This window comes from Bradyrhizobium sp. (assembly GCF_035309285.1).
Taxonomy (GTDB): domain Bacteria; phylum Pseudomonadota; class Alphaproteobacteria; order Rhizobiales; family Xanthobacteraceae; genus Bradyrhizobium.
In genome coordinates, this window is sequence record NZ_DATGFH010000045.1 from 1 (window position 1) to 95,285 (window position 95,285).

73 protein-coding genes and 2 pseudogenes are annotated in these 95,285 nt (G+C 63.5%); 53 read left to right on the top strand and 22 right to left on the bottom strand.

Going from position 1 to position 95,285, the window contains the following annotated elements:
• Positions 1–115: 115 nt before the first annotated feature.
• Together VKR55_RS09610 and hpaH are read right to left on the bottom strand one after the other, a co-directional pair.
• A complete protein-coding gene (locus tag VKR55_RS09610; RefSeq protein ID WP_324402227.1) occupies positions 116–514 on the bottom strand; it encodes a 5-carboxymethyl-2-hydroxymuconate Delta-isomerase in 399 nt (132 codons plus the stop codon).
• A 21-nt stretch (positions 515–535) separates the two neighbouring features.
• Positions 536–1,342, bottom strand: coding sequence for a 2-oxo-hept-4-ene-1,7-dioate hydratase (gene hpaH, locus VKR55_RS09615; RefSeq protein WP_324402229.1), 807 nt, complete (start codon positions 1,340–1,342; stop codon positions 536–538).
• 110 nt (positions 1,343–1,452) lie between these two features.
• Here hpaH and hpaR point away from each other — a divergent pair, with 110 nt between their 5' ends.
• The 13 genes from hpaR to VKR55_RS09680 all read left to right on the top strand — a co-directional run bounded on the left by hpaR (position 1,453) and on the right by VKR55_RS09680 (position 17,060).
• A complete protein-coding gene (gene hpaR, locus VKR55_RS09620; RefSeq protein ID WP_324402231.1) occupies positions 1,453–1,980 on the top strand; it encodes a homoprotocatechuate degradation operon regulator HpaR in 528 nt (175 codons plus the stop codon).
• Between the two features lie 200 nt (positions 1,981–2,180).
• Complete coding sequence (locus tag VKR55_RS09625) at positions 2,181–2,957, top strand: HpcH/HpaI aldolase family protein (RefSeq protein WP_324402233.1); 777 nt, start codon at positions 2,181–2,183, stop codon at positions 2,955–2,957.
• A gap of 179 nt (positions 2,958–3,136) precedes the next feature.
• Positions 3,137–4,660, top strand: coding sequence for a UxaA family hydrolase (locus VKR55_RS09630; RefSeq protein ID WP_324402235.1), 1,524 nt, complete (start codon positions 3,137–3,139; stop codon positions 4,658–4,660).
• Positions 4,661–4,876: 216 nt separating this feature from the next.
• The gene (locus VKR55_RS09635) at positions 4,877–8,155 is read left to right on the top strand and encodes a transglutaminase family protein (RefSeq protein ID WP_324402237.1); all 3,279 of its coding nucleotides are present in this window, start codon (positions 4,877–4,879) and stop codon (positions 8,153–8,155) included.
• Positions 8,156–8,182: 27 nt separating this feature from the next.
• Positions 8,183–10,714: a circularly permuted type 2 ATP-grasp protein gene (locus tag VKR55_RS09640; RefSeq protein WP_324402240.1), complete on the top strand. Its 2,532-nt coding sequence runs from the start codon at positions 8,183–8,185 to the stop codon at positions 10,712–10,714.
• Positions 10,711–11,589 carry a transglutaminase family protein gene (locus tag VKR55_RS09645; protein ID WP_324402242.1) on the top strand — a complete coding sequence of 293 codons (879 nt, stop codon included), beginning with the start codon at positions 10,711–10,713 and terminating at the stop codon, positions 11,587–11,589. The genes VKR55_RS09640 and VKR55_RS09645 overlap by 4 nt, the downstream gene beginning before the upstream one ends.
• A 54-nt stretch (positions 11,590–11,643) precedes the next feature.
• A complete protein-coding gene (locus VKR55_RS09650; RefSeq protein ID WP_324402244.1) occupies positions 11,644–12,570 on the top strand; it encodes a hypothetical protein in 927 nt (308 codons plus the stop codon).
• A gap of 110 nt (positions 12,571–12,680) precedes the next feature.
• Entirely contained in the window at positions 12,681–13,055 is a 375-nt protein-coding gene (locus tag VKR55_RS09655) for a hypothetical protein (protein ID WP_324402246.1), read from the top strand.
• A gap of 1,048 nt (positions 13,056–14,103) precedes the next feature.
• Positions 14,104–14,889 (top strand): sterol desaturase family protein, encoded by a 786-nt coding sequence (locus tag VKR55_RS09660; RefSeq protein ID WP_324402248.1) that lies wholly within the window; start codon positions 14,104–14,106, stop codon positions 14,887–14,889.
• Positions 14,886–15,278: a hypothetical protein gene (locus VKR55_RS09665; RefSeq protein WP_324402250.1), complete on the top strand. Its 393-nt coding sequence runs from the start codon at positions 14,886–14,888 to the stop codon at positions 15,276–15,278. The genes VKR55_RS09660 and VKR55_RS09665 overlap by 4 nt, the downstream gene beginning before the upstream one ends.
• 10 nt (positions 15,279–15,288) lie before the next feature.
• Positions 15,289–15,477, top strand: a complete 189-nt coding sequence (locus VKR55_RS09670) for a hypothetical protein (protein ID WP_324402252.1) — start codon at positions 15,289–15,291, stop codon at positions 15,475–15,477.
• A 25-nt stretch (positions 15,478–15,502) separates the two neighbouring features.
• Entirely contained in the window at positions 15,503–15,811 is a 309-nt protein-coding gene (locus VKR55_RS09675) for a DUF6166 domain-containing protein (protein ID WP_324402254.1), read from the top strand.
• Positions 15,812–15,950: 139 nt separating this feature from the next.
• A complete protein-coding gene (locus VKR55_RS09680; RefSeq protein WP_324402255.1) occupies positions 15,951–17,060 on the top strand; it encodes a Zn-dependent alcohol dehydrogenase in 1,110 nt (369 codons plus the stop codon).
• A gap of 171 nt (positions 17,061–17,231) precedes the next feature.
• Here the strand turns inward: VKR55_RS09680 and VKR55_RS09685 are convergent, their stop codons facing one another.
• Positions 17,232–17,981, bottom strand: a complete 750-nt coding sequence (locus tag VKR55_RS09685; protein WP_324402257.1) for a GntR family transcriptional regulator — start codon at positions 17,979–17,981, stop codon at positions 17,232–17,234.
• A 174-nt stretch (positions 17,982–18,155) separates the two neighbouring features.
• Positions 18,156–19,856 carry a methyl-accepting chemotaxis protein gene (locus VKR55_RS09690; RefSeq protein WP_324402259.1) on the bottom strand — a complete coding sequence of 567 codons (1,701 nt, stop codon included), beginning with the start codon at positions 19,854–19,856 and terminating at the stop codon, positions 18,156–18,158.
• 280 nt (positions 19,857–20,136) lie between these two features.
• Here VKR55_RS09690 and VKR55_RS09695 point away from each other — a divergent pair, with 280 nt between their 5' ends.
• The 4 genes from VKR55_RS09695 to VKR55_RS09710 all read left to right on the top strand — a co-directional run bounded on the left by VKR55_RS09695 (position 20,137) and on the right by VKR55_RS09710 (position 26,647).
• Positions 20,137–21,537, top strand: a complete 1,401-nt coding sequence (locus VKR55_RS09695) for an ethanolamine ammonia-lyase subunit EutB (protein ID WP_324402261.1) — start codon at positions 20,137–20,139, stop codon at positions 21,535–21,537.
• A 145-nt stretch (positions 21,538–21,682) separates the two neighbouring features.
• Positions 21,683–23,269, top strand: coding sequence for a B12-binding domain-containing radical SAM protein (locus VKR55_RS09700; RefSeq protein ID WP_324402263.1), 1,587 nt, complete (start codon positions 21,683–21,685; stop codon positions 23,267–23,269).
• Positions 23,270–23,273: 4 nt separating this feature from the next.
• Positions 23,274–24,053 (top strand): ethanolamine ammonia-lyase subunit EutC, encoded by a 780-nt coding sequence (gene eutC / locus VKR55_RS09705; protein ID WP_324402265.1) that lies wholly within the window; start codon positions 23,274–23,276, stop codon positions 24,051–24,053.
• Between the two features lie 221 nt (positions 24,054–24,274).
• A complete protein-coding gene (locus VKR55_RS09710; RefSeq protein WP_324402267.1) occupies positions 24,275–26,647 on the top strand; it encodes an efflux RND transporter permease subunit in 2,373 nt (790 codons plus the stop codon).
• A 93-nt stretch (positions 26,648–26,740) separates the two neighbouring features.
• Here the strand turns inward: VKR55_RS09710 and VKR55_RS09715 are convergent, their stop codons facing one another.
• On the bottom strand, positions 26,741–27,244 hold the full coding sequence (locus VKR55_RS09715; RefSeq protein ID WP_324402269.1) for a hypothetical protein: 504 nt from the start codon (positions 27,242–27,244) through the stop codon (positions 26,741–26,743).
• A gap of 482 nt (positions 27,245–27,726) precedes the next feature.
• On the opposite strand from VKR55_RS09715, the gene VKR55_RS09720 reads away from it, so the two are divergent.
• The 6 genes from VKR55_RS09720 (at position 27,727) to VKR55_RS09745 (ending at position 33,743) form a co-directional block, all read left to right on the top strand.
• Positions 27,727–27,960 (top strand): cysteine rich repeat-containing protein, encoded by a 234-nt coding sequence (locus VKR55_RS09720; protein ID WP_324402271.1) that lies wholly within the window; start codon positions 27,727–27,729, stop codon positions 27,958–27,960.
• A gap of 105 nt (positions 27,961–28,065) precedes the next feature.
• A complete protein-coding gene (gene hpnC / locus VKR55_RS09725; protein ID WP_324402273.1) occupies positions 28,066–28,944 on the top strand; it encodes a squalene synthase HpnC in 879 nt (292 codons plus the stop codon).
• Positions 28,941–29,777 carry a presqualene diphosphate synthase HpnD gene (gene hpnD / locus VKR55_RS09730; RefSeq protein WP_324402275.1) on the top strand — a complete coding sequence of 279 codons (837 nt, stop codon included), beginning with the start codon at positions 28,941–28,943 and terminating at the stop codon, positions 29,775–29,777. The genes hpnC and hpnD overlap by 4 nt, the downstream gene beginning before the upstream one ends.
• Positions 29,777–31,027 carry a hydroxysqualene dehydroxylase HpnE gene (hpnE, locus tag VKR55_RS09735; RefSeq protein WP_324402278.1) on the top strand — a complete coding sequence of 417 codons (1,251 nt, stop codon included), beginning with the start codon at positions 29,777–29,779 and terminating at the stop codon, positions 31,025–31,027. The genes hpnD and hpnE overlap by 1 nt, the downstream gene beginning before the upstream one ends.
• Before the next feature lie 29 nt (positions 31,028–31,056).
• A complete protein-coding gene (shc, locus tag VKR55_RS09740; protein WP_414642332.1) occupies positions 31,057–33,018 on the top strand; it encodes a squalene--hopene cyclase in 1,962 nt (653 codons plus the stop codon).
• A 29-nt stretch (positions 33,019–33,047) separates the two neighbouring features.
• On the top strand, positions 33,048–33,743 hold the full coding sequence (locus tag VKR55_RS09745; protein WP_324402281.1) for a phosphorylase: 696 nt from the start codon (positions 33,048–33,050) through the stop codon (positions 33,741–33,743).
• Between the two features lie 102 nt (positions 33,744–33,845).
• Here VKR55_RS09745 and hpnH read toward each other — a convergent pair whose 3' ends face one another.
• A complete protein-coding gene (gene hpnH / locus VKR55_RS09750) occupies positions 33,846–34,994 on the bottom strand; it encodes an adenosyl-hopene transferase HpnH (protein ID WP_324402283.1) in 1,149 nt (382 codons plus the stop codon).
• Positions 34,995–35,033: 39 nt separating this feature from the next.
• The gene (gene ispH, locus VKR55_RS09755; RefSeq protein ID WP_324402285.1) at positions 35,034–35,960 is read right to left on the bottom strand and encodes a 4-hydroxy-3-methylbut-2-enyl diphosphate reductase; all 927 of its coding nucleotides are present in this window, start codon (positions 35,958–35,960) and stop codon (positions 35,034–35,036) included.
• Between the two features lie 464 nt (positions 35,961–36,424).
• Between ispH and hpnN the strand changes: the two genes are divergently transcribed.
• Positions 36,425–39,013, top strand: coding sequence for a hopanoid transporter HpnN (hpnN, locus tag VKR55_RS09760; RefSeq protein ID WP_324402287.1), 2,589 nt, complete (start codon positions 36,425–36,427; stop codon positions 39,011–39,013).
• Here hpnN and VKR55_RS09765 read toward each other — a convergent pair.
• Positions 38,981–39,559, bottom strand: a complete 579-nt coding sequence (locus VKR55_RS09765; protein ID WP_324402289.1) for a DUF2147 domain-containing protein — start codon at positions 39,557–39,559, stop codon at positions 38,981–38,983. The genes hpnN and VKR55_RS09765 overlap by 33 nt on opposite strands.
• 169 nt (positions 39,560–39,728) lie before the next feature.
• On the opposite strand from VKR55_RS09765, the gene hpnO reads away from it, so the two are divergent.
• A complete protein-coding gene (gene hpnO / locus VKR55_RS09770) occupies positions 39,729–41,120 on the top strand; it encodes an aminobacteriohopanetriol synthase HpnO (RefSeq protein ID WP_324402291.1) in 1,392 nt (463 codons plus the stop codon).
• Between the two features lie 170 nt (positions 41,121–41,290).
• Here the strand turns inward: hpnO and VKR55_RS09775 are convergent, their stop codons facing one another.
• The 4 genes from VKR55_RS09775 to VKR55_RS09790 form a co-directional block, all read right to left on the bottom strand.
• The gene (locus VKR55_RS09775) at positions 41,291–42,079 is read right to left on the bottom strand and encodes an anti-sigma factor family protein (protein ID WP_324402294.1); all 789 of its coding nucleotides are present in this window, start codon (positions 42,077–42,079) and stop codon (positions 41,291–41,293) included.
• On the bottom strand, positions 42,076–42,636 hold the full coding sequence (locus VKR55_RS09780; RefSeq protein ID WP_324402296.1) for a sigma-70 family RNA polymerase sigma factor: 561 nt from the start codon (positions 42,634–42,636) through the stop codon (positions 42,076–42,078). The genes VKR55_RS09775 and VKR55_RS09780 overlap by 4 nt, the downstream gene beginning before the upstream one ends.
• 91 nt (positions 42,637–42,727) lie before the next feature.
• Positions 42,728–43,051: a cupredoxin domain-containing protein gene (locus tag VKR55_RS09785; RefSeq protein ID WP_324402298.1), complete on the bottom strand. Its 324-nt coding sequence runs from the start codon at positions 43,049–43,051 to the stop codon at positions 42,728–42,730.
• A 13-nt stretch (positions 43,052–43,064) separates the two neighbouring features.
• Entirely contained in the window at positions 43,065–44,009 is a 945-nt protein-coding gene (locus tag VKR55_RS09790; protein ID WP_324402300.1) for a metallophosphoesterase family protein, read from the bottom strand.
• Positions 44,010–44,904: 895 nt separating this feature from the next.
• On the opposite strand from VKR55_RS09790, the gene VKR55_RS09795 reads away from it, so the two are divergent.
• Entirely contained in the window at positions 44,905–46,011 is a 1,107-nt protein-coding gene (locus VKR55_RS09795) for a Spy/CpxP family protein refolding chaperone (RefSeq protein WP_324402303.1), read from the top strand.
• Positions 46,012–46,186: 175 nt separating this feature from the next.
• On the opposite strand, the gene pncB is transcribed toward VKR55_RS09795, so the two are convergent.
• Positions 46,187–47,491 (bottom strand): nicotinate phosphoribosyltransferase, encoded by a 1,305-nt coding sequence (pncB, locus tag VKR55_RS09800; RefSeq protein WP_324402305.1) that lies wholly within the window; start codon positions 47,489–47,491, stop codon positions 46,187–46,189.
• 204 nt (positions 47,492–47,695) lie between these two features.
• Here pncB and VKR55_RS09805 point away from each other — a divergent pair, with 204 nt between their 5' ends.
• Both VKR55_RS09805 and VKR55_RS09810 read left to right on the top strand, forming a co-directional pair.
• Positions 47,696–48,172 carry an L-2-amino-thiazoline-4-carboxylic acid hydrolase gene (locus VKR55_RS09805; RefSeq protein WP_324402307.1) on the top strand — a complete coding sequence of 159 codons (477 nt, stop codon included), beginning with the start codon at positions 47,696–47,698 and terminating at the stop codon, positions 48,170–48,172.
• 29 nt (positions 48,173–48,201) lie between these two features.
• Positions 48,202–48,870 (top strand): HAD family hydrolase, encoded by a 669-nt coding sequence (locus VKR55_RS09810; protein ID WP_324402309.1) that lies wholly within the window; start codon positions 48,202–48,204, stop codon positions 48,868–48,870.
• On the opposite strand, the gene VKR55_RS09815 is transcribed toward VKR55_RS09810, so the two are convergent.
• Complete coding sequence (locus tag VKR55_RS09815; protein ID WP_414642328.1) at positions 48,862–50,487, bottom strand: GMC family oxidoreductase; 1,626 nt, start codon at positions 50,485–50,487, stop codon at positions 48,862–48,864. The two genes, VKR55_RS09810 and VKR55_RS09815, sit on opposite strands and share 9 nt — an antisense overlap.
• A 143-nt stretch (positions 50,488–50,630) precedes the next feature.
• Here VKR55_RS09815 and VKR55_RS09820 point away from each other — a divergent pair, with 143 nt between their 5' ends.
• The 4 genes from VKR55_RS09820 (at position 50,631) to VKR55_RS09835 (ending at position 55,359) form a co-directional block, all read left to right on the top strand.
• Entirely contained in the window at positions 50,631–51,803 is a 1,173-nt protein-coding gene (locus VKR55_RS09820) for a M20 aminoacylase family protein (protein ID WP_324402313.1), read from the top strand.
• Positions 51,804–51,813: 10 nt separating this feature from the next.
• Complete coding sequence (locus tag VKR55_RS09825; protein ID WP_324402315.1) at positions 51,814–52,653, top strand: class I SAM-dependent methyltransferase; 840 nt, start codon at positions 51,814–51,816, stop codon at positions 52,651–52,653.
• 216 nt (positions 52,654–52,869) lie between these two features.
• The gene (locus VKR55_RS09830) at positions 52,870–53,370 is read left to right on the top strand and encodes a DUF1269 domain-containing protein (protein ID WP_324402317.1); all 501 of its coding nucleotides are present in this window, start codon (positions 52,870–52,872) and stop codon (positions 53,368–53,370) included.
• A 933-nt stretch (positions 53,371–54,303) separates the two neighbouring features.
• The gene (locus tag VKR55_RS09835; protein ID WP_324402319.1) at positions 54,304–55,359 is read left to right on the top strand and encodes a serine hydrolase; all 1,056 of its coding nucleotides are present in this window, start codon (positions 54,304–54,306) and stop codon (positions 55,357–55,359) included.
• 339 nt (positions 55,360–55,698) lie between these two features.
• On the opposite strand, the gene VKR55_RS09840 is transcribed toward VKR55_RS09835, so the two are convergent.
• Positions 55,699–56,142 carry an HIT family protein gene (locus VKR55_RS09840; RefSeq protein ID WP_324402321.1) on the bottom strand — a complete coding sequence of 148 codons (444 nt, stop codon included), beginning with the start codon at positions 56,140–56,142 and terminating at the stop codon, positions 55,699–55,701.
• Positions 56,143–56,215: 73 nt separating this feature from the next.
• Positions 56,216–56,872 (bottom strand): annotated as a pseudogene (locus VKR55_RS09845) (UdgX family uracil-DNA binding protein); the annotation flags it as partial.
• A 192-nt stretch (positions 56,873–57,064) separates the two neighbouring features.
• On the opposite strand from VKR55_RS09845, the gene VKR55_RS09850 reads away from it, so the two are divergent.
• The 3 genes from VKR55_RS09850 (at position 57,065) to VKR55_RS09860 (ending at position 63,164) form a co-directional block, all read left to right on the top strand.
• On the top strand, positions 57,065–57,856 hold the full coding sequence (locus tag VKR55_RS09850) for an ImuA family protein (RefSeq protein WP_324402323.1): 792 nt from the start codon (positions 57,065–57,067) through the stop codon (positions 57,854–57,856).
• Positions 57,750–59,501: a Y-family DNA polymerase gene (locus VKR55_RS09855; protein WP_414642330.1), complete on the top strand. Its 1,752-nt coding sequence runs from the start codon at positions 57,750–57,752 to the stop codon at positions 59,499–59,501. Before VKR55_RS09850 ends, VKR55_RS09855 begins: the two co-directional genes overlap by 107 nt.
• A gap of 150 nt (positions 59,502–59,651) precedes the next feature.
• Positions 59,652–63,164 carry an error-prone DNA polymerase gene (locus VKR55_RS09860; protein ID WP_324402326.1) on the top strand — a complete coding sequence of 1,171 codons (3,513 nt, stop codon included), beginning with the start codon at positions 59,652–59,654 and terminating at the stop codon, positions 63,162–63,164.
• Positions 63,165–63,250: 86 nt separating this feature from the next.
• Here the strand turns inward: VKR55_RS09860 and VKR55_RS09865 are convergent, their stop codons facing one another.
• Positions 63,251–64,051: a DeoR/GlpR family DNA-binding transcription regulator gene (locus VKR55_RS09865; RefSeq protein WP_324402328.1), complete on the bottom strand. Its 801-nt coding sequence runs from the start codon at positions 64,049–64,051 to the stop codon at positions 63,251–63,253.
• Positions 64,052–64,409: 358 nt separating this feature from the next.
• Here VKR55_RS09865 and deoC point away from each other — a divergent pair, with 358 nt between their 5' ends.
• The 7 genes from deoC to VKR55_RS09900 all read left to right on the top strand — a co-directional run bounded on the left by deoC (position 64,410) and on the right by VKR55_RS09900 (position 73,134).
• Positions 64,410–65,327 carry a deoxyribose-phosphate aldolase gene (gene deoC / locus VKR55_RS09870; protein ID WP_324402372.1) on the top strand — a complete coding sequence of 306 codons (918 nt, stop codon included), beginning with the start codon at positions 64,410–64,412 and terminating at the stop codon, positions 65,325–65,327.
• Positions 65,328–65,333: 6 nt separating this feature from the next.
• Complete coding sequence (locus VKR55_RS09875) at positions 65,334–67,718, top strand: aldehyde dehydrogenase family protein (protein ID WP_324402330.1); 2,385 nt, start codon at positions 65,334–65,336, stop codon at positions 67,716–67,718.
• A gap of 80 nt (positions 67,719–67,798) precedes the next feature.
• Positions 67,799–68,257: an RbsD/FucU family protein gene (locus VKR55_RS09880; RefSeq protein WP_324402332.1), complete on the top strand. Its 459-nt coding sequence runs from the start codon at positions 67,799–67,801 to the stop codon at positions 68,255–68,257.
• A gap of 2 nt (positions 68,258–68,259) precedes the next feature.
• Complete coding sequence (locus VKR55_RS09885; protein WP_324402334.1) at positions 68,260–69,195, top strand: ribokinase; 936 nt, start codon at positions 68,260–68,262, stop codon at positions 69,193–69,195.
• Between the two features lie 99 nt (positions 69,196–69,294).
• Entirely contained in the window at positions 69,295–70,950 is a 1,656-nt protein-coding gene (locus tag VKR55_RS09890; RefSeq protein ID WP_324402336.1) for a type 2 periplasmic-binding domain-containing protein, read from the top strand.
• Between the two features lie 135 nt (positions 70,951–71,085).
• Complete coding sequence (locus VKR55_RS09895; RefSeq protein ID WP_324402339.1) at positions 71,086–72,186, top strand: carbohydrate ABC transporter permease; 1,101 nt, start codon at positions 71,086–71,088, stop codon at positions 72,184–72,186.
• 90 nt (positions 72,187–72,276) lie between these two features.
• Positions 72,277–73,134, top strand: coding sequence for a carbohydrate ABC transporter permease (locus tag VKR55_RS09900; protein WP_414642333.1), 858 nt, complete (start codon positions 72,277–72,279; stop codon positions 73,132–73,134).
• 66 nt (positions 73,135–73,200) lie between these two features.
• Here the strand turns inward: VKR55_RS09900 and VKR55_RS09905 are convergent, their stop codons facing one another.
• The 3 genes from VKR55_RS09905 to VKR55_RS09915 all read right to left on the bottom strand — a co-directional run bounded on the left by VKR55_RS09905 (position 73,201) and on the right by VKR55_RS09915 (position 75,722).
• Entirely contained in the window at positions 73,201–74,046 is an 846-nt protein-coding gene (locus VKR55_RS09905; protein WP_324402341.1) for an amidohydrolase family protein, read from the bottom strand.
• Complete coding sequence (locus VKR55_RS09910; RefSeq protein WP_324402343.1) at positions 74,043–75,083, bottom strand: aldo/keto reductase; 1,041 nt, start codon at positions 75,081–75,083, stop codon at positions 74,043–74,045. Before VKR55_RS09910 ends, VKR55_RS09905 begins: the two co-directional genes overlap by 4 nt.
• Positions 75,084–75,230: 147 nt before the next feature.
• Positions 75,231–75,722 (bottom strand): hypothetical protein, encoded by a 492-nt coding sequence (locus tag VKR55_RS09915; RefSeq protein ID WP_324402345.1) that lies wholly within the window; start codon positions 75,720–75,722, stop codon positions 75,231–75,233.
• 355 nt (positions 75,723–76,077) lie between these two features.
• On the opposite strand from VKR55_RS09915, the gene VKR55_RS09920 reads away from it, so the two are divergent.
• The 4 genes from VKR55_RS09920 to VKR55_RS09935 all read left to right on the top strand — a co-directional run bounded on the left by VKR55_RS09920 (position 76,078) and on the right by VKR55_RS09935 (position 79,161).
• The gene (locus VKR55_RS09920; protein ID WP_324402347.1) at positions 76,078–76,845 is read left to right on the top strand and encodes a hypothetical protein; all 768 of its coding nucleotides are present in this window, start codon (positions 76,078–76,080) and stop codon (positions 76,843–76,845) included.
• A 79-nt stretch (positions 76,846–76,924) separates the two neighbouring features.
• A complete protein-coding gene (locus tag VKR55_RS09925; protein ID WP_324402349.1) occupies positions 76,925–77,317 on the top strand; it encodes a hypothetical protein in 393 nt (130 codons plus the stop codon).
• 135 nt (positions 77,318–77,452) lie between these two features.
• Complete coding sequence (locus VKR55_RS09930) at positions 77,453–77,641, top strand: hypothetical protein (protein WP_324402352.1); 189 nt, start codon at positions 77,453–77,455, stop codon at positions 77,639–77,641.
• Positions 77,642–77,760: 119 nt separating this feature from the next.
• Complete coding sequence (locus tag VKR55_RS09935; RefSeq protein WP_324402354.1) at positions 77,761–79,161, top strand: CoA transferase; 1,401 nt, start codon at positions 77,761–77,763, stop codon at positions 79,159–79,161.
• Positions 79,162–79,310: 149 nt separating this feature from the next.
• Here the strand turns inward: VKR55_RS09935 and VKR55_RS09940 are convergent, their stop codons facing one another.
• On the bottom strand, positions 79,311–80,108 hold the full coding sequence (locus tag VKR55_RS09940) for an AraC family transcriptional regulator (RefSeq protein ID WP_324402356.1): 798 nt from the start codon (positions 80,106–80,108) through the stop codon (positions 79,311–79,313).
• A gap of 172 nt (positions 80,109–80,280) precedes the next feature.
• On the opposite strand from VKR55_RS09940, the gene VKR55_RS09945 reads away from it, so the two are divergent.
• The 4 genes from VKR55_RS09945 to VKR55_RS09960 all read left to right on the top strand — a co-directional run bounded on the left by VKR55_RS09945 (position 80,281) and on the right by VKR55_RS09960 (position 84,535).
• A complete protein-coding gene (locus tag VKR55_RS09945; protein ID WP_324402358.1) occupies positions 80,281–81,501 on the top strand; it encodes an MFS transporter in 1,221 nt (406 codons plus the stop codon).
• Positions 81,502–81,520: 19 nt separating this feature from the next.
• Positions 81,521–82,396 carry a glycine reductase gene (locus tag VKR55_RS09950; RefSeq protein WP_324402360.1) on the top strand — a complete coding sequence of 292 codons (876 nt, stop codon included), beginning with the start codon at positions 81,521–81,523 and terminating at the stop codon, positions 82,394–82,396.
• Complete coding sequence (locus VKR55_RS09955; RefSeq protein ID WP_324402362.1) at positions 82,393–83,703, top strand: tetratricopeptide repeat protein; 1,311 nt, start codon at positions 82,393–82,395, stop codon at positions 83,701–83,703. Before VKR55_RS09950 ends, VKR55_RS09955 begins: the two co-directional genes overlap by 4 nt.
• Positions 83,704–83,860: 157 nt before the next feature.
• Positions 83,861–84,535, top strand: coding sequence for a cupin domain-containing protein (locus tag VKR55_RS09960; RefSeq protein ID WP_324402364.1), 675 nt, complete (start codon positions 83,861–83,863; stop codon positions 84,533–84,535).
• A gap of 118 nt (positions 84,536–84,653) precedes the next feature.
• Here the strand turns inward: VKR55_RS09960 and VKR55_RS09965 are convergent, their stop codons facing one another.
• On the bottom strand, positions 84,654–86,246 hold the full coding sequence (locus VKR55_RS09965; protein ID WP_324402366.1) for an ATP-binding protein: 1,593 nt from the start codon (positions 86,244–86,246) through the stop codon (positions 84,654–84,656).
• A 338-nt stretch (positions 86,247–86,584) separates the two neighbouring features.
• Here VKR55_RS09965 and VKR55_RS09970 point away from each other — a divergent pair, with 338 nt between their 5' ends.
• From VKR55_RS09970 to VKR55_RS09975, 3 genes and pseudogenes are all read left to right on the top strand, one after another.
• Positions 86,585–92,707, top strand: a complete 6,123-nt coding sequence (locus tag VKR55_RS09970; protein WP_324402368.1) for a GAF domain-containing protein — start codon at positions 86,585–86,587, stop codon at positions 92,705–92,707.
• Positions 92,708–92,742: 35 nt separating this feature from the next.
• Positions 92,743–93,025: pseudogene (locus VKR55_RS33045) on the top strand (CoA transferase); the annotation flags it as partial.
• A gap of 173 nt (positions 93,026–93,198) precedes the next feature.
• Positions 93,199–94,923: an N-acyl-D-amino-acid deacylase family protein gene (locus tag VKR55_RS09975; protein ID WP_324402370.1), complete on the top strand. Its 1,725-nt coding sequence runs from the start codon at positions 93,199–93,201 to the stop codon at positions 94,921–94,923.
• Positions 94,924–95,285 lie beyond the last annotated feature (362 nt).

Genomic DNA, 95,285 nt, shown 5'->3' on the forward strand with positions numbered 1-95,285 from the left:
CGACGGCACGATCGTGCCGTCGATCATGTGACCGATGCCGTCGGCGCGCAGTTGTTTCAGGAGCGGAGCGGCGCGCTCCTTGTTGGCCTGGAACAGATCGGATTTCGGCGTGACCTTATCCATGGACGGTCTCCGCCTTCAGGGCTTCATGGATGTTGTTGCGCTTCCAGCTCACTTCCTTGTCGTTGATCTGCATGTCGAATGACAAAGCGAATTTGCTCTGCGCGAATACCGGATCGAGATGCGCTGACAGCGCCTTGAAGATATGCTCGCCGGCCTTTTTGCGGGTAGGGAGGTCGCGGCCCTCGCCAAGCCGCAGCACCATGTCCAGAAAGCCGAGGTTCGGATTGCCGTCGGCGATCGCATAATGCTCGCATCTGATGGCGCGGACACGGATGCCGCCGAGCGGAAAGATGCTGGTCTCGATCGCGGCCTTGCGGACGACTTCGACGATTTTCCTCATGTCCACGCGGTCACCGAGGTTGGCGGAATATTCGATCGTGAAATGCGGCATGGCGGTTTGCTCCAAAGTGGCTCAAGCGAAATAACAACTCACCGAGCCGTAGGCTCCATAGTCGGCCTGGATTGTGTCGCCCTTGCGGGCCTCGATCGGACGGATGAAGGAGCCGGCGAGCACGACCTGGCCCGGCTCCAGCGCCAGTCCATGCGGCGCGATCTTGTTCGCGAGCCACGCGACCGCGGTGGCGGGATGATTGAGCACGCCGGCGGCAAGCCCGGTCTCTTCCAACTGGCCGTTCTTGAAGCAGAGCGCGCCGATCCAGCGGAGATCAGCATCAAGCGGCTTGATCGGACGCCCGCCGAGCACGATGCCGGCATTGGCCGCGTTGTCCGCGATGGTGTCGAAGATTTTTCGCGTAGCCTTGGTCTTGGGATCGACGCGCTCGATGCGCGTGTCCAGAATCTCCAGCGCCGGCACGACAAAATCGGTTGCGTTCAAGACGTCGAATAGCGTGCGATCCGGGCCTTCGAGCCGCTTGCCCATGATGAAGGCGAGCTCCGCTTCCACCCGCGTGGCAATGAAGCGATCCGTCGGCACCAGCCCGCCATCGGCAAAGAACATATCGTCGAGCAGCACGCCGGAATCCGGCTCATCGATATTGAGCGCGCTTTGCATCGCCTTCGACGTCAGGCCGATCTTTTGGCCCTTGACCACACGGCCGGCCCCGACCTTGATCTCGATCCAGGCTTTCTGGACCGCGTAGGCGTCGTCGAGGGTGATCGAGGGAAATTCCTGCGAAAGCTGGCGGATTTGCGTGCGCGTCTTCTCGGCGCGGTCGAGGCGCTCGGCGGCGGCACGGATTTCTGCAGGCGAAAGGGCCATGGGAGACTTCGCGAAAAGGGATGCAACGAAGTACTTAACATGTTAAGTGTTGCGGATCAAACCCCCTTTGGTTCATGTTGCATTGCAAACTCGTTAGTCCCGAAAAGCGGATGACACGCAAGAAGCCAGCCAACGGATCGCAATCGGCCAAGGTGCTTGACCGGCGCGTGCCCATGCGCGAGTTCTCGCGCTCGCTGCCGATGTCGCTCTTGCGCGCGCGCGAAGCGGTTATGCGGCAATTCCGCCCGTCGCTGCGCCGTCACGGTCTCACCGAGCAGCAATGGCGCATCCTGCGTGCCCTGGCCGCGATCGACGCCATCGAAGTGACCGAGCTTGCGCGGACCGCCTTTTTGCTGGGGCCAAGCCTTTCGCGAATTTTACGCGATCTCGACGCGCGCGGCCTGATCGAGCGCAAGACCGCGAAGACGGATATGCGCCGTGGCCTGATCTCGATCTCGGAGAAGGGGATCAAGCTGATGGAGGTGGTAGCGCCGTCGTCGGAGGCGATCTACGCCGCCATCACCCGCCGCTACGGTGCCAGGAAGCTCGCGGAGCTGCAGGAGATGCTCGGCGCGCTGGAGGCAAGCCTCGCTGGGCTGGAGGCCGGCGGCGAGGGGGAGGCCGAAGGCGGAGGATGAATGCAATTTTTGCATTCTTGCATGATCAAGCATCCCTGCCCAAGCCATGGACATTCCCGCGATTTTTCGCTCAAAGTGCCGCCCAGGCCGCCTCATAAAATCGGCGTCGGAGCACCGCGCGAGGTCAGCGGCCAAGTCAGCATCCAGCGGGCGACGGCTAGCCCTCGAACTGAAGAAACCGCAAAAGGAAACGCGATCAAATGCCAAATAAAGTCAAGCAAATCTGGGCCTCGGGCAAAGCGGTGGTGAACGCCTGGCTTGCGATCCCCTCCGGCTTCACCGCCGAGATGATTGCGCAGTGCGGTTTCGACAGTGTCACCGTGGACATGCAGCACGGCGTGCAGGACTACCTCTCCATGGTGCAGTGCTTCCAGTCGATGCACGGCCATCCGGTGACCCCGATGGTCCGCGTCCCCTGGAACGAGCCGGGCATCGTCGGCAAGGTTCTGGATGGCGGCGCCTATGGCGTGATCTGCCCGATGATCAACACGGTGCAGGAAGCCAAGAACCTCGTCGCCTATTCCAAATATCCGCCGCACGGCGTCCGCTCCAACGGCCCGATCCGCGCCGGCATGTATGGCAGCGCGGGCTCCTACCAGAAGACCGCCAACGACGACATCGTGCTGTTGCCAATGATGGAGACCAAGACCGCGGTCGAGAACATGGAAGCGATCCTGGATGTGCAGGGCATCGACGGCGTCTATATCGGCCCGTCCGATCTCGGCTTCTCCTACGGGCTCGAGCCGAGGCTCGACCGCACCGAGCCGGAGATCCTCAAGATCTACGAGAAGATTGTGAAGGAATGCGAGAAGCGTAAGCTTCACCCCGGCATCCACTGCGGCGGCGCCGATGGCGCCGTGCGCGCGATCAACATGGGCTTCAAGCTCGTGACGCTGTCAAACGAGGTTGGCCTGATGTCGACCTACGCCAAGATGCAGGTCAATCAGACCCGCAAGGATGCCGGCGGAAAAGCGTAACTTGATCCTCTCGCTCTCCCCGCTCTTGCGGGGAGAGGGTTGGGGTGAGGGGCCTCTGTCCGCGGGCACCAGTGGCAGTTGAGTTCGCGGCTTGCCCCTCACCCGGATCGCTGACGCGATCCGACCTCTCCCTGTAAGAACGGGGAGAGGTGAATTGGAAAGATGAAGGAGACATCGCCATGGCCTCAGCACCCGTTATCCGCCTGCATCCCGACGACGGTGTGTTGATCGCGCGCGCGAGTCTGCCGCCTGGCACGGTGGTCGCCGAGGGCGTGACCACGACCGAGCGCGTTCCGGCGGGTCACAAGGTCGCGATCAAGCCGATCGCAACCGGCGCGCCGGTCATCCGCTACGGCCAGATCATCGGCTTCGCCACGCAGCCGATCTCGCCCGGCCAGCACGTGCATACGCAAAACTGCGGCATGGGCGATTTCGACAAGGACTATGCCTATGGCGTCGACGTCAAGCCGGTGCCGAATTTCGATCTTCCGGCGACGTTCGACGGCATCCGCCGCCCCGACGGCCGCGTCGCCACCCGTAACTATATCGGCATCCTCACCTCGGTGAATTGCAGCGCCCACGTCGCGGGCCTCGTCGCCGACGTCTTCAAGAAGAACCCGTTCACTGGCGACAATCCGCTCGCCGATTTCCCGAATGTCGACGGCGTGGTGGCGCTGACCCACAAGACCGGCTGCGGCATGACCCAGGACGAGCCGCTAAAACTGCTTCGGCGCACGCTTGGCGGCTATGCGCGGCATGTGAATTTTTCGGCCGTCGTCGTGCTTGGCCTGGGCTGTGAGGTCAACCAGATCGGCGGGCTGATGGAAGAGCAGAAGCTCGCTGGTCGTCTGCGCTCGATGGACATCCAGGAGAAGGGCGGCACGCGCAAGACCACCGAAGCGGGCGTTGCTTTTGTGAAGGAAGCGCTGGCGGATGCGAACAAGGTGAAGCGCGAGACGGTAGCCGCGAGCGAATTGACGGTTGCGCTCCAGTGCGGCGGCTCCGATGGATACTCCGGCGTCTCCGCCAATCCGGCGCTGGGTGCCGCGAGCGACCTCCTCGTGCGGCATGGTGGCACGGTGATCCTCTCCGAGACGCCCGAAACCTACGGCGCCGAGCATCTCCTGACCCGCCGCGCGGTCAGCCGCGAGGTCGGCGAGAAGCTGGTCGGCCTGATGCGCTGGTGGGAGGAGTACACCCAGCGCGAGGGCGCGGAGATGAACGCCAATCCAAGCCCCGGCAACAAGGCGGGTGGCCTCACGACCATCCTCGAAAAGTCGCTCGGCGCGATGGCCAAGGCCGGCAGCACCAATCTTGTCGACGTGCTGCACTATGCCGAGCCCGTCACTAAAAAGGGCTTTGTGTTCATGGACACGCCCGGCTACGACCCGGTGGCAGCGACCGGGCAGGTGGCAGGCGGCGCCAACATGGTCTGCTTCACCACCGGCCGCGGCAGCGTGTTCGGCTGCAAGCCCGCGCCCTCGATCAAGCTCGCCACCAACACGCCCATGTACAAGCGGATGGAAGACGACATGGACGTCAATTGCGGCACCATCCTCGACGGCGAGGAGACCGTGCAGGAATGCGGCCAGCGTATCTTCGATCTCATGCTGAAGACCGCCTCCGGCCAGCCGACCAAGAGCGAGAGCTTTGATTTCGGCGGCGCCGAGTTCGCGCCCTGGGTGCTTGGGGCGACGATGTAGGTTTCCAGCGCCGCGGCAATCGTCATTGCGAGGAGCGGAGCGACGAAGCAATCCAGAACGTTTCGGTGGAGGCGGTCTGGATTGCTTCGCTTCGCTCGCAATGACGGCCAAATCCACTGATCCGCCCTGACGTAGGCACCTCATGCCCGTTGTTCGTGCTTGATCCGTCCCGGCACCGGTGGTCTGCTCAAAAAGGGAGCCGGAGGTAGCCCGTCCGTGTCGATCTACGTCGCACTGCATCACGTCACCCATTACAAATACGACCACCCGATCGACCTCGGCCCCCAGACCATTCGCCTGCGCCCGGCGCCCCACACGCGGACGCCGATCCTGAGCTACTCGCTCAAGGTCACGCCCGCGAACCACTTCGTGAACTGGCAGCAGGACCCGCAGGGCAATTGGCTCGCGCGCTACGTCTTCCCGGAGAAGGCGACCGAGCTGAAGATCGAGGTCGACTTCACGGCGCAGATGACCGTCGTGAACCCGTTCGACTTCTTCGTCGAGCCTTATGCGAACGCGTTCCCGTTCCACTATCCCGTTGGTCTGAAGACCGAGCTCGCGCCGTATCTCGAGACCATCGCGCCCGGGCCGCTGCTTGCAGCCACCCTGAAGGAGCTTCCGCGCGAGGCGGATTCGACCGTCAGCTTCCTGGTCGATCTCAACGCGAATTTGCAGAAAAAGATTCGCTACATCATCAGGATGGAGCCGGGCGTTCAAACACCGGAGGAGACGCTTTCCGCAAGCGCCGGATCGTGCCGCGACTCCGCCTGGCTGCTCATCCAGATCTTGAGGCATCTTGGGCTCGCCGCCCGCTTCGTCTCCGGTTATTTGATCCAGCTTCGCCCGGACATCGATCCCGTCGAAGGATCGCGCGAGGTCGAGAGCGATTTCACCGACCTGCATGCCTGGGCTGAGGTCTATCTCCCGGGGGCGGGGTGGATCGGCTTCGACGTGACCTCGGGCATGCTCACCGGCGAGGGCCACATCCCCGTCGCCGCCACGCCGCACTATCGTTCCGCTGCACCGATCTCCGGCACCGCAGCGGCGGCGAATGTCGATTTCGGCTTCGAGATGAACGTCAAACGCATCCGCGAAGCGCCTCGCATCACAAGGCCTTTTTCGGATGAAGCCTGGGCGCGGCTCGATGCGCTGGGTGAGCAGGTCGATGCCGATCTGGAGGCCCAAGATGTGCGCCTCACCATGGGTGGCGAGCCGACCTTCGTATCCATCGACGACATGGAGTCGCCGGAATGGAACACTGCCGCCGTCGGCCCGACGAAGCGCGGCCTTGCCGACGAATTGATCCGGCGCCTGCGCGCGCGCTTCGCGCCCGGCGGCCTCCTGCATTACGGGCAGGGCAAATGGTATCCCGGCGAAAGCCTGCCGCGCTGGGCCTTTGGCCTCTACTGGCGCAAGGATGGCGTGCCGGTCTGGAAGAACTCCGACTTGATCGCCAGGATCGAGAATCCGCGGAAAGCCGACGTCGCCGACGCAGAACGCTTCGCGGAAGCGACCGCGAGCAAGCTCGGCCTGTCCTCCGAATTTGTGTTGCCGGCTTTCGAAGACCCGAGCCACTGGCTGCAGAAGGAGGCCGGACTGCCGCCGAATGTCGATCCCGGCGATTCCAAATTGGCCGATCCCGAGGAGCGCGCACGGATGGCGCGCGTATTCGATCAGGGCCTCAACACGCCGCGCGGCTTCGTGCTGCCGATCCAGCGCTGGAATGCGGCTGCGCCCCGCTGGCGCAGCGAGCGCTGGCAACTTCGCCGCGGCAATTTGTTCCTGATGCCGGGCGACTCGCCGCTTGGCTTGCGCCTGCCGATCTCCTCGCTGCCTCATATCCCGCCGCAGGACTATCCGTACATCAACGAGCAGGATCCGCTCGCCCCGCGCGAGGCGCTGCCGCTGTTCAATCAGGTCGCCGCGGCGCCGGGTGCACCGGCTCAGGCGGTGCAGGAGCAGAGTCCAATAGGCAGCGGCGGTGTGCGCACCGCGATGTCGATCGAGATCCGCGATGGCGTGCTCTGCGCCTTCATGCCGCCCGTGGAAAAACTCGAGGATTACCTGGAGTTGGTCGCCGCCGTTGAAGCGACCGCCGAGGAGATGCAGATGCAGGTTCATGTGGAAGGCTACGCGCCGCCCCATGACCCCCGCATGCAGGTGATCAAGGTGACGCCCGATCCCGGCGTGATCGAGATCAACGTGCAGCCGGCCAAGAGCTGGCGCGAGGCGGTCGACATCACCACGGGCCTCTATGAGGACGCCGCGCGGACACGACTTGGCGCCAATAAGTTCCTGATCGACGGCCGCCATACCGGCACCGGGGGCGGCAATCACATCGTGGTCGGCGGTGATACGCCGCAGGACTCGCCGTTCCTGCGCCGGCCCGATCTCCTGAAGAGCCTTGTGCTGTATTGGCAGCGCCATCCGTCGCTGTCCTACTTCTTCTCGGGCCTGTTCATCGGCCCGACCAGCCAGGCGCCGCGGATCGACGAGGCCCGGCATGACAGCCTCTATGAACTGGAGATCGCGATCTCGAAAGTGCCGCCGCCCGGCGGCGAGATCCCGCTGTGGCTGGTCGACCGCCTGTTTCGGCATATCCTGGTCGACATCACCGGCAACACCCACCGCGCCGAAATCTGCATCGACAAGCTGTTCTCGCCCGATAGCCCGACCGGCCGGCTCGGTCTCGTCGAATTCCGCGCACTCGAAATGCCGCCTGATCCGCGCATGTCGCTGGCGCAGCAGCTTCTCGTCCGCGCGCTGATCGCAAAGCTCTGGCGCGAGCCGCAGAACGGCAAGTTCGTGCGCTGGGCCACCGCGCTGCATGACCGTTTCATGCTGCCGCACTTCATCTGGGAAGACTTTCTTGATGTGCTGGATGAGCTGAAAGCCTCCGGCTATGCGTTCTCGCCGGACTGGTATCTGGCGCAGCTCGAGTTCCGCTTTCCCGCCTTCGGCCGCGTCCATCATGGCGGCGTCACGCTGGAGCTGCGGCAGGCGCTGGAGCCCTGGCATGTTCTGGGCGAGGAGGGTTCCGCCGGCGGCACGGTGCGCTATGTCGATTCCTCGCTCGAACGCCTGCAGGTGAAGGCTGAAGGCTTTGTCGAAGGCCGCCACGTCGTGACCTGCAACGGCCGCCACCTGCCGATGAGCGGAACCGGCCGCTCGGGCGAGGCGGTCGCCGGCGTGCGCTTCAAGGCCTGGCAGCCGGCCTCGGGCCTGCACCCGACCATCCCCGTCCACGCGCCGCTCACGTTTGACCTCATCGACACCTGGAACGGGCGCTCCTTGGGCGGCTGTGTCTATCACGTCGCCCATCCGGGCGGTCGCAATTATGAAACAAAGCCGGTCAATTCTTACGAGGCGGAGGCAAGACGACTGGCGCGCTTCCAGGATCACGGCCACACGCCCGGGAGGATCGATCCACCGCGCGAAGAGCGCAGCCTCGAATTTCCTCTCACTCTCGACTTGAGGACTCCGCTCCCGCATTGAACAATGGCGCTTTGGGAGAAGAGTCGGATGGCGGATACCGAGGCGGGCCAAGGAGGGGTGCAAGCGGCAGGAGCGGCAAGCAAGTCCGGCCCGGCGCAGCGGCGGGTGGCGCAATGGGTGCGCGACTATGCCCGTCTTCCGGGTATTCCCGACGAATATATCGGCGAGGACGGACCGCGCGCGGTCTGGAGCCGCTTCCTCGATGCCTTCGGCTCGCTCGCGCCCGCCGATATCGAGCGCCGCTTCGCCGCCGCCGACCGTCACCTGAAGGAGGCCGGCGTCACCTATCGCCCCCCCGGCGAGAGCGCCGACCGGCACTGGCCGCTCGCCCATCTGCCGCTTCTGATCGACGAGGCCGACTGGCAGCAGCTTTCCGCCGGCATCGCCCAGCGCGCCCAGCTTCTTGAGCTCGTGCTGCGCGACATCTATGGCGACGGCAAACTGATCGCCGATGGCGCGATCCCGGCCGCCGCGATCGCCGGCAGCAACGAATATCTTCGCCCGATCTCTGGCATCAAGCCGCCGGGTGGCCGTTACCTCAGCATGTATGCCGCGGACGTCGGCCGCGGGCCCGACGGGCGCTGGTGGGTGCTGAGCGATCGCACGCAGGCGCCCTCCGGCGCCGGCTATGCGCTGGAAAATCGCCTCGTGCTGTCGCGCGCCTTTGCCTCGCTCTACAAGTCGATGAATGTCGAGCGCGTCGCGCCGTTCTTCGAGGCGTTTCGCGACGGCCTGCGCAACTCGGCCGATCGCGACGAGCCCCGCATCGGCCTCTTGACGCCGGGCTCGTTCAACGAGACCTATTTCGAGCACGCGACGCTCGCGCGCTATCTCGGCTTCCTTCTGGTCGAGGGCGAGGATCTCGCCGTCTCCGGCGACCGCATCCATATCCGCACCGTCGCAGGACTGAAGCGGCTCGACGTGCTGCTTCGCCGCCTCGATTCCAATTTCCTCGATCCGCTCGAGCTCGACGCCTCGTCGCATCTTGGCGTGCCCGGATTGATCGACGTGCTGCGCAAGGATGGCGTCGTCATCGCCAACATGCCGGGCTCGGGCGTCCTTGAGGCGCGGGCGTTGCTCGGCTTCCTGCCGAGCCTGTGCCGGAAACTGCTCGGCGAAACCTTGATGATGCCTCATATCGCCACCTGGTGGTGCGGCCAGAAGGCGGCGCGCGAGGAGGTGCTGTCGCGGCTCGACGAGATGGCGATCGAGGGCGCCTATACCCGCGGCGTGCCGGGTTTTGAGAGCAACGGTCCGGTGCTCGCGGGCGAACTCTCCGGATCCGAGCGCGAGCGGCTGGTCGCCGCCATCAACGAGCGCGGTATCGACTTTGTCGGCCAGGAGCTGGTGCGCCTGTCGACAACGCCGGTATGGGACGACGGCCATATCGTGCCGCGGCCCTTCGTGCTGCGCGTGTTCGCCGCCGCGACGCCGAAGGGCTGGACCATCATGCCCGGCGGCTTCTGCCGGATCGCCGATCAGCTCGACGCCCGCGCCGTGTCAATGGGCTACGGCGCCCGCGCCGCCGACGTCTGGGTGGTCGCCGACAGGGCGGTCTCGGCTCATACCCTTCTGCCGGGCACCGATACCGTGCGCATCCGCCGCATCGCCGGCGTCTTGCCGAGTCGTGCGGCCGATAATCTGTTCTGGCTCGGCCGCTATCTCGAACGGGCGGAAGCGACGCTGCGGCTGGTGCGCGCGCTCGGCACCCAGCAGCGCGATCCCGGCAAGGGCACCTCCAATCTGCAGCACGCGGCCGAGCGCATCCAGCGCATGCTGGTCACCTGGGGCGCCATCACCCAGATCTCGCGCGCGCACCCCGCCAGGGTCGCGGCCGAAGCGCTGCAGTCGGAGGAGCGCTTCGGCTCCTGTCTGTCCCTGGTGCGCTCCGCCCAACGCACCGCGACCTCGCTGCGCGAACGGCTGTCGCCCGACGCCTGGCAGGTGATCACCGAGATGACCGAGCGGCTCGCCGAAGAGGTCGACGACGACGACGGCATCATCAGCGCGGCGGAATTGACCCTCCAGGAGCTCGCGAGCTTCGCCGGGCTCGCGCAGGAGAACATGAACCGCGCCGCGGGCTGGCGTTTCCTCGACATGGGCCGGCGCGCCGAGCGTGCCATCAACACCGCGCGCTTTGCGCGGCAGTTCGCCTACGACGAGGCGACTGATGAGGACCTCGATGTTCTTCTGACGCTGGTCGACTGCCAGATCACCTACCGCTCGCGTTATCTGCTCGCCCCATTGCTTGAACCGGTACGCGATCTTGCGGTGCTCGATCCCTATAACCCGCGCTCGGTCGCCTTCCAGGTGCAGGCGCTGAACGAGCACATCGCAAGCCTGCCGGCGCTGCGCGAGAGCGGCCTGATCGAGCGGCCGCAGCGGCTCGCGGTCGCCGTGCAATCGATGCTGACGACAGCCGAGGCAGCTCACCTCGACACCCAGACGCTGTTCTCGCTGGAGCAGGACCTGCTCGCGCTTTCGGATGCCATCGGCCTGCATTATTTCCCGCACGGCCCCAACGCCACCCGGCCCGAAAAGCTGACGGGGCTGGCGTGATCTACGACATCCGTCACGTTACGACTTACGCCTATGAAAACCCGGTCAGTTTCGCCCGCTGCTCCCTGCGGCTGGAGCCGAGGAGCGGCGACGGGCAGGAGCTGATCTCGCACAGCGTCGAGATCCGCCCGCGTCCGGCCGAGCGCACCTCGCGACGCGATTTCTTCGGCACCTTCACCGAAAACGTCGTGATTGAGGCGCCGCACAGGACTCTGCGGATCGATTCCCGCTCTCGCGTTTCGGTTTCGCGCCGCGCGTCCGGCCGCGCCGCGTCGAGCCCGCCCTGGGAGAGCGTGCGCGATGTTGCGTTTGCCGTCACCAGCCTCGGGCCGTCGTCGCCGGTGAGCTATGTGTTTGCGAGCTCGCTGGTGCCGGTGTTGTCGCCGGTGACAAGCTACGCGGCCGCGAGCTTTGCGCCCGGCGTTGGCGTCCTGGTCGGCGCGGTCGATCTGATGCATCGCATCAAGAGCGAGTTCAAATACGACCCCAAGGCGACCGTGATCTCGACGCCGCTCGGCGACGTGTTCGAGAACCGCCACGGTGTCTGCCAGGATTTTGCGCATGTGATGATCGCGGGCCTGCGCGGCCTCGGCTTGCCGGCCGCTTATGTCAGCGGCTATCTGCGCACCATTCCGCCGCCCGGCAAGGAGCGGCTGCAGGGCGCGGATGCAACGCACGCCTGGGTCTCGCTCTGGTGTGGCGCCGATCTCGGCTGGATCGGCTTCGATCCGACCAATGATCTTCTCGTCGAGAACGATCACATCATCCTCGGCGTCGGCCGTGATTTCGCCGACGTTTCTCCCGTGGATGGCATCATCGTGGGATCGCCGAAGCAGAAGCTCAATGTGGCGGTCGATGTCGTACTTGTGGAGTAGGGGCGCCCTTGCCGGTCGGGTGCCGGCGGTCTACCGTTCGGCGAGGGGGATCGCATGCGCAGCTCCGCTTATGTCAGGCATGGATTGCGGATCCTGCTTGCGGGATTGGCCTGCATGTCGTGCTGCAAGCTTGCGGTCGCCGGCGACGCCGATGATGAGGACGCCGCGACACCGCCAAGTGCCATCCCGAATATCTATCTCGACATGCGCACCAGCTATTCGACGGTGCCGGCCGGTTCGCTGTCGATCGGGCTCGGGAGTAGCGCGATCAACACCGTCATCGAGACCATCCAGGCACTTTCCCGGACGGGCAACAGCCCGCTGCTTCCAGCCAATCTCGCCTCGCCGGCAAGCCGGTCGGCCGCGATCGACCTGCCGCTGACGGTCGATGTCTCCGATTCTGTGTCGATCTATGGCGGCGCGACGGCAAGTACCACGCAGACCGATCTCACGGGCTGGAGCTCGCTCGCGGTCACGAGCTGGCATCTCGGTTTCCAGGCCGACCTCTACCAGCAGAACGGCGGCTTGCTTCCGACCGCCACGTTGCAGACGACGGTGACGCGATCCGTCCCGGACGGCCCGCTCGCGACAACGACGTTCAACAACATCCTCGAATTCAACTACGCCTTCGACAAGGACGAGACGCGGGGATGGCTTGCCGGCGTCCAATATACCCTGATCGACATCGATACCCCGCTGGCACGGATCGGTTCGAACACGATCGGCTATGTCGGTGCCTATTATCAATGGCCCAGCAACTGGAAGGTCACGGGCCGTGTCGGTCTGCAATCCTTCGGCGGTGCGCGGCTGTTGCAACTGGCTTCGATCGCTTCCTTCACGCAGCCGATCGTCCGGCTCGATCTCGACCGCATGGACGACAACGACAACCGCCTGTTCGGCGTCACCGCGGAGATCGCCTGGGTGCCGAAACCGGCCTATCAGCTCACGCTGCGGACGCCGCTTTATTTCGTGCGGAATTGATCGGGTGCTTGTTCGATTGTTCCACGATCGGAACAGCGGGAACGAATTGCAAGAGGAGCCATTGTGTCTGGTGTCCGCTGGGACGCTGACCTGAGCAATGGAGTACTGCAATGAGACTTGTTTCGCTGGTCGTTGGCCTCGCTGCCGCATCTGTGGCAACCGCGGCGTCCGCCATGCCGATCAACCTGACCGGCACTTACACGTGTATCCAGATGTGTCGTGGCGGCAATGTCGGTTTTCCCGCTTACGTCACCCAGAACGGCGAGTCGCTGAACCTCGTCACGGAGACCGGTGAATCCTTCCGCGCATGGCCCGATTGGTCGGCGCCAAACAGCCGCATCTGGATCGATGCGCGCGACGAGAGCGCGGTCTACTCGCCCGATGGCATTCGGATCCAGTTCGACGATGGCCGGGTGTGGCAGCGTAATCTTCCGCCGCCGCCTGTCGTGGTCCGCCGCGCCCCGGCGGTATACGTGCCGAGATAGCGGAGCGCCACCATCGCATGACGGACTCGTAGGGTGGGCAAAGGCGCGTTGCGCCGTGCTCACCCCCGCGATTCCCGATTCGAATTTCAAACAGCCGCTCCGTCAGTCAATGCCAGCCAACGGGTCCGCACGAACGCGCGGCCCGATGACAGGCTCCGCGAAGCAATCCAGATTGCTTCCGCAGCGGCAGCGGCTTCGTCGCTCCGCTTCTCGCAAATGACGGGACATAATCCCGCATTCCCGCGGCACGAAATGCCCGAGTGATGCATCGTGGGTCACCCTCGAAAGTGAAGAGGGCGCAGGGAATGCCGGGCGCCGTTGCACCCGCGGTCTCGTGTGCAGCAACAATCAAGAGAACGCACACGAGTTCAACACAGGTACAACCGAACACGTCCGGCATTCCCCGCGCGATGTTGGACGACTTATTCCGTGCTCTCCTCGGCGTACCGGGCTTTGTAGTCACCGTCGCCCGCAATCAACTCGCGGACTTGACACCAGCATCGGGGTGTCGGGACCACACGGCTTCGTCGAACGTACCGAACGCGCTTCGTCCTTGCGCGGCGACAGCGTCCATCGCAACCCGCCTCACGTGTCGTGACGATTGGCCGAACGTCCCTCGTGTCGAGGCGGGATGGCGCCGAATGTATTTCTGATTTGCCGATTTCGACAATATCGAAATAGTGCGACAAAGTAGCGCGACGGGCAATTTGTGCATAACGGCCATGCCGAATGGCCCTTCCGGGTCGTCGGTGCGAGGCGGGATCCGCCGAACCAATCGTTGGTTTCTGAAAGGCGGAGACGAAATATTTTTTCGCGTTGCGGCTGGACAGGCCAAATCAGCTTGAATCGGATCGCGAAGTTCGCCTTTTGGCGCAGGGGTCTGGCGGCATTTTGCACGCGCAAGTCACGCCATAGCGGCCAAATCGAGCCGATTTTTCCGGCCGACGGGCGAATCAGTCGCCTGCCGGGCAGCCGACCGCACCGTCTTGCATTGCGCATCTGATGTGCTACTGATATGTCAGATGGGATTGGGTCTAGGGAGGACACCATGGAGCTTGCTTCGACGCCGATGAACGAGCGGCAGCGCAAGTACCGGGAGAATTACCGCGAGCGCGTCGCCGGCTGGTACAATGGCTGGCTGCACATCGCGCTGATCTACATCATCGGCTTCACGGCGCTCTACGTCTATCTCGCCAACGTCCATGACGTGCGCTGGTGGGAATACCTCACCATTCCCGTCGTGTTCCTGTCCGCCAATTTCTTCGAATGGTGGATTCACCGCTACGTGATGCACCGCCCGTCCAATTTCGCCGTGTTCCGCGCGATCTACAGCCGGCACACGCTGATGCATCACCAGTTCTTCACCGAGCAGGAGATGCGTTTTGCCGATCATTACGATTGGCGCGTCACCTTTTTTCCGCCCTACGCGCTGGTGGTGTTCACCTTCATGTCGATCCCGCCGGCGATCATCTTCGGCCTGTTGATCTCGCTGAATGTCGGCTGGCTCCTGATCACCACCACGACCTCGATGTACCTGATCTACGAGTTCATGCATTTCTGCTGCCATGTCGACGAGAACTGGTTCGTGCGCGTGACGCCGTTCGTCAACACGATCCGGCGCCATCACACCGCCCATCACAACCAGTCGATCATGATGGAGCGGAACATGAACCTGACATTCCCGATCATGGATTGTCTGATGGGCACCTCCGATCTCAATCGCGGCCTGCTCGGACACGTCTTCAACGGCTACGATACGCGCGATGTGAAGACCGACATGCGCAAGACCGCGCGGACACCGCGAGTCGCGTCGTCTACGGTGCCTGCCGAATGAATCATCTCGAACCGAACGTGACCGCGCTGTCCTGGTTCGTGCTGCTGTGGAGCGTGTGCTGCCTCGCGTTCTTCCAGCTCGCTGGCATGTATCCGCTCCGGGCAAGTGGCCGGGGGAAGGCACGCAATCCCGCGCCGCTGGTGCTCGGCAATACCGCGATCTGGCTTGCGCTGCTTGCCGCCACGCTTGCCTTTGCGGTTGCCGAGTTGCGCTGGACCACGATCATCGTGGTCGCCGGACTCCTGTTCCTGTTCATTCCCGAGCTGTTCCAGGCCGTTTCGGCCCGCTTCCGCGATGGACGCGCGGGGCTTGCGGTCGCGGCCGGGGTCATGGTCACCGCACTTGTCGCGCTGATCTTGATCGGCGCGCGGCACGCGTGGGAGATTTGAGGAGGAGACGATGCCCCATCATGTCAAATTGCTGCTGTCGCTGGCCTGGCTGCTGACCGCGCTGGGTGCCTATTTGTTCATGGTCCATCTCGGCCAGATCGGACCGAGCTATGCGGTCGCTTTCCTGGGCGTGTTCGCGGTCATCGCGATGTGGGTGTTTCCGGAAGTGCAGAAGAAGAAGTCGAATTCACTGAGATAGCCCACAGCCGTGCGGAGGGGAGGCGATGAAGAGATACACGGGGGAACGCACCATCGACGGCATTTTGGTGCTTGTAGACGGCAAGCCACTGTCGCCCCACTATGCTCTCTTGAAGCTCACCGACTATGGCTTTGAATGGAGCTACGAGGGGCCGGAGCCGTCGCAGCTTGCGTTCGCGCTTTTGTTCGATCATCTCGGCGATGCCGAAGCAGCCAAGAACGTCTATCGCAGCTTCATGCAGCGCATCGTCGCCAATTTCGACAATGATTGGGAGATGACCAGCACCGACATCGACCAGGCGATTGCAGCGCTCCGCGGCGGCCGGGCTGCGTAGCAAGTCAGAGTGAGTCTTGACCAGAACGATTTTTCCGCACCTTCCGTCCACCTCTCCCCAGCGGGGAGAGGTGGACCGCAGGCACCGCAACGATTCATCGACGTCACCATTCACTTCTGTCCCTTAGAAAGAATACTTCATGCCATTGCAATATCGTGCCGCCGTGCTGCGACAGAGCGGGACGCCGCTTTCGATTGAACAGGTCACGGCCGGCGATCCCGCGCCGACCGACGTCGTCGTCAGAGTCCGCGCCGCCGGGCTGTGCCATACCGATCTCGAAGTGATCGATGGCTCGCTGCGTTATCCGTTACCGATGATCCTGGGGCACGAGGCGGCGGGCGTGGTCGAGCGCGTTGGCGCCGAGGCCGGCAATGTCAGCGTCGGCGACCATGTGATCCTGTCGTGGAATCCGCATTGCGGCCATTGCTTCCAATGCGACCGCGGCCAGCCGATCCTGTGCGACACGTATCTGGGCGAGGGGCCGCGGGGTTTGCATTTCGACGGGAGATCGAAGGCAAACTTCGCCGATGGCAGCGCGCTGCAGCATCTGATGTTCCTCGGCGCCTTTGCCGAATACTGCGTCCTGCCGGCGCAGCAGGCGATCGTGGTGCCGACGGAGATCCCGTTCGACCGCGCCTGCCTGATCGGTTGCGGCGTCATGACCGGCGTCGGCGCCGCGCTCAATATCGCCGACATCGCCCATGGCGACACCGTGATGGTGATCGGCTGCGGCGCGGTCGGCCTTGCTGCGCTGCAGGGTGCGGTGATGGCTGGCGCAGGCGCGGTGATCGCGGTCGATCTCGACGATGCGAAGCTGTCGCTTGCGACCAAGCTCGGCGCGACGCACACGGTCAACGCCAGATCGCAGGATCCGGTCGAGTTCGCGCGCTCGGTGACATCCGGCCGCGGGGTTGACGTCGTGCTCGAAGCCGCCGGCCACCCATCCGCGTTCCGCCAGAGCACGGAGGCCGTGCGCGTCGGCGGCGAGGTGATCTGGCTTGGCAAGATCGATGTGGCGAATGACGTCTCTTTCCGCTGGGGCTCGCTGATGGGCGAGAAGCGCCTGCGGCGCTCGAGCTATGGCGGCGCGCGACCCTTGCGCGATTTTCCGTATCTCGCGCGGGCCTATCTCGACGGCCGCCTGCAGCTCGACGAACTGATCACCGCCCGCATGAAGCTCGAGGACATCAACCGCGGCTTCGACGATCTGCGCGCGGGCAGGTCGATCCGGACCGTGATCGAGTTTTAGAGCACCGCTGCATTCTTTCACCTCGCCCCGCTTGCGGGGAGAGGTCGGAATTCAAGCGGAGCTTGAATTCCGGGTGAGGGGGCCATCCACGAATTCTTCACCCACCGTTTACCCGGATAGAGCCCCTCACCCTGACCCTCTCCCCGCGAAGAGCGGGGAGAGGGAAACGAGCTACAGCGTCGAGCGCGCGAAACTTTCGATGTAGTCGATCAGCCGATCAGAAGCCTCTGCCGCGTTGTCCGGCTCGCGTTTGGCGATGGCTTCGGCCACTACGGCGTGCAGGCGTGCACAGAGCGGCAGGTCGGCGGCCTCTTTGTAGTGCTGGTACCAGAAGCGGCGCGACAGCCCATGCATCAGGCCCATCGAGCGGCTTGCAAATTCGTTGCGCGCGGCGAGCGACACCAGCGTGTTGAACTGCTGGTCGAGCCGCATGAACGAGATGTCGTCCTCATGATCGGAGGCGCGGTACATCCCGGCCGCGATCTCGGAGAATTGCCTGCGCTCGTCCTCGCTGGCGCGCTCGGCGGCGCTGCGCGCCATCAGCCGCTCCAGCGCGCGGCGGACCTCCAGGAGCCGCAACTGCGAGCGCAGGTCGATGTCGGAGACGAGCACGCCGCGCCGCGGCAGGATGTTGACGAGGCCGTCGCGCGACAGTCGCTGCAGCGCCTCGCGGATCGGCGTGCGGCCGATGCCAAGCCGGCTGGCGAGCACAAGCTCCGATAGCACGGTGCCCGGCGGGAGCTGCAAGGTCACGATCAGCTCTTCGATCTCGGCGTAGGCCTTGTCGGTCAGCGTCACGTCGCCCTGCACGAAGGTCGAACCGCCGCGCTTGCGCCGCTTGCCGGCAGGCGAGGGGGATGCGGCGCTGCGCTTGTCGGCAGCCGCCGCCTTCAGGAATCGGGATTTTCTTACCTCGGCCATCCGTCCGTTCCATCCTACGCTGGTCAATCACCGGTACACGACAGATATGTCACCGGACTCGCAGCGATGCAACGTTTCGTGGTTTCGTAGGATGGGTTACGCCTTCGGCTAACTAATCCACCCTTGTGGTAGCGTCGTCCAGAAGCCTTGCGCCAGCTCAGGCTCGGCCGGATGCTAAGCAACCTTTTGCTCTTCCGCCGACCCGCCGCGCAGGTCCTGGAAGAACTTCTCCACCTCGCGCGAGAGCGTGTCGGCGGTGGTGGCAAGGTCGTCGGAGGCGGCGAGCACGGAAGCGGCAGCCGCATTGGTCTCGCCGATCGCTTCGCGGAGCGAGTTGATATTGTTCACCAGCGTCTCGTTGCCTTGGGCCGCCGACTGGGCGTTGGCGGAGATCTCGCGGGTCGCCTGGTCCTGCTGGCCCACGGCGCCCGCGATCGTGGTGGTGATGTCGTTGATCCCGCGCACCGCGCCGCCGATCTCGCGCACGGCGTCGACCGCATTCCTGGTCGAAGACTGGATCATGCCGACATTCTGGCCGATCTCTTCCGTCGCCTTCGCTGTCTGGCCGGCCAGCGCCTTCACTTCGTGAGCGACCACCGCAAAGCCGCGGCCGGCATCGCCCGCACGCGCCGCCTCGATGGTGGCATTGAGCGCTAGGAGATTGGTCTGCTCGGCGATCGCCTGGATCAGAGTCAGCACCCCGTCGATCCGTTGCGTCGCAGCCGCCAGGCTCTCGATCTCGGCGATCGATTTCTCAGTGCGCTGGCCGGTGTGCTCGACCGCGGCGGCCGAATGGCTGACCTGCCGGCCGATCTCCTGCACCGAGGCGGACAGCTCTTCCGCCGCGCCGGCGACCGCCGAGACGTTGCCGGAGGCTTGCGCAGTGGCGCCTGAGGCCGCCACAGCGCGCTGATTGGCGTCGGAGGTGACGCGGTTGATGGTCTGCGCGGTGTTGCGCATCGCCGACGCATTGTCCGTCAGCGCATGCAGCACCGCGCCGATCGCCTGGCGGAATTCCTCGACGGAAGCTTCGACATGCCGGCTGCGCTCCTGGCGCGCCGAAGATTGCTCCGAGACCTGCGCGTTGAGCTTGCGGTTGCGCTCCATCGCCTCCTGGAAAACCTTGATCGCGCGGGCGAGTGCGCCGATCTCGTCGCTGCGCGCCGTATGCGGCACCTCGACATTTTCGGCGCCTTCTGCAACCTGCTTGATGGTCGTGGTGATGACGGACAGGGGACGGGCGATCGAGCGCGCGATGATGATGACGCCGACGACCACCAGAGCCAGGGCGATGCCGCCGAGGCAGGTCAGGACGAAGGAAAGCTGGTGGTTGGCGTCGGTCTCTTGCACGATGCGCCTGGCGCGCTCGGCATAAACCTTGGAGAGTGCCTCGAGGTCCTTGTTCAGCGCGGAGCGGACCGAGCGGTTGGCGTCGTTGTCTCCCCATTCACGCCCCGCGGCCGGGCTGATCTCGTAGGCGCGGCGCACCAGCTCTTTGCGGAAGTCGACGAACTGCGCGATGCGCTTCTTGAAGGTCGCGAACTGCTCGGCGTCATCGGCCTGGACGATGCCTTCCCATTTCGTGACCACGCCCATGATCTTGTCGTTGAACTTGAGCAGCCCGTCGCCGAATTTCTTTACCTTGGCGGGCTCGGTCGACATGTAGACGCCGCGCGACTCCATCACCACCGCATAGACCAGCGAATTGACCCGCTCGACATTCAGCGCGGCGAGGTTGGCGGTCTCGATCGCCTTGGTCAGCTCCGCGGCCATGCGGGTGTTGTGATCCGACAGCACGGCGATCGCCGCGGTCAGAAGCGCGAACAGCGCGAAGATCGAATAGAGCCGTGCCGCCAGCGAGAGCCTGGATGCCATGATGCCTGACCGAACCTGAATTTTGTGATGTCAGTCCCTACGTCCCCTCAGCAAGACCCCCAGGGGGAGCGCGTCGTCTGTCCAAAAATTATGCGTAATGTTCATGGATAAAGTCTTAATCCGCGGGCTTCCGAGCTACGCAACGCGTGCAGGAATTGCCTATCGGAATCAGATAGTTGCAGCATGATACCGGCGCCCGGGTCAGGCTTGCGCGAGGGGTGTGTCATCTCTTCGCAACATCGTCTCTCAAAATGGCCGCCTCCGGCGTAGGGTAGGGACCATGGTCTATCGCCACACCATCGATCAGACGACTTATGCCTTCGACGGCCTGCGCGACTTGCTGGCCAAGGCGAGCCCGCCGCGCTCGGGCGATCGTCTGGCGGGGGTTGCGGCCGATAGTGCGGAACAGATGGTCGCGGCGCGGATGGCGCTCGCCGATGTCCCGCTGACGCAATTCCTTGAGGAAGCCGTGATCCCCTACGAGCAGGACGAGGTCACGAGGCTGATCCTCGATGGTCATGATCGAGACGCGTTTGCGCCGGTCGCGTCGCTCACCGTCAGCGCCTTCCGCGATTTCCTGCTGTCGGACGCGGCAACCCCCGAAGCCTTGACGAAGCTTGCCCGTGGCATCACGCCGGAAATGGCGGCCGCCGTCTCGAAACTGATGCGCAACCAGGACCTGATCCTGGCGGCGAAGAAATGCGAGGTGACAACGTCCTTCCGCAACACCGTCGGCCTCGCGGGCCGGATGAGCACGCGGCTGCAGCCCAATCATCCCTTCGACGACGCCAGGGGCATCACCGCCTCGATCCTTGATGGGCTCCTGCTGGGCTCTGGCGATGCCTGCATTGGCATCAATCCGGCGAGCGACGATCCCGCCGTGATCGGCAGCCTGCTGCGGCTATTGGACGAGATCATTGTCCGGCTCAAGATTCCGACCCAGGGCTGCGTGCTGACGCATGTGACGACGACGCTGAAATTGATCGGCGAGGGGCTTCCGGTCGATCTCGTCTTTCAGTCGATTGCAGGTACGGAAGCCGCCAACCGCTCGTTTGGCGTCGACCTAGCCTTGCTCGGTGAAGCGCATGACGCCGGCCGCTCGCTGTCGCGCGGCACGGTCGGCGACAACGTCATGTATTTCGAGACCGGGCAGGGCTCCGCGCTCTCGGCCAATGCCCATCACGGCGTCGACCAGCAGACGCTGGAAGCGCGCGCCTATGGCGTGGCGCGGGCCTATCGTCCGCTCCTTGTCAACAGCGTGGTCGGCTTCATCGGCCCGGAATATCTTTACGATGGCAAGGAGATCATTCGCGCCGGTCTGGAGGATCATTTCTGCGGCAAACTGCTCGGCCTGCCGCTTGGGGTCGACGTCTGTTACACCAACCATGCGGAAGCCGATCAGGACGATATGGATAACCTCCTGACGCTTCTCGCCGCCGCCGGCGTCACCTTCATCATGGGGGTGCCGGGAGCCGACGACGTGATGCTGAACTACCAGTCCACCTCGTTCCACGACGCCCTTTATGTCCGCGACCTCTTCGGGTTGAAACGCGCGCCGGAGTTCGACGACTGGCTGGTGCAAGCGGGGCTGGCCGACGCCGCCTTCCGCCTTGTCGGAAATGCGGGGCTGCTGCCCGATTTTGCGTCGCGGCTGATCGACCGCACTGCATCTAAAATTTGAACTTTAGCAACCAAAATCGCGACCAAACGTTAGCTTGGCTCGCCACAATGTTGAGGAATTTGTAGCCGAATTTTGTGGCCCATGCTTACGTGATCTTTGACACGTCGTTTGCCGGATTTGCCAGCGTTGTTGCAGAGGAAGTTTGATGAGAGCTGACGGCATCGACACGTCTCGCCGGATTTTGTGCGTCTTCCCGCGATACACGTCCGCGTTCGGCACCTGGGAATACGCCTATCCCCTGACCGACGGCGTCAAGGCCTTCATGCCGCCGCAGGGCCTGCTCGTGATCGCCGCCTATTTGCCGGAGCATTGGCAGGTCCGCTTCGTGGACGAGAACCTCCGTCTTGCGACCGATGCGGATTTCCAATGGGCGGAAGCGGTGTTCGTCAGCGGCATGCATATCCAGCGCCAGCAGATGAACGACATCTGCCGCCGGGCGCATGCCTTCAATCGCCCGGCCGCGATCGGCGGCCCCTCGGTCAGCGCTTGCCCGGACTACTATCCCGCCTTCGACTATCTGCATGTCGGCGAGCTCGGCGACGCCACCAATGAGCTGATCGCGCGACTTTCGCGCGACACCTCGCGTCCGCGCGAGCAGGTCGTGTTCGCGACCAAGGACCGCGTCGCCATGAACGACTTTCCGCTTCCGGCCTATGAGCTGGCCGAGGTGAGCAAGTACCTGCTCGGCAGCCTGCAATATTCGTCAGGCTGCCCCTATCAGTGCGAGTTCTGCGACATTCCCGGGCTTTACGGCCGCAATCCGCGGCTGAAGACGCCGCAGCAGATCATCGCCGAGCTCGACAAGATGCGCGAATGCGGCATCGCCGACACCGTCTATTTCGTCGACGACAATTTCATCGGCAACCGCAAGGCCGCGCTCGACCTCTTGCCGCACCTCATCGAGTGGCAGAAGAAGCACAGCTATGTCACGCGGTTCGCCTGCGAGGCGACGCTCAACATCGCCAAGCGGCCCGAAATTCTCGAAAAGATGCGCGAGGCCGCCTTCCATACGATTTTCTGCGGCATCGAGACGCCCGATCCCGACGCGCTGAAGGCGATGCACAAGGACCACAACATGATGGTCCCCATCCTGGAGGGGGTCCGGACCATCAATTCCTACGGCATGGAAGTCGTGTCCGGCATCATCATGGGGCTCGATACGGACAAGCCCGGCACCGCGGACGCGCTGCTTGCGTTCGTCGACGAATCGAAGATTCCGCTCCTGACCATCAACCTGCTGCAGGCGCTGCCAAAGACACCGCTGTGGGACCGACTGGAGCGCGAGGGACGCCTGATCCATGACGAGGATCGCGATTCCAATGTGAAATTCCTGCTGCCTTATGACGAGGTCATCGGCTCCTGGAAGCGGTGCATGGCGATCGCCTATGAGCCGGCCCGGCTGTTCGCGCGTTACGACCATCAGTGCGACTACACCAATGCCAATCGGATGAAAGTGCCGATTGCGCCGGAAATGAAGAGCTGGAAGAACATCCGTCGCGCGCTCGTCATGCTGCGCAACATCTTCTGGAAGGTCGGCGTGCTCGGCCCCTACAAGCGCGAGTTCTGGAAGTTCGCACTGCGCCGGCTGCGGAAAGGTGATGTCGAAGGCCTGATCGCCTCTGTGCTGATCGGCCACCATTTGATCATGTACGCGCGCGCGGCCTCGAGTGGCCGGCAGAATGCCTCGAACTACTCGCTCCGCCTGCGCGAGGCGCAGATGCCGGCCGAGTAATCCTTTGAAGCAACCTTCGCCGTCGCGATCGGTCACGGACCTGCGGGAACTGACGCCGGCGCGCGTGGCGCTCGGCCGCTCCGGCGCGAGCCTGCCGACCCGTGCCTTGCTCGATTTCACGCTCGATCATGCGCGCGCCCGCGATGCGGTGCATGCCGACTTCGATGCGGCAGCGCTCGCCGGCGCGCTCGGCGCGCTCGGCCTTCGCGCCATCGAGGTCTCAAGCCGCACCGAGAGCCGCCGGCAATATCTCGCCCGGCCCGATCTCGGCCGCAGGCTCGATGACGCATCGGTGCAACGTCTGCGGAGCCTGGATGCCGCCGGCCAGCTCGCGATCGTGATCGGCGACGGGTTGTCGCCAACCGCAGTGAATGCGCACGCGGCTCCGCTGATGCGCGAGCTCAAGCTGCGCCTCGAGGCCGACGACGTGGCCATCGGCGCCGTTGTCATCGCCAATGGCGCGCGCGTCGCACTCGGCGACGAGATCGGCGAGATCGCTGGCGCCGGCATGGTTGCCGTGCTGATCGGCGAACGTCCGGGCCTGTCGGCGCCCGACAGCCTCGGCGCCTATCTCACCTTCGCGCCCCGGATCGGCCTGACCGACGCCAGCCGCAACTGCGTCTCGAATATCCACGGCAACGGGCTCACCTATGACGAGGCCGCGTTGAAGATCGCATGGTTGATCGGGCAGGGGTTTTCCCGGGGAATCACCGGCGTGGGGCTCAAGGACGAAAGCGGCGACGCAACGCCGCCGCGCCTCGCCGATAAATCCACGCGAACGTGACAAATCTGCCACTTACGAGGCGCGAATTGGCCTATTACGCGTTGATTTCGACAACGCGCCCGCGCTTGCGACAAAGGGTGCGAACCTGCTAAACGTCGTCCCCGCGATTTTCCGTCTATTTTCAAGGGTTAGCGCCGGCCAGATGACGGTCTTTCGAGGTCATTCGCGCGTTCCCTAAAACCAAGCTATCAGACCGAGCCGACGTGAGAACTGGACAGAGCATGCTCGAGAAAACCCGCGACAATGAAATCCATGTCGAGATGGTCGAGGAGCCGCCTGCCAAGAGCATCGCGTTCGGCCTGGAGCGGCTCGGCCTGATCCCGATGAAGGCGCCGATCCTGTCCTGCATCATCCTGGCGCTGCTGATCGTCGGCGCACTGTTCGGCATCCAGCGCATCAAGATCGACGACTCGCTCTCGCAACTGTTCCGATCCAATACCAAGGAATACCATCAATACGAGGAAGTGACGAAGAAATTCCCGGCAGAGGAGTTCGACGTTCTGGTCGTGGTCGAAGGCAAGGACCTGCTCGCCCGCGATAACCTCGAGAAGCTTCGCGACTTCGTCACCGATCTGCAGCTCGTCGACGGCACCCGTGGCCTGGTCTCGCTGTTCTCCGCGCGTCAGGCGCCCGCGCCCGGCAAGCTGCCGGCGGCGCTGTTCCCGTCCGAGCTGCCGCAGGGCGCCGACTACGCCAAATTCATCGAGACCGTGAAATCCAACGAGATCATCCGCGGCAAGCTGCTATCGGAGGACGGCACGCTCGCGCTGATCGTGCTGTCGCTCGAGCCCAAGGTCGTTGCCAGCAGCCAGCTCGGCAAGGTGGTCGGCGACATCCGCAGCCTGATGAAGCAAGACCTCGGCGACACCGGGCTGAAGGTGGAATTGTCCGGCGTTCCGGTGATGCAGCTCGAGATCCGCAACGCGGTCGAGCGTGACGGGCTGACCTACAACATCCTCGGCATCCTGGCGGGCTGCATCATCGCCATCATCTTCTTCCGCAAGATCTCCTTCATGGTGGTGGCGGCGTTCCCGCCCTTGATTGCGATCCTGCTCGCGCTCGGTGGCCTCGGCTGGGCCAATTTCAACCTCAACATGTTCCTGAACGTGATGACGCCGCTCATTATGGTGATCAGCTTCTCCGACTCCATGCAGCTCACCTTTGCCGCGCGCGACCGCCTGATCGCCGGCCAGGACAAGGTAACCGCGTTCAAGAACGCGGTGCTGGTGGTCGGCCCCGCCTGCGTATTGACCCATGGCACCGCCGGCATCTCCTTCATCGCGTTGCAATTCTCCAATTCGGACCTGATCCGCAAGTTCGGCGAGGCCGGACTTGCCGCAACCATCATCGCGCTGATCGCGGTGTTGTCGCTGGTTCCGGTTTTCGGTGTGCTGTTCGTTCGCAACGAGAGGGTCTTCGCCGCCAAATTCCAGAGCGCGGACGCCGGGGTCCAGGCCTTGCGCAACTTCTGCTACTGGATCGCGGTGCGGATGGTAAGCCGGCCCGGCCTGTTCAGCCTCATCGCCGTGCTGTTCGTGGGCTCGCTTGCCGGCATCTACGCGAATCTGCAGCCGCGCTATCGCCTCGCCGACCAGGTGCCCGACAAGCGCCAGGCGGTTGCTGCCAGCAATCGCCTCGATGCGAAGCTCACCGGCGCCAATCCGGTCAACGTGCTGATCACGTTCCCCAAGGGTGAATCGCTCTATTCGCCGGAGACCTTGCAGACCATCGCCGACGTTCACGCCACGGTCGAGAAGACCGCGGGCGTCGGCAACGTCTGGTCGCTGGAAACCTTGCGTCGCTGGCTCGCCGAGAAGGCCGGCTCGAGCGACGTCGCGACGCTGAAGGAATATGTCAACGTGATCCCCGAGCATCTGGTGCGGCGTTTCATCGACAAGGAGCAGGATGCCGTCGTGGTCGCGGGCAGGGTACCCGACCTCGATTCCAGCCAGCTCTTGCCAGTGATCAAAAAGCTCGACCATGAGCTCGACGCCGTGCGCGCCAAGCATCCCGGCTATGAGATCGCCGTGACCGGCCTTGCAGCCATCGCCGCGCGCAACTCGGCCAACATGATCGAAAAGCTCAATCGCGGCCTCACCATCGAATTCGCACTGGTGGCGATGTTCATCGGGCTGGCGTTCCGCTCCTGGGTCGTGATGTTCGCCTGCATCCTGCCCGGCATCTTCCCGGTGGTGCTGTCCGGCACGGTGCTCTATGCGCTCGGCGAGGGACTGCAATTTGCGAGCGTGGTCGCGCTCACCGTGTCGTTCGGCTTGGGGCTGAGCGCCACCATCCACTTCCTCAACCGGTTGCGGCTGGAGAGCAAGCCTGGTGTCACGTCGGCGGTCGCGGTCGAGCGTGCGACCGTGCTGATGGGACCTGCGCTGATTCTGACCACGGTGGTGCTTGCGTGCGGCCTCGTCGTCACCGTGTTCTCCGATCTGCCGTCGCTCAGGCTGTTCGGCTGGCTCAGCGCGTTTGCGATGGTGGCGGCTCTTGTCGCCGACCTCTTCATCCTGCGGCCGACCGCGATGTGGCTGATCAATCTGTCCGAGAAGCTCCGTGGCGGCCGTACGGGCAACGCGCTCGGTTGATATATCTCTTCGCGCAAGAAAGAAGCCCCGGCCCGATTGCATCGGGCCGGGGCTTTGTGCGTTGACGATCCGCCTGCTTAGCTTTTGCGCGGACTAGCCCTTCACCATCGTGATGTTGACGCCGCGGATTTCGCCCTTGGATGAAATCTGCACGGTCTGCTTGCTGCCGTTGGTGCGCAGCGTGAGGCTCGCTGCAAAGCCGTTGGCCTCGACGAACACGTCGATCTGGCCGCCACCGGCGGTGCCTTGCAGATTGCCGAAGATGTTGCGGCTTGCCTCGCTCCAATTGCCCGAGATGCGGTTGCCGTTGGAGGTGACGTCGCTGGTGAGGTCGAACTTATAGCTGTCGCTCGCGCAGCGAAGCTGTTGCTTCAGCCCCAGGCCCGTGCCGTTGACCCTGTAGTCGGCCTTGCAGCGGATGCGTTCGGTCGTTCCGTCGGATAGCTTGACAGTGCCGGTGCCCGACCATCGGCCGTCGAAGCCTGCAAACGGACCGGACGATTGGGCGTAGCCTGCCGACGCCGACAACATCAGTGCGGCGCCGACACCCGCGGCCTTGATCGCCTGTCCAAGCAGGCTGGAGCCAAACAGATTCATATCGAGTTTTCCCATTAAAATGACGTTCTTCACGAAGATACGTCTCGCCGCATCGAAGGTTTAGTGTCGCCGTCCAGTGTTAGGTTCAAATGACAGCACGCGCCCGTCTGCGCGGATTCCGCAAGTGCAGCGATCATCGCTGAACCTGCATCGCCTCGTTTCCGCCGCGAAATCGGCAAAACCAGACCTTCTCGGATGATTTGCAGGCGCCGATTTAAAGGCTCGTCATGCAGCCATGCAACAGCCAAATGAAAAAAATCGGCCGCGGCAAATAATGTCCTAGTATCAAAAACTTATATGTGTCAATGAGCCCGCTCCCGAAGACCTGAGGCCGAACATTCCGGTCGTCGCAAATTTGGCCGCATTTGCCGGCGCTTGTGCGGTCACGGCCGCTTGCGGCGCCCGCAACCTGGACCAGCCTTCTCGGCGCGCCCTGGCGCAATCCGGGGCGGATTGGCCTGCTCTGAGAATGAAAGAACAAGATGCGTAAAACTCTCCTGGCTCTCACCCTGCTGTCGCTTTCCGTCTCCACTGCAGCCTTCGCACAAGGCGGGCGCGGCTCGCCCGAGGAACAGAGGGCCTGCACCCGCGACGCGCAGCGCTTCTGCCGCCCCGTGATCGATCAGGGTGATCTCGTGGTCCTGTCCTGCCTGAAGGACCACCGCGCCAAGATCAGCCGGGCCTGTGACACGGTGCTCAAGACTCACGGTCAGTAAGCGCACTCCGCCGGATCGCGAGAGAGGCCCCCGGACAGCATTGGTTTTGGCGGCGTCTTCCCCTATATGGGAGGCGCCCTGAAACCTGTTATTCGCCAGTTCCCGATGACCACCGCAGCCGAATTGCGATCCGGCAAGACTCACCGCGACGAGAACTTTCCGGTGGCGTCGTGGATTATCCACCCGCGTCACCGGGCGCCGATACTTGCCTTCTACAATTTCGTCCGCACCGCAGACGACATCGCCGATCACGCGACGCTCCCCGCGGACGAGAAGCTGCGCTATCTCGACCTGCTCGAGGCCGAGCTCCTCGGCAAAGGCGACAGCCAGGAGGAGGCAGTCCATCTGCGTAACGCGCTCGCGCAGCGCTCGATGCCGCCACGCCATGCGCTCGACCTGCTGATCGCATTTCGCATGGACGTCAGCAAGCTGCGCTACGAGAACTGGGACGAGGTGATCCACTATTGCCGTTATTCGGCGATGCCGGTCGGCCGCTTCGTGCTCGATGTGCACGGCGAGAGCACCTCGACCTGGGTCGCCTCCGACGCGCTCTGCGCCGGCCTGCAGATCAACAATCATTTGCAGGACTGCGCCAAGGATTACAAGAATCTCAACCGTGTCTATCTGCCGCGCGACGCGCTGGCTGCAACGGGCGCAACCGTCGAGATGCTGGGCGAGCCAGCCGCACCGGCGCCGTTGCTGCAATGTCTGCAGGCGCTCGCCGCGCGCACGGAAAGCCTGCTCGGCGAAGGCAAACCGCTCGCCGCAGAGGTGAGGGATTTCCGCCTCGGGCTCGAGATCGCGGTGATCCAGGCGTTCGCGAACAAGATCGTGCGCATGCTGAAGGTGCGTGATCCCTTGCGCGATCGCGTGCGTCTGTCGCCGCTCGAGCTGATCGGCCACAGCGTTGCCGGCCTCACCGGCGAGGCGATGCGCCGCGCGGTCGGCAGGCCCGCCCAATCTAGATCGGCGGCCGGCTCATGACGCTCGAGGCGGCGGCCGACGCCAATTACGGCAACGCTGCCTCCGGCAGCTCGTTCTACGCCGCGATGCGCATCCTGCCGGCTGCGCAACGCGAGGCGATGTTCCAGATCTACAGCTTCTGCCGCAAGGTCGACGACATCGCCGATTCCGACGGACCGCGCGAGGAGCGTCTTGCCGCGCTCCAGGAGTGGCGCGACGATATCGACTCGCTCTACCGTGGCAATCCGCCGCCGCGCCTTGCGGACTATGTCGCCTCGGTGAAGAAGTTCGATCTCAAGCGCGAGGATTTCCTCGCCATCGTCGACGGCATGGAGATGGACGTGCCGCAGGATATCCGCGCGCCCGACATGGCGACGCTGGACCTTTACTGCGACCGCGTCGCAAGCGCGGTCGGACGGCTGTCGGTGCGCGTGTTCGGCCTGCCGCATGACGACGGCATCGAGCTCGCCCATCATCTCGGCCGCGCGCTGCAATTGACCAACATCCTGCGCGACCTCGACGAGGACGCAGCCCTCGGCCGGCTCTATTTGCCGCGCGAGGGCCTCTTGCATGCCGGCATTACCAATGATGATCCGGCACGGGTGATTGCCGACCGCGCGCTGCCGCGGGTCTGCATGCCGATTGCCGACCGCGCCAAGATGCATTTCGCCAAGGCCGACGAGGTGATGGCGCGCAACAAACGCCGCGTCGTGCGCGCGCCGCGGATCATGGGAAAATATTATCATGCCATTCTGGACTTGTTGATCGCCCGCGGATTTGCCGCACCACGCGAACCGGTTCGCGTGAGCAAGATCACGAAGGCCAGTATCGTCTTCCGCTACGCTTTCATCTGATGCAAAAGACCGTTCACATCATTGGCGCCGGAGTTTCCGGCCTTTCCGCCGCCGTGCGGCTCGCAAATGCGGGCCACAAGGTGCATCTCCACGAAGCCACGCAACAGGCGGGTGGCCGCTGTCGCTCCTATTTCGACACCGCGACCAATCTCACCATCGACAACGGCAATCATCTGCTGTTGTCGGGGAACCGTCATGCGCTCGCCTACGCCCGGTCGATCGGCACCGAAGCCGGGCTGATTGGACCGAAGATCGCGCAATTCCCATTCGTCGATTTTTCGACCAGCCAGCGCTGGCTGCTCGACCTCGGCGAGGGCCGCTGGCCGCTATGGGTGTTCGACGACGACCGCCGTGTCCCCGACACCCGCGTGCTCGATTATGTCGCGCTGGCGCCGCTCGCCTGGGCCTCGACCGCTCGCAAGGTCGGCGACGCCATCCGCTGCGAGGGCATGCTGTACAACCGCCTGGTACAGCCGCTGCTGCTTGCCGCGCTCAATGTCGACCCGCCGGAAGGATCGGCGGGGCTTGCCGGCGCGATCGTGCGGGAAACGCTGCTTGCCGGCGGCAAGGCCTGCCGGCCGCTGATTGCACGCGACGGGCTTTCGGCGGTCCTGATCGAGCCTGCGGTCGAGTTGCTGCGGGCCAAGGGCGCCGACATCCGCTTCGGCCATGAGCTGCGCGAGTTCGCCAGGACCGGCGAGCGGATCACTGCCCTGAAGTTCGGCGGCGAGGACGAGATCGCGCTTCGGGCTGATGAGGCCGTCATCATGGCCGTGCCGCCGCGCGCGGCCGCAACGCTCTTGCCGGGGTTGAAGACCCCGACGAAATTCCGCGCCATCGTGAACGCGCATTTCCGATTCGATCCGCCGCCGAATGCGCAGCCGATCCTGGGCATCGTCGGCGGCCTCGTGGAATGGCTGTTCGCGTTCCCGCAACGCCTCTCGGTCACCATCTCCAACGGCGACCGGCTCGTCGACAGGCCGCGGGAAGAGCTTGCGAACGCGATCTGGGCCGACGTCTGCAAGGCCGCCGGTGTTTCCGGGGACTTGCCGCCCTGGCAGATCGTGCGCGAACGCCGCGCCACGTTTGAGGCGACGCCCGAGCAGAATGCGCTCAGGCCTCCCGCCGTAACATCTTTCAACAATCTGTTCCTCGCCGGCGACTGGACTGATACCGGGTTGCCGGCGACGATCGAAGGATCGGTGCGGTCCGGCGACCGCGCCGCCGATCTGGTCCTCGCCATGCGCTAATGCAGGCGATCGTGTTGAGGTCGAGGCCGATGTATGCCGCAAGACAAGTGAACGAGATCCAACGCGACGCCCTGGAGAAAACCATCTCCTCGGCCTCGCGTGCGGTACGCGATTCCCAGCAGGCCGATGGGCATTGGGTGTTCGAGCTCGAAGCCGACGACACCATCCCGGCCGAATATGTGCTGCTGCGCCATCATCTTGGCGAGCCCGTGGATGCCATGCTCGAGGCCAAGATCGCCAGTTACATACGCCGCAGGCAGGGCAGCCATGGCGGCTGGGCGCTGGTGCAAGACGGCGATTTCGACATGAGCGCCAGCGTGAAGGCCTATTTCGCGCTGAAGATGATCGGCGATTCCGTGGACGCGCCGCACATGGCGCGCGCGCGCGAGGCGATCCGCACGCGGGGCGGGGCGATCCACTCCAATGTCTTCACGCGCTTCACGCTCGCGATGTACGGCGTCGTGACCTGGCGCGCCGTGCCGCTGTTGCCGGTCGAGATCATGCTGTTGCCGATGTGGTCGCCGTTCCACCTCGACAAGATCTCCTATTGGGCGCGCACCACGATCGTGCCGCTGATGGTGCTGGCGGCGAAGAAGCCGCGGGCGAGGAATCCGAAGGGCGTCGGCATCGACGAACTGTTCCTTGAGGATCCGCGCGGGATAGGAATGCCCGCGAAGGCTGCGCATCAGAGCTGGGGCTGGTTTCTGCTGTTTCGCGCGCTCGACAGCATCCTGCGCGTGGTCGAGCCGCTTTTTGCGAAGGCACTGCGCCAGCGCGCGATCGACGTAGCGCTCGCCTTCACCGAGGAACGGCTGAACGGCGAGGACGGCATGGGCGCGATCTATCCGCCGATGGCCAACGTCGTGATGATGTATGACGTGCTCGGCAAGGGAGAGGACTTTCCGCCACGCGCGATCACGCGCCGCGGCATCGACAAGCTGCTTGTGATCGGCGAGCACGAAGCCTATTGCCAGCCCTGCGTCTCGCCGGTGTGGGACACGACGCTGACCGCGCATGCGATGATGGAAGCCGGCGACGAGGCGGCGATGGCCGCGGCCCGGAAGGGGCTGGACTGGCTGGTGCCGAAGCAGGTGTTCGACGTCAAGGGCGACTGGGCCGCGAAGCGGCCGGACGTGCGGCCTGGAGGTTGGGCATTCCAGTACAACAATGCGCACTATCCGGATCTCGACGACACCGCGGTCGTGGTGATGTCGATGGACCGCATGCAGCGCACAACCGGCGGCCATACCTATGACGAAGCGATCGCCCGCGGCCGCGAATGGATCGAGGGCATGCAGAGCGACGATGGCGGCTGGGCTGCCTTCGACGCCAACAACTTCGAATATTACCTCAACAACATCCCATTCTCGGATCACGGCGCACTGCTCGACCCCCCGACCGAAGACGTCACCGCGCGCTGCCTCTCGATGCTGGCGCAGCTCGGCGAAACCAGGGACAACCCGAAAGTCGCCGCCGGCATCGAATATCTGCGCCGAACCCAGTTGTCCGAGGGCTCCTGGTATGGCCGCTGGGGCATGAATTACATCTATGGAACCTGGTCGGTGCTGTGCGCGCTCAAAGCCGTGGGCGTCGATCACCAGGACCCGATGATCCGCAGGGCGGTCGCCTGGCTCGAATCGATCCAGAACGAGGACGGCGGCTGGGGCGAGGATGCGGTCTCCTACCGGCTGGATTATCGCGGATTGGAGCGGGCGCCCACCACCGCCTCGCAAACGGCATGGGCCTTGCTTGGCCTGATGGCAGCGGGCGAGGTCGCAAATCCGGTGGTCGCCCGGGGCGTCGAGTACCTAATTGCAACACAGACCGAAAAAGGCCTGTGGGACGAGGAACGCTACACCGCAACAGGCTTTCCTCGGGTGTTTTACCTGCGCTACCATGGATATAGAAAGTTTTTCCCACTTTGGGCGCTGGCGCGGTATCGCAACTTGAAGAACACCAATAGCAGGATGGTGGCAGGGGTCGGGATGTGAATTTTGGGGGGGACGACCCGTCTGCGGGGATGGTGGACCCGCGGCCGGTCTTGATTGTGACAGGTCTGGTTCAGGAGGCCCGCATTGCGGCAGGGCCGGGAATGGCTGTTGTCTGCAGCGCGAGCGATCCGCAGCAATTGCGGGCGCTGCTCACCGTGTTGGATCCGGCGACGATCCGCGGCGTGATCTCTTTCGGGGTCGCCGGCGGCCTTGATCCATCGCTGAAATCGGGCGACGTCGTAGTCGCAACCGAGGTCATGGCCGGCGACGCGCGCTGGCTGGCGGGCCTGTCGCTGAACGAACAACAGATCGCCGGCATTGCGCTGGGGCGCCGCCGTGTCGTCAGAGGCAGCCTCGTCGGGGCCGAGGAGGTGGTGGCGGGGCTGTCCTTCAAGGCCGCCTTACGCTCGGAAACGGGAGCTGCGGCCGTCGACATGGAGAGCCATATCGCCGCGGCCTATGCGGCGGAGAATGGTCTTCCCTTTGCCGCGCTGCGCGTCATCAGCGATCCGGCCACCCGCGCGCTGCCGGCCTTGGCGCGAAATGCGATCAAGCCGAATGGCGATATCGATTTGCGCAAGATAATGCGCGGAATCGCCCGCAACCCGCGGACGCTCCGCGCGCTGGTCTCGACCGGCATCGACTTCAACCGTGCGCTGAAGAGCTTGCGCGGCTGCCGTAGCTTCCTGCTCGGCAACGAAGGCCTTGTGCCGGCCGAAATCTGACGCGGTCGGCCTCGACCCCGCAAGCAAAGGGACCCCGTAAGCCAAACGGCCCGGTCGCATCGCGATCGGGCCGTTTCATGTTTCGATGCGTTGCGGCGATGCCTACGCAGCCGTCGAGGCCTTTTGCTGGGCGGCCAGCGCCTCGTCGCGGCGAATTTCCGAGAGTTTCTTCTGCACCTGCTCGGAGAAGATGTACTGCGCCGGACGCTGCCTGGAGAGATCGATCTCGGGCGCCATCGGACCCGCGGTCTTGATACCGCGCAGCGCCACCCACATCGCCTTGAACGGATTGTGCAATGCCGCCGTCGCCGCCGTCGGCTCGTAGCCACAATGCGCCATGCAGTTGGCGCACTTTTCGTACTTGCCGGTGCCGTAGGAATCCCAGTCGGTGGTCTCCATCAGCTCGTCAAAGGTCTTGGCGTAGCCTTCGCCGAGCAGATAGCACGGCTTCTGCCAGCCGAAGATGTTGCGGGCGGGCATGCCCCACGGCGTGCAGTGATATTCCTGATTGCCGGCGAGGAAGTCCAGGAACAGGCCTGAATGCATGAAGTTCCACTTCTTGCCCTTGCCGCGCGCAAAGACTTCCCGGAACAGCTTCTTGGTCTTGGTGCGGTTGAGGAAGTGCTCCTGGTCGGGCGCGCGCTCATAGGCATAGCCCGGCGACATCGAGACACCGACGCCGAGCTCGGTGGTGAAGTCGAGGAATTTGGCAATCTCCTCGGCCGGATGGCCGTCGAAGATGGTGGCGTTGACGTTGACGGTGAAGCCGCGCGCCTTCGCCGCCTTGATCGCGGATACGGCGCGGTCGAATACGCCCTTCTGCGACACCGCCTTGTCGTGGTGATCCCTCAAGCCGTCGAGGTGCACCGAGAAGAACAAATAGGGCGACGGCTCGAACAGGTCGAGCTTCTTCTCAAGCAACATCGCATTGGTGCACAGCGAGACGAACTTCTTGCGCGCGACCAGTCCGCGCACGATTTCGCCGATCTCCTTGTGGATCAACGGCTCGCCGCCGGGAATCGCGACCATCGGCGCGCCGCATTCGTCGGCCGCGTCCCAACATTCCTGCGCCGTCATGCGGCGGTTGAGGATCGCGTCGGGATAGTCGATCTTGCCGCAGCCGACGCACGCAAGGTTGCAACGGAACAACGGCTCCAGCATCAGCACCAGCGGATAGCGCTTTCGGCCGAGAAGCTTCTGCTTGAGCAGATAACCACCGATACGCATTTCCTTGAAGAACGGTATTGCCATCACGAACTTTCTTTTTGGTCCCCGAACTTTAAGTTTGGCTCAGCTTGCCGCGAGTTCCGCGGGCAACCTGAATTCGATATTTTCTTCCCGGCCCGGCAGCACCGACACCGACACCGGTCCGATCCGCCGCAAGGCCGCGATGACGTCGTCAACCAGCACCTCGGGCGCCGAAGCGCCGGCAGTGATACCGACCGCCCTGGCATCCCTAAGCCATTCCGGATTGAGCTCACTGCCATCGGCAATGAGGTAACTCGCGACACCGGCCTCGGTGCCGATCTCTCGAAGCCGGTTGGAGTTGGAACTGTTGGCGGCGCCCACCACCAGGATAACGTCAACGAGCTTGCTCAGGTCCCTTACCGCAGATTGACGGTTTTGGGTCGCATAGCAGATATCCCGGATGTCCGGGCCTTGAATATCTGTAAAACGGGCGTGAAGGGCGGCTATGATGTCCTTGGTGTCGTCCACGCTCAGCGTGGTCTGGGTGATGTAGGCGACCGGCGTGTCGGCGGACAATGTCAGCGCTGTCACGTCGTCCACGTTCTGCACGAGCAGCACGGGGCCCGGTACCTGTCCCATGGTGCCCTCCACCTCCGGGTGGCCGGCATGACCGATCAGAACCAGGGATCGGCCCTTCGACATATAGCGCTTGCCCTGATTGTGAACTTTCGTGACCAGCGGGCAGGTGGCGTTCAGCACCGATAAGTCCCGCGTGGCTGCTTCCTCCTCCACCGTGCGCGCCACGCCATGGGCGGAAAACACGGTGACGGATTGCGGCGGCACCTCCGAGAGGTCCTCTACAAAGATCGCGCCCTTGTTCTTCAGGCTTTCGACCACGTATTTGTTATGCACGATCTCGTGGCGCACATAGACCGGAGGGCCGTACTTTTGGAGCGCGCGCTCGACGATCTCGATTGCGCGGACAACGCCGGCGCAAAAGCCGCGCGGCTGGGCCAGATATACTTCCATGGGACGTCCGTTACTCAAGTTGCCTCACTTTCGGTTTCAGTCATCCCCAAATACCGCCCAATGTCAGAATAACTGCAATATCCGCACCAGCATTGTGACCCCCGGCACGGTCAAGCGCATCGAGGCACAGAGCCTTCTGTCAAAAATCGACCGGCTAGAAAAGGCGGGCCGTGCCAAGAGCCTTAACAGCCCCGGAGCTCCCCTTGGAGCCCGCCAAACATAGATAGATGGTATTGTGATACTGTCTCGTAAGTCCCGGATGTCGAAGCCTTAATCCCCTCACTCGTTCGTCACTTTACGCACCAACATTCCCGGCTATACCAGCCTCGCACCGGAACCTCCCAAATCCGAGCTATGTGTCTGTCTTGCCTTCGAAAATTCTTCGAAAACAAGGTTGGCCCGGGCCGGGGAACTCCGCTAGAGAGCGGGCGTTGCGCTGTCTGTTAACATTAGAAAGAAATGATGTGCTGACAAGTATTGTCGTCTCGATCGTCAAGGCCTGTACCCGGTTTGCCACGCTGACACTTTCGGTTGGGCTGATCCTTGCCGTCGCGGCGGGCTACTACACGTCGCGCCATTTCGCCATCAACACCGACATCAACACGCTGATCTCGGACAAGATGGACTGGCGTCAGCGCGACCAGCTGTTCGACAGGGCCTTCGACCGTGACGCCACCATCCTGGCGGTGGTGGATTCGCCCACCCCCGAACTGACCAATTCGGCGGCCGCCGCGCTCGAAGCGAAGCTGAAGGACGACAAGAAGAACTTCGCGTCCATGCAGCCGCTCGGCACCGGCGAGTTCTTCGAGAAGAACGGGTTGCTGTTCCTGCCGACCCAGAAGGTCGCCGAGGTCACAGGTCAGTTCGAAAAGGCTGCCCCCCTGATCGAGATCATGGCGGGCGACCCCTCGATCCGCGGCCTGACCGGAGCGCTCGAGACCGGGCTTGCCGGCGTCAAGCGCGGCGAGGTCAAGCTCGACAACACCGCGCGTCCCTTCAATCAGATCGCGCAGACCGTCGAGGACGTCCTGAACAAAGGGACGGCGGATTTCTCCTGGCGCCAGCTTGTCAGCGACACGCCTTTGACCGATTCCGACAAGCGCGCCTTCATCGAGTTCAAGCCGGTCATCAACTACGGCGCGCTCCAGCCCGGCAAGAATGCGACCGATGCCATCCGCAAAGCCGCGGCCGACCTCGACTTCGCCGGCAAGTACCAGGCGCAGGTGCGGCTGACCGGACCGATTCCGATCGCCAACGAAGAATATTCGACCGTGCAGCAGGGCGCGATCGTCAACGGCATCGGCACCGTCATCGTGGTGCTGTTCATTCTTTGGCTCGCGCTGCATTCGGCCAAGATCATCTTCGCCGTGTTCCTCAATCTGTTCATCGGCCTGTCGACCACGACGGCGGTCGGATTGTGGCTGGTCGGCTCGCTCAACCTGCTGTCGATCGCGTTTGCGGTGCTGTTCGTCGGTCTCGGCGTCGATTTCGGCATCCAGTTCAGCGTCCGCTACCGTTCGGAGCGCTTCAAGAACGACAACCTGGTTGAAGCGCTGGAGGAGGCGGCGCGGCGCGTGGCGGTGCCGCTGTCGCTTGCCGCGATGGCGACCGCGTGCGGCTTCCTCTGCTTCCTGCCGACCGACTACAAGGGCATTTCCGAGCTCGGCGAGATCGCGGGCGCCGGCATGGTGATCGCGTTCTTCTCCTCGATCACGGTGCTGCCGGCGATCCTGAAGCTGATCAATCCGCCCGGCGAGAGCGAGCCGGTCGGCTACGCCTTTCTTGCGCCGGTCGATCAGTTTCTTGAAAGGCATCGCGTAGCCATCGTGGTTGGCACGCTCGCGGTTGCGCTCGCCGGCCTTCCACTGCTCTATTTCATGAAGTTCGACTTTAACCCGATGAACCTGCGCAATCCCAAGGCCGAGTCGATTGCGACCTTCCTCGACTTGCGCAAGGATCCGAACACGGGCGCCAACGCGGTCAACGTGCTGACCCATTCGGAAGAGGACGCCAAAAAGATCGAGACGGAGCTCAAGAAATTGCCCGAGGTGCTGAGCGTGCGATCGCTCGACAGCTTCATTCCCGAGGACCAGCCGGCGAAACTGAAGCTGATCGCGCAAGGCGCGCGGGTGCTCAACCCCGCGCTCAATCCGGATTCGATCGACGAGCCGCCCTCGGACCAGGAGAACGTCGACTCGCTGAAGAGCTCGGTCGCGGCGCTCCGGCGGGACGCCGGCGACGACAAGGGGCCGGGCGCGGTCACGGCCAGGCGCCTTGCGGACGCGCTGGAGAAGCTTGCCAATGCTGATGAGGCCACCCGCAACAAGGCGCAAGCGATCTTCGTCGAGCCGCTCAAGATCGTGCTCGACCAGCTCAAGAACGCGCTGCAGGCGCAGCCTGTCTCGCTCAACACGCTGCCGCCCGTGATCGTGAATGACTGGAAGAGCAAGGACGGGCTGAGGCGGGTCGAGGCGTTGCCGAAGGGCGACCCCAACGACAACGACAATCTGCGGCGCTTTGCGACGGCGGTGCTGAAGGCCGAGCCGACCGCGGTCGGCGGGCCGGTGTCGATCCTCAAATCGGGCGACACCGTGATCGCGGCTTTCATCCACGCCGGCATCTATGCGCTGGTCGTGATCAGCCTTCTGTTGTTTGTCACGCTGCGACGGATCACCGACGTGCTGTTGACGCTGGTGCCGCTGCTCGTTGCGGGCGCGGTGACGATGGAAATCTGCGTGCTCATCAGGCTGCCGCTCAATTTCGCCAACATCGTCGCGCTGCCGCTGTTGCTCGGCATCGGCGTCGCCTTCAAGATCTATTACATCGTGGCCTGGCGCTCGGGGCGGACCAACCTGCTGCAGTCCAGTCTCACGCGCGCGATCTTCTTCAGTGCGCTGACGACGGCGACCGCGTTCGGAAGCCTGTGGCTGTCGAGCCACCCAGGCACGTCGAGCATGGGCAAGCTCCTGGCGCTGTCGCTTCTCACCACGCTCGCCGCGGTGCTGCTCTTCCAGCCGGCGCTAATGGGTAAGCCGCGCGAGATCGGGGAGTAGGCAGATATCGCCGATCGCGTCGCCCTGACCATGGCCTTTGGCGCCCGGCCGGATCGAACTCGTGGTCCGCGCCGGCGTCGCGGCAGCGGTCTTGAGGCCAGCCTTCGATGCAGCGGGCTTGGCCGCGGCCGCCTTGGACGCGCCCCTGGCCATGCTGTTGGCAGGACTTGAGGGGATCGGCGGAGCGACGCGCGTCCAGGTCTCGCCGCCGCACAGGAAGCCGAGCACGCAGCCCTGGATCTCGAGATGGTTGGGGTCGGTCGGTGTAATCGAAGCGCTGTAAGTCTGGCCGTCCTTGGCGTTGTAGACTTGGCCTTCCCAGGAATCGGCGCCGGGCTTCTTCTTCATATCAAGCAGGATCGGCAAGCCGAGCGTCGGCCTGTTTCGTTTTGAGGCATCCGGATTGTTGCGGTCGACGCCGCCGGGCTCTTTCTCCCAGGCGACAACGCCCCACATGCTGCCATTGCATTGGGCGACCCGGACATTGGCGACGCCGTCGGCCACGCGCCAGTCGCCGGTGGGGTCGGCCGCCAGGGCCGAGGCCATGCCGGTCGCCTGCAAAAAGACAGTCAAAACAAGAGCTGGCTTCACGATGTTTCGTGGGCGTTGCAGCATGGTTCAAACCTGTACTTGCGTTGATGGTGCGAATGAGGGCAAAACGCCGCATTGGGCGTTTTCAGTTGACGAAACGGCCATCAACCGAAGTATGTAGCGGATGCCGAGTTCCAATCTAGACGTTTCCGAGGTGTTTGCGCAGCGTCAGGCGCAGCGCAGTGCCATGCACGCACGCCACCTGAATGAGCAGCTTGTACGCGTTCTCAAGACAATCGGTTACGATGTCGGCTTCCAGAAGGGCCAAGGCCAATACCTCTACGATCGCGACAATGTCCGCTATCTCGACCTACTGAGCGGTTTTGGCGTTTTTGCGATTGGCCGCAATCATCCGGCGCTGCGCAGTGCGTTGAAAAGCGTGCTTGACAGCGATCTGCCGAATCTCGTGCAGCTCGACGTCTCGACGCTGGCGGGCGTGCTGGCCGAGCGGCTGCTCAGATATGCGCCGTATCTGGACAAGGTGTTCTTTGCCAATTCCGGTGCGGAGACGGTGGAAGCTGCGATCAAGTTTGCCCGCAGCGCGACGGGCCGGCCGGGCATCGTTCACTGCGCGCACTCCTTCCATGGCCTGTCGTACGGCGCGCTCTCGCTCACCGATGACGTGAATTTCCGCTCCGGCTTCGAGCCGCTGTTGCCGGGATGCACGGCGATCCCCTTCAACGATCTCGCGGCGCTGGAGAAGGCGCTGTCGTCGCGCGAGGTCGCCGCCTTCATCGTCGAGCCGATCCAGGGCAAGGGCGTCAACCTGCCGACCGATGAATTCCTTCCCGGCGCAGCGGCGCTCTGCAAGAAATACGGCACGCTGTTCATCGCCGACGAGATCCAGACCGGGATGGGGCGCACCGGCCGCTTCCTCGCCATCGAGCACTGGAATGTCGAGCCCGACATGGTGCTGCTCGCCAAAGCGCTCTCCGGCGGCCATGTGCCGGTCGGCGCGCTGCTGACGCGCAAGAATATCTTCGACAAGATCTTCAACCAGATGGACCGCGCCGTCGTGCACGGCTCGACCTTTGCGAAGAACGACCTCGCGATGGCCGCCGGCATCGCCACGCTCGAAGTCATCGAGGCCGAGAAGCTGGTCGAGCAGGCGGCCAAGCGCGGCGCGGAGCTCCGCCTCGCGCTGACGCGCATGGTACCGGGCTACGAGCTCATGAAGGAAGTGCGCGGCAAAGGGCTGATGATCGGCGTCGAATTCGGCCCGCCGAAATCGTTGCGGCTGAAGGCGTCGTGGAACGTGCTGGAGACGGCCAACAAGGGCCTGTTCTGCCAGCTCATCACGGTGCCGCTGTTCAAGGATCACAAGATCCTGACCCAGGTCGCCGGTCACGGCAGCCACACTATCAAGCTTTTGCCGCCGCTCACCATCACCGACGAGGACTGCAAATGGATCGAGACGGCATTCGACACCGTCATCGCCGGCAGCCACAAGGTGCCCGGCGCGATCTGGTCGCTCGGCAAGACGCTGGTCGACAACGCGGTGAGGAAGTCGGCGTAGGTGGAAAGCAGATCGGGCTACAAACTGCGCCACGCTAATCCGAACTGCAGCACTACGGCGCCGTCATTGCGAGCGGAGCGAAGCAATCCATCTTGCAAACCGCTGAGCCATGGATTGCTTCGTCGCTGACGCTTCTCGCAATGACGACGGCATTCGACAACTGGCAGCCGCTAACCTTCCTTCTTGACCTCTGCCGCAGCCTCGAACTTCTCGCCGAACTCCGCAAGCTCGTCTGCGCCGATGTCGCTGACCGCCCAGAAGTTCATGCCGCGGTCGCTCCAGCGACGGATGTTGAAGCCCTGGATGGTGTCCATCGTCGCTGCCTTGTGCGCGGTGCTCGACGTCTGCTGCGCGAACAGGTTGATGACATGCGCGCGGCGCTTGTAGACGACGGCGCCGATGGCGCGGTCATTGACATAGTCGAGCCGGCCGCCGATCAGGGTAAAGCCCTGCGCGGTGAGATCGATCACCGGCGGCGAGACGTCGAGCTTGCCGTTGAACCACGGCTTCACCGTATGCTGGTCGGTCGAGACCACGTCGATCAGATGTCCGGGCTGCAGCGAGCGCAGATGCGAGGACACGATCTCGGATTCGATCAACTGCTGATCGTCCTGGCGCACCACGACGGCGACGAGAAGCGTGGCGGCCAAGGCGGACACCGCCGAGCCCAGGGCAAAGCCGCGAAGCACCGAGCGGCGACTCGTGAGCGGCGTGACATTCGACGGTGCTGCCACTGCCTGCTTCGGCAACACCTCGTCGAGGCGCTGACGCAGGCTCATCGGCGCGGTAAAGCGCAAATCCACCTTGTTCATCACCTCGCGCATCTGCCGATAGGCGGCGAGCTCCGCCGTGCAGCGCGGGCAGGTCGCGATATGGGTTTCGACCTCGCGGGCGTGGGAAGCATCGAGCTCGTTGTCGATCAGCGCGTGGATCAGGATTTCCGCCTCGTCGCAGGTCATCTCGGTTGCTCCTGGTCCTTGAGCCATGCCGAGCGCAGCATGGCGCGGGCGCGCGCGAGACGGGACATCACCGTGCCGACCGGTGCCCCGACCGCGTCGGCGATCTCGCGGTAAGACAGATTGTTGATTTCGCGCAATACGAACGTCTCCTTGAAAGGTTCGACGAGCGCGTCGATCAGCCGCCGGATCGCGGAAGCATCGCGCTCGCGCAAGAGTACAGCTTCCGGCGTCTGCTGCTCCTCGTGCCAGAGCGGCGTCTGTTCGGCGGCCTCCGGCATGTCCTCCATCGTTGTGGAGGGCGAGGCCGCGCGCCGCGCATATTCGGCGCGGCAGACATTGCGCAGGATCGCAAACAGCCAGGGTTTCATCGCCGGGCCGCGATAGGTGTCGAAATGCTTCAGCGCGCGCAGGTAACATTCCTGCACGGCGTCCTCGGCGTCGGACGCGTCGCGCAACAGATAGCGGGCGAGCGTGTAGACATCGTCCAGATGCGGCAGCGCCGCCTCCCGAAAGCGGCGTGCCCGCTCCGGGTCGTCCTGGGTAGTGTTCGCCGGCATCGCTGCTCGCCCGACCGTTGCAGAAACCGCGTGTGCCCGGCCTGCGGCAAGCCACGGGCCGGGCACGATGGTGATGCCTTGAATCTGGGCGCTACTCAACCTTGATCATCCCGGTCATGTGCGGATGCAGCGAGCAAAAATACTGGTAATCACCCGCGGAGGTGAAGGTGAACGAGAAGCTGTTGTCGGTGTCCATCGCCTTGGAGCGGAATTTTCCCGCGGAAACCACGGTGTGGGGAATGTCATCGTGGTTGGTCCAGGTCACGGTGTCGCCGACCTTCACCGTCAGCTCGGCCGGCGTGAAGGTGAAGTTGTCGATGGTTATCTTGAGCTCCTGGGCCTGCGCGGTCGCTCCGCCAAGGCACAGGAGGACGGCCGCAGCCGCAACAGGGCTGCGGAGAGTTGTCCATTTCATGGTCATGTTCCCTTTAGCCCGCAAGCGGCGTGTCGATGATCGCGAGCTTTTGCTGGCCCTGCATGAAGTTGATGCTGGCGATGCCGAGCATGCTGCGGAGTTTGGAGTCATCGACCTTCATCGGGCCGGGCGAGGGGGCGGTGCCGGGCGCGGGCTGCGGGAAGGCAGTGGAGCGCGCGGTGTGGAACGTGACGGCGCCTTCGACCTTCTGCATGATCTGGTGGATATGGCCGTTGAGGACTGTCACCGAGCCAAAGCCCTTCAGCAGTTCCAGTGCGCGTCCGCCGTCGTCGGTGCCCCAGCCCCATTGCGGATAGACCGTCCAGAGCGGGATGTGGGCGAACAGCACCACGGGCGTGGATTTGGACTTGCCCTTGAGATCGTCGGCGAGCCAGGCGAGCTGCTCGGCGCCGAGATTGCCGAGGCCGCCGGCCTTCAGGTCGACGACGTTGACGAGGCCGATGAAGTGCACGCCGCCGGCGTCGAAGGAGTAATAGCCGGCGCCCCTGGTGCCCTTGCCGTAGCGGTCCTTGTAGAACTTGATCTCCTCGTCGAGGAAATCGTGCTCGCCGGGCACATAGTGCACGTCGAGCTTCGCCTGCGAGATGATGCGGTCGGCGTCATCGAATTCGGACGCCTTCGAAAGGTGCGAGATGTCGCCGGTGTGGATCATGAAGGACGGCTTCTTTGGCATCGCCTTCACCTTGTTGATGGCTTCCTCCAGCGTGCCGAGCGCGTTCGGATTGGCCGGCTTGTCGAAGCCGACATGGCTGTCGGAAATCTGCAGGAACGTGATGCCGTTCGGCTCGGCCGCGTTCGCGGCCTCGACAAGGCCAAGCGAGTGAGGCACGCCGCCCGTGACCGTCCAGAGTACGCCGGTGCCGGCCCAGGTCATGCATTCCAGCACCTTGCGGCGGCTGACGCCGCGTTTTTCATCGTGGTGATCGTGATCGCTCATCGCGCTCTCTCCTTGGACCCGTGATTGGGTACCGCGGACGTGATCGGGACGGCGCGTCGTTTATTCCCAACCATTCGGCCGGACGGAAAACGGGTCTGATGACGATTGCGTGAGCCGCACACCGCTCTGTGTGCGGCGCGGCGGGCGCGATTCGTGACGATTTCTTGCATGCGTACCGGAACGCCACAGGATGCTTAGGCATTTCCTAATGTCATCGTGCGGAGTTTCCGTTATGTCGCTGCATCTCAACCGCGCAGCGATGGCTGCGCTTTTTGCTCTTTCCGCTTCAACAACGGCTGCTTTGGCTCAGTTCGGTCATGGCCGAGGTGGCGCGCCGGCAGCGCCGGCCATGCCTCACGCCGCACCGGCGATGCCGCATATGGCGGCCCCGGCGATGCCGCATATGGCAGCCCCGGCGATGCCGCATGCGGCGCCGGCCATGCCCCACATCTCCGCTGCACCACATTTCGCGGCCCCGGCGCCGCACGTCGCTGCGCCGCATTTCGCCGCTCCCGCGCCGCGCACGGCACCTCACATCGCAACACCTCACGTTGCTATGCCGAGCAGAAACTTCGCGGTGCCGCATGGCGGACCGCGCTTCGCAACCTCCCATGCTGCGCCGCCTCACATCGCCGCCGAGCGGGGTAGGCTACCGGGCGGACGATTTGCATCCGCTCCCGCGCAGCGCCTCAATGCGGAGCATGCGGCGCGCGCGCTCAGCCGGAACGCGGCGAGAGGAGCGCCGCCGGCGGAGGCGCACGCCATCGAGCATGGAAGGCTCACCCCGCAGGGCGCGACAGCCGCACGGCAACTGCCAGGCGTGGCTGGTCGTGAAACCGTCGGCCAGAGCCCGAGGGAAAGTCTGGTTGGTCCGAAGGGGAATAAAGGAGAATTTGTGCAGCGCGGACAAACCCAGCTCGGGCAGCAGCGCGCGCCGATCGTTCGAAACCCGGTGTTTGCGAGCCAGCAACCCTTCAGAAGAGGAGAAGCCCCTTCGCAATGGACGTTCCGCGGCGGCTTCATGCAGTCGGCCTTGCACGATTTCCACCATCATCACCATTTCGGCATCGTGATCGGATTTATCGGACCGCTGTTCTGGCCCTATGCCTATAGCGATTTCGTCGACTACACCTATTCGCCCTACGCCTATGACACGTTCTGGCCCTATGCCTTCGACGATGTCTATGCCGGCATCTATGGCGGCTACGCGCCGGAATATGATGCGCCCGATTACGCTTACGCCTATGCGGGGTCATCGGGATCGGAACGGGTCTACGACCGCGCCACGAACCAGACTGTCGGCAGCACCGCACCGCAGGCCGGCGCCGAGCGGATTTGCTCCGCGCAGGCCAAGGGGCTGACGGACTTCTCGATCCAGAAGATCGCAGACCAGGTCCAGCCGGATCAGAAGCAGCAGGACTTGTTGAACGCGTTGAAGGCGGCGTCGGTCAAGGCGGTCGAGATTCTGCAGCAGGCCTGCCCGAGCGAATTGCCAAGCACCCCGACCGGCCGTCTTGCCGCGATGAGGACGCGGGTGGACGCCATGCTGCGGGCAGTCGAGACCGTGCGGCCGGCGCTTGAGGCGTTCTATCAATCCCTGAGCGACGAGCAGCGCGAACGCTTCATTGCGGTCGATCAGAGCGAACAGGCGACTTCTCGCCGGGGCGGCGCCGACCTCAATCGCCTCTGCCAGGGTGCGATACCCACGAAGAGCGACCTGCCGGTTGCAAGGATCGAGCGCACGCTTCACCTCAGTGATGATCAGGATCAGGCGCTGAGGGCGCTTGACCAGGCGACGATGGACTCGGCCAAGATGCTGCAGGCGAAATGTCAGCCGGACCAGACATTGACGCCGACGGGTCGCTTGGCAGCGATGGAGGATCGCCTGCAGACGATGTCAAAGGCGCTGGCCGCGACGCAGGCCGCCTTGAACAAATTCTACGGCTCGCTCAGCGATGAGCAGAAGGCCCGGTTCGACCGGATGAATGTGCGGGCGTCGTAGCGCGAGATGGGCTTGGTTGAAAATCGGCCCGGCGCGAATTCGGTTCAGCTCTCCCACGCAACCGGGGTTTATCCCGGTTGCGCATTGTTATTTGCGCAAGTCGGGCAGGCCCGACTTGCGTGGGAGAGGTGGACCTCCAATGCCACGCCAGCTCAAAAGCTAATCTCATCAAGCTTTAAACCAGCACTGCCGTGCGGACGCGGCCCGCATCGCCGAACACGCGCAGGTACCGCTCGATCTCGGCTGGATTGCCGGTGGCCTTCTCCGGATTGTCCGAGAGTTTCACGGCCGGACGGCCGTCGACCGAAGTCACCTTGCAGACGATCGAGATCGGATCGAGATCGACCGATCCGTCGGGAGCGCAGCCGACGAAATCGTTGGTGAGATTGGTGCCCCAGCCGAAGGAGAGCCGCACCCGGCCGTGGAAGCAGTGATAAGTCTCCTCGATCGAGCCGACATCCATGGCGTCCGAGAACACCAGCAGCTTTTCCTTCGGATTACGTCCCTTCTGCTTCCACCATTTGATGATGTCCTCGCCGGCGTCGATCGGCGGCGCGCTGTCGGGACGAAAGCCGGTCCAGTCTGCGACCCATTCGGGCGCGTCGCGCAGGAAGGCCTTGGTGCCGAACGCGTCGGGCAACGCGATCAGCAGGTTGCCGCCATAGGTGTGGCTCCATTGGTCGAGGATGCGGTAGGGCGCCCAGCGCAATTCCTCGTCGTCGTTCGCAAGCGCGGCGGCCACCATCGGCAATTCATGGGCGTTGGTGCCGATCGCTTCGAGATCGTTGTCCATCGCGAGCAGGACGTTCGAGGTGCCGGTGAACGACGGTCCCAAACCTTCCTTCACCGCTTCGACGCACCAGCGCTGCCAGAGGAAACCGTGACGCCGCCGGGTGCCGAAATCGGAAAGGCGCAGGCCGTCGAGCTTGCGCAGCCGCTCGACCTTGCTCCAGAGCTTTGCCTTGGCGCGGGCATAGAGCACGTCGAGGGCAAAGCGCCCCTGTCCCTTCAACACGGCGCGCGAGCGCAGCTCGTTCAGGATCGCGAGTGCCGGGATCTCCCACATCGTGGTGTGCGTCCACGGCCCGTAGAAATGCAATTCATACTGGCCCTCGACCTTGCGCAGCTCGTATTCGGGCAGGCGAAACTCCGTGAGCCAATCGATGAATTCAGGCGAGAACATCTGGGTCTTGCCGTAGAAGGTGTTGCCGGCGAGCCAGATCAGCTCCTTCTTGCTGAAGCGGATGGTTCGTGCATGGTCGAGCTGGGCGCGCAGCTCCGCCTCGTCGACGATCTCGGCAAGCCGCACCTGGTGCGAGCGGTTGATGACGGAAAAGGTGACCTTCTGGTTCGGGTAGAACTCCCGAATCATCTGCACCATCAACAACTTGTAAAAATCGGTATCGAGCAGGCTGCGGATGATCGGATCCAGCCGCCAGCTGTGGTTGTAGGTCCTGCTCGCAATATCCGTGATTGTCATGCGAGAATCTTAGCCTGCCCGGAGCGGCGCAACCAGTGGCTTTCGGGCGGTCAGCCATTCCGCGGGGAACTTGACGAGGACCGGGACATCGCGGCAGCCGGCCGGTCCAGGCAACGGGGGCAACCCGGTTGGCAGAATGGGTTTGATCCGCCGCCGATTTGACCGCATGAAAGGGCCGCAAGAACATCGGACGGGCGGACTCCCATGGCTGACGCGAATGAAGCTGCCATCTCCCACTTGCAACGCCGCAAGATCGAGGGGCGCGTGCTGATCCCGTTCATTCAGGCCTTGCGGGACAGGTTCGGTGACGATGCCGCGCGCGAGGTGATCGACGCGACTATTCGCAAGCTCGCTGCCGAGGATGGCGCACGATGGGCCGAGAGCCACGGACAAACGACGGCGTCGTTGCGGAAGGTGGCGCAGGAGGTTTGGGCTGGCGGCGGCAGCCTGGATATCCAGTTTCTCGGCGAGTCCGGGGATCATCTCGATTTCAATGTGACGCGCTGCCGCTACGCCGAGTTCTACAAGGAGCTGGGCCTCAGCGATCTCGGCTTTCGCATGCACTGCAACCGTGATTTTGCGATGGCGGCGGGCTTTTCCGGCGAGCTGGAATTATCGCGCAGCCAGACCATCATGGAAGGCGCAAGCTGTTGCGATTTCCGGTTTCGCAAGCGTGCGTGACGGCCGCAGGCTGAGGTGAGCTAAAACTGATGGCCCGCGCAATCATCTTCGATTTTGACGGTGTCATCGCGGACAGCGAAGTGCTGTCCAACACCGTGCTTGCCGAAATCGTGACCGAATTGGGCGTGCCGACAACGGTCGAGGATGCCTATCGCGACTACATGGGCAAGCGCTTCCTCGAAGTGATCGCTGCGATCGAGAAAGCGGTTGGCCGGGCGCTGCCTCAGTCATTCAACGACCAGTTTCAGGGCCGGACGCTGGAGCGGTTCAGGAAAGAGCTTGCACCCATTGCCGGCGTGCGTGAGTTCATCGCAAGATTTGCCGACGTGTCCCGCTGCATTGCATCGTCGTCATCACCCGACCGGCTCGCCGTCTGTCTTGAGGTTCTTGAGATGACGAAACTGTTTGAAAACCGGGTGTTCAGCGCTTCCGCCGTTGCGCGGGGCAAGCCGCATCCGGACATTTTCCTGTATGCGGCGGCTGAAATCGGAGTGCCGACCCGCGACTGCATTGTCATCGAGGACAGCGCCAGCGGCGTCATGGCGGGACGGGCGGCGGGCGCCACGGTGATCGGGCTGCTCGCCGCCGGACACATTCGCGCTGGTCATGCCGCAACGCTCAAGGAGGCTGGTGCCCATCATCTGGCGACGGACTATGTCGAGGTAGAACGAATCGTCAGCGATCTCCTTTCAAGATAGCTGGCGCGCGTCCTCCAGAATCATGCCGGCGCCTTTCTCGGCAATCATGGCGGTCGGCGTGTTGGTGTTGCCGGAGGTGATCGTCGGCATCACCGAGGCGTCGACGACGCGCAGGCCACCAAGGCCGTAGAAACGCAATCGCTCGTCGACCACCGCGGCGGGATCGTTGGCCGTCCCCATCTTCGCGGTGCCGACCGGATGGAAGATGGTGGTGCCGATGTCGCCGGCAGCTTTCGCAAGCGAGGCATCGTCATCGCCGACGGAGGGACCGGGCAGGAACTCTTCCGGCCGATATTTTGCCAGCGCCTTCTGCTTCATCAGCCGCCGCGTGGTGCGGATCGCGTCCGCCGCGACCTGACGATCCTCATCGGTTGCGAGATAATTCGGCGCGATCGCGGGTTTCTCGTCCGCCTTCGCCGAGCGCAGCCGAATTGTGCCGCGCGAGGTCGGCTGCAGATTGCAGGCGCTCACCGTGATTGCGGGAAACCGATGCAGGGGATCGCCGAACTTGTCGAGCGACAGCGGCTGCACGTGGAACTGGATGTTGGCGCGCGCGCGCCTCGCATCCGAGCGCGTGAAGATGCCGAGCTGCGACGGCGCCATGGTGAGGGGACCGCGGCGGCGGAATGCATAGTCGAGGCCCATCAGCGCGCGGCGCGGTAGCGAGTAATAGGTCTCGTTCAGTGTGCGCACGCCGCTCACCTTGTAGATCGCGCGCTGCTGCAGATGGTCCTGCAGATTGCGCCCGACGCCGCCGCGATCAAGCACCACGTCGATGCCGAGCGGGGACAGCCATTCGCCCGGACCGATGCCGGAGCGGTGCAGCACCTGCACCGAGCCGATCGCGCCAGCGCAGAGTATCACCTCACCCCTGGCTCGGGCCTCGATGGTCTCGCCGTTCTGCGTGAAGCGGACACCGACCGCGCGGCCGTTCTCCACAAGCAAGCGGTCGACCATCACATTGGTCTCGAGCCGCAGGTTGGGCCGGTTCAACACCGGCTTGAGGAAGCCGCGCGCCGACGACCAGCGCCGGCCGCGCTTCTGGTTGACGTGGAAATAGCTCACGCCCTCATTGTCGCCGGTGTTGAAGTCGGGGATTTTCCTGATCCCCATTTCCTGCGCGGCGTCGCCGACTGCATCCAGGATGGTCCAGGACAGCCGTGGCGCCTCGATGCGCCAGCCGCCGCCGGCCCCGTGATGCTCGCTTTCCCCGAGGAAATGATCCTCCAGCCGCCGGAACGCCGGCAGCACGTCGTCATAGCCCCAGCCGGTAAGTCCGAGCTGGCGCCAGTGATCATAATCGGCGGCCTGGCCGCGCATCGAGATCATGGCGTTGATGGCAGAGCAGCCGCCGATCACCTTGCCCCGGGGATAGTTGAGCGCGCGGCCGTTCAAGCCCGGCTCGGCCTCGGTCTTGAACATCCAGTCCGAGCGCGGATTGCCGATCGCAAAGAGATAGCCGACCGGGATGTGAAACCAGATCCAGTTGTCGTAGCCGCCAGCCTCCAGGATCAGCACACGCTTCTTGGGATCAGCCGAGAGGCGGTTGGCGACGATGCAGCCGGCCGTGCCGGCGCCGACGACGACATAGTCGAAATCACCTTCAAGCCTTTTCATAACGTCCTCGCCGCGCGCCATTTTTCCATGGCCATAGCCCTGCGCGCCGCCGCTGTACAGCGCCGGCGCGGGAGGGTTGGGTCAAATGCAGTTTGCGTGCTAGAGAGAATGGAACAACAACCCTGATAAAGCCGAGATGTCCCATGCCCATCGTCAATCGCGTCGCCGATCTGCAACCCGAGATCCAGGCCTGGCGCCGGGACATCCATGAGCATCCGGAATTGCTCTACGATGTGCATCGCACTGCAGCATTCGTGGCGGACCGGCTGCGGGAGTTTGGCTGCGACGAGGTCGCCACGGGCCTCGGCAAAACCGGGGTGGTCGGCGTCATCAAGGGCAAGAAGCCGGGCGGCCGCGGCGAGATCAAGGTGATCGGGCTCCGCGCCGACATGGACGCGCTGCCGATCGAGGAGACGACCAATCTGCCCTATGCCTCCAAGACGGCCGGCAAGATGCACGCCTGCGGCCATGACGGCCACACCGCGATGCTGCTCGGCGCGGCGCGCTATCTCGCCGAGACGCGGAATTTCGCGGGCCAAGCGGTCGTGATCTTTCAGCCGGCGGAAGAGGGCGGCGCGGGTGCGGCTGCGATGCTTAAGGATGGCCTGATGGACAGGTTCGGTATCGAGCAGGTCTATGGCATGCACAACGGCCCGGGCATTCCGATCGGCTCGTTTGCGATCCGCCCCGGTCCGATCATGGCCTCGACTGCCTCCGTCGACATCAAGATCGAAGGCCACGGCGGGCATGCGGCGCGCCCCCATAAATGCATCGACTCGGTGATGGTCGGCACGCAGCTCATCGGCGCCTTGCAGCAGATCGTCGCGCGCAATGTCGACCCGCTCGACTCCGCCGTGATCTCGATCTGCGAATTCCATGCCGGCAACGCCCGCAATGTCATCCCGCAGACCGCCGTGCTGCGCGGCACCGTGCGCACGCTGACCCGCGAGGTGATGGCGCTGATCGAGAAGCGCATGCATGAAGTCTGCGCCGGCATCGCGCAAATCACCGGCGCCAAAATCGACCTCGCTTACGAGTACGGCTATCCCGTCACCGTCAATCATGCCGCGCAGACCGAGCTTGCGGCGCAGGTGGCGAGAGAGGTCGCGGGCGACGCCAACGTGCATGACACCCAACCGATGATGGGCGCGGAGGATTTCTCCTACATGCTGGAAGCGCGGCCCGGCGCGTTCATCTTCTGCGGCAATGGCGACAGCGCCGGCCTGCATCATCCCGCCTATAATTTCAACGACGAGGCGATCGTCTACGGCACCTCCTACTGGATCAAGCTGGTCGAGAACACGCTCGCGGCGTGAGCGACCTGGCGTGACCGTCGAAATTCGCTCGGCGATCGACTTCTACGAGCGTCATCCGATTTCGTGCGAGATCATTCTCGCGAAGCTGAAGGCAGCCCGGGGCCATCTGGACCGCTTGACCCCGGACGAGCTATTTGCGCACGATCAGGATCATTACGGCGGGCTCGCTGCAAACGACGCGCTGGCAGAGCGGGCGGGAATTGGCGAAGGGACCCGCGTTGCCGACTTTTGCGCTGGCCTCTGTGGACCATCACGCTATTTCGCTCACCGCTTTGGCGCCGACGTCACCGGTATCGAGCTGACGCCGGCCAGGGTAAGAGGTGCTGAGGAGCTGACCCGGCGCGTCGGCCTGCAACACAAGGTGCGCGTCGTTGCAGGCAATGTGATGCAGGTTCCGCTGGCCACGCGTAGCGTCGATGTGGTCGTCAGCCAGGAAGCGCTGCTTCATGTGCCGGACAAGAGGCGCTCGCTCGCGGAAGCCTATCGGATTCTGAAGCCGGGCGGCCGCATCGTCTTCACCGATTGGGTGGCTCATCGTCCTCTGTCCGATGCCGATCGCGCGTTGATGTGGCAGGGCATGGCGGTGACCGATCTCTACGATCTGCCGACCTACGCCGAACTTGTGGGCCGAGCCGGCTTTGTCGTGAGCCCGGTCGAGGATCTGACCCGCGAATGGAGCGAGATCCTTAAGGCTCGGCTCGCGATGTATCAAAAACTTCGCGAGGACACGCAAGCCGCAGGGACAGCGGCCGGTTATGACGCATTTTATGAAAGCTATGTCCGATTTGTCGATCTGGTGAACGAGGCCGTCCTCGGCGGCGGCCGTTTTGCAGGTCAAAAGCCGGCTTGAGCCGGCAGACAAGTTTCCAGCGTGCCTTGTTTGAACACTTACGACAATCGCGCTTACTCAATTGATTGCACCAAGACTTCAAAGCATCTCCCAATTGTGAACACGCGGGTCTGATTAACCGGAAAGGGACTTTCGCGTCTGTGTTAAATTTTGGGGCGCGAGTATCCAGCGCGGTGATCAGGGGCAGCACTTCAAGTCGTTACAGGAGAGCGTTCGATGTCAGATCTTGTCGCGATCGTGTACCCATCCGAAGCCAAAGCAGAGGAAGTTCGTCAGAAAATACTCAAGCTCCAGAACGAGTATCTGATCACGATCAATGATGCCGTGATCGCGGTCAAAACAGGGGACACTGTAAAACTCAATCAACTTGTGAACACGACGATGACCGGCGCCGCAAGCGGAAGCTTGTGGGGTCTGCTGTTGGGGATGGTGTTCCTGAATCCTCTCATCGGCGCGGCTCTCGGTGCCGGTGCCGGCGCATTGAGCGGCGCGATGACCGATTTCGGTATCAGAGATCAGTTCATGAAGGATCTCGCGTCGAAGGTGAAATCGGGAGACGCCGTTCTGTTCTTGCTGATCCAAAGCATGACTGCAGACAAGGTTCTCAATGAAATCAAGGATGCGGGAGGGACGGTCCTGAAGACCTCGCTCGATGAAAAGAAAGAGCAGTATCTGCGCGACATGCTCGCAGCCGCAGCTCAGCCCAAGGCTGCCTAGCGGCGTGAGGCAAGTCCGACGTTAGAGCCAAACAAACCATCGCCCTGCGCTGTCCCGGCAGTGGCCCGATCGTCTTGCAGCCGATCATGCTGCGGTTCTGCAGAACGCGTCGGGTCAGTGCGCGGCGGTATTGTTTCTTGAACCAGATAGCCTGCGAGAAAGGTCGGCTGCAGCCCGCGGCTCTGCGGTCACTCAGCCGATTGCCTTTCTGCGCAGTCAAGAGCGAGGGGGAAATCATGCGAAAATTGACTTTATGCGTGCTCGCCATTGCGGCTGCTTCGGCGGCGGTTGTGACGACTTGCGGCCGTTCGCAAGCCAACGTTGTCACAGCTCCGCTGGCCTTACGTGAGGCTGCCGATCAGCTTCGTCTTACGGAAACTGTTCAATTCTCTTGGAGAGGCCGGCGTTACTGTTGGTACAACGCCGGATGGCGGGGCGGCGGCTGGTACTGGTGTGGCTATAGCAGGAGGCGCGGCCTCGGCTGGGGTGGTCCAGCCGGGTGGCACGGGTGGCGACGGCCAGGCCACCGCCCAGTAGTTCGTCCGCCGAGGCCACGTCGGCCGGGAATCCCAGGTCGGCCGGGAACCCAGCGTCCGCGACCGCTGCCTGATAGGGTCAGATGAACCCTGCCCACGGACCGGTGTGGGCTCGCACAACAGTCGGATAACGCCATGTGATAGCGCTCGCTTGTGAAATGCGCGCCCGTAGCGCCGTTTCATCAAGCGAACGTGTGGTGCCGACGGGTTGACGCGACGGCGCGTTCGCCTGCCTCTTGCGCGGGCGACCGCTGCGGCCTTTGCGCGTGCGGCGCGACGGCCGGGCAATGGCCGCAGCTTCAAAGGGGCCGTCGCTTCGATGAAATCGTTGTGTCACGCCTGCGCGGCGACTTTCATTATTGCGTTTGCATTCTGGTCAGCCACAATGCCGCCCGCGATGGCCGACGACGATATGGACGCCAGGATTCGAGATCTCGTCGCCGCTCACCTTGCATCTCACGCCACGGCCAGCGATGCGGGCGGACTGGCGGTTGCCGTCTACACCGCGGGGCAGACCCGGTTCTTCAACTACGGGTTTGCCGACCAAGTCACCAAGCGCGCGATCACGTCGGATACGCTGTTCAACCTCGCTTCGCTGCGCAAGCTGTTCGAGGCAACGCTGGTCGCGCTTGGCGTGGTGCGCGGCGAGCTCAGCCTCGATGATCCCGTCACCAAATACGTGCCGGAGCTCCACGGCGATTATCTCGGCCGCGTCACGATTGGTCAGGTTGTCACGCATACGTCCGGACTTCTGCTTCCGACCGATCATCCGCCCTGGCCGAATGATTCCTACACGCTGGCCCAGTTCCTTTCGATGTTGAACGCCTGGACGCCGCAAGCGGGCGAAGCGCCGGGCAAGCAGCGCATCTATACCCACGCCGGCTACGTGCTGCTCCAGCTTGTGCTCGAGCGCCGCTACGGCCTGCCGATCCGCGAATTGATCGCAAGCCGCATCCTGAAGCCACTTGCGATGCATGCGACGTTCCTGCCCGAGCGCAGGCTCGACAACCGCGCGATCATGCCGGCGGAACTGCTGCAGGAAACGGTGCAGGGTTATTCGGATCAGGGCACAGCCATCGGCCCGCCGGGCGGCCAGCAGAGCTATTTCGATTTCCCCGGGACCGGCCAGATGTTCTCGTCGGCGCACGATCTTGCGATCTTCGTCGCGGCTTGTCTCGACGGCGAGGGCGTTGATCCTCGGTTGCGCGCCGCCTTGCAGATGACGACGCGCGAAGCGTTTCGTGTCAGCGAGAAGTTCGGGCAGGCGATGGCCTGGGAAACGGTCCATTTCGACGGCGTCGAGATCATCGACAAACCGGCCGGTCTCAACAACGCCTCGGGCTACATCGGGCTCGTGCCGGCGAAAAAGATCGGCATTGTCCTGCTCGCCAATCGCGGCAATTTCCCGCACGAAAACGCGCGCTATCAGGTGTTGCCGGCGCTGTCGCGATAGCTGCGCGCGCCGCCACGCCGCGGTCGAACAGTGCCGCAGCGCTTTATTCGACGGCGAATAAGCGGGGCGCGCTCATGCATGAACGCGCCGATCGCCGCCATCGGCCCTTCCAGGAGGCCTATTCCTCAGCCTGGCTCGGCGCTCGTCGGGATCGCCGCGGGGCCTGGTATGTGGGCCCCTCGGTCGCGCTCATGCCCCCAAACGCTCGAAATGAACTTTGCGCGACTCGCAGGTGATCGACGGTGATCGGCGCTGGTTGCAGAGCCTCATGCGCACACGTCATTGCGGTTTCGTGTTCGACGGCGGCGCATTCAACAGCGCCGGACGTGACGCACCGGCTTATGGCGCGCGCGGCGCGAGCCGCTCTCTCAGCTCCTTCGCGGTCTCCTCAAGCTCTTGCGCGGGAGGAGAGGGAGGCATCGAGAAACCATCGAGGCCGTCCTTCAAATAGCTGGCCGACGTGATGTCGTGGGCATGGTGGATCGGGACGACATGCGCGTGGACGTGGCGCACATGCATGCCGGCATAGACCATTGCGACGCGCTCGACGCGGTAAATGGCTTTCAAGTTCCGAGCGAGGCGTTGTGCGAGGGTGGTGATGTCAGTCGCAACAGTGGCCGACAGGTCCTCGAACCAGGGATAATGCTCGCGCGGGATGATCAGCGTGTGGCCGGGTCGAATGGGGTGGATATCCAGGAAGGCCAGGATCGCGTCGCCCTCATAGACGGCATGACAGGCAATCTCGCCGCGCGCGATCCGGCAAAACAGGCATTCATGGCTCATGGCAGACGCCCCACGGCAGTTTCTTTTCGTCGGACAATCTGTGACGAGAATTGTTTCTTTGCAAATGCGTAGCTCACGCGGCGCGTGCCGACGTTCTGAGCCGTTCTGCTGCGATTTTCAGATCGTCGACAAAGCGCCGATACTCGAGCGCCTTGGCCGCCTCGTCGGGCAATCGCAGCAGGTAGGACGGATGCACCGTCACCAGCGCATGGCGTCCATCATCGAGGTCGATCAACCGCCCGCGGTTCTTGTTGATCGGCGTGATCTTGCCGAACACGCATTGGGCTGCGGTTGCGCCCAATGCGACGACAAGCGCCGGATTGATCGCGGCGAGCTCGCGCTGATACCAGGGCCGGCAGGCGTTGATCTCAGGGGTGACCGGCTTCTGGTGCAGGCGGAATTTTCCGCGCGGAAAAAATTTGAAGTGCTTGACCGCGTTGGTGACGTAGGCCTTGTCGCGATCGATGCCGGCTTCCTCGAGCGCACGGTCGAGCATCTGCCCGGCTGGCCCCACAAAGGGATGGCCGGCGAGGTCTTCCTTGTCGCCGGGCTGCTCGCCGATCAGCATGATCGGCGCGTGGGCCGGGCCTTCGCCGAACACGGTCTGGGTGGCGTCCTTCCAGAGCGGGCAGGCGCGGCAGGAGGAAGCGTCTTCGCGTAATGTCTCAAGTGAGGGGCGTGTGGTCATGGCATTGTCCTTGAGGTTATCGAGGGCTGATCGGCGCTGTTGCCTCTGCCAATCAGGCAGAGCGTTCAGGGTTCCTTTGAAGTCATTGGGATTGCTGACGAAAAACAGATCGTGTGATCCCGATTGACTCTCCGGGCGTTGTTGGCTTTATATTAGAACATATCATGAACAAATGAGCCAGCTCCTGGTTTTAAAATTCAGGACGGCTCCAATCGAATTGAGAGGACGCGGCGCATGAGGGGCGCACGCATGAGCACGCTTGCGACCTTGCGCGGGCGCATCGAGCGGATCGAGACGGCGGACGGGGCAGTCCAGCCACATCATGTGGCGCTCGGTCATGCCGAGGTCGATGCGGTGTTGCGCGGCGGGCTTGCGACGGCCTGTGTGCATGAGGTGTTTTCGGAAGGACATCAGAGCGCAGCCGCGACCGGCTTCATCGCGGGACTGGCGGGGCGCGTGACGGCGCGGCGGCCGCTGGTCTGGGTGCGGCAGGATTTTTGCGATCTCGAGATGGGCGCGCTGTCGATGAGCGGATTGTCCGAGCTCGGTCTCGATCCGCGCTGTCTCGTCACCGTGCGCGCTTTTGATGTCGAGAGCGCGCTGCGCACGGCGGCCGATGCGCTCGTCTGCGATGCGCTGGGGGCCGTGGTGCTGGAAGTCTGGGGGCAGGCGCGGCAGCTCGACCTTGTCGCGAGCCGCAAGCTGACGCTCGCCGCGCAAGCCTCAGGCGTCACCGGATTGCTGCTGCGGATCGCAGCAGCGCCGGAGCCTTCGACCGCCGAGACGCGATGGATCGTGCGTGCGGCGCATTCGCCACCGCAAGCGCTTTGGAATGGGTGGGGCGCGCCGTGTTTTGACGCGCAACTCATCCGCAACCGTCATGGCCCGACCGGGCGCTGGATCATGGAATGGAAATGTGATGAGTGCCTTTTCAGCGAAGCGACGGATCCTCAGCCTGTGGCTGCCACGCCTGCCCATCGACCGCATCAAGCGGACGCTTCTATTGAACGAAGACGGGCAGGTTAACTCTCGCAACACGGACGGTGGGCTCTCTCCACCCTTGCGGGGGAGAGCTGGAGAGGGGGGTAGCCCCGGGCGCCGGAGTTCGCGGCTACCCCCCTCCCTGGCCCTCCCCCGCAAGGGGGGAGGGAATGAGACAGGCGCGCAAGCGGGAGAGGTGAAAAGAGAGATCCCTTGCGTCGTCGTCGCCAAGGACAACAATGCGCTGGTGATCTATTCCCTCGACGACGCGGCGGCGCGCTATGGCCTCACCGTCGGGCTGCCGCTCGCCAATGCCCGCGCCATCTGTCCGCATCTGCAGGTGTACGACGCGGACCCGGCGGCGGATGCGAGAACGCTTGATAACATCGCCGACTGGTGCGACCGCTTCACGCCGCTGGTCGCGCTCGATGCGCCGGATGGCCTGTTCCTCGACATCACCGGCTGCGCCCATCTGTTCGGCGGCGAGGCCGCGATCCTGCGGCAACTCTGCGACGCACTGACCACGCAAGGCTTTTCCGTCAGTGCAGCGATTGCTTCGACCTCGGTCTGCGCGCGGACCATGAACCGCCATGTCCATGGCCATATCATTGCCGACGGCGCGGAGGCTGAGGCGGTCGGTCCGCTACCGGTGTTCGCGCTTGGAGCCGGCGATATCATCATCAACGGCTTGCGCCGCGCCGGCTTGAAAACCATCGGCGATGTCGCCTCTCGCGCCCGCCACGAGATCACCGCGCGCTTTGGTGCGGCCTTCACCACGCGGCTCGAGCAGGCGCTGGGGCAGGGCGATGCGCCGATCAGTCCGCGCAAACCGCTGCCGGATTACATTGTCGAGCAGCGCTTTGCCGAGCCGGTCGCAACCGAAAACGTGATCGCGGCGACGCTGTCGCGGCTCGCTGCCACGCTGGTCGCCTCGATGGAGAAGCAGGGCAAGGGCGCGCGGCGGCTGGAGGCGAGCTTCTTCCGGACCGACGGCGTGGTGCGCACGCTTGAAGTCGACACCGGGCAGGCGGTGACGCGCGCTGCGATCATCGACCGCCTGTTCAGGGAGCGGCTGGACAGCTTGAGCGATCCCCTCGATCCCGGCTTCGGCTTCGACCTGATCCGCCTCTCGGCGAGCCGCACCGAGATCGTCGTGCAGCAGCAGCACGATCTCGACAGCCACGTGCATGACAATGACGAATTGGCCGCCCTGATCGACCGCATTGCGGCGCGGATCGGCGGAAAGCGCGTGGTCGTGCACCTGCCGCAGGACACCCATATTCCGGAGCGCGCGGCGCTGCCTGCCCCCGCGCAGCAGCATCTGGCGGCTTCGACGTCCGCCGACTGGCCGGCGCGCGCGCAAGGCGAGCCTCCTTTAAGACCGCTTCGCCTGTTCGACCGGCCGGAGCCGATCAAGGTGCCGCTGGCCACAGTCCCCGATGGTCCGCCACATCATTTCACCTGGCGCCGTGCGCTGCATGCGGTGGTGCGGGTCGAGGGACCCGAGCGCATCGCCATGGAATGGTGGAAGCAGGACGGCAAGCGGCTGACGCGCGACTACTTCCGCGTCGAGGATGCCGAGGGACTGCGCTTCTGGATTTTCCGCGACGGTCTTTACGAGAGCGAGCTGCGGGATGGGGAGGGCAATCCAACGCCCGCCAACTGGTTCGTGCATGGGCTGTTCGCATGACGGATCAATACCAGATCGTCATTCCGGGATGGCCCGAAGGGCCAGGCCCGGAATCCATAACCATAATCGGGGGTTATGGATTCCGGGCTCGCGTCTTCGACGCGCCCCGGAATGACAACGCGCAATGACGATGGACTGCGGGAGTTGGGCATGACCATCCCTTATGCCGAGATCGGCATCACCACCAATTTCTCCTTCCTGCGCGGCGGCTCGCATCCGCAGGATTATGTGCATCAGGCCAGTGAATTCCGCCTCGCCGCGATCGGCATCGCCGATCACAACACGCTCGCCGGCGTCGTGCGCGCCCATAGCGAGCTCGAGAACCCCGAGGTGAAGCACAAGTCAAAGCTCCTGATCGGTGCGCGCATCGTCTTTCTCGACGGCACGCCGGATATTCTCGTCTACCCACGTGACCGCGCGGCTTATGGCCGGCTGTGCCAGTTGCTGACCCGCGGCAAGCGCGGCAGCGACGCCGACCGGATCGAGAAGGGCGAATGCCATCTCAAGTTCGATGACCTTCTGGAATTTGCCGAAGGCCAGCTTCTCGTCCTCACTTTGCCGCATCGCTTTGACACGGCAGCCGCGTCAAACATCCTGGATCGCTTGAAGCAAAGCGGCGCCGACGGCGTGTGGCTTGCCGTCAGCCTGCTCTATCGCGGCGACGACCGGCGCAGGCTCGCGCAGTTGCATCGCCTCGCGCTTTCAGCCCAGGTGCCGCTGCTCGCAACCAACGAGGTGCTGTACCATCATCCCGCGCGCCGGCCGCTGCAGGACGTGCTCACCTGCATCCGCGAGAAGACCACGATCGAGGCGATCGGCACCAAGCTTCAGGCCAATGCCGAGCGGCATCTCAAGCCTGCGGAAGAAATGGCGCGGCTGTTCCGCGACTTTCCGGACGCTTTATCGGAAACCCTGCGCTTTGCGGACCGCATCGATTTCTCGCTGGACCAGTTGAAATACCAGTATCCGGACGAGCCGGTGCCGCCGGGCAAGACAGCGCAGCAGCATCTGGAAGACCTGACCTGGGCTGGTGTTGCAAAATATTTTCCGGATGGAATCAACGACAATCTCCGCGCCACCCTGCGCAAGGAGCTCGACCTCATCGCCGAGCTGAAATACGCGCATTATTTCCTGACCGTGAACGATATCGTTCACTACGCGCGTTCGCAGGACATTTTGTGCCAGGGCAGAGGATCGGCAGCGAATTCCGCCGTGTGCTACGTGCTTGGCGTCACCTCGGTCGATCCGACCAAGGTCGATCTTCTGTTCGAGCGCTTCATCTCCAAGGAGCGGCTGGAGCCGCCCGACATCGACGTCGATTTCGAGCATTCGCGGCGCGAGGAGGTGATGCAGTATGTCTACCGCCGTTATGGCCGCCATCGCGCCGCGATCATCGCGACCGTCATCCATTATCGGCCGCGCAGCGCCATCCGCGATGTCGGCAAGGCGCTGGGGTTGACCGAGGACGTTACCGCGGCGCTCGCCGATACGGTGTGGGGAAGCTGGGGCGACGGCCTTTCCGAGATGCAGGTGAAGCAGGCGGGTTTTGATCCCAGGAATGCGATGGTGGTGCGCGCCGTCGAGCTTGCCACCGAGCTGATCGAATTTCCGCGCCATCTGTCGCAGCATGTCGGCGGCTATGTGCTGACGCAGGACCGGCTCGACACCTATGTGCCGATCGGCAATGCCGCGATGGACGACCGCACCTTCATCGAATGGGACAAGGACGATGTCGACGCGCTGCACATGATGAAGGTCGACGTGCTGGCGCTGGGCATGCTGACCTGCATTCGCAAATGCTTCGACCTGATCGACCAGCACAAGGACGAGCGCTGGAAGCTCGCGACCATCCCGCAGGACGATCCCAAAGTCTACGACATGCTGTGCCGGGGTGAATCGCTCGGCGTGTTTCAGGTCGAAAGCCGCGCGCAGATGAACATGCTGCCGCGCCTGAAGCCGCGCACCTTCTACGACCTCGTCATCGAAGTTGCGATTGTGCGGCCCGGACCGATCCAGGGCGATATGGTGCACCCATATTTGCGGCGGCGGAACGGGGTCGAGGCGGAGCGCTATCCCTCGCCATCGCCCGAGCATGGCCCGCCGGACGAACTGCACCGGGTGCTGCACAAGACTCTCGGCGTGCCCCTGTTCCAGGAGCAGGCGATGCGGATCGCGATCGAGGCGGCGAAGTTCACTGCCGAAGAGGCCAATGGCTTGCGCCGCTCGATGGCGACCTTCCGTAACCTCGGCACCATCGGCAAATATGAATCCAAGCTGGTCGGCAACATGGTCGCACGCGGCTATGATCCGGCGTTTGCGCGAAGCTGCTTCGACCAGATCAAGGGGTTCGGCAGTTATGGCTTTCCGGAGAGCCATGCCGCGAGCTTTGCGCAGCTCGTCTATGTCTCCTCCTGGCTGAAGCATTATCACCCCGACGCGTTCTGCTGCGGTCTCCTCAACTCGCAGCCGATGGGCTTTTACGCCCCGGCGCAGATCGTCGGCGACGCCCGCAAGAACGGCGTCGAGGTGCGCGAGGTCGATGTGTCCTATAGCTTCGCGCAGAACACGCTGGAGGAGGGGAGCGGAAAATATTGCGCGGTCCGGCTCGGCTTTCGCCAGATCGACGGATTTTCCTGGGCGGACCCCGATGAGGAGAGGTTGAAGCAAATTCAATCGTCATTCCGGGGCGCGACGAAGTCGCGAGCCCGGAATCCATATCCACCGGCTATGGTTATGGATTCCGGGCCTGCGCCTTACGGCGCATCCCGGAATGACGACGGAGAGGGAATCCTGACGCCCCGGAATGACGAAGAAATTTTGACGCCCCGCAACGACGACGGTGTCGAACTCGACGACTGGGCCGCGCGCATCGTCGCTGCGCGAAAGCGCCGTCCCTTCACCTCGCTCGAGGATTTCGCGCGCGACACCGCCTTGCCCAAGCGCGCGCTGATCCTGCTCGCGGATGCCGATGCGTTCCGCTCGCTCGGGCTTGACCGGCGCGAGGCGCTGTGGGTGGTGAGGCGGCTCCCGGACGACGTGCCGCTGCCGCTATTCGAGGCGGCGGTTGCGCGCGAGCAGCCGGATGAGAACGCAGAGCCGCTGCCGCTGATGCCGCTGCCGGAGCAGGTCGTCGCCGACTACCAGACCATCCGCCTGTCGCTGAAGGGACATCCAATGCAGTTCCTGCGCGCGATGTTTGCCAAGGAGCGCGTCGTGCCCTGCCGCGACGTCTCGCATAGCAACGACAAGCGCTCGGTCCGCTGCGCCGGCGTTGTCCTGGTGCGGCAGCGGCCGGGCAGCGCCAAGGGCGTGGTGTTCATGACGCTGGAGGACGAGACCGGCATCGCCAACGTCGTGGTGTGGCCGAAGGTGATGGAGAAATTCCGCAAGGAGGTGATGGGCGCGCGGTTGATCCTGGTCGAGGGCTATGTCCAATCGAGCCCGGAGGAGGTGACGCATCTGGTCGCGCAGCGGATGTTCGACCGCTCGCATGACCTGATTGGGCTTGCCAACGATGCCTTGCGCAAGGAAGCCGTGCCGGTGGGCCCGGCGCTGATCGAGCCGCTCAACGACGACCGCCGCGACCATCCCGATATGCCGGCGCAGAAAATCCGTCACCCGCGCAATGTGCGGGTGCTGCCGCCGTCAAGGGATTTTCATTAAGACGAACACCCTCGCAGACATTGCCGATTGTGCGGCCCTGACGGGCGCTTCCAGCGCTTGACCGACGCGGCGGCGCTGGCGCCAATTCAGGCCGCCCGCGTGACGTACTCGACCGCCTGATGCTTGAACAGTTTCCGCAAGTCACATGGGACAGAGCCGCCGACGATGATCTTCGAGAAGACGTCAAGGTCGGCGAAGAATGCGGGTTTCAGACTGCCGAGCTTGCTCGCGTCGACCACGAGGATGTTTTCCATCGCGGCCGCAATGACTGCCTGCTTGATCGCCACCTCATGGAAATTCGAGCAGCTCGCGCCGCGGATCGGATGCGCGCCGCCTGCGGATATGAAGGCCTTGTTGATTCCGAGCCTGCGTAGATAGGACAGGCCTTCGTCCGACGAAAACGATTGCGACGACAAGTGATAGAGCCCGCCCATCAGCATCACCTGCGTCGAGGGGCGCCGCGTGACGATGGAGGCGACGTTCATCGAATAGCAGATCACCGAGAGCGGCAGTCCCTCGGGCAGGCTCTCGGCGAGCGACTGCATGGTGGTGCCGCAATCGATGAAGATCGTGTCGCCTTCCTTGATCGAGGCTGCGGCAAAGCGGCAGGCGATTCGCTTGTCCTGCGTGTGCTGGTCGATCTCCTGCTCGAGCGTGTACTTGACCGCGGTCGGCGAGGCCGCGTTCACGACATAGCCGCCGAGACAGGCCAGTGTTGCGTCGGAGGCGGCAAGATCGCGCCGGACCGTCATTTCCGAAATGTTCAGAAGCTGGGCCGCGTCCTTCAGATGCAGCGTACCTCGCTCGGAAATGGCGCGGCGGAGCTTTTGCAAGCGCTGGGCGCGTGCGTCGCCTTGGGTTGCGGCTCCGTTCGGACTTTCGACCATATTCGCCAAATAACCCTGCCTCTGCGTGCGCGGTTGACAATAGTTTCACACGGTGTGATGATCCACACAACAAGATGTTACGATAATAACATGGGGATGCGCCTGGACGCTAGTATCAGCGGTGCTCGGCCGCATCGACGTCTCCAGCGGCGATGCCCTCGCGGCATCCACGGGCCGGCCGATGCTTTGATCCGAACATCGAATACCGGCATAGGGCGCGTGCTACGCACGATAGGCCAGTCGAATGTCGCACAGCGCGCTGATGCAGGACCCATCGCCCACGCCGCTGCACGGTCGCCCGCTGCTCGGACCGGTCGAGACGGGCGCGCACGTCCGCAACGAGGTTCGCCCGCTCGAGATGGATTGGGTCGATGAAATTCGCATGAATCTCTCGGCCGTCGAACGCCGCGTCGCGACGTTGCCCGGCCGTCGAACGGTCAAGAACGACGCGCAGGCGGGCTGGCTTCTGAAGGCGATCTCCTGCATCGATCTCACGACGCTCAACGGCGACGACACGGCCGAGCGCGTGAAGCGTCTCTGCGCCAAGGCGAGGGTGCCGGTTCGTGCCGACATCCTCGCGGAACTGGGGTTTGCTGATCGTTCGCTGCACACCGGCGCCGTCTGCGTCTACCACCGCTTTGTCGAAACTGCGGTCGAGGCCCTGAAGGGTTCGGACATTCCCGTTGCCGCGGTCTCCACGGGATTCCCGGCAGGCCTCGTGCCGCACGATCTCAAATTGAAGGAGATCGAGGCTTCGGTCAGGGCCGGCGCGAAGGAGATCGATATCGTCATCACCCGCGAACACGTGCTGCGCGGGGACTGGCGAGGCCTTTATCGCGAGGTGAAGGATTTTCGCGCCGCTTGCGGCAAGGTCCATCTGAAGACGATTCTCGGAACCGGCGATCTCAAGACCCTTCGCAATGTCGCGAGGGCGTCGATGGTCTGCATGATGGCGGGGGCGGATTTCATCAAGACCTCAACCGGCAAGGAGAGCGTCAACGCGACCTTGCCGGTGACGCTCGCCATGCTGCGGATGATCCGCATTTATCAAGAGCGCACCGGATACAAGGTCGGCTTCAAGCCGGCCGGCGGTATCTCCACGGCAAAGGATGCACTCACCTACCAGTACCTCATGAAGGAGGAACTGGGGCGCGAGTGGCTCGAGCGCGAACTGTTCCGCATTGGCGCCTCGAGCCTGCTTGCGGACATCGAGCGGCAGCTCGAACATCATGTCACAGGCCGCTACTCCGCCTTCAACCGTCACCCCGTGGGCTAGCGAGACATGAGCGTCGCCAGATATTATGACACTTTGGACTACGGTCCGGCGCCCGAGGCAGATGGCGAGGCGCGGGCGTGGCTGAAAGGGCACGGCGCGACATTCGGGCATTTCGTCGCGGGCGCGTTCACCGCGCCGACGGACGGCGGGCATTTTCCGACCTTCGAGCCTGCGACGGGCAGGACGCTGGCGAGCCTTGCGCAGGGATCGAGCGCCGACATCAACGCTGCCGTCGCGGCCGCGCGCAAGGCCCAACCGCTCTGGGAGCGGCTCGGCGGTCACGGTCGCGCGCGCCATCTCTATGCGCTGGCGCGCATGCTCCAGCGTCACGCGCGGCTCTTTGCCGTGCTGGAAGCGATCGACAACGGCAAGCCGCTGCGGGAGACCCGCGATCTCGACATTCCGCTTGCCGCGCGTCATTTCCTCCATCATGCAGGATGGGCGCAGCTTCAGGAGCAGGAACTCGCTGATCATCTGCCCCTCGGAGTGATCGGCCAGATCACTCCCTGGAATTTCCCGCTTCTGATGCTGGCGTGGAAGATCGCACCGGCGCTCGCGGTCGGCAACACGGTCGTGCTGAAGCCTGCGGAATTCACCTCGCTGACGGCCTTGTTGTTCGCCGAACTGGCCGCGCAAGCCGCATTGCCTCCCGGCGTATTGAATGTCGTGACCGGCGATGGCGCGACTGGGGCAGCGCTCGTCGATCACCACGGAATCGACAAGATCGCATTCACCGGATCGACCGAGGTTGGCCGCCTGATCCGTCAGGCCACCGCCGGCACCGGCAAGTCGCTGACGCTCGAGCTTGGCGGCAAGTCGCCCTTCATCGTGTTCGACGATGCCGATCTTGACGGCGCTGTCGAAGGCGTTGTCGACGCGATCTGGTTCAACCAGGGCCAGGTCTGCTGCGCAGGCTCGCGGCTGTTGTTGCAGGAAGGCATCGCCGAGACCTTTCGAAAACGCCTGGTCCGCAGGATGGAAAAGCTTCGCGTCGGCCAGCCGCTCGACAAGGCGATCGACATGGGCGCGGTTGTCGCGCCCGTGCAGCTCGAGCGCATCCGTTCCCTGGTCGAGGCCGGCGTGAGGGAGGGCGCGCAGAAATACCAGACCGCGACGCCCTTGCCCGAGGAAGGCTCGTTCTATCCGCCGACATTGCTGTGGAACGTGCATCCATCGTCGACTGTCGCGATTGAGGAGATTTTCGGTCCAGTGCTGGTTGCGATGACCTTCCGCACGCCGGACGAAGCGGTGATGCTCGCCAACAACACGCGGTACGGCCTCGCGGCGAGCGTGTGGAGCGAGACCATCGGGCTTGCGCTCGATATCGCGCCGAAGCTGATGGCCGGCGTGGTCTGGGTCAACGCCACCAATCTCTTCGATGCCGGCGTCGGCTTCGGCGGCTATCGCGAATCCGGTTTTGGCCGGGAAGGCGGACGTGAGGGCATCTACGAATATCTCGAGCCGAAAGCATGGAGCGCACGCAAGTTGCGACCGAAGGCGCGCCCGATCTCTCCTGCCCTCGACAAGGCGGGGTTCGAGCTGCCGCCGCTCGACCGGACGCCAAAGCTCTTCATCGGCGGCAAGCAGGTTCGCCCCGACGGCAACTATGCACGCGCCGTGCTGTCGCCGAAGGGCCGCCAGCTTGGCGAGGTGGGCGAGGGCAACCGGAAGGACATCCGCAATGCGGTGGCGGCGGCGCGCTCCGCCGAAGCCTGGTCGCGGGCGACGCCGCACAATCGGGCCCAAATCCTCTACTTCCTTGCCGAAAATCTTTCGGCGCGCGGCGACGAATTCGCCGCCCGCATCGCTGCCATGACCGGGATTGCAAACGCAAAGGCAAAAGCCGAGGTCGACGCCAGCATCGCGCGGCTGTTCAGCTACGGCGCCTGGGCCGATAAATATGAGGGCGTGGTGCACACCCCGCCGCTGCGCGGCGTGGCACTCGCCATGCACGAGCCGATCGGCGTGGTGGGCGTCGCCTGCCCCGACGAAGCACCGCTGCTCGCCTTCGTCAGTCTCGTCGCACCGCTGATCGCCATGGGCAATCGAGTCGTGTCGATTCCGAGCGAAAGTCATCCTCTTGTCGCGACCGATTTCTACCAGGTGCTGGAGACGTCGGATGTGCCGGCAGGCGTCGTCAACATCGTAACCGGGCGGCGCGAGGGTCTGGTCAAGGTGCTCGCCGAGCACGACGACGTCGACGGGATCTGGGTGTTCGGTTCGAAGGAGGCGTCGGCGACAGCGGAACGGCTTTCGGCCGGCAACCTCAAGCGAACGTTGGTTGATCATGACTTCATGATTGACTGGTACGACAGGCGTGCGAGCGAAGGGGCCATCCTTCTTCGCCATGCCGTACAGGTGAAGAACATCTGGATTCCCTATGGAGACTAGGCGCTGCGCTGGATGACCACACGCTGGGTCGGGGCTGCCAGAACCCCGAGCGAACAAAGACAAAATCGAAGGGAGGAGAAATGCTGAAGAGGATCGACCCGCTGCTCAATGCCGACGTGCTCTACGCCTTGCGCGCGATGGGACATGGCGATCGCCTGGTCGTCTGCGACACGAATTTCCCGGCTGATTCGATCGCGCGGCAGACGGTTCTCGGCAAATTGCTGCGCATCGACAATGTCAGCGCGGCTCGGGCGATTGGCGCGGTGCTGTCGGTATTTCCGCTCGATACCTTCGTCGATGACGCCGCGATCCGCATGGAGATCGTCGACAAGCCGAAGGAGGTGCCGCCAGTGCAGGCGGAGGTTCAGGCCGCGATCGACCGTTCCGAAGGCAAATCCTGGCCGCTGGTCGGCGTCGAACGCCACGCCTTCTATGCGATGGCGAAGACCGCCTATTGCGTGATCGCGACCGGCGAACGCCGCTTCTACGGCTGCTTCCTCTTCACCAAGGGCGTCATCCCGCCGGATGAAGGTCGCTGAGCATGGACAAGAACGGCGTCGTCATCCTCGGTATCTTCGTCGCGGACCTCGCCTTCCGCGCCGGCCGGTTGCCCGTGATCGGCGAAACGATCGCGGGCTCCGCCTTCGCGGTGGGGCCGGGCGGCAAGGGCTCGAACCAGGCGGTCGCCGCAGCGCGCGCGGGCGCAAGCGTGACCTTCATCTCGCGTATCGGCAGCGACACATTTGGAGAACTCGCCTTCAAGACGTGGAAGGCCGACGGGATTACGCCGCGCGTAGTTCAGGCATCGGCCTCGACCGGCGCGGCGTTCATCTATGTCCACGAGACACGGGGCGACAACGCCATCATCGTCGTGCCCGGCGCGGCCATGGAGTTGTGCGCAGCCGACATCGACGCAGCTTCTGACGCGATCCGCGCGAGCAAGGTGTTCGTCACCCAGCTCGAACAACCGGTGGCGGCCGCGCGCCGTGGGCTCGAAATCGCCCGCGCCGCGGGCACCATCACGGTGTTCAACCCGGCGCCCGCGATCGAACTCGACGGCGCGCTTCTGGCGCTGAGCGACTATGTCGTGCCCAACGAGAGCGAGGCGGAAAAGCTAACCGGAATCGCGGTCGGCGATCTCGACTCCGCACGCCGGGCCGGCGACGTGCTGCTGGCCAGGGGGGCGGGCACCGCGCTGATCACGCTCGGCGAGCGCGGCGCGCTGTTTCACGCAAAGGATCGCTCGGTCCACATCGCGCCGTTCATGGCCGGCAAAGTGGTGGAGACCACCGGCGCTGGCGACGCCTTCGTCGGCGGCTTTGCGGCGTCGCTTGCGGCGGGCGCCAGTCCGTTGGACGCTGCGCGGTTCGGTTCGGCGGCAGCGGGAATTTCGGTGACGCGGCCCGGCACGGCGCCGGCCATGCCGCGCCGCGGAGAGATCGAAGCATTGCTGGCGAGGTCCTCGCCATTATTATGATGCGAAACGACCCGAACGGGCACCGCTTCAGAGACGAGTGCGCCTGTCCGGCATACAGCAGTGAGGCAGCCCGAACGGGCACAACAGGGAGATGACAAGATGAAACGACAAGGGCACGACGAGCATTTGGCCATGCGTCCCAGCCGGCGCACCGTCCTCAAGGGAGCGGCGGGCGCCGCCGCCTTGGGAACCACCGGCGTTCTCAGCGCATATCCCGGCGAGGCGGCGCAGAGCGACCTGCGCGCCAAAATCCTGCAGATCCCCGGCGTCGGCAAGGGCGCCCCGACCGATGCCGACTGGCAGAAGGTCGGAGAGCTTTGCCTCGGCCCGACCAAGGCCAACGTCAAGGCAGGTGAGTTCAAGGGCGTCGAACTTTCGTTCATGGGATTGAACAACCAGAACCTGCACAACCTCCTGTTCCGCGGCTTCCTCAAGCCGTGGGAAGCGTATACGGGTGCGAAGATTTCCTGGATCGATCTCGCGCAGGCCGACTACAACCCGCGCCTGCAGCAGGCGATCGCGACCGGCACCGTCGATTTCGACGTTCTCGAAATGGGCGCGCCGTTCGAAGGCGACGTCTTTGGCAAGGGGCTGGCCTCGGAGATGCCGGACTGGGTCAAGAAGCAGATCGACATCAACGATTACGTCGATTACCTCAAGCCGCCGGTCGGGACCTGGAACGGCAAGACCTATCGCACCACGATCGACGGCGACTGCCATAACTTCAACTATCGGACCGACATATTCTCCGATTCCGCGCTTGCGAAAGCATGGAAGGACGCCGGCAACAAGAGCGAGTGGGGCGTGCCGAAGACCTGGCAGCAGGTCCAGGCGGTCACAAAATTCCTCAAGGGCAAGAAGTTCAAGGGACAAAACGTCTACGGCTACCTCGACGCGCCAAAACCGTGGGGCGGCTTCGGCTTCTATTTCCTCGGCAGCCGCGCGACCGCCTACGCCAAGCATCCGGGCGACAAGGCCTGGCTGTTCGACGTGGACACGATGAAGCCGCGCATCAACAACCCGGCGTGGGTCCGCGCCATCCAGGACGTCATCGACGCCTTGCCGTCGGAGCCAGCCGATCAGCTCAATGCCGATCCCAACACCACCGGATTCCAGCAATTCCTGGCCGGCGTCGGCGCGATGATCCCCTGGTGGGGCGACATCGGCGAAGTGGCACAAACGAGCGACACCTCCGTGATCGGCAACGTCGTCGGCTTCGACATCCTGCCGGGCTCGGACGATGTCTATAATTCCAAGACCGGCAAATGGGAGAAGCTCGCCAGCGGCCCGAACTATGCCCCGAACTGCGCCTATCTCGGCTGGGGGATTTACGTCATGGCGCGGGTCAATGGCGACGAGAAAAAGCACAAGGCGGCCTGGAGTGCCGCGGCGCATCTCGGCGGCAAGGATCTGTCGATCTGGACCGTGATGTATCCATCCGGCTTCCAGGTGCACCGGCAAAGCCATTCCAACATCGATGAATGGGTGAAGGCGGGTTATGACCGGAAGTACATCACGTCCTACCTGAACTCGCAGTTCGGCTCCTACAATCACCCGAACCGGGCGGTCGAGCCGCGTATTCCGGGCATCTTCCAGTACTACAGTCTCGCCGAAGACGAGCTCGCCAAGATCTTCGCGGGCAAGAGCGACGCGCAGACCGGCGCCAACAACATCGCTGCCGCGTGGGAGAAGCTGACCGACCAGCTCGGCCGCGAGAAGCAGATCGCGCTCTACAAGACTTCGTTCGGCGCGTAGCTGAGCACCACGTTATCTTCGGCTGGCGCCGCTTTGGCGCCAGCCGAAGCCTCTTCGGCGATTCCGTCACGAGTCTCCACAGATCAAGTATCTCCATCCGCGCAGCGTGCCACCTTAATGCAGATTTCACTACCAATGGCGGATGAACGCCACGACAAGACCCAATCGCGTCGCAAGCAGGTCAGGCACAAGAGCGCAGGGCACGCGCTGGTCGCCTTGGCCTCGCTGCTCCTGCTAGGCGTGCTCGTCGTTCAGATCCTGCATGTGACCGGCAGGATTGCCGTGGGCTTCGAAAACTGGCGGCCGATCCTGTTTGCCTATCTTGCCTGGGCCGTCGCGCTTGGCATCGCCCAGGTCATCCTGCGAGGTGAGCGCGGCCTGCGCGCGCTGTTCCTGCTGCCGGCCGTACTGTTCACGGTCGCGGTCGTGATCTTTCCGACGCTGTTCGGATTCTACATCGCGACATTGGACTGGAACCTGTCGTCGCTCGAGGGCCCGCATTTCAACGGCCTCAACAATCTTATCGCCCTGTTCCACGACGACTACTATTGGAACGCGCTCGGCAACATGGTGTTCTACACCATCGCCGTGCTTGGCGAGTATGCGATTGCCTTTGGGCTCGCGCTGCTCCTGAACGCCGAGATACGGGCCCGAAAGTTCTTTCGCGTGGTCTTCCTGCTGCCGATGATGCTCAGTCCGGTCGCAGTAAGCTGGATGATCGGCAAGTCGCTTTTGGAGTACCGCTTCGGCCCGGCAGCCACGCTGGCGCGGGATCTCGGATGGGACAATCCCGCATTCTTCGCCTTTCCGTGGATCGCGCGCCTGAGTATCGAGGCGATGGATGCCTGGGTTTCGATCCCCTTCATCCTGATCATCCTGCTCGCAGGTCTCCAGGCGATGCCGAAGGAGGTGCTGGAAGCTTCGAAGGTTGACGGCGCCAACGCCTGGCAGTCGTTCCGGCACGTGACGTTTCCGATCATGCTGCCGGTCAGCATCACCGTCGTCATCATCAGGATCATCTTCAAGCTGAAGCTCGCCGACATCATCATCAATGTGACGGCGGGAGGACCGGGCGGAGCCACCGATACCGTCTCGAGCTTCATCTATCGGGTCTATCGCGACCGATCGAATGTCGGATACGGCACGGGACTTGCGATATTCTATCTGCTCTTGATCATCGTCTTCCTGACGCTGTTGCTTCGCCTTTCTCACCGCTGGACCCAGAAAGTCACCTGAGCTTTTGAGGGAGCTGCTCGTTTGGCCATTCTCGTTTCCGCCTCGACCCCGATCCGCAAGGCTCGCACGGCGCACCGCGCGAAGCGGACCTTGGCGCGCGTGCTGATCTACAGCGCCTTGCTGTTTTGGGCATTCATCTGCCTGTTTCCGATCTATTGGACGGTCACGACCTCGTTCAAATCCGCGGTCGATGTGACGCAGGGGCATTTGATTCCCTGGCTCGACTTTCAGCCTGACTGGAAGGGCTTTCGCTCGATTGGCCTGTCGCCGGATACGATCGGGCAGTTCTCCAATCCGCGCGAGGAATTCCTGAGCCGGTTCACCAACAGCGTCATCACGTCGGCAGGCGCCTCCTTCCTCGCGCTCGTGCTGGGATCGCTGGCGGCCTATGGGCTCAGCCGATTCCGCTACAAGTTTGCCTGGATGCGCAACGACGACATCCTGTTCTTCTTCATGTCGCAGCTCATCCTGCCGCCGGTGGTGCTCGCATTGCCGTTCCTCGTCCTCTACAAGGCGCTGGCGCTGCTCGACACCAGGGTGGGGCTGATCATGCTCTACACCTTGACGGTGTTGCCGATCGTGATCTGGATCATGCGCGACCAGTTCAATTCGATCCCGCTCGAGCTCGATGAAGCCGCGTTCGTCGACGGCCTCTCGGTCTGGGGCGCCTTCCTGCGCATCATCCTGCCGCTCGCCCTTCCCGGCATGGTGGCTGCCTTCATCCTGTCGCTGGTCTTGTGCTGGAACGAATATTTCTTCGCGGCGCTGCTCACGAGCTCCGACGCCAAGACGCTGCCAGTCATGGTGGCGAGCCAGACCGGGTCGCAGGGCATCAACTGGTGGTCGATGGCCGCGCTGTCGACGGCAGCGATCGCGCCACTGGTGTTGGTCGGAATCTTCCTTGAGCGCTACATCGTCTCTGGCTTGACCACAGGTGCCGGAAAGTAGACGACCACTGTACCTCTCCCCGCGAAGATGTTCAGACCAGAGAGAGAATGATAGGCGTTTCGCACTCTAAGCGACGCGCTTTCCGCGGTGCGAGAGATAAATGCGCGCGGCGTTATCGCCAAAGATGGCAGCCTTGTCCTCCGCCGAGACGCGAACCAGCAATTGTTCGGCCGCGGCAAGCCATCTTTCATAGCCGCCTGCGAGATTGACCACCGGCCAGTCGCTTCCCCACAACAGGCGCTGCGGTCCGAAATGCGCGAGCACATGGTCAGTCGCTTCCTTGAGATCGACGACCTGCCAATCCGGCGCGGCCTCGGTGACGAGGCCGGACACCTTGCAGACGATATTGGGGCGTTGCGCCAGCAACGCGATGCTGGCTTTCCAATCAGCAATCTCGCGCGCCGCAAGCCGCGGCTTGGCGCAATGGTCCAGCACGAACTGCAGACCGGGATGCTCATCCACGACGCACAGAAGCCTGGGCAGATGCCGTGGCAACACCAGCGCGTCGAACACCAGATCATGCTTGACCATGGCCGCAAATGTCGACGCCAATGCCGGGCGCAAGAGCCAGTCGTCGTCACTGATGTCCTGCACCATCGGGCGCAAGCCCACCAGGAGCTTGCGCACCGCCAATGCATCGATGCGCGCGACCGCGTCGGCCGCATCGAAATCGACCCAGCCGACCACGCCGCGCACCGCGTCAGCGGTGTCCGCGATGTCGAGCAGAAAGTGGGTTTCCGCTTCCGTCGGCGCGGCCTGGACCAGGATCGTTGCGTCGATATGCGCGGTGCGGAGCAGGGGCGTGAGATCGGACAGCTCGAAGTCGCGATAGATCGGCGCCAGCTTTTCCGTCAGCCAGCCGTAGTCGCCGCGGGCAAGACGCCAGAGGTGATGATGGGCGTCTATTCTCATGATGCCGCGTCCGCTCGTGGCACAGGCACGTCCGCATCGAGCAAGCGCTCGGCCTTGAGGTCGGCCCAAAGCTTATCCGGCACCTTGGCGAGCAGGGCGTTGACGTTGCGCTCGACTTCCTCCGGCCTTTGTGCGCCCAGCACGAGGCTCGCGACAGCCGGGGCTCCGATCGCAAAATGGAGCGCGGCGACGGATAGCGCCACGCCGTGGGCCGCGCAGACCCGCTCGATCCGTGCCACCTTGTCCAAAATCTCGGGCGGCGCGTCCTTGTAATTGTATTTGGCGCCAGGCACTGCGCCCGTCGCGAGGATGCCGGAATTGAACACGCCGCCGAGCAGCACCGCGATGCGCTTCTGCTCTGCGAGCGGCAGAAACTGCACAAGCGCCGGCTGCTCCAGCAGCGAGTAACGTCCCGCGAGCAGCATGACGTCGAATGATCCTGCGTTGGCGAAGCGCACGCACATCTCGGCCTCGTTCACGCCCACTCCAACGCCCGCGATCACACCTTCTCCGCGGAGCCGGTCGAGCGCCACATAGGCGCCGGTCATGGCTTCGCGAAAGCGGTCCTCGATCGCATCGCGGCCGTGGGTCCACACATCGACGTCATGGATGAGCAGCAGGTCGATCCGGTCGGTGCCAAGCCGAAGCAGCGACTGCTCCACCGAACGCATGGTGCCGTCATAGGAGTAGTCGATGACGGCGCGGTGAGGTTGTCCGCCGACATAGCCCGACCCGCTGCCGCGCGCGTGAAACGGATCCATCCAGCGGCCGACCTTGGTGCAGACGACAATATCCCGCCGTGGCACGCGCCGGATGGCGGTGCCGCAGCGATGCTCCGACAAGCCATGCCCGTAGAGTGGGGACGTGTCGAGCAGGTTGATGCCAAGCTTGAACGCGCGCTCGACTGCCGCAATAGCCGCGGCGTCATCCAGCTCGCCGTAGAGATCGCCGAGCGGTGCGCCTCCGAAACCAAGCACGGAGACTTTCAGCGCCGTTCGACCGAGGGCGCGACGCGGCAACGCGGAAAGCGATGTCATATCAGAGAATCCTCTCAGGGCCGGCCGGCGAACGTCGCCGCGGTTTATTCTTAAGTTGCGGCTGACAATAAAGCGATCCCCGTGAGCCACAAGCTCCGCGCAATCCGCGGGTGCTGTCGCCGTCGTAGGATTTCGCGGCGTGAACGGCTAGTGGTTCTGAGGCGTGCTGCCCTGGTTATTTGTGGGCGGGCTGGTTTGTTGGTTGCTTGGTGGCGGGTTACTTTGTTCGCTATTCGGTGGTGCGCTGTTTTGTTCACGGCTTGCCTGCATCCAGCTCGGTATCCGTAACGCCGAATTGTCGAGGTGGTTGACAAGCCACACGCCGCCCAGCGCGATAACCCCCGCCAGGAAGACGTGAGGCAACGTCTGGACCAGCGCGCCAAGAAGGCGTGCAAAGGAAGCCAGGATCGCCGCACCTGCCGCCAGAAGTTCCATGCCGGCCCGGTAGAGTGCCCAAACCACGCCAGCGATGATCAGCACCAGCAGGACCTGCTTCCACAACGGCCAATCCTGCCAGGGCACGGCCATGAGCCTCGTGATCTGGTCGACCGACCAGCTCCAGATCAGCTCGACGAAATGAAAGATCGCCGCAATGCCTTCGTGCAAGAACCTCAAGAGCTGATCGAAAACCTGTTTCATGGCCGCCACTCCGGCATTGCAATCAGAAGCAACGTGGAAGCGAGCGTTGGGTTCCCGTCAGCGATGGCACCGCGTTTCCGTGCTTGACACGTCTGCCTGCGAGCACGTTGGACATGCAGGCGTTCGCCGGTGCACCGATGCTGCGACGGGACACGTGAAAGCCTCTGTGTGGGCGACGCGGGCAAGCGCTTCCAGCCGTCGCGTGCGCCTCACCCCGACTGTGAAGCCTGGCTTCATACCCCATCAACATTATCACGAATAGTCCCCGTCTGAGGCGGCCGTATGATCCGTTGCAAGGCGAGGGTCGATTCCAGACTTGGCATCCTCGAACGCTCTTACCCAATGGAGGCGCCTCATGAGTGGCGATGTGAGCGGCTTCCTCGCGGCGTATGGCGCGCTCGTCGCGCTTCAGCGTTCCGCCATCGTTGCAGCGATTCTGTGGGGACTGTGGATCGGCCTGGGGCGGACAATGTCCGCGCCGGAGGCGCGACAGGCCACGTGGCTCACCGTCGCCGGGGTGCTCATCACTTGGCTCGTCGCCGTCTGGCTCCTCGCTGGCGTTGGCGCGTTCGAGCCCGGCATGCCGATCCCGCTCCTGCCGCCGGCAATAGTCCTGCCGTTGATCATCGGCTTCGTCGCGCTGCGCAGCGCGGATCGGATTCGCGCCGCGATCGACGCGGTCCCGTCGAGCTGGCTGGTCGGGCTGCAGGTCTATCGCGTATTCGGCGGAGTTTTTGTGGTGTTTTGGGCGCTGGGAGCGCTGCCCGGTGCCTGGGCCTTGCCGGCCGGGCTCGGCGACTTGGCAGTTGGGATTCTCGCGCTGCCGGCCGCCGTCGCCGTCGCATCCGGCACGCAGAGCGGCCGCGCCGTCGGGGTCGCTTGGAACCTGCTCGGAATCGCGGATGTCGTGAGCGCCGTGACACTCGGCGCGCTGACGGCGCCCGGCCCGCTGCAGTTGCAGGCGCTCGCGCCGGACCACTCCAATCTCGTCGTCGGGGCCTATCCGATCGCGTTGACGCCGGCGTTCGTGGTGCCGCTGTCGCTCATTCTCCATGGCCTGTCGCTGCGCCGGTTGCGTCGCCAGGCGGCGCGCGATGGCTTGCGGCTTGCGGCCGCTGGGTAATGGCGGAGGCTCAGGAAGAACGACGTGAACGGTGACTGAAGAACGTAACCAGACGCATAGAGGTGAACCGATGAAATTCATGATCCCGCTTCTCGTCGCGGCGCTTCCGGTCGCGGCCGTTGCGCAATCGCAGTCCGCACCGACGCCCGGCGCGGCGCCACCCAAGACCACCGAAGTGATGGTCATTCTCACTGTCAAGCCGGGTGTAACCCGCCAACAGATCATGGCCATGATGCCATCCGAGATAAGGGAAACCGTGAAGCTCTATCTCGAAGGGAAGATCCAGCAGTGGTTTTCGCGGGCCGACGGCAAAGGCACCGTCTTCTTGATCGACGCGAAGACCCAGGATGCGGCGCGAGCGGTCATGGAAACGCTCCCGCTCTCGAAAGAGCAGTTGGTGGATCACGAATACATTCCGGTCGGCCCCTTGATGCCGCTCCTGGGATTGCTTGGGCCGGGAGCGCAGCAGTGAGTCGCAACCTGATCGTCAAGTCCCACCGCATGGCGCAATCGGCCGCCATCCGCCGTCCCGCTTTCAGGGAAATGCGAATCAACCGGAAAGGGAGTAATCTCGATTTCGTTGAATGGCCTTCACGGGGGTGGGGGTATGGCCAACTTGCTGGATTGTCGTGCCCAAGAGGCACTGTGCAGGATCCATGCGTTAACCGACGAGGAGCACCGCGACCTCTGGCTTTCGATGGCGGAGCGGTGGTCCTATCTCGCCAGGGAAGAAATGGCGGCATTTGGACGAGGGGACACCAACGCCGTCCCGCGCAGCGTAAAAGAGCAGGACTGAGTTCGAGGGCCCCTTATGCTCGTCATGGCCGGGCTTGACCCGGCCATCCATCTCGCTTTGAAAGGACTCTTCAAAGAAGATAGATACGCGGGTCAAGCCCGCGTATGACGAGTTGAAACATGCAATCTCCCCGCGACATCCTCGCCGCCCTCTGGCACCTCGCCGGCGGCGATCCCTCCGCGCTCGATGCGGTAACGCTCACCGGCGCAGAGCCGGTGCTGCCGTCATCGTTCCGCGTCGCTGCCGCGGCGCAAGCATCGATAGCGGCGAGCGCGCTTGCTGCGGTCGAGATCTGGAAGCAGCGCTCCGGCGAGACGCAAAATGTCTCCGTCGACATGGTCCATGCCATGGTCGAGTGCCGCTCCGAGCGATATTTGCGCCGCGACGGCAAACCGCCACCGCCGACCTGGGACCCGACCGCCGGCATCTACCGGACGCGCGATGCGCGCTACGTACGGCTGCACACCAATTTCCCCCATCATCGCGCAGCCGTGTGCAAGGTGCTTTCCTGCGAACCGGAGCGCGAGAAGATCCAGGCAGCGCTGATGGGCTGGGATGGCGCGGCGTTCGAGACAGCGGCCTATGCCGGCGGCGCCGTGGTCTCGCTAATGCGCTCCTATGACGAATGGAAGGCCTCGCCACATGCGAAGGCCTTGACTGAGCTTCCCGCGTTGACGATTGAGAAGATCGGCGAGGCGCCGCCGAGACTTTGGCCTACCGGCAAACGTCCGCTATCCGGCGTGCGCGTGCTCGATTTGTCGCGGGTGATCGCCGCGCCCGTCGCGGGCCGCACGCTCGCCGCCCATGGGGCTGACGTGCTCCTGGTCTACGGCCCCGACGTGCCGGGAATCCCGTGGCTCACCATCGACACCGGGCGCGGCAAGCTTTCGACCTTCATCGAGCTCAGGAGCGAAGCGGGCAGGGTGCGGATGCGCGAGCTGCTCGCTGATGCCGACATCTTCTCGCAAGGCTATCGCCCGCAGGCGATCGCCAAACTCGGCTTCTCGCCGGAAGAGGCGGCCAAAATTTCGCCCGGCATCGTCTATGCGACGCTGTCCGCCTATGGCCATGCCGGTCCCTGGGCCGGGCGGCGCGGCTTCGACTCGCTGGTGCAGACCTCGACCGGCTTCAACCATGCCGAAGGTGTGGCCGCCGGCATCGAGGGCCCGAAGGAATTGCCGGCGCAGATGCTCGACCATGCCGCCGGCTATCTGATGGCGTTCGGCGCGATGATGGCTCTGGCGCGACAGAAGCGCGAGGGGGGAAGCTGGCATGTCCGCGTCTCGCTGGCGCAAACCGGCCGCTGGCTCTGGAATCTCGGCCGCGTCGCCAATGGCTTTGCGCAGCCTGATCTCAAAGAGGAAACAGTAAGCCCGTTCATGGAAGACGTGCCGTCCGGCTTCGGCGCGCTCCGCGCGGTCCGCCATTCCGCGATCCTGTCGAAGACCCCAGCCAGCTGGGCGCGGCCCGCAGTGCCGCTCGGCACCCACGAGGCCGAATGGCCTTCTGCCCCCTCCTAGCGCGTGATCGGAAACGTCGCAGAACAAGACTAGCGGGGATAGTTCGATCGAGCCCGAAGTCTCGCACGGAAGTTGATCGAACCGATGCGGACTTGCCGCGTTGGGCGCGCGGGGCCAGGCACCATGACCAGGTTAAACATCATGACCGACTAGCGGGAAGAGGGACTGCTGGCCCTCTGACTCATGTAGGCGTATGGGCTGCAGCCCAATTCGGACCTGAAGGCGAAGACAAATGCGGAGGCAGACCCGTAGCCCAGTTCCATCGCCGTCGTGGTGACTGATAGCCCTCCTCCGAGAAGCTCAATCGCGCGAAAGAGCCGCAACCTTCGTTTCCAGGAACGCAGCGGCAACCCCAGTTCCGCTTCGAAGCGTCGCGTCAATGTGCGAGAGGACATGCCGAGCTCCCTTGCCCATTCCTCCGCATTCCGCTCATCCGATGGATCGAGATACAGCGCTTCGCACAGCGCCAAGAAACGTCGGTCCTTCGGCCAGGGCAGGGCCGTGGGAAGCTTGGGAGCCCGGCCCAATTGATCGAGGATCATCGCTGCGATCCGGTCAGGATAACCATCGGCCAGGCGTTTGCCGTCGATTTCAGCCGCCTCGACAATAAGGGCTTTCAGGAGCGGCGAGACGGCCAACACGGTTGGACTTGAGGGAAGCGAGCGGCCAGCCTCGTTTGCGATCCACAAGCTGCGAAACTCGGCACCGAGCAGAGAGCCGACCGAGTGAGGCGCGCCGGTCGGAAGCCACACAGCCTGATCCGGTGAGACGACAAACGTTCGCCGGTCCACTGAAACCGTCAGTGTTCCATCCACGGCATAAACAAGCTGATGCCAGTCATGCGCATGCTCGGGAAAATGGTGCCGGGGAGGAATCGTTTGCGCGCGCATGGTGATGGGGCGCGGCGGAGCAACGTCGGGCGGCGCGACAACGGTTGACCAACGCATGGTGCTCTCACTTTGTCCGGTAGTCTATATAATATGGCAAAATATCGAAAGTTTGCCAAATGCCGAACTGGTATCGAGGGCCGGAATGCCGCCCTTGGCGGCAGCTCAGCTTCGGTTCATTGCAGGAGCTTGCCATGGCGCGCACCGATAGCCGCGGCCTGCCTATTTCGACATGACTGTCAGTTTCCCCTCTCTTGGCCGGGATGCAGCGTTGGCAATCGGTAGGGAGCGCAGCAACGTCGTGAGGCTTGCCGTCGCCCAGGCCCTCGCAGGCGCCAATTCCACGGTCGTCTACGCAACCGGCGCCGTCGTGGGCGACATGCTGGCGCCCACCCAGACGATGGCGACGCTGCCGGTTTCCGTTTTTGTCGTCGGCATGGCGCTCAGCACGCTGCCGGCGGGCGCCGTGGCCGAACGGTATGGCCGACGCGCAGCATTCCTGCTCGGCGCAGGCAGCGGCGTTCTCGCGGGCTTGATCGCGTTCCTTGCGGTCCTCCACGCATCGTTCTGGCTGTTCTGCGCGGCGACCTTCTTCGGGGGCGTCTACGCAGCCGTGGTGCTTTCCTTCCGCTTTGCCGCCGCCGACTGCGTCACGCCGGAACGGCGTCCCCGCGCGCTCTCCGCTGTGATGGCCGGCGGTGTCTTCGCCGGTGTCATCGGCCCACAGCTTGTGACGCACACCATGAACCTGTGGGCGCCCCATCTCTTTGCTGCGACGTTCGTCGGCCAAGCGGCGGTTGCGGCTCTGTCCGCGGTCATTCTGGCGGGTGTCGAGCTTCCTCCGGCAACGATAGCCGATCGAAGCGCTGGACGGCCGCTTGCTATCATCGCCCGGCAGCCGCGCTTCATCCTGGCGGTGATCTGCGGGGCCGTCTCTTACCTGCTCATGAACTTCCTCATGACGGCAGCCCCGCTGGCGATGAAGTTCTGCGGGCTGTCCCAGGAGTCGGCCAATCTTGGCCTGCAGTGGCACGTCATCGCGATGTACGCCCCCAGCTTCTGGACGGGGCGCCTGATCACGCGGTTTGGTGCATCCGCTATCGTCGCCGCTGGGCTCGCGCTCATCGCGGCCTCGTCATCGGTGGGCTTGCTCGGTATTGACGTGGCACATTTCTGGGCGACGCTAAGCTTGCTCGGGATCGGCTGGAATTTCGGTTTCATCGGCGCTTCGGCGATGGTTCTGGAGTGCCATCGTCCCGAGGAGAAGGCGCGGGTCCAATCGCTCAATGACTTCGTGGTCTTTGGCACGATGACGGTCGGTTCGTTCCTCTCCGGCGGACTGCTGTCGTCCTTCGGCTGGTCGACTGTGTTAGCGTTGTCGTTCGCGCCGCTGTTGATCGCGTTGTTCGCACTCGTTGGCTTTTCGTACAGGGCCACCCTACGACAAACCTAGCGTCTCGAGGAGATTCGACATGACTGTAGCGGAAGCGCCAGTTCAATATATGGAGCGAACGCGTCACTATTACCGTGCTCTCGGTTACGACAACGATTATGTCTGGGCGTCATTTGATCATGTCCCATTCACCGCACCTGCGAAACCACTGTCGGACCTTCGCGTTGCACTGGTTACCACGGCCAGTCCGCCGGATTTCGATGGCGTGAAGCGGGTGTGGTCAGGCGTTGTTTCGCCGCCGCCGGCGAAGCTGTTCACTGACAATGTTGCGTGGGACAAGGAGTCGACCCACACCAACGACCGGAGCAGCTTTTTGCCAATAGAAGCCGCTTTCGAATTGGCGGGCGAAGGACTGTTCGCCGGGCTGACCCCGCACTTTCATGGTGTACCGACAGAATACAGTCAACGAAAAACGAAGACCGAGGATGCGCCTGAAATCCTGAAGCGCGTTCGACAGGATGGAGCGGATGCTGCAATCCTTTGCCCGCTTTGTCCCGTTTGCCACCAGACCGTCAGCCTGGTGGCTCGGCATCTCGAAGCGAATGGGATTGCGACCGTCATCATCGGTTCGGCGCTGGACGTTGTGGAGCATTGCGGCGTTCCAAGGTTCTACTTCACGGATTTTCCGCTGGGAAATCCGTGCGGGCATCCCTGGCGGCGCGACATGCAGCGCGAGATCGTGCGTCAGGCGTTCGCCCTTTTTGGGACATCGAAAGCGCCACGAACGACCGTCAAGGCGCCATTTGCCTGGAGCGAAGAAGGGGCCATCTGGCGGACTCGATACGGACGAGTGGATCCGGACAACCGAGAGCGGCTGCTCAAACTGGGCGATGAACGTCGCCTGCGGCAGGCAAAAGCCAAACAGGCCACTGCCGAGGGAGTGTCGTCGGAATGACTGAGAACCCGGTGAGAAATCGTGTGAGCGTTCTTGATGACCGCTATGGCAACAAATTGAGCACAAGCTCCGACGCCGCCCGCGACGCTTATGTGGTCGGTGTCGACAAGCTGCTCTCGGCCGGCTCCGGAATTGACCAGCCGTTCCGCGACGCGATCGCTGCCGACGAAGGTTTTGCCCTGGCGCACATCGCGCTTGCGCGAACGTTGCAAGTGCTTGGTCGGGGTGGCGAAGCAAGAGCTCCGCTGGAACGTGCGCTGGCGCTCGCGCCGGCCACGACAGCGCGCGAGCAAAGTCATATCGGGATCTTTGCCAGGATCCTGAATGGTCAAGGCGCCGAAGCAGTTTCGATGATCGCCGAACATATGAAACATTGGCCGCGCGACGCCATGGTGCTGGCCCCTGCCACCGGTGTTTTCGGTTTGATCGGCTTCTCCGGCAAGTCCGGGCGCGAAGTCGAGCAGCTGGCAATGCTGGAGCCGCTTGCCACGCATTATGGCGATGACTGGTGGTTTCGAACGGTACTCGCGTTTGCCGAAATCGAGCTGGCAAAGCACGATAGTGGTTTCAAAAACATCGAGGCCGCACTTCGCGGTTTTCCTCGCAATGCACATGCTGCGCATATCAAGGCCCATCTGTTCTATGAGAAGGGGCAGCGCGAAGAAGGACTAACCTATCTCGGCCAATGGAACGCCACCTATCCACGAGAGGGGCAACTGCATTGCCATATAAGCTGGCATCTTGCCCTCTGGTCCCTGGAGACCGGCAGGCGGGATCAGGCATGGAAGATCTATCGCGAAGCGCTGCATCCGGGCGGTTCGTGGGGCCCGCAGATCAACGTCCTCACGGACTGCGCTTCGTTCCTTGCACGAGCAGAGATGGCAGGCGAGCCGCGGTCTCCGGAGCTGTGGAGAGAAATCAGCCAGTATGCGGCGAAGTGGTTTCCGAATTCAGGGATCATCTTTGCCGATATGCACAGTGCACTTGCCTTTGCAATGGCAGGCGATATGGATGCGCTTGGGCGAATCATCGAACACCCCAGGGGACCTGCTGCGGACATTCTGGTACCGATCGCCCGCGGCTTCGATGGTTTAGCGAGGGGCGACTGGACGCGGGTCGTCGATGAACTCAAGCCTGTCTTACAGACCCACGAAAGGGTAGGAGGCAGCCGCGCCCAGCGCGACCTCCTGGAATATTCCGTGACCTGCGCCTTGCTGCGCAGTGGTCGCGCGGACGAAGCGCGACGCCTGATCGTGTCGCGACGACCTCGCAATGCGGCGAGCGGCGTTCCGGTCGCCGGAATCTAGCGCGGGACCGCTGCAGCTTCCAGAGACGGATCGGATCGCCGCCGGTCCGCCGCACCTACAGTAGCGAGCCAGTGGTGCTATATTTCGAGACACCCTTGGTGGCAGACAACGCAATCGGCCAGACGATTATCGATGGTGAACCAGCGGAGCTTTGACCATGCGTATCAACGATGATTTCACCCGTCCCGTCATCGTGCATGCGGCCAGGAAAGACTGGGTCCCCAGCCCGGCCCCAGGTGTCCACCGGCGCATGCTGTTCCGCATCGGCGAGGAAAAGGCTCGCGCCACCTCGATCGTGCGTTATGCGCCAGGTAGCGCCTTTCCGCGCCATACCCACACCGGTGGCGAGGAATTCGTCGTCCTCGACGGCGTTTTTCAGGACGAACATGGCGACTATCCGGCTGGCGCGTATATCCGCAACCCGCCAGGGACTTCGCATGTACCCGCCTCGAAGGACGGATGCACGATCTTCGTTCGTCTCTGGCAGTTTCGCGCGGATGACCGAGCCCAGACCGTGCGCCAACCGGGCGAAGGACAGCAAGTTCCTCCTCAAGCTGGCGCGGCGGCCGCAACAATTCTGTTCGACGACGGACATGAGGAAGTGCGCTTCGAAGATTGGCAGGCGGGAGGCAACGTGATTGTCGAAAACACCAGGGGTTTGGAGTTTCTCCTGCTCAGCGGTGGCCTGATGGTGGACGGCGAGACACTGGAGCCGCAAGCCTGGGGCCGCTTGCCGGCGGGCGGGGCTCTGCATGCCCAGGCAACACATAAGGGGGCGCGCCTGTGGATCAAGCGCGGTCCACTCATGCATGAGAATGTCTGTGCCTTGTAGGCGAAATCCGATTGCTGACCCGGTGCTGCTGCTTGCGGCTTAGATATTCGACCAGGCGGAGAACACTGGCGCGGACGTAAGCTCCGCGCCGTGTGTCATCCCATCACGCTCGAAGAACTCACGATGTGAGCGCGCTTCGAAGCATCCGCGCGAGATCGGAGCTGAGATAAGGCTTCGGCAAAAGCTGCACATCGGCATCGAGACGTCCATGGTGCACGAGGGCGTTCTCGGCATAACCGGAGGTGTAGAGCACCTTGAGCCCAGGGCGTCTCTTGACTGCCTCGGTCGCGAGCTGACGGCCATTCATTCCGCCGGGGAGGATGACATCGGTGAACAAGAGATCGATGCGTTCGGGCCCGTCCATGATGGCCAGCGCCTCGGCGACATTGCCGGCGGCCAGCGTGTGGTATCCGAAACGCTTGATCTGCGTCACGACATACTCGCGGACCAGCCGGTCGTCCTCGACAATCAGGATGGATTCGTCGCCACGTTCGACACCGGATGCGACTGTTTCGGCGGCTATTGGCTCTGCGACGCCCGTGGCCTGCGGCAGGTAGAGCTTCACGGTGGTGCCGTGACCCTCTTCGCTGTAGATCTTGATGTGCCCGTTCGACTGCTTGGCGAACCCGTAGACCATGCTGAGGCCGAGCCCCGATCCCTTCCCGGTGTCCTTGGTCGTGAAGAACGGTTCAAACACCTTGTCGAGCAGGCTGCCAGGGATACCCTGTCCCGTGTCGCTTACGGCGATCATGACGTAGTTGCCGGGCCTCACCTCGCTATTCTGGCGAGCATAGGCCTCGTCGAGCACCACGTTCTTGGTCTCCAGCGTCAGCTTGCCGCCGTCGGACATGGCGTCGCGGGCGTTCAGGGCAAGGTTCAGGATCGCGGTCGAGAGCTGACTGGGATCGATCAGGGCCGGCGCGCAATCATGCGCCAGCATCGATTCGATTTCGATGTGTTCGCCCAGCGTCGGCCGCAGCAAGCGCGCTGCATCGATGACCAGCGCGTTGATGTCGGTACTGCGCGGCTGCAGCGGCTGTCTTCTGGCGAAGGCCAACAGATGCTTGGTGAGGTCGGCTCCCCTTGCTGCGGCGCTACCGATCAGATCGGTGATCTGGGCGAGATGCGGACGATCCTTGACCGCATCAGACAGGATTTCGATAGTTCCGGTGATCACGGTCAGAATGTTGTTGAAGTCGTGCGCGACGCCACCTGTGAGCTGGCCGATGGCTTCCATCCTCTGCGCCTGCCGGACCTGGGCCTCGTTGGCCTCGATCTCCTGAAAGCGCTTGACCATGGCTTCGGCCTTGCGACGTTGCCTGACTTCCTCCTCAAGCGCCGCATAGGCTTCCGCAAGTTGAATGCGCGTCGGCGCCACAAGCAGCCGCGGCAGCATCAAGAGCACGGCCGCGGTGAGCGCAAGCGAGATCGGCGCGAGCAAGCCCTTGGTCACGGCCTCGATGTCGTAGGCCGGCACCCAAACGGTGAGGATCGACTCCAGGCGGGTCACGCCGCAGATCGCGGTGAAGATCGCCAGGGTCCAGAAGACGCTGCGGAACATAACGTCGCGGCGGCGCCGCAAGACGAAGAAGGCGAGAACGAAGGCGGTCGCAAAGAAGGCGAGGGCGGCCGTCGCATCCGAAGCGACATTGAGCCAGATCAATTCCGGCTTCCACTGCAGGCACGCGCCATGCGGGATGAGCGTCGACATGTCCGGAGCTCCGATAAAGGCCGCAAAGCATGCAACCGCGATCCGATCCGTGCGTCGGAACAAGGGAAATCATTCAGGTTTTGAGCCCCTCGCGCAAGCGCGGCGCGGGCCCCGCGAGCGGATGCCTTGGCAGATCTTTCGTGCGCCGTTGGCGAGGGCGATATCCCGATCGCGACCCCAGGGGCAGGCCGGAAACGACTTTCCTCGACGACCGTCGATTTTGGCCCGAACCGGACTTCCCGGCATGGCATGAAACCCGGGAGTTGGATAAGCTTGAGCTTCGTCGTGACCCACCCGAGACGAGCGCAATGCGACAACGTGGTGGAAGCGAGCAACCGGTGAAGGGTCGGCGTGCGGACAAGCCCAGGGAGAAACCCAAGGCTCGCACGACTGCAGACCCGTCGATTGTCGAGCTGCAAAAGCAGCTAGGGGTTCTGACCCGCGAGTTGAAAGAGGCGCGGGAGCAGCAAGGCGCGACCGCCGAGGTGCTTCAGGTCATCAACTCCTCGTCCGGCCACGTTGAGCCGGTATTCGCCGCTATGCTCGAGAAGGCGACCCAATTGTGCGAAGCCGCGTTTGGAATCCTGTGGCTCCGCGATGGCGAGCAATTTCATGCTGCTGCTCCGCATGGCGTGCCCGAGGCCTATGCCGAGATCGCGCGCAAGCCGGTACGCCCGCTGCCGACCAATCCACTTGGCCGCATGCTGCGCGGTGAGCGCCTGATCGTCAGCACCGATGTAGCCGACGAGGAACCCTATCGGGTCGGTGACCCTGTGCGGCGTGCCTTGGTTGATCTCGCTGGCGCCCGCAGCGCCATTCAGGTCCCGCTACTCAAGGATGACGTGCTACTGGGCTCGCTGACAGTCTACCGGCAGGAGGTCCGTCCTTTCTCGGAAAACCAGATCGCGGTGTTGCAGAACTTTGCGGCACAGGCGGTCATCGCCATGGAGAACGCGCGGCTCATCACCGAGACCCGCGAGGCGCTCGAGCGGCAAACCGCGACTGCCGAGGTGTTGCAGGTCATCAATTCCTCGCCGGGCGAGCTGGCGCCGGTGTTCGAAGCCATGCTCGATAAGGCGTTGGGATTGTGCGGGGCGGCCTTCGGTGTCCTTTGGACCTATGACGGCGAGCGAATGCATGCGGCCGCGCTCCGGGGCTTGCCATCAGCAATGGCGGAGTTTCTGACGCGATGTCCGCATCCGGTGGGAAGCGATAACGCGCATGCCCGTCTGCTGCACGGCCAGCCGGTGGTACACATTCTCGATGTCGCAGACGACCAGGCCTACCGGTCTGGCGACCCGATCCGCCGTGTTTTCGTCGAGCTGGGCGGCGGCCGCACGCTGCTCGCAGTTCCTCTGCGCAAGGAGAAGACGTTTGTTGGCGATTTCGTGATTTACCGTCAGGAGGTGCGGCCGTTCTCAGACAAGCAGATCGCGCTGCTGGAGAACTTCGCAGCCCAGGCGGTCATCGCGATAGAGAACGCACGGCTCTTGACCGAGACGCGCGAGGCGCTCGAGCGGCAAACCGCGACCGCCGAGGTGTTGCAGGTCATCAACAGCTCGCCGGGCAATCTCACACCGGTCTTCGACGTCATGCTCGAGAAGGCCACGCGGTTGTGTGAGGCCGCACGTGGTCAACTTGCTACCTATGACGGAGAGTTCTTCCGCTTTGTCGCCGCACATGGTGATACGGCCTTTGTCGCGGCGCAATTGGCGTATGGACCCCAGCCGCCGACCTGGGGCGTCACATGGCCACGGATCGTGCGCGGCGAGCGCGTTGTCCATTTCGCTGATGTCATGGATAGCGATCTCTACCGCGCCGGTCATGAATCGGCGCGGAGGTTTGTGGATATCGGCCACGGCCGGAGCCTCATCACCGTAGCCCTGCGCAAAGAAGAGGAACTGCTCGGTGCCTTGACGATCTACCGCCAGGAGGTCCGGCCGTTCTCCAATAAGGAGATCGCGCTCGTGCAGAACTTTGCTGCGCAGGCAGTGATCGCGATGGAGAACGCGCGGCTCATCGCTGAGACGCGCGAGGCGCTCGAGCGGCAGACCGCGACCGCCGAGGTGCTGCAGGTCATCAATTCATCGCCCGGCAATCTCGCGCCGGTGTTCGACGCGATGCTCGAGAAGGCGATGCGGCTCTGTGATGCGGCTTTCGGCATCCTGCACACACATGACGGTACCCGATTCCAGGCGGCGGCAGAGCGAGGGACGCCAGCAGGGTATTCCGAGTTCAGAAAAAGGAATCCTGGGGCGGGGCCTGGACCCGCGCACGCACTCGAAGAAAAGCGGGTCGTTCAGATCGTCGACTTGATGGGCGATGACCTCTATCGCTCGGGCGACCCCCGGCGCCGAGCGATAGTCGAGCTCGGCGGCGCGCGCACGATCCTCTGGGTGCCCCTCCTCAAGGACAATGTCGTGCGTGGCGTCCTCACCGTCTACCGCCAGGAGGTGCGGCCGTTCACGGACAAGCAGATCGCGCTGTTGCAGAATTTCGCCGCGCAAGCGGTGATCGCCATGGAGAACGCGCGGCTCATCACCGAGACCCGCGAAGCCCTGGAGCGGCAGACCGCGACCGCAGAGGTATTGCAGGTCATCAATTCGTCGCCCGGAGACCTCGCGCCGGTGTTCGATGCCATATTGGAAAAGGCGCATTTGTTGTGCGAGGCAGCAGCAGGCGCGTTGGTGACGTACGATGGTCAGCAATTTCGCGCCGTCGCGACACACGCCCTGCCTCGGGATTTCGCCGAAGTGTTGCGCCGGCCGCGTGGAGCGGGCCCCGCCGCCGGTCCCCGCGCGCGGCTTTTGCACGGAGAAAGTTTTGTTCAAATTGCCGATTTGCAGGACCCCGGATACCAGCCGGGAAATCCGGAAACGCGCGCTGCCACCGAGCTGACGAAATTCCGGAGCCTGCTCTTTGTGCCGCTGCGCAAGGAGAGCAGCCTGCTCGGCTACATGACCGCCTATCGCCAGGAAGTGCGGCCGTTCACCGACAAGCAGATCACGCTGTTGCAGAACTTCGCCGCGCAGGCGGTGATCGCAATGGAAAACGCGCGGCTGCTCGAAGAGATCCGCCATCGCAACGACGAGCTGGCCGAGGCGCTCGAATTTCAGACCGCGACGAGCGAAGTACTGCGCATTGTTGCCAGTTCACCCGAAAACCTGCAGCCGGTCTTCGATGCCATGCTGGAGAAGGCGATCGCGCTGTGCGACGCCAAGTTCGGCACTCTCTTTCTCTATGACGGCAAGGCATTCACTGTCGTGGCGGACCGAAACTTGCCGCCAGCCTATGCTCGGGTGCTCCGCGGCAGGTCTTTCTCGCCGGACGCAAACACCGGTTTCCGTCGCCTGGTTGAGAGCAAGGCACCGGTTCACGTTACGGACATGTTCTCTGACGCTTCCTACGCCCAGGGAGAGCCGTTGCGCGTAGCGGCAATCGAGCTCGGTGGCGTGCGGAGTTTTGTCGCGGTCCCGCTGTTGAAGAAGGGCGAGCTGATCGGGAACTTCTCGATCTATCGGGGCGAGCCCGGCGGTTTCGCCGACAACCAGATCGCGCTCGTCACGACCTTCGCCGACCAGGCGGTGATCGCGATCGAGAACGCACGACTGCTGGGCGAACTGCGTCAGCGTACGATCGATCTTGAGGAGTCCCTGGAATACCAGACCGCGACGAGCGACGTATTGAAGGTGATCAGCCAGTCGGATGCCGAGCTTGAGCCGGTGCTCGACACACTTGTCGAGACGGCGGCGCGGATTTGCCGGGCCGATTCAGGATTCATTTTCAGGCTGCGCGAAGGCCTTTGCCATACGGTCGCCTCGTTCGGCATACCGACGGAGTACAAGCAGTTTCAGATAAACCATCCGATCGTACCCGACCGCGGCACGTTGGCGGGTCGGACGGTTCTGGAGCAGCGCACAGTGCAGATCGAAGATGCGGCGGCTGACCCCGAATACACCCGGGCGGAAGCGGTGCAACTCGGCCATCAACGGACGATGCTGGGCGTGCCGCTGGTCCGGGAGACCGCTCTGATCGGCGTCATAACACTTGGCCGGTCACGGGTTGAGCCTTTCACGGAGAAGCAGGTCGAATTGGTGCGCACCTTCGCCGACCAGGCGGTGATCGCCATCGAGAACGCGCGGCTGCTGGGCGAGCTGCGCGATCGCCAGGCCGAGCTCGCCCGCTCGGTCGATGAGCTCACCGCGACCGGCGACGTGCTCAAGATCATCAGCCGCTCCTCGGTCGAGCTCAAGACGGTGCTCGACGCACTGCTGGAAACCGCCGCGCGCCTCTGCCGCGCCGACCAGGCCTATATGTTCCGCCGCCATGCGGATGGCCTGCATCACCTGATTGCCGCGCACGGCGCGTCCGAGGAAGGAAAGGCGTACATCGAGTCTCATCCCTTTGCGCCCGATCGCGGAACGGCGACCGGCCGGGTGGCTTTGGAACGTCGACCGATCCACATTCCCGATGTCCTTGCTGATCCCGAGTACACCTACACGGAAGGACAGCGGATAGCTGGCTTTCGCACGTTACTTGGACTGCCGCTGCTGCGCGAAGACACGCTGATCGGCGTGTTTGCCATTTGTCGAAACCGCGCCGATCCATTCACCGACAAGGAAATCGAGCTCCTGACCACCTTCGCCGACCAAGCGGTGATCGCGATCGAGAACGCCAGGCTGTTCGACGAATTGCGCGACCGCCAGGCCGAGCTCGCCCGCTCGGTCGACGAGCTCACGGCAACCGGTGATGTGCTCAAGATCATCAGCCGCTCCACCCTCGACCTCCAGACGGTGCTCGAGACGCTGGTGGAAACGGTAACGCGCCTCTGCCGCGCCGACCAGGCAGGAATGTTCCGCCGGAGCGATGACGCGCTTCACCTAATCGCGTCCTGCGGCCTTTCCGACGAGTCAAGGGCATTCTTTCGCAGGCATCCCTTGGCGGCAGACCGCGGCACCTTGGCTGGCCGTGTTGCATTGGAGCGCCGTGCGGTCCACATCCCCGACGTTCTGCAGGACCGCGATTACACTTATCAGGAAGGACAGAAGATTGCAGGGTACCGCACGCTACTCGGGATTCCGCTGCTGCGCGAGGACACACTGGTGGGCATATTGAACATCACCCGCACGCGTGTTGAGCCGTTCACCAATAAGGAGATTGAGCTCGCCACCACCTTCGCCGATCAGGCGGTGATCGCGATCGAGAATGCCAGGCTGTTCGACGAATTGCGCGACCGCCAGGCCGAGCTGCGCGTCACCTTCGACAACATGGGCGATGGTGTTGTGATGTTCGACGCCAACTCGCGCCTTACCGCATGGAACCGCAATTTCCAGGAAATACTCGATCTGCCCGACGCCTTCCTCGCCCAGCGGCCGAGCTACGCCGACTATTTCCGCTATCTCGCCGAGCGCGGCGAGTACTCGGCCGATCTGGAGGCGGAACTGAGCCGCACCATAGACGATACGAGCAACGAATTGCGTCTCGAGCGCACGCGTCCGGACGGACGCGTCATCGAAGCGCGTCGCAATCCGGTGCCCGGTGGTGGCTTCGTGCTGATCTACGCCGACATTACCGAGAGGAAGCGCGCCGAGGAGACGATCCGTGCCGCACGCGACGCCGCCGAGGCTGCGCTGCGCGAGTTGCGGGCGGCGCAGGCGAGCCTCGTCCATGCCCAGAAGATGGCTGCGCTCGGACAACTCACCGCCGGCATCGCGCACGAGATCAAGAACCCGCTCAATTTCGTCAACAACTTTGCCGGGCTCTCGGTCGAGCTGCTGGAGGAATTGAAGGGAGCGACGGCGGAGGCAATCGGCTCGCTCCATTCCGGCAAGCGGGCGGAGATCCTCGAGACAATCGGGATGCTGACCGGCAATCTCGCAAAGATCGCCGAGCATGGCCGTCGCGCCGATGGCATCGTCCGGGGCATGCTGCAGCACTCGCGCGGCAGCACCGGCGACTGGCAGGCGGCCGATGTGAACGCGTTGGTCGAAGAGAGCTTGAACCTTGCCTATCACGGCGCCCGAGCTCAGGATCAGGACTTCAAGATCGCGCTGGAGCTTGATCTCGACCGCAATCTCGCTCCAATCGAGCTTGTCTCTCAGGATGTCAGCCGCGCGCTGCTCAACCTCATCAGCAACGGCTTCTATGCGGTCACCGAACGCGGCCGTCAGGGTGATGGCGCTTTTCGTCCGTGGCTGAAGATCGCAACCCGCGAGTTCGGCGAAGGCGTCGAGATCCGGGTGCGCGACAACGGCGTCGGCATTCCACCGGAGCACTGCGAGAAGCTGTTCCAGCCTTTCTTCACAACAAAGCCGACCGGCGAAGGTACGGGACTCGGCCTGTCGATAAGCTACGAGATCGTCACCCAGCAGCACGGCGGCACGATCACGGTCGATAGCGAAATCGGCCGCTTCACCGAATTTACGGTACGACTGCCGCGACGCCAGCATGCCGCGGCGTGAAGAAACGAACCAGCACCAGTATTTTTTCGATACCGAAAGCGCGGCAGGCGCAAGAAGACGGAAGCTGCCATGTGCGCGTCTCGCTGGCGCAGACCGGACGCTGGCTCTGGAATCTCGGCTGCGTCGCCAATGGCTTTTGCGGAAGATGACCTGAAAGAGGAATCGGTCAGCCCGTTGATGGAGGACGTGACTTCCGGCTTCGGTCAGCTCCGCGCCGCGCGCCATTCCGCGAAGTTGTCGCAGACGCCCGCGTTTTGGGCGAGGCCCGCGGCGCCGCTCGGCAACGACAAAGCAGAATGGCCAGCCGCTAGCGCATAGCGCTGCAGCGGTCGCGCGACTTCTCGCGTTGTGGAAATTGGCGTACTTCCCTGCAAGGGAGGGAAACTGCATCCACAAGCACAAGTTTCCCGCCCGACTGTCAGACGATATTCGTCGAACGCAAACAGACTTCTGTGCGGCCTCGGCCGCGCGACCCCATGCGGGAGGTTGGCATGCACGACATCGTTATTCGTGGCGGCACGATCATGGATGGCACCGGCAAGGCCGCATTTAGCGGCGACGTTGCCATTGCAGAAGGCCGGATCGTCGGGGTCGGCGGCAAGCAGGGACCAGCCCGGCGCGAGATCGATGCCACGGGGCTGATGGTTACGCCTGGCTGGGTCGACGTGCACACGCACTACGACGGTCAGGCGATGTGGGACCCGCTGCTTGCGCCCTCATGCTGGCATGGAGTGACGACCGTCGTTTTCGGAAATTGCGGCGTGGGTTTCGCACCGGTGAAGAAGCATCATCGCCAGGCCTTGATGGATTTGATGGAAGGGGTAGAGGAAATTCCGAACCCCGTGCTGGCCGCAGGACTGACCTGGGAGTGGGAGAGCTTTCCTGATTTCATGGATGCGCTGGAGCGCCGCGAGCGCGTCATCGACATCGCAGCGCAGGCCGCGCACTTGCCAATGCGCGTCTATGTGATGGGTGATCGCGCAATCCGCCGGGAAGCTGCGACTGCGGACGACATTGCGCAAATGCGGCAGCTCACCATCGAGGCGTTGCGTGTCGGCGCGTTCGGCTTCACCACATCCCGCACGGATTCGCACAAGACCCCTGACGGCGAGCTCGTGCCTTCGCGCAATGCGGACGATTTGGAGCTGCTCGGTATCGGCTCTGCGCTGGGCGAGACCGGCACCGGCGCGTTCGGCATGAACAGCGACTTCGACGACGAGGACTATGAACTGCGCTGGATGCGAAAGCTCGCCAAGGAAACCGGTCGTCCGGTCTGGTTCCTGCTCACCGATCGCTATGAGGACCCGGAGCGCTGGCGGCGTTTGATGAAAGCGGTGCATGCGGCGCGCTCCGAGGGACTGCCGCTCACAGCGCAGATTGCCGGTCGTCCGATTGGCGTGATGATGGGCATCGGCACCGCGCTCAATCCGTTCACGGTGCGGCCGAGCTACAAGGCGCTCGAAACCCTTCCGATGGCGGAGCAGCGCAAGCGGCTGCGCGATCCCGAGCTGCGACGGAAAATCCTCGCCGAGAAGCCTTCCGACGCCGAGGTAGCGAAGCTCGCTCAGTTCCGCCAGCTTATCACCAGGCGCTGGGACAAGTTCTTTACGATGGGCGACCCGCCGGATTACGAGCCAGATTCGGAAAAGAGCGTTGCGGCGATCGCGGCGCGCACGGGGCGTACGCCCGATGAAGTGGCCTACGACTACATCATCGAAGAGAATCAGTACCTGTACTTCCCGGTGGTAAATTACGTGGCGGGCGACCACGAGCCGATCCGCGAAATGCTCAGCGACCCGGCTTGCTTGCTCGGCTTGAGCGACGGCGGCGCGCACTGCACCTCGATTGTGGATTCAGGCCTGCCCAGTTTCATGCTGGCGCATTGGGGGCGCGACCGCCGCCGCGGGCCACGGCTGCCCCTCGAGCATCTGATCAAGCGGCAAACGAGCGAAACCGCCGACTTCTTCGGTCTGTCGGATCGCGGTCGGCTGGTGCCGGGCTTGCGCGCAGACGTGAACATCATCGACTTTGACCGTCTGCGGCTGCACAAGCCAGAGCTCGTGCATGACATGCCGGCTGGCGGCCGGCGTTTCGTGCAACGGGTCGATGGATATGAAGCAACGCTTGCGGCGGGCATTCCCATCTTCGAGCGAGGCGAGCATACCGGCGCGATGCCGGGCCGCCTCGTACGAGCAGGCCAAAATGGTCATCGTTGAGTATAGAACCTGAGGGCGGCTTCTGGCGCGAATAGACGAGCTCGTTCTGACGGCGAACGCTTTCCAATGAACCCGGAGATGCGAAACGCAACCGCTGCGGCAGCTCGCCCATGATGATGGGCGTGTGCCCATAAATCCTGCCCACTCAGTTTGTGGTTGACGCTTCCCACTTCCTAGTTCCTGAATTGCGTCAGGGATGGAAGCTTATGCCGAGCACGGCATAAGCGTTCTTATGCCGAGTGCTCGATTATGCCGAGCACCCGGCTTTATCGCGTCGGTTCGCTTAAGGAGTCGAGCAGTTTGGCACGCGTGACTCGGCATAATCACAGGGTAGCGAGAAACGCCATGAGCCTGTCCGTGGG

Coding starts and splice junctions, on each gene's coding strand:
- VKR55_RS09875 (WP_324402330.1), top strand. CDS start 65,334: ATGAGCGTCGCCAGATATTATGACACTTTGGACTACGGTCCGGCGCCC.
- hpnD (WP_324402275.1), top strand. CDS start 28,941: ATGACGCTCGAGGCGGCGGCCGACGCCAATTACGGCAACGCTGCCTCC.
- VKR55_RS09685 (WP_324402257.1), bottom strand. CDS start 17,981: ATGGCCGAGGTAAGAAAATCCCGATTCCTGAAGGCGGCGGCTGCCGAC.
- VKR55_RS09625 (WP_324402233.1), top strand. CDS start 2,181: ATGCCAAATAAAGTCAAGCAAATCTGGGCCTCGGGCAAAGCGGTGGTG.
- hpaH (WP_324402229.1), bottom strand. CDS start 1,342: ATGGCCCTTTCGCCTGCAGAAATCCGTGCCGCCGCCGAGCGCCTCGAC.
- ispH (WP_324402285.1), bottom strand. CDS start 35,960: ATGGAAGTATATCTGGCCCAGCCGCGCGGCTTTTGCGCCGGCGTTGTC.
- VKR55_RS09910 (WP_324402343.1), bottom strand. CDS start 75,083: ATGACATCGCTTTCCGCGTTGCCGCGTCGCGCCCTCGGTCGAACGGCG.
- VKR55_RS09925 (WP_324402349.1), top strand. CDS start 76,925: ATGATCCCGCTTCTCGTCGCGGCGCTTCCGGTCGCGGCCGTTGCGCAA.
- VKR55_RS09860 (WP_324402326.1), top strand. CDS start 59,652: ATGACCATCCCTTATGCCGAGATCGGCATCACCACCAATTTCTCCTTC.
- VKR55_RS09975 (WP_324402370.1), top strand. CDS start 93,199: ATGCACGACATCGTTATTCGTGGCGGCACGATCATGGATGGCACCGGC.
- hpnH (WP_324402283.1), bottom strand. CDS start 34,994: ATGGCAATACCGTTCTTCAAGGAAATGCGTATCGGTGGTTATCTGCTC.
- VKR55_RS09775 (WP_324402294.1), bottom strand. CDS start 42,079: ATGACCTGCGACGAGGCGGAAATCCTGATCCACGCGCTGATCGACAAC.
- VKR55_RS09720 (WP_324402271.1), top strand. CDS start 27,727: ATGCGTAAAACTCTCCTGGCTCTCACCCTGCTGTCGCTTTCCGTCTCC.
- VKR55_RS09880 (WP_324402332.1), top strand. CDS start 67,799: ATGCTGAAGAGGATCGACCCGCTGCTCAATGCCGACGTGCTCTACGCC.
- VKR55_RS09710 (WP_324402267.1), top strand. CDS start 24,275: ATGCTCGAGAAAACCCGCGACAATGAAATCCATGTCGAGATGGTCGAG.
- VKR55_RS09865 (WP_324402328.1), bottom strand. CDS start 64,051: ATGGTCGAAAGTCCGAACGGAGCCGCAACCCAAGGCGACGCACGCGCC.
- VKR55_RS09700 (WP_324402263.1), top strand. CDS start 21,683: ATGAGAGCTGACGGCATCGACACGTCTCGCCGGATTTTGTGCGTCTTC.
- VKR55_RS09830 (WP_324402317.1), top strand. CDS start 52,870: ATGTCAGATCTTGTCGCGATCGTGTACCCATCCGAAGCCAAAGCAGAG.
- VKR55_RS09780 (WP_324402296.1), bottom strand. CDS start 42,636: ATGCCGGCGAACACTACCCAGGACGACCCGGAGCGGGCACGCCGCTTT.
- VKR55_RS09930 (WP_324402352.1), top strand. CDS start 77,453: ATGGCCAACTTGCTGGATTGTCGTGCCCAAGAGGCACTGTGCAGGATC.
- VKR55_RS09695 (WP_324402261.1), top strand. CDS start 20,137: ATGGTCTATCGCCACACCATCGATCAGACGACTTATGCCTTCGACGGC.
- VKR55_RS09950 (WP_324402360.1), top strand. CDS start 81,521: ATGACTGTAGCGGAAGCGCCAGTTCAATATATGGAGCGAACGCGTCAC.
- VKR55_RS09935 (WP_324402354.1), top strand. CDS start 77,761: ATGCAATCTCCCCGCGACATCCTCGCCGCCCTCTGGCACCTCGCCGGC.
- VKR55_RS09610 (WP_324402227.1), bottom strand. CDS start 514: ATGCCGCATTTCACGATCGAATATTCCGCCAACCTCGGTGACCGCGTG.
- hpaR (WP_324402231.1), top strand. CDS start 1,453: ATGACACGCAAGAAGCCAGCCAACGGATCGCAATCGGCCAAGGTGCTT.
- VKR55_RS09965 (WP_324402366.1), bottom strand. CDS start 86,246: ATGTCGACGCTCATCCCGCATGGCGCGTGCCTGCAGTGGAAGCCGGAA.
- VKR55_RS09765 (WP_324402289.1), bottom strand. CDS start 39,559: ATGGCCTCGGCCCTGGCGGCCGACCCCACCGGCGACTGGCGCGTGGCC.
- VKR55_RS09630 (WP_324402235.1), top strand. CDS start 3,137: ATGGCCTCAGCACCCGTTATCCGCCTGCATCCCGACGACGGTGTGTTG.
- VKR55_RS09855 (WP_414642330.1), top strand. CDS start 57,750: ATGAGTGCCTTTTCAGCGAAGCGACGGATCCTCAGCCTGTGGCTGCCA.
- VKR55_RS09745 (WP_324402281.1), top strand. CDS start 33,048: ATGGTGGACCCGCGGCCGGTCTTGATTGTGACAGGTCTGGTTCAGGAG.
- VKR55_RS09640 (WP_324402240.1), top strand. CDS start 8,183: ATGGCGGATACCGAGGCGGGCCAAGGAGGGGTGCAAGCGGCAGGAGCG.
- VKR55_RS09890 (WP_324402336.1), top strand. CDS start 69,295: ATGAAACGACAAGGGCACGACGAGCATTTGGCCATGCGTCCCAGCCGG.
- VKR55_RS09905 (WP_324402341.1), bottom strand. CDS start 74,046: ATGAGAATAGACGCCCATCATCACCTCTGGCGTCTTGCCCGCGGCGAC.
- VKR55_RS09885 (WP_324402334.1), top strand. CDS start 68,260: ATGGACAAGAACGGCGTCGTCATCCTCGGTATCTTCGTCGCGGACCTC.
- shc (WP_414642332.1), top strand. CDS start 31,057: ATGTATGCCGCAAGACAAGTGAACGAGATCCAACGCGACGCCCTGGAG.
- VKR55_RS09960 (WP_324402364.1), top strand. CDS start 83,861: ATGCGTATCAACGATGATTTCACCCGTCCCGTCATCGTGCATGCGGCC.
- VKR55_RS09955 (WP_324402362.1), top strand. CDS start 82,393: ATGACTGAGAACCCGGTGAGAAATCGTGTGAGCGTTCTTGATGACCGC.
- VKR55_RS09660 (WP_324402248.1), top strand. CDS start 14,104: ATGGAGCTTGCTTCGACGCCGATGAACGAGCGGCAGCGCAAGTACCGG.
- VKR55_RS09805 (WP_324402307.1), top strand. CDS start 47,696: ATGGCTGACGCGAATGAAGCTGCCATCTCCCACTTGCAACGCCGCAAG.
- VKR55_RS09650 (WP_324402244.1), top strand. CDS start 11,644: ATGCGCAGCTCCGCTTATGTCAGGCATGGATTGCGGATCCTGCTTGCG.
- VKR55_RS09680 (WP_324402255.1), top strand. CDS start 15,951: ATGCCATTGCAATATCGTGCCGCCGTGCTGCGACAGAGCGGGACGCCG.
- VKR55_RS09790 (WP_324402300.1), bottom strand. CDS start 44,009: ATGAGCGATCACGATCACCACGATGAAAAACGCGGCGTCAGCCGCCGC.
- hpnC (WP_324402273.1), top strand. CDS start 28,066: ATGACCACCGCAGCCGAATTGCGATCCGGCAAGACTCACCGCGACGAG.
- pncB (WP_324402305.1), bottom strand. CDS start 47,491: ATGACAATCACGGATATTGCGAGCAGGACCTACAACCACAGCTGGCGG.
- VKR55_RS09840 (WP_324402321.1), bottom strand. CDS start 56,142: ATGAGCCATGAATGCCTGTTTTGCCGGATCGCGCGCGGCGAGATTGCC.
- VKR55_RS09715 (WP_324402269.1), bottom strand. CDS start 27,244: ATGAATCTGTTTGGCTCCAGCCTGCTTGGACAGGCGATCAAGGCCGCG.
- hpnO (WP_324402291.1), top strand. CDS start 39,729: ATGCCGAGTTCCAATCTAGACGTTTCCGAGGTGTTTGCGCAGCGTCAG.
- VKR55_RS09665 (WP_324402250.1), top strand. CDS start 14,886: ATGAATCATCTCGAACCGAACGTGACCGCGCTGTCCTGGTTCGTGCTG.
- VKR55_RS09785 (WP_324402298.1), bottom strand. CDS start 43,051: ATGAAATGGACAACTCTCCGCAGCCCTGTTGCGGCTGCGGCCGTCCTC.
- deoC (WP_324402372.1), top strand. CDS start 64,410: ATGGATTGGGTCGATGAAATTCGCATGAATCTCTCGGCCGTCGAACGC.
- VKR55_RS09835 (WP_324402319.1), top strand. CDS start 54,304: ATGGCCGACGACGATATGGACGCCAGGATTCGAGATCTCGTCGCCGCT.
- VKR55_RS09920 (WP_324402347.1), top strand. CDS start 76,078: ATGAGTGGCGATGTGAGCGGCTTCCTCGCGGCGTATGGCGCGCTCGTC.
- VKR55_RS09810 (WP_324402309.1), top strand. CDS start 48,202: ATGGCCCGCGCAATCATCTTCGATTTTGACGGTGTCATCGCGGACAGC.
- hpnE (WP_324402278.1), top strand. CDS start 29,777: ATGCAAAAGACCGTTCACATCATTGGCGCCGGAGTTTCCGGCCTTTCC.
- VKR55_RS09815 (WP_414642328.1), bottom strand. CDS start 50,487: ATGAAAAGGCTTGAAGGTGATTTCGACTATGTCGTCGTCGGCGCCGGC.
- VKR55_RS09940 (WP_324402356.1), bottom strand. CDS start 80,108: ATGCGTTGGTCAACCGTTGTCGCGCCGCCCGACGTTGCTCCGCCGCGC.
- VKR55_RS09655 (WP_324402246.1), top strand. CDS start 12,681: ATGAGACTTGTTTCGCTGGTCGTTGGCCTCGCTGCCGCATCTGTGGCA.
- VKR55_RS09820 (WP_324402313.1), top strand. CDS start 50,631: ATGCCCATCGTCAATCGCGTCGCCGATCTGCAACCCGAGATCCAGGCC.
- VKR55_RS09675 (WP_324402254.1), top strand. CDS start 15,503: ATGAAGAGATACACGGGGGAACGCACCATCGACGGCATTTTGGTGCTT.
- VKR55_RS09850 (WP_324402323.1), top strand. CDS start 57,065: ATGAGGGGCGCACGCATGAGCACGCTTGCGACCTTGCGCGGGCGCATC.
- VKR55_RS09690 (WP_324402259.1), bottom strand. CDS start 19,856: ATGGCATCCAGGCTCTCGCTGGCGGCACGGCTCTATTCGATCTTCGCG.
- VKR55_RS09945 (WP_324402358.1), top strand. CDS start 80,281: ATGACTGTCAGTTTCCCCTCTCTTGGCCGGGATGCAGCGTTGGCAATC.
- VKR55_RS09895 (WP_324402339.1), top strand. CDS start 71,086: ATGGCGGATGAACGCCACGACAAGACCCAATCGCGTCGCAAGCAGGTC.
- VKR55_RS09915 (WP_324402345.1), bottom strand. CDS start 75,722: ATGAAACAGGTTTTCGATCAGCTCTTGAGGTTCTTGCACGAAGGCATT.
- VKR55_RS09670 (WP_324402252.1), top strand. CDS start 15,289: ATGCCCCATCATGTCAAATTGCTGCTGTCGCTGGCCTGGCTGCTGACC.